The sequence below is a fragment of the Tateyamaria sp. genome (assembly GCF_039940735.1).
Taxonomy (GTDB): Bacteria; Pseudomonadota; Alphaproteobacteria; order Rhodobacterales; family Rhodobacteraceae; genus Tateyamaria.
Map to the genome: position 1 here is coordinate 1 of NZ_JBDVGB010000073.1, position 94783 is coordinate 94783.

87 protein-coding genes and 1 tRNA gene are annotated in these 94783 nt (G+C 56.6%); 57 read left to right on the top strand and 31 right to left on the bottom strand.

From position 1 onward, the window contains the following. Positions 1 to 414 (bottom strand): DsbA family oxidoreductase (locus tag ABJF76_RS15490; RefSeq protein WP_413822612.1); only part of this gene is annotated, 414 nt, incomplete at its 3' end. Positions 415 to 713: 299 nt separating this feature from the next. On the opposite strand from ABJF76_RS15490, the gene ABJF76_RS15495 reads away from it, so the two are divergent. The 4 genes from ABJF76_RS15495 to ABJF76_RS15510 all read left to right on the top strand — a co-directional run bounded on the left by ABJF76_RS15495 (position 714) and on the right by ABJF76_RS15510 (position 4189). Next, positions 714 to 1322: a hypothetical protein gene (locus ABJF76_RS15495; protein ID WP_413819497.1), complete on the top strand. Its 609-nt coding sequence runs from the start codon at positions 714 to 716 to the stop codon at positions 1320 to 1322. Positions 1323 to 1441: 119 nt separating this feature from the next. After that, positions 1442 to 1528, top strand: a tRNA-Leu gene (locus ABJF76_RS15500). A gap of 358 nt (positions 1529 to 1886) precedes the next feature. Continuing rightward, on the top strand, positions 1887 to 3005 hold the full coding sequence (locus tag ABJF76_RS15505; RefSeq protein ID WP_413819496.1) for a CaiB/BaiF CoA transferase family protein: 1119 nt from the start codon (positions 1887 to 1889) through the stop codon (positions 3003 to 3005). Continuing rightward, a complete protein-coding gene (locus ABJF76_RS15510; RefSeq protein WP_413819495.1) occupies positions 3002 to 4189 on the top strand; it encodes an FAD-dependent monooxygenase in 1188 nt (395 codons plus the stop codon). Before ABJF76_RS15505 ends, ABJF76_RS15510 begins: the two co-directional genes overlap by 4 nt. On the opposite strand, the gene ABJF76_RS15515 is transcribed toward ABJF76_RS15510, so the two are convergent. Continuing rightward, entirely contained in the window at positions 4186 to 4863 is a 678-nt protein-coding gene (locus tag ABJF76_RS15515) for an adenylate kinase (protein WP_413819494.1), read from the bottom strand. The genes ABJF76_RS15510 and ABJF76_RS15515 overlap by 4 nt on opposite strands. Positions 4864 to 4867: 4 nt before the next feature. After that, on the bottom strand, positions 4868 to 6820 hold the full coding sequence (gene acs, locus ABJF76_RS15520; RefSeq protein ID WP_413819493.1) for an acetate--CoA ligase: 1953 nt from the start codon (positions 6818 to 6820) through the stop codon (positions 4868 to 4870). Positions 6821 to 7702: 882 nt separating this feature from the next. On the opposite strand from acs, the gene ABJF76_RS15525 reads away from it, so the two are divergent. Both ABJF76_RS15525 and ABJF76_RS15530 read left to right on the top strand, forming a co-directional pair. Next, positions 7703 to 8161 (top strand): hypothetical protein, encoded by a 459-nt coding sequence (locus tag ABJF76_RS15525; RefSeq protein WP_413819492.1) that lies wholly within the window; start codon positions 7703 to 7705, stop codon positions 8159 to 8161. 441 nt (positions 8162 to 8602) lie between these two features. Continuing rightward, entirely contained in the window at positions 8603 to 8923 is a 321-nt protein-coding gene (locus tag ABJF76_RS15530; protein WP_413819491.1) for a hypothetical protein, read from the top strand. A 236-nt stretch (positions 8924 to 9159) separates the two neighbouring features. On the opposite strand, the gene ABJF76_RS15535 is transcribed toward ABJF76_RS15530, so the two are convergent. Beyond that, complete coding sequence (locus ABJF76_RS15535; RefSeq protein WP_413819490.1) at positions 9160 to 10071, bottom strand: AraC family transcriptional regulator; 912 nt, start codon at positions 10069 to 10071, stop codon at positions 9160 to 9162. Positions 10072 to 10199: 128 nt separating this feature from the next. Here ABJF76_RS15535 and ABJF76_RS15540 point away from each other — a divergent pair, with 128 nt between their 5' ends. The 15 genes from ABJF76_RS15540 to ABJF76_RS15610 all read left to right on the top strand — a co-directional run bounded on the left by ABJF76_RS15540 (position 10200) and on the right by ABJF76_RS15610 (position 27039). Next, positions 10200 to 11030 carry a cysteine hydrolase gene (locus ABJF76_RS15540; protein ID WP_413819489.1) on the top strand — a complete coding sequence of 277 codons (831 nt, stop codon included), beginning with the start codon at positions 10200 to 10202 and terminating at the stop codon, positions 11028 to 11030. Positions 11031 to 11494: 464 nt separating this feature from the next. After that, complete coding sequence (dctP, locus tag ABJF76_RS15545) at positions 11495 to 12511, top strand: TRAP transporter substrate-binding protein DctP (protein ID WP_413819488.1); 1017 nt, start codon at positions 11495 to 11497, stop codon at positions 12509 to 12511. Positions 12512 to 12580: 69 nt separating this feature from the next. Beyond that, positions 12581 to 13210, top strand: a complete 630-nt coding sequence (locus tag ABJF76_RS15550; protein ID WP_413819487.1) for a TRAP transporter small permease subunit — start codon at positions 12581 to 12583, stop codon at positions 13208 to 13210. Then, positions 13210 to 14610, top strand: coding sequence for a TRAP transporter large permease (locus tag ABJF76_RS15555; RefSeq protein WP_413819486.1), 1401 nt, complete (start codon positions 13210 to 13212; stop codon positions 14608 to 14610). The genes ABJF76_RS15550 and ABJF76_RS15555 overlap by 1 nt, the downstream gene beginning before the upstream one ends. Before the next feature lie 123 nt (positions 14611 to 14733). After that, on the top strand, positions 14734 to 16314 hold the full coding sequence (gene glpD / locus ABJF76_RS15560) for a glycerol-3-phosphate dehydrogenase (RefSeq protein WP_413819485.1): 1581 nt from the start codon (positions 14734 to 14736) through the stop codon (positions 16312 to 16314). A gap of 194 nt (positions 16315 to 16508) precedes the next feature. After that, a complete protein-coding gene (locus tag ABJF76_RS15565; RefSeq protein ID WP_413819484.1) occupies positions 16509 to 19370 on the top strand; it encodes a monovalent cation/H+ antiporter subunit A in 2862 nt (953 codons plus the stop codon). A gap of 1 nt (position 19371) precedes the next feature. Continuing rightward, positions 19372 to 19719, top strand: a complete 348-nt coding sequence (locus tag ABJF76_RS15570) for a Na+/H+ antiporter subunit C (protein ID WP_413819483.1) — start codon at positions 19372 to 19374, stop codon at positions 19717 to 19719. Further along, the gene (locus tag ABJF76_RS15575) at positions 19716 to 21260 is read left to right on the top strand and encodes a monovalent cation/H+ antiporter subunit D (protein ID WP_413819482.1); all 1545 of its coding nucleotides are present in this window, start codon (positions 19716 to 19718) and stop codon (positions 21258 to 21260) included. The genes ABJF76_RS15570 and ABJF76_RS15575 overlap by 4 nt, the downstream gene beginning before the upstream one ends. A 4-nt stretch (positions 21261 to 21264) precedes the next feature. Then, positions 21265 to 21765 carry a Na+/H+ antiporter subunit E gene (locus tag ABJF76_RS15580; protein ID WP_413819544.1) on the top strand — a complete coding sequence of 167 codons (501 nt, stop codon included), beginning with the start codon at positions 21265 to 21267 and terminating at the stop codon, positions 21763 to 21765. Continuing rightward, a complete protein-coding gene (locus ABJF76_RS15585) occupies positions 21762 to 22049 on the top strand; it encodes a K+/H+ antiporter subunit F (RefSeq protein ID WP_413819481.1) in 288 nt (95 codons plus the stop codon). Before ABJF76_RS15580 ends, ABJF76_RS15585 begins: the two co-directional genes overlap by 4 nt. After that, on the top strand, positions 22046 to 22432 hold the full coding sequence (gene mnhG, locus ABJF76_RS15590; protein ID WP_413819480.1) for a monovalent cation/H(+) antiporter subunit G: 387 nt from the start codon (positions 22046 to 22048) through the stop codon (positions 22430 to 22432). Before ABJF76_RS15585 ends, mnhG begins: the two co-directional genes overlap by 4 nt. 18 nt (positions 22433 to 22450) lie before the next feature. After that, positions 22451 to 23857, top strand: a complete 1407-nt coding sequence (gene uxaC, locus ABJF76_RS15595; protein WP_413819479.1) for a glucuronate isomerase — start codon at positions 22451 to 22453, stop codon at positions 23855 to 23857. Continuing rightward, entirely contained in the window at positions 23854 to 25248 is a 1395-nt protein-coding gene (locus ABJF76_RS15600; protein WP_413819478.1) for a mannitol dehydrogenase family protein, read from the top strand. Before uxaC ends, ABJF76_RS15600 begins: the two co-directional genes overlap by 4 nt. Next, a complete protein-coding gene (gene uxuA / locus ABJF76_RS15605; protein WP_413819477.1) occupies positions 25245 to 26414 on the top strand; it encodes a mannonate dehydratase in 1170 nt (389 codons plus the stop codon). Before ABJF76_RS15600 ends, uxuA begins: the two co-directional genes overlap by 4 nt. Positions 26415 to 26589: 175 nt before the next feature. Continuing rightward, positions 26590 to 27039, top strand: coding sequence for a MarR family winged helix-turn-helix transcriptional regulator (locus ABJF76_RS15610; protein ID WP_413819476.1), 450 nt, complete (start codon positions 26590 to 26592; stop codon positions 27037 to 27039). A gap of 4 nt (positions 27040 to 27043) precedes the next feature. Here the strand turns inward: ABJF76_RS15610 and ABJF76_RS15615 are convergent, their stop codons facing one another. Genes ABJF76_RS15615 through ABJF76_RS15625 form a run of 3 tightly spaced genes read right to left on the bottom strand, consistent with a single transcriptional unit; the run spans position 27044 to position 29569 of the window. Continuing rightward, positions 27044 to 27154 (bottom strand): DUF2474 family protein, encoded by a 111-nt coding sequence (locus ABJF76_RS15615; protein ID WP_413819475.1) that lies wholly within the window; start codon positions 27152 to 27154, stop codon positions 27044 to 27046. Beyond that, positions 27154 to 28155, bottom strand: coding sequence for a cytochrome d ubiquinol oxidase subunit II (gene cydB / locus ABJF76_RS15620; RefSeq protein ID WP_413819474.1), 1002 nt, complete (start codon positions 28153 to 28155; stop codon positions 27154 to 27156). Before cydB ends, ABJF76_RS15615 begins: the two co-directional genes overlap by 1 nt. A gap of 10 nt (positions 28156 to 28165) precedes the next feature. Then, on the bottom strand, positions 28166 to 29569 hold the full coding sequence (locus ABJF76_RS15625; protein WP_413819473.1) for a cytochrome ubiquinol oxidase subunit I: 1404 nt from the start codon (positions 29567 to 29569) through the stop codon (positions 28166 to 28168). A 321-nt stretch (positions 29570 to 29890) separates the two neighbouring features. Between ABJF76_RS15625 and ABJF76_RS15630 the strand changes: the two genes are divergently transcribed. Both ABJF76_RS15630 and ABJF76_RS15635 read left to right on the top strand, forming a co-directional pair. Next, positions 29891 to 30754 (top strand): MBL fold metallo-hydrolase, encoded by an 864-nt coding sequence (locus tag ABJF76_RS15630; RefSeq protein WP_413819543.1) that lies wholly within the window; start codon positions 29891 to 29893, stop codon positions 30752 to 30754. 72 nt (positions 30755 to 30826) lie between these two features. Continuing rightward, complete coding sequence (locus ABJF76_RS15635; protein WP_413819472.1) at positions 30827 to 31528, top strand: DUF3047 domain-containing protein; 702 nt, start codon at positions 30827 to 30829, stop codon at positions 31526 to 31528. Between the two features lie 278 nt (positions 31529 to 31806). Here ABJF76_RS15635 and ABJF76_RS15640 read toward each other — a convergent pair whose 3' ends face one another. From ABJF76_RS15640 to ABJF76_RS15660, 5 genes are all read right to left on the bottom strand, one after another. After that, entirely contained in the window at positions 31807 to 32835 is a 1029-nt protein-coding gene (locus ABJF76_RS15640; protein ID WP_413819471.1) for a fatty acid desaturase, read from the bottom strand. 242 nt (positions 32836 to 33077) lie between these two features. After that, positions 33078 to 34253 carry a Hint domain-containing protein gene (locus ABJF76_RS15645; RefSeq protein ID WP_413819470.1) on the bottom strand — a complete coding sequence of 392 codons (1176 nt, stop codon included), beginning with the start codon at positions 34251 to 34253 and terminating at the stop codon, positions 33078 to 33080. Between the two features lie 182 nt (positions 34254 to 34435). After that, positions 34436 to 35212: an ATP-binding cassette domain-containing protein gene (locus ABJF76_RS15650; protein WP_413819469.1), complete on the bottom strand. Its 777-nt coding sequence runs from the start codon at positions 35210 to 35212 to the stop codon at positions 34436 to 34438. Beyond that, positions 35212 to 36324, bottom strand: a complete 1113-nt coding sequence (locus ABJF76_RS15655) for an ABC transporter permease (protein ID WP_413819468.1) — start codon at positions 36322 to 36324, stop codon at positions 35212 to 35214. The genes ABJF76_RS15650 and ABJF76_RS15655 overlap by 1 nt, the downstream gene beginning before the upstream one ends. Positions 36325 to 36495: 171 nt before the next feature. Further along, entirely contained in the window at positions 36496 to 37446 is a 951-nt protein-coding gene (locus tag ABJF76_RS15660; protein ID WP_413819467.1) for a sugar ABC transporter substrate-binding protein, read from the bottom strand. Positions 37447 to 37630: 184 nt separating this feature from the next. Between ABJF76_RS15660 and ABJF76_RS15665 the strand changes: the two genes are divergently transcribed. Next, positions 37631 to 38629 carry a LacI family DNA-binding transcriptional regulator gene (locus tag ABJF76_RS15665; RefSeq protein ID WP_413819466.1) on the top strand — a complete coding sequence of 333 codons (999 nt, stop codon included), beginning with the start codon at positions 37631 to 37633 and terminating at the stop codon, positions 38627 to 38629. Here ABJF76_RS15665 and ABJF76_RS15670 read toward each other — a convergent pair. From ABJF76_RS15670 to ABJF76_RS15680, 3 genes are read right to left on the bottom strand one after another with little or no spacing between them, the layout of a single operon-like run. After that, entirely contained in the window at positions 38626 to 39759 is a 1134-nt protein-coding gene (locus ABJF76_RS15670) for a Gfo/Idh/MocA family protein (RefSeq protein ID WP_413819465.1), read from the bottom strand. The genes ABJF76_RS15665 and ABJF76_RS15670 overlap by 4 nt on opposite strands. An 11-nt stretch (positions 39760 to 39770) precedes the next feature. Next, positions 39771 to 40661 (bottom strand): TIM barrel protein, encoded by an 891-nt coding sequence (locus tag ABJF76_RS15675; RefSeq protein ID WP_413819464.1) that lies wholly within the window; start codon positions 40659 to 40661, stop codon positions 39771 to 39773. A 19-nt stretch (positions 40662 to 40680) separates the two neighbouring features. After that, positions 40681 to 41778 (bottom strand): Gfo/Idh/MocA family protein, encoded by a 1098-nt coding sequence (locus ABJF76_RS15680; RefSeq protein ID WP_413819463.1) that lies wholly within the window; start codon positions 41776 to 41778, stop codon positions 40681 to 40683. A gap of 131 nt (positions 41779 to 41909) precedes the next feature. Between ABJF76_RS15680 and iolD the strand changes: the two genes are divergently transcribed. From iolD to ABJF76_RS15720, 8 genes are all read left to right on the top strand, one after another. Continuing rightward, on the top strand, positions 41910 to 43772 hold the full coding sequence (gene iolD / locus ABJF76_RS15685; RefSeq protein ID WP_413819462.1) for a 3D-(3,5/4)-trihydroxycyclohexane-1,2-dione acylhydrolase (decyclizing): 1863 nt from the start codon (positions 41910 to 41912) through the stop codon (positions 43770 to 43772). 34 nt (positions 43773 to 43806) lie between these two features. Continuing rightward, positions 43807 to 44790 carry a 5-dehydro-2-deoxygluconokinase gene (gene iolC / locus ABJF76_RS15690; RefSeq protein ID WP_413819461.1) on the top strand — a complete coding sequence of 328 codons (984 nt, stop codon included), beginning with the start codon at positions 43807 to 43809 and terminating at the stop codon, positions 44788 to 44790. Positions 44791 to 44799: 9 nt separating this feature from the next. Continuing rightward, positions 44800 to 45639 (top strand): 5-deoxy-glucuronate isomerase, encoded by an 840-nt coding sequence (locus ABJF76_RS15695; protein WP_413819460.1) that lies wholly within the window; start codon positions 44800 to 44802, stop codon positions 45637 to 45639. Continuing rightward, a complete protein-coding gene (locus ABJF76_RS15700; RefSeq protein ID WP_413819459.1) occupies positions 45636 to 46478 on the top strand; it encodes a class II fructose-bisphosphate aldolase in 843 nt (280 codons plus the stop codon). Before ABJF76_RS15695 ends, ABJF76_RS15700 begins: the two co-directional genes overlap by 4 nt. A gap of 1 nt (position 46479) precedes the next feature. Then, entirely contained in the window at positions 46480 to 47466 is a 987-nt protein-coding gene (gene iolG, locus ABJF76_RS15705; RefSeq protein ID WP_413819458.1) for an inositol 2-dehydrogenase, read from the top strand. Between the two features lie 102 nt (positions 47467 to 47568). Continuing rightward, positions 47569 to 48273: an ABC transporter permease gene (locus tag ABJF76_RS15710; RefSeq protein WP_413819457.1), complete on the top strand. Its 705-nt coding sequence runs from the start codon at positions 47569 to 47571 to the stop codon at positions 48271 to 48273. Positions 48274 to 48275: 2 nt separating this feature from the next. Then, positions 48276 to 48971 carry an ATP-binding cassette domain-containing protein gene (locus tag ABJF76_RS15715; protein WP_413819456.1) on the top strand — a complete coding sequence of 232 codons (696 nt, stop codon included), beginning with the start codon at positions 48276 to 48278 and terminating at the stop codon, positions 48969 to 48971. Beyond that, complete coding sequence (locus tag ABJF76_RS15720; RefSeq protein ID WP_413819455.1) at positions 48968 to 49771, top strand: substrate-binding domain-containing protein; 804 nt, start codon at positions 48968 to 48970, stop codon at positions 49769 to 49771. Before ABJF76_RS15715 ends, ABJF76_RS15720 begins: the two co-directional genes overlap by 4 nt. Here the strand turns inward: ABJF76_RS15720 and ABJF76_RS15725 are convergent, their stop codons facing one another. From ABJF76_RS15725 to ABJF76_RS15740, 4 genes are read right to left on the bottom strand one after another with little or no spacing between them, the layout of a single operon-like run. Next, the gene (locus ABJF76_RS15725; protein ID WP_413819454.1) at positions 49772 to 50266 is read right to left on the bottom strand and encodes a DUF6505 family protein; all 495 of its coding nucleotides are present in this window, start codon (positions 50264 to 50266) and stop codon (positions 49772 to 49774) included. Beyond that, positions 50263 to 50964: a biotin/lipoate--protein ligase family protein gene (locus ABJF76_RS15730; protein ID WP_413819453.1), complete on the bottom strand. Its 702-nt coding sequence runs from the start codon at positions 50962 to 50964 to the stop codon at positions 50263 to 50265. The genes ABJF76_RS15725 and ABJF76_RS15730 overlap by 4 nt, the downstream gene beginning before the upstream one ends. Beyond that, positions 50961 to 52028 (bottom strand): Mrp/NBP35 family ATP-binding protein, encoded by a 1068-nt coding sequence (locus tag ABJF76_RS15735; RefSeq protein ID WP_413819452.1) that lies wholly within the window; start codon positions 52026 to 52028, stop codon positions 50961 to 50963. The genes ABJF76_RS15730 and ABJF76_RS15735 overlap by 4 nt, the downstream gene beginning before the upstream one ends. A gap of 1 nt (position 52029) precedes the next feature. Continuing rightward, positions 52030 to 52224 carry a DUF6494 family protein gene (locus ABJF76_RS15740; RefSeq protein WP_413819451.1) on the bottom strand — a complete coding sequence of 65 codons (195 nt, stop codon included), beginning with the start codon at positions 52222 to 52224 and terminating at the stop codon, positions 52030 to 52032. Between the two features lie 74 nt (positions 52225 to 52298). Between ABJF76_RS15740 and ABJF76_RS15745 the strand changes: the two genes are divergently transcribed. Next, positions 52299 to 53024, top strand: coding sequence for a hypothetical protein (locus tag ABJF76_RS15745; RefSeq protein ID WP_413819450.1), 726 nt, complete (start codon positions 52299 to 52301; stop codon positions 53022 to 53024). Here ABJF76_RS15745 and ABJF76_RS15750 read toward each other — a convergent pair. Next, positions 53018 to 54967, bottom strand: coding sequence for a 4Fe-4S binding protein (locus ABJF76_RS15750; protein WP_413819449.1), 1950 nt, complete (start codon positions 54965 to 54967; stop codon positions 53018 to 53020). The genes ABJF76_RS15745 and ABJF76_RS15750 overlap by 7 nt on opposite strands. A 306-nt stretch (positions 54968 to 55273) precedes the next feature. Between ABJF76_RS15750 and ABJF76_RS15755 the strand changes: the two genes are divergently transcribed. From ABJF76_RS15755 to ABJF76_RS15805, 11 genes are all read left to right on the top strand, one after another. Next, positions 55274 to 55840 (top strand): DUF3305 domain-containing protein, encoded by a 567-nt coding sequence (locus ABJF76_RS15755; RefSeq protein WP_413819448.1) that lies wholly within the window; start codon positions 55274 to 55276, stop codon positions 55838 to 55840. Further along, positions 55837 to 56478, top strand: a complete 642-nt coding sequence (locus ABJF76_RS15760; RefSeq protein ID WP_413819447.1) for a DUF3306 domain-containing protein — start codon at positions 55837 to 55839, stop codon at positions 56476 to 56478. The genes ABJF76_RS15755 and ABJF76_RS15760 overlap by 4 nt, the downstream gene beginning before the upstream one ends. Next, positions 56475 to 57083 carry a molecular chaperone gene (locus tag ABJF76_RS15765; RefSeq protein ID WP_413819446.1) on the top strand — a complete coding sequence of 203 codons (609 nt, stop codon included), beginning with the start codon at positions 56475 to 56477 and terminating at the stop codon, positions 57081 to 57083. Before ABJF76_RS15760 ends, ABJF76_RS15765 begins: the two co-directional genes overlap by 4 nt. A gap of 58 nt (positions 57084 to 57141) precedes the next feature. Next, entirely contained in the window at positions 57142 to 57330 is a 189-nt protein-coding gene (locus ABJF76_RS15770; RefSeq protein WP_413819445.1) for a twin-arginine translocation signal domain-containing protein, read from the top strand. A 65-nt stretch (positions 57331 to 57395) separates the two neighbouring features. After that, a complete protein-coding gene (locus tag ABJF76_RS15775) occupies positions 57396 to 60281 on the top strand; it encodes a formate dehydrogenase subunit alpha (RefSeq protein ID WP_413819444.1) in 2886 nt (961 codons plus the stop codon). Between the two features lie 12 nt (positions 60282 to 60293). Then, positions 60294 to 60887, top strand: coding sequence for a formate dehydrogenase FDH3 subunit beta (gene fdh3B, locus ABJF76_RS15780; RefSeq protein ID WP_413819443.1), 594 nt, complete (start codon positions 60294 to 60296; stop codon positions 60885 to 60887). A gap of 79 nt (positions 60888 to 60966) precedes the next feature. Continuing rightward, positions 60967 to 62151 (top strand): formate dehydrogenase subunit gamma, encoded by a 1185-nt coding sequence (locus tag ABJF76_RS15785; RefSeq protein WP_413819442.1) that lies wholly within the window; start codon positions 60967 to 60969, stop codon positions 62149 to 62151. Position 62152: 1 nt separating this feature from the next. Then, the gene (locus ABJF76_RS15790; RefSeq protein WP_413819441.1) at positions 62153 to 62281 is read left to right on the top strand and encodes a hypothetical protein; all 129 of its coding nucleotides are present in this window, start codon (positions 62153 to 62155) and stop codon (positions 62279 to 62281) included. Positions 62282 to 62496: 215 nt separating this feature from the next. Continuing rightward, positions 62497 to 63516 (top strand): tRNA dihydrouridine(20/20a) synthase DusA, encoded by a 1020-nt coding sequence (dusA, locus tag ABJF76_RS15795; RefSeq protein WP_413819440.1) that lies wholly within the window; start codon positions 62497 to 62499, stop codon positions 63514 to 63516. Positions 63517 to 63548: 32 nt separating this feature from the next. Next, positions 63549 to 64370, top strand: coding sequence for a sulfite exporter TauE/SafE family protein (locus ABJF76_RS15800; protein WP_413819439.1), 822 nt, complete (start codon positions 63549 to 63551; stop codon positions 64368 to 64370). Further along, positions 64363 to 65109, top strand: coding sequence for a hypothetical protein (locus ABJF76_RS15805; RefSeq protein ID WP_413819438.1), 747 nt, complete (start codon positions 64363 to 64365; stop codon positions 65107 to 65109). The genes ABJF76_RS15800 and ABJF76_RS15805 overlap by 8 nt, the downstream gene beginning before the upstream one ends. Positions 65110 to 65203: 94 nt before the next feature. Here ABJF76_RS15805 and ABJF76_RS15810 read toward each other — a convergent pair whose 3' ends face one another. Genes ABJF76_RS15810 through ccmI form a run of 3 tightly spaced genes read right to left on the bottom strand, consistent with a single transcriptional unit; the run spans position 65204 to position 67154 of the window. Further along, complete coding sequence (locus ABJF76_RS15810) at positions 65204 to 65467, bottom strand: DUF1289 domain-containing protein (RefSeq protein WP_413819437.1); 264 nt, start codon at positions 65465 to 65467, stop codon at positions 65204 to 65206. Next, positions 65464 to 65940 carry a Holliday junction resolvase RuvX gene (gene ruvX, locus ABJF76_RS15815; RefSeq protein ID WP_413819436.1) on the bottom strand — a complete coding sequence of 159 codons (477 nt, stop codon included), beginning with the start codon at positions 65938 to 65940 and terminating at the stop codon, positions 65464 to 65466. The genes ABJF76_RS15810 and ruvX overlap by 4 nt, the downstream gene beginning before the upstream one ends. After that, positions 65937 to 67154, bottom strand: a complete 1218-nt coding sequence (gene ccmI, locus ABJF76_RS15820) for a c-type cytochrome biogenesis protein CcmI (RefSeq protein ID WP_413819435.1) — start codon at positions 67152 to 67154, stop codon at positions 65937 to 65939. The genes ruvX and ccmI overlap by 4 nt, the downstream gene beginning before the upstream one ends. A 222-nt stretch (positions 67155 to 67376) precedes the next feature. On the opposite strand from ccmI, the gene ABJF76_RS15825 reads away from it, so the two are divergent. The 7 genes from ABJF76_RS15825 to ABJF76_RS15855 all read left to right on the top strand — a co-directional run bounded on the left by ABJF76_RS15825 (position 67377) and on the right by ABJF76_RS15855 (position 74950). Continuing rightward, a complete protein-coding gene (locus tag ABJF76_RS15825; RefSeq protein ID WP_413819434.1) occupies positions 67377 to 68621 on the top strand; it encodes a sarcosine oxidase subunit beta family protein in 1245 nt (414 codons plus the stop codon). 175 nt (positions 68622 to 68796) lie between these two features. Then, a complete protein-coding gene (locus tag ABJF76_RS15830) occupies positions 68797 to 68988 on the top strand; it encodes a hypothetical protein (RefSeq protein ID WP_413819433.1) in 192 nt (63 codons plus the stop codon). A gap of 90 nt (positions 68989 to 69078) precedes the next feature. Next, entirely contained in the window at positions 69079 to 69408 is a 330-nt protein-coding gene (locus ABJF76_RS15835; RefSeq protein WP_413819432.1) for a sarcosine oxidase subunit delta, read from the top strand. 70 nt (positions 69409 to 69478) lie between these two features. Continuing rightward, positions 69479 to 72493 (top strand): sarcosine oxidase subunit alpha family protein, encoded by a 3015-nt coding sequence (locus ABJF76_RS15840; RefSeq protein ID WP_413819431.1) that lies wholly within the window; start codon positions 69479 to 69481, stop codon positions 72491 to 72493. Then, the gene (locus ABJF76_RS15845; protein ID WP_413819430.1) at positions 72486 to 73055 is read left to right on the top strand and encodes a sarcosine oxidase subunit gamma; all 570 of its coding nucleotides are present in this window, start codon (positions 72486 to 72488) and stop codon (positions 73053 to 73055) included. The genes ABJF76_RS15840 and ABJF76_RS15845 overlap by 8 nt, the downstream gene beginning before the upstream one ends. A gap of 150 nt (positions 73056 to 73205) precedes the next feature. Then, a complete protein-coding gene (locus ABJF76_RS15850) occupies positions 73206 to 73805 on the top strand; it encodes a superoxide dismutase (protein ID WP_413819429.1) in 600 nt (199 codons plus the stop codon). 149 nt (positions 73806 to 73954) lie between these two features. Next, positions 73955 to 74950: a hypothetical protein gene (locus ABJF76_RS15855; RefSeq protein ID WP_413819428.1), complete on the top strand. Its 996-nt coding sequence runs from the start codon at positions 73955 to 73957 to the stop codon at positions 74948 to 74950. A 5-nt stretch (positions 74951 to 74955) separates the two neighbouring features. On the opposite strand, the gene ABJF76_RS15860 is transcribed toward ABJF76_RS15855, so the two are convergent. Next, positions 74956 to 75507: a TIGR00730 family Rossman fold protein gene (locus ABJF76_RS15860; protein ID WP_413819427.1), complete on the bottom strand. Its 552-nt coding sequence runs from the start codon at positions 75505 to 75507 to the stop codon at positions 74956 to 74958. A gap of 127 nt (positions 75508 to 75634) precedes the next feature. On the opposite strand from ABJF76_RS15860, the gene ABJF76_RS15865 reads away from it, so the two are divergent. Next, positions 75635 to 77452, top strand: coding sequence for a LysM peptidoglycan-binding domain-containing protein (locus ABJF76_RS15865; RefSeq protein ID WP_413819426.1), 1818 nt, complete (start codon positions 75635 to 75637; stop codon positions 77450 to 77452). Between the two features lie 68 nt (positions 77453 to 77520). Further along, positions 77521 to 79380, top strand: a complete 1860-nt coding sequence (locus ABJF76_RS15870; protein WP_413819425.1) for an ABCB family ABC transporter ATP-binding protein/permease — start codon at positions 77521 to 77523, stop codon at positions 79378 to 79380. 69 nt (positions 79381 to 79449) lie between these two features. On the opposite strand, the gene ABJF76_RS15875 is transcribed toward ABJF76_RS15870, so the two are convergent. From ABJF76_RS15875 to ABJF76_RS15890, 4 genes are all read right to left on the bottom strand, one after another. Then, the gene (locus tag ABJF76_RS15875) at positions 79450 to 80106 is read right to left on the bottom strand and encodes a hypothetical protein (protein WP_413819424.1); all 657 of its coding nucleotides are present in this window, start codon (positions 80104 to 80106) and stop codon (positions 79450 to 79452) included. A gap of 322 nt (positions 80107 to 80428) precedes the next feature. After that, positions 80429 to 81838, bottom strand: a complete 1410-nt coding sequence (locus ABJF76_RS15880; RefSeq protein ID WP_413819423.1) for a DUF3179 domain-containing (seleno)protein — start codon at positions 81836 to 81838, stop codon at positions 80429 to 80431. Positions 81839 to 81966: 128 nt separating this feature from the next. Then, positions 81967 to 85851, bottom strand: coding sequence for an efflux RND transporter permease subunit (locus ABJF76_RS15885; protein ID WP_413819422.1), 3885 nt, complete (start codon positions 85849 to 85851; stop codon positions 81967 to 81969). Then, entirely contained in the window at positions 85848 to 87140 is a 1293-nt protein-coding gene (locus tag ABJF76_RS15890; RefSeq protein ID WP_413819421.1) for an efflux RND transporter periplasmic adaptor subunit, read from the bottom strand. The genes ABJF76_RS15885 and ABJF76_RS15890 overlap by 4 nt, the downstream gene beginning before the upstream one ends. Positions 87141 to 87388: 248 nt before the next feature. Here ABJF76_RS15890 and ABJF76_RS15895 point away from each other — a divergent pair, with 248 nt between their 5' ends. The 3 genes from ABJF76_RS15895 (at position 87389) to der (ending at position 90991) form a co-directional block, all read left to right on the top strand. Continuing rightward, complete coding sequence (locus ABJF76_RS15895; RefSeq protein WP_413819420.1) at positions 87389 to 88060, top strand: tetratricopeptide repeat protein; 672 nt, start codon at positions 87389 to 87391, stop codon at positions 88058 to 88060. After that, a complete protein-coding gene (locus tag ABJF76_RS15900) occupies positions 88053 to 89444 on the top strand; it encodes a PQQ-binding-like beta-propeller repeat protein (RefSeq protein ID WP_413819419.1) in 1392 nt (463 codons plus the stop codon). The genes ABJF76_RS15895 and ABJF76_RS15900 overlap by 8 nt, the downstream gene beginning before the upstream one ends. A gap of 80 nt (positions 89445 to 89524) precedes the next feature. Then, positions 89525 to 90991, top strand: coding sequence for a ribosome biogenesis GTPase Der (der, locus tag ABJF76_RS15905; protein ID WP_413819418.1), 1467 nt, complete (start codon positions 89525 to 89527; stop codon positions 90989 to 90991). Here the strand turns inward: der and ABJF76_RS15910 are convergent. Beyond that, on the bottom strand, positions 90988 to 91683 hold the full coding sequence (locus ABJF76_RS15910) for a hypothetical protein (RefSeq protein ID WP_413819417.1): 696 nt from the start codon (positions 91681 to 91683) through the stop codon (positions 90988 to 90990). The genes der and ABJF76_RS15910 overlap by 4 nt on opposite strands. A gap of 103 nt (positions 91684 to 91786) precedes the next feature. On the opposite strand from ABJF76_RS15910, the gene ABJF76_RS15915 reads away from it, so the two are divergent. Further along, positions 91787 to 92890: a DUF2235 domain-containing protein gene (locus ABJF76_RS15915; RefSeq protein ID WP_413819416.1), complete on the top strand. Its 1104-nt coding sequence runs from the start codon at positions 91787 to 91789 to the stop codon at positions 92888 to 92890. Here ABJF76_RS15915 and serS read toward each other — a convergent pair. Continuing rightward, positions 92882 to 94174 carry a serine--tRNA ligase gene (gene serS / locus ABJF76_RS15920; protein WP_413819415.1) on the bottom strand — a complete coding sequence of 431 codons (1293 nt, stop codon included), beginning with the start codon at positions 94172 to 94174 and terminating at the stop codon, positions 92882 to 92884. The genes ABJF76_RS15915 and serS overlap by 9 nt on opposite strands. Positions 94175 to 94340: 166 nt before the next feature. Then, the coding region (locus ABJF76_RS15925; RefSeq protein WP_413822613.1) for a hypothetical protein at positions 94341 to 94783 on the bottom strand (443 nt) is incomplete at its 5' end.

A 94783-nucleotide genomic window follows, 5' to 3' on the forward strand; every position in this document is an offset into this window, starting at 1 on the left:
GGACACGTCACGTTGATCGGTGAAGTGGGCGGCAAAAAGCGCCATCTTCAAAGGATGTTGCAGCCCTTGGGACAATGCAAAATCCAGCATCTGATGCGCGGAAAAGCTGTTCACGATGCGACTATCGGGGGTCAACCGGAAATCGATGCCCAACGATTGCCCGGTTCTTTGCATCTGAGCGCGGTTTTGGACGGATTGTTCGGGGGTCGTGCCGTATTTCTCTGCGATGTGTTCACCCAAATTCTGCCCTTCGGGTGGCATTGTTGGGTTTAACTCAAACGGATGCCAAAGGATTCGGGCCCCCATATTTGTCACGCCCAGCGCCTGTTCCAATTGGCGAAAGCCGACAATGCACCAAGGGCACATGATATCAGAGATGATGTCGATTTGGATCACTGGGTCAGAGGTGGTCATGGATGTGGCTTTCTATCAAAGGCTTAGTGTCTTTAAATCATGTCCCCTTGGGCAAAATTCAAGCGCAGAGCAGCTTTCCGGTGAAATAGTCAGAAAATTCTGACTTTGCGTATCTCATTCTTGTGGTGTCGTTCCTTCATACTTTAATCATAGGATGTTTTGCATGTTGACGAAAACCGTCACTGCGTCGGGCACTACCCAGCTTTCTGGGCCATGGCGCGCAACCATCGCTGGCGTCACATTGCAACACCGTCTCACTGCTGACCAACACAAATGGCGGCTTTACCACGGCTGCAGCAATGACGGACCCCAACATCGCGCTGAACGAACAGTTTTGCCTTGCGCGGACCTATGCCATCGCCAAAAGCGAGGACATGATCGCAAAAGTGCAGGGATTTACGCCGGATCAGATCGCCGCCCAATGTCAGGGATTCGCGCCCGCCATGCAGCCCTTTGTGACGGCATTGGGTCTAAAGACGCAGCCCGAAGTGGTGCAGGACGTGGCAAGCTTTATTCTGACCACGGGCATGTCACCTGCACAACTGAAGGGCACGGCACAGATTTGCATGGGCGTCGGATACCGCACGGATGATATGGATGTGGCGCTGGGCTCGGCTTTGATGATGTTCGCCATGGGGGATCATGTTTACGGCGAGGTAATGGGTCACCATCTGGCACCAGGCTTTGGAACGTCCCAGCGCGTTGATTCTGCGCGCGCGTGGTACATCGAAGGGCTGAACGCCATTGATCGCGGCGCACCTGCCGTTTTCGCCCCGGGCCAGCCTGAGTGCACAGATCTGTTGCGCAAAGCGTCGCTGTCCCTTGGCTCGACCAATTCGTCGGTGACGCCTGTGCAACCGCTTGTACAACCCGCATCTTTGCCCAGTTTTGGCATTGTAAGCGAATAAGCACTGCCGATGTGAACGCAGTTAAACCGGGGCCTTTCGAGGCTTCGGTTTTTCTTTGCAGTTTCTCTCTTGGCAAGGGGCGCGTTCATCGCTAAAGACGCCACACCAAGTCAAGGCATGCGGCCGTGGCGGAATTGGTAGACGCGCAGCGTTGAGGTCGCTGTGAGGTAACACTCGTGCGAGTTCGAGTCTCGCCGGCCGCACCACGATTCCTTTCATAGCACAAGGGATAACCGTCCGACCGGCTTTGCGCAGGGCGGCAATTGTTCCCAAAAAAATGAGAGCTTCGGTAGATCTGGGTTGCCTATTGCATCTGCACCACACGTTATTCGTATTTGCGAAGACGCGGACGCAATTGCACAATCTGCTTGCTGCACTTGTTTTGAAAAACAACGAAAGTTTCGACGCATATTAGCTGCGCACTTGTGCGCCCGTGATTGATCGTCCGAAGACCCACTTAGGTTCTGCTTTGATCCAACAAAGCGCAGTAAGGTGACGCGTGGGCTTGAACCTTGCCGCATCGTTCTATCCAATTGCCATGACACACGATCCCATGGAGAGAATATGCCGGGTCCGTTGGAAAGCTTAAATGTTGTCGAATTTGCGGGCCTTGGTCCGGCGCCATTGGCAGGGCAATTGCTGGCCGATCTGGGCGCACGCGTTACGGTTATCGACAAGGTGTCTTTGCCGGTCGATCCAAATGACGTGAACCGGCGCGGCAAGCGGTCCATTGCGCTGAACCTGAAATCTGATGACGGAAAAGCAGTGGCGCAGGCGCTGATTGCGCAATCCGATATTTTAATCGAAGGGTTTCGCCCCGGCGTGATGGAACGCTTGGGGCTTGGCCCAGATGCGTGCCCTGACACGCTGATCTATGGGCGCATGACGGGATGGGGTCAGACTGGGCCGTTGGCACAGGTGGCAGGGCACGACATTACCTATCTTGCGACCTCTGGCGCTTTGTCTTTGATGGGCAGTGCGGACATGCCGCCAAAACCACCCTTGAATCTGGTGGCGGATTACGGAGGCGGAACGATGTTCTTGCTGTACGGTGTGTTGGCGGCGATCATTTCCCGCGGCGTGACGGGCAATGGGCAGGTGGTTGATGCCGCGATGATCGACGGGGTGCCAGCGATGATGGGTTTGATCCATGGGTTGATGGGGCAGGGCGAATGGAGCACGCGCCCCGGTTCCAACTGGCTGGAGGGTGGCGCGCCGTTTTATCGTTGTTATCGTTGCGCCGATGGGCGCGACATCGCTGTTGGCGCGTTGGAACCGCAGTTTTACGCACTGTTAATCAAAGGGTTGGGTTTGAATGCTAAGGACCTTCCGGATCAGAATGACCGCAGCGCATGGCCTGCCATGTCGCAACGCTTTGCCGATGTTTTTGCACAGCAAGGCCGCGCCCACTGGGCGCAGGTGTTTGAGGGCACGGACGCCTGCGTTGCGCCTGTGCTGACATTGGATGAGGCCGCAGCGCATCCTCATCTGACCCAACGCGGTACCTATCTTGATGTGAATGGCAGACGCCAAGCCGCACCCGCCCCACGTTTTGGCGGGACGCCGACCTGTGCCACGCCTGTGCCAACCGCTCCGGGCGCAGATGCCGATGCGGTGCTGGGTGGCTTGGGCTTTGACACCGACGCCATCGCGGGCTTTCGCAAAAGCGGGGCGCTGACATGAAGGCCCTTGTTGTTGGTGGTGGGATTGGCGGCTTGGCCTGTGGCATTGCGTTGGCTTTGCGCGGTTGGCGGGTGTCTGTGCTGGAACAAGCGCCTGCATTGATTGAAATCGGCGCGGGTCTGCAAATTTCGCCCAATGGGTTCAAGGTGTTGCAGGCTTTGGGTGTGACAAAAGGCATGCAAGCAACGTTGTTTGAACCTGAAGCGATGGAGATGCGGATGGGGCGATCTGGCCGCTCGGTCTTTCGTCTGCCGTTGAAGGGTTACGCCAAAAACCGGTGGGGCGCGCCGTTTATCCATATCCACCGGGCTGATTTGGTTGCAGCGCTGCAAACGCGGTTGCTTGACTTGCAAGCCGACGCGATCGAGACGGGATGCCACGTCGAAAGTTATACGCAAACCGCAGATAGTGCGACTCTAACCCTTGCGGATGGCAGCACGCGCGCGGGCGATATTGCGATCGGCGCAGATGGGCTGCATTCGGTGATCCGCGCGCAGATGTTGGGGCCGGATCAACCACGCTATACTGGCAATATTGCGTGGCGCGCTGTGGTTCCGGTCACGGCGTTGGGCGACCATGTGCCGCCACCATCGGCCTGTGTTTGGGTTGGGGACAAACAGCATGCCGTCACCACCCGCCTGCGGGCCGGGACGCTGGTCAATTTTGTTGGCATGGTCGAAACCGAGGAACGCGCGCGTGAAAGTTGGGATGCCACAGGCAAGAAAACCCAAGCGCAGGCAGATTTTGCCGAGTGGGCACCGGAAATCTACACTGTGATTGCAAAGGCGCAGACGTTGCACCGCTGGGCGTTGTTTGACCGCGCACCACTGCCACGCTGGCACGATGGTCGGGTCGCCCTTTTGGGGGATGCGGCGCATCCAATGCTACCCTCAATGGCGCAGGGCGCTGTGCAAGCGCTTGAGGATGCATGGGTTTTGGCCGCGAAGCTTGCACAGGAAAATATGCCTGATGCCGCCTTTTCCACCTATTTCGATGAACGGATCGCACGCACGGCGCGGGTGCAAAAAGGATCAGCGACCAATGCAGCCTTGTTTCACAAGGCAACCACCCTTGGGGCGCTTGCATTCTATGGCCCCGTCGGCATCGCAGCGCGTTTGCGCCCCGATGCCTTTCATGCCCGGCAAGATTGGGTGTACCACTGTGACGTGACGGCGTCCGGTTAGGCGGGCACCGCGCTTTTAATCAATCCGCGCAAAGCGGCAGCGACGTCATTGATTTGCCTCATCGCATCGACCCGCGACAACACACCATGCCCATCGTAATAGTCGATCAGCGGTGCAGTTTGGGCGTGATAGGCTTCTAGCCGGGCGCCGGCAGCTTCGACCGTGTCATCCGCGCGGCGTTTCATGTCTGTGCCACCACAATTGTCGCAAACGCCTGCCGTGGCGGGGACTTTGAAGGTGTCGTGATAGCCTTCGCCGCAGCTTGCGCATGTGTAGCGCCCGGCGACACGCGTCACCATTGCGGCATCATCGACATCCAAGCTGATGACGCTGTCGATGCGTTGCTTGCTTTCGACCAAAAGCGCATCAAGCGCCTTTGCCTGTACGGTGGTGCGCGGGAAACCGTCCAAGATGACGCCGGTCGCGCAATCGGGTTCTGCCAAACGATCCCGCAGGATGTCGATAACGATCTGGTCGGACACAAGCCCGCCCGCCTTCATCACGGCATCGGCGGCTTGGCCTGCGTCGGTGCCTGCCGCAACGGCGGCCCGCAACAAATCACCCGTCGATAGTTGGACGTAGCCAAACTGTTCTTCCAGCATGCGTGCTTGGGTGCCTTTGCCGGCCCCTGGGGGGCCAAGCAAAATCAGAACGGGTGGAGCATTGGTTGTCATGCCATCACCCTTTGTTCATGCGGTTTTCGATCAAATCATCAACCACCGATGGATCGGCCAAGGTCGATGTGTCACCAAGTGTGGTGTGATCGTTTTCTGCAATCTTGCGCAGGATGCGGCGCATGATCTTGCCCGAGCGTGTCTTGGGCAGGCCCGGCGCCCATTGGATCAGATCAGGGCTGGCGATGGGGCCGATTTCAGTACGCACCCATGTGCGCAATTCTTTGCGCAACTCTTCGGATGGTTCTTGCCCATTCATCAAGGTGACATAGCAATAGATGCCTTGGCCTTTGATGTCGTGCGGGTAACCAACCACTGCGGCCTCGGCCACTGTGGCGTGTGCGACCAGCGCCGATTCAACTTCGGCTGTGCCCATCCGGTGCCCCGAGACGTTGATCACATCGTCAACACGGCCCGTGATCCAGTAATCGCCATCCTCATCGCGCCGACAGCCGTCACCGGTAAAGTAATAGCCTTTGTAGTCGCTGAAATACGTCTTTTCAAAGCGCTCGTGATCGCCCCAAACGGTGCGCATCTGCCCTGGCCAGCTGTCGGCAATGACCAACACGCCCTCAACCCCGTTGCCTTCGATGATATCACCGCTTGCGGGTTCCAAGACCAGGGGCTTGATGCCAAAGAACGGCTTCATCGCTGATCCGGGTTTGGTCGCATGTGCGCCGGGCAGGGGGGTCATGAGGTGACCGCCGGTTTCGGTCTGCCACCATGTGTCGACGATGGGGCAACGCCCGCCGCCAACGACTTCGTTGTACCAATTCCACGCCTCGGGGTTGATGGGTTCGCCGACGGTGCCCAGCAGTTTCAGGCTGGATAGATCGGCCTTTGCCACAGGGTCATTGCCATGGGCCATCAACGCGCGGATGGCTGTGGGCGCGGTGTAGAACTGCGCCACTTTGTGCTTTTCGCAAATCTGCCAAAAGCGCGATGCATCTGGATAGGTCGGCACGCCCTCAAACATCAAAGTAATGCCGCCATTCGCCAGTGGGCCATAAACGATATAGCTGTGGCCCGTGACCCAGCCTACGTCGGCCGTACACCAGTACACATCACCGTCTTGGTAATCGAATGTGGTTTCATGGGTCAGCGCAGCATAGACCAAATAACCGCCCGTGGTGTGCACAACGCCCTTTGGCTGACCGGTTGAACCCGAGGTATAAAGGATAAACAGTGGGTCTTCGGCGTTCATCTCTTCGACGGGGCAATCAGCAGGAACGTCAGCACCTGCTTCGTGCAACCAGTGATCCAAACCATCGCGCCACGCGATGTCTTGGCCAGTGCGTTGGATCACCAGGCAATGGGTGTCGTGGGCAACGTTGCTTAGGGCCTGGTCAACGTTGGCCTTCAGGTTGGTGGTGCGCCCACCGCGCGGTGCGCCATCGGAAGTAATGACCACCTTAGCGTCACATCCCGTCACGCGAGCGGCCAAAGCATCGGGTGAAAATCCAGCAAAAACAATGGAATGGATCGCACCGATACGCGTACAGGCCAACATGGCATAGGCGGCCTCGGGGATCATCGGCATATACAGAACAACGCGGTCGCCCTTGGAAACGCCCAAATCTTTCAACACATTGGCCATTTTGCAGGTTTCGGCGTGCAGTTGTTTGTAGGTGATGTGCAGCGCGTCATCTTCGGGGCTGTCGGGTTCCCAAATGATCGCAGTCTGATCGCCGCGGGTCGCAAGGTGGCGGTCGATGCAGTTGGCCGACACGTTCAGCGTGCCATCGGCGTACCAATTTATGTTAACGTTGCCAAAGGAATAGTCGACGTCTTTAACCTTGGAATAAGGCTTGATCCAGTCGATGCGCTTGCCATGTTCGTCCCAAAACGTGTCCGGATCCGCAATGGATGCGGCATACATCGCATCGTATTTGGCGGCGTCGACATGGGCGCGGGCGGCAAAGTCTGCGCTTGGGGCATAGGTTTTGGTGTCGGACATGGCAGTTCCTCCGGGTGGTCATGTTCGGTCTGTGTTGGAAACAGCGCGCACCTTGCCCGTCGATTGCGCGGACAGGGTAAATTGTGGCGAGGTCTCCTCCCTCAAGGGGCGATCATACGCAAAGCTGAAAAGAAAGGAATAACAGGTTGGGTTATAACGATTTTGGAGTAAAGTTTTTTCGTAAAATTCGACAATTCTGTAAATTTTTGCGCGATGTTAGTAAGTTTTTCCGTAATTTCGGCGGTTTGTATGTCAACGTGACGTCCACATGTGACGCTTGCATCGCACTTGTGTCGCTCAGCGGCCCTTTCTTGTCCTTGATTGGTGCGGATTCACATATCCAAGGCTGAACCGCCTTGCAGGTTCGGCTGGAGGAGCGTGAGCTCTTCAAACATCGGGCGGACGATGTGACGGACAAGGTTGCCACAATCGTCTGCTCTAGCAGACCGAACGCGGCTTTTCATGACTTCGAGCGCCGAGGTCCGCTGTGCGGATGTGGCGGATGGCTGCTGCATCAAACGGCGTTGCAATGTGCCGTAGTGCAGTTGCTATGAACTGCTTATGAGAGGGGGCATGCCAAGGCATATGACAACAATTCGCCTAGATCACTGACCGGCAGTTGATTGCGCCGCAATCAATGAGAAGGATGGCCAGCGGCCACGTGCGTCGCGCTTACAGGCCGAGCACAAGACTGCTTCTGATTAAAAGACGACCACAAAATTGTACTTGCTCAAAAGGGAGCGTTGATCAGATGTCCGCTGTGCAGACTTAGCGACAGTGCAAGTGCGACTAATCTCAATCTTTTACCGCACAGTTGTTGACGTGTTTCGTCTGCCGGATAGGCTAAGCTCTGTTGGGGCCAGCAGCGTCTAAGGATTAAGAATGAAACGAGTGGAGTGGCAGGATTGTAGGGAGGCATTCTACGTCGATGGTAGTTTGAGAGATATATACGTCCGAGACACGACCCTTGATGATTGGGATTTATTTTTGGGAGCTGTTTCTTCCCTGCTGACCGCAACGTTTGTAGATGGGGAACCGTATCCGTTACCTACACAAGCGTCCGAAATATTTGAAAGAAGTGCTGAGACATCTTTCCTGCTGAAGATAATTTTAGGCCAAGCAAAGATGAACTGTCATTTCTTCACAGAAGAAGAAATTGAGCTGGATATCGACCCATCGGAGGTAACGTCTCAAGTAGAATTTGATGCCATTGTCGATGTTTTGGCCCTAATTGGATCCGCCTTAGGTAGGGACGTTATTTTGACTGACGAAAATGTGCCGACGTCCATCTGGATTGTCTTTGATGCCATCAATGCGGATGTGCGTTTTATGACTGATTAACTAACCCACCTGACGTCAAGAAGGGCTCAAAGTTGACATCCGACGTTGTCGGTCGGGCAATTCCGTTCCGAAAGCGATATTAAGATCGGCTTGGCGGACAACGCGGCCGTTCATGACTTTGTTTTCTTCGACCATGTATCAGCCCAAAGCTGCCGTCGACTTCAATCGTTCATGCTGCATCGCAGCTACTCAAAAGCCATCCCTTGGCGGGGTGCCAACAACAAACCGATCTCGTCTTCGTTGATCCAGACTATCAGATCTCCAGACCCCTCATTGTATTCCGTCCAAATCGTTAACCGATACCACTATGTCAGGATCTTGACACGACGTATGGTTTTGAAGTTACGTTGCATTTACAATACCTTGAATGAAAAAGAGGCCAATCAAACCAACGATGGCGCGATCCGTGCAACAAGGCCCCTCTGGGCGAGGACCACCACCATGCTAAACACACTAACAACTCGCAATAGCCTAACTGTTACCACGGTCATTACCGCCTGCTGCTTGATGTTTGTTACCCCGCAAGGACGCGATCATTTTAACCTTAACCCTACAGCTGAATCCGAATTGATTTACCTAGCCGACTCGTCCCAAGCTCCGAACACTTCGACCCCGCAGACCCCATCAATCGCGTCGCCCAATATTGAGCCAGAACTAAATGACCTCGGGGCTGAGCTCGAAGCGCAAGCTGTCGAAGCATTAAAATTGTTTGCGGCCCCCGTACCTGAAGAAATCCCAGAACCAACTCCGGAAAAACGTTGAAGAAACGCCGCGAGATGATGAATTGGGCCACATTGGAAACTCGGTTTCTGGAGCCGCCGGATTTGTCATTGGCAAGGCCGTAGCTACTTCACATGATTTCGATTCCTAACGCTCCAACGTAGACGGATTCCACTTAGGCGAGGCATCGGACAGCGAAATCTTCGCCAATGACGTCCCGGCACAATGGCAGGGATCAACCCTTGCAAATTCGAACGCGCTTAGGTGAACGGTGCATCCTATTTTATCAGCAGAGATGTCCGAAATGTCCGTGGAGGTTGCCCCGTCTTGGCCTCAAAGGCACGGCTGAACGCGCTACGGGATGTAAAGCCAACCATTTCTGCAATTCGCTTAATTGGTAAGTCAGTGTCGCGCAACAACGTCGCCGCCCGCCGCATGCGCAGATCACGTAACAATTCCATCGGACCAGATCCGTAGGCATTTGCAAAGCGTTTAGCAAAGGCTGCTCGGCTCATGTGGACGCTATCCGCTAAGCTTTCTACAGTGTGGTTGTCGCCTGGACTATCAAGCATCACACGCAGTGCATTCCAAATAGTTGGGTCCGCCAAGGCCGCCATCCAGTGCAAAGCGGTATTGGCTCCTGCCAACCGTTTACGCAGCATTTCGATCATACATTGCTTCAAAAGGGCCCTGATCATGGCACGACTGCCTATGCTGGGATTGGATATCTCGTGCAACAAAGCCTGTAAGGATGAACGCAATCGGCTCGGTGATGAAACATTTTCGACGAGCGGTTCACGTATCAGGTCAATGATGTCAGTCACTCCGCGCAACCCAACATCGACGTGAGAGCATAATGCAATCAATCGACCATCTTCACCGCAATCTGAAGTGGACATCAGATGTCCAAGATTAAGAGCTGCCGGTTTGCACTCTGGCACCGGATCACCGGCAGCGCCAAAGCTACGGAGTGCATGGCTTTGAAGCGCAGGGATAAGGACAAGTGAACCACGCGACACCTTAAAAGGGGCGCGCGACCTTAAGGCGATTTCGCCTTCACCCGACAGGATGTAGTGCAACGTTGTTGAAGCGTCACGCCCCAGCCCAAGATTGCACGCGCCACGCAATTCACAAATGGCGAAGGGTTCTGTCCTAATCTCAAGTTCGTCAAAGACATGGTCAAAGTTCATGAGCTTTTTGTGGCTGAGTTATAGACGATAAGATACCTTTTTTGGATCTATGTCGCGAGTCCAAGACGGAAAAGCACATAGGCGGTCATACCGTGATGATACGTCAAACCAACAAAGGGAATGTTAAGATGTGTAATTGCGATGATCCGAACCACAATCACGATAAAATCTCGCGCCGGACTGCCCTGCGCGGTGGGTTGGCTGCAACGGCTGCGGCGGCAACGACCGTTGCGGCGACAACTGCTTCCGCTCAAACTGTAGATCGGTATGCAGACTCTCCAGATGCGGTTCTGCCACCGTCGAACATGAAATTGGACCTCAGCCGCGCGGCTTTGGTCGTAACGGATCCACAGGTCGATTTTTTAAGTCCCGATGGTGTTACATGGGGCGTTGTTGGCCCGTCTGTGACCGAACACAACACAGTTGAAAACATCGAAAGCCTGTTCAAAGCAGCAAAAGCTGCCGACATCACGGTTGCTGTGTCTCCGCACTATTACTACCCAACCGACCATGGGTGGAAGTTCGAAGGGGCATTAGAAAAACTAATGCACAAAATTGGCATGTTTGACCGCAAAGGTCCATTGGACCTAGACGGATTTGAAGGGTCTGGTGCTGACTGGATGCCGCAGTACAAACAGTACATCAACGATGGCAAAACAATCGTCACGTCGCCTCACAAAGTTTATGGGAACGACACGAACGATTTGTCACTGCAATTGCGTAAGCAAGGTGTTGATCAGGTCATTCTGTCCGGCATGTCGGCGAACCTGTGCACTGAATCCCATATGCGTGAACTGCTTGAGCAAGGTTTCGAAGTTGCGGTTGTTAAAGACGCGACGGCTGCTGCGATCATCCCTGATGGTGATGGCTATTTGGCTGCTTTGACTAACTTCCGCTTCATGGCAAACGCGGTTTGGACCACAGAAGAAGCGGTTGCACTGATGAAAGCCGCTGGCTAATCAAATTGAAAACCCGCCCAGATTTCTTCTGGGCGGGTTTTTTGTTAACTGTTTTAGACGGTGTCGGCATTGCCTTCATAAGATCGGCGTCTAGAAAGACATGGATGTGCCGCACATTTCCATCCAGCAAAAACCTGTCTCGAACCATGCCGTCCAACGCTTCAGCTGCTCCTTAAGGGCGCTGAGTGGTTGCCGAAATTTGTTAGGGTTGCACCCTGATTGTCGGCTTTAGCTGCGTAGCCGAACTTCGCCAGATTGGACATGAAACGGACTTTCGCTGCGCAATGCACTACGGTCTAGCTCTTTATTTCTGGGCAGATGACGTGACGATTGATGTGCGCAGGTGGTCGCCGTAATTTCGGTTAAATCGCTTCGGGTGTGCATTCATCTTGGCAATGGCGCTGCTCCGCGTTAGCCTCTTCCTCAAGCGGACGAACGACGTTCCGCATCTAGGGAGAAAATCAATGAATAAATTTGCAGTAGGCGCTGTTGTCGCCGCTATGTCTGGCACCTTCGCGATGGAAGCCGCCGCAACAGAATGGAACGTTTCCGTCTGGGGCAAGCGCCGCGCGTTCACAGAACACGTCGAAAAGCTGGCCGAACTGGTTGCCGAAAAGACAAACGGCGAATTCACCATGAACGTCAGCTATGGCGGTCTGTCCAAGAACCGTGAAAACCTTGATGGCATCTCCATCGGCGCGTTTGAAATGGCGCAGTTCTGTGCCGGTTACCACGCCGACAAAAACCGCGTGATCACCGTGCTCGAACTGCCGTTCCTTGGGGTTGAGACCCTTGAACAAGAAGTTGCCGTGGCCCGCGCCGTTTATGCGCACCCCGCCGCGACCGAAGAAATGGCACAGTGGAACGCCAAACTGCTGATGACGTCACCAATGCCGCAGTACAACCTTGTTGGTACAGGCGAGCCTCGCGATAAATTGGCTGATTTCGATGGCATGCGTGTGCGTGCGACCGGTGGTCTGGGCAAAGCGTTCGAATCTGTTGGCGGTGTTCCGACATCCGTCACCGCAACCGAGGCTTATCAGGCCATGGAAGGCGGCGTAGTGGACACAGTCGCCTTTGCTCAGCATGCGCACCTGTCGTTTGGCACAATCAACCAAGCGGATTGGTGGACAGCCAACCTGAACCCCGGCACCGTGAACTGCCCGGTTGTTGTGAACGTCGACGCCTATGACTCGCTCAGCGATTCTGAGCGTGAAGCGCTGGACAGCTCGATCCCTGAAGCCATCGCGCACTACCTCGAAAACTACGGCGAGTTGCTGACGCGTTGGGATTCGGTTCTGGAAGAAAAAGGCGTTCAAAAGGTCGAAGTCGCCGATGACGTCATTGCGGAATTCCAGTCCGTTGCTGGCAAGCCGATCCAAGACGCATGGATTGCTGACATGGAAGCCCAAGGCCTGCCGGGCCAAGAGCTGTACGACCTTGTTGTCAAAACACTGGCTGAAGCCAAAGGCGGCAGCTAAACCAATCAAGGGTCGCCTGCTTTATCAGGCGGCCCTTTTTTACAATAATAAAAAACGAGGGGATCGGTCATGGCAGGCTCTGCTGCTGTGCTTGAGGATTCCAGTCTGCTGAGCAGGTTGGACCGGGCACTTTTACCAATCGAAAGATTTGGCGCGCTGTTAAGTGGCCTTGCGATCTTTTCCCTGATGTTTCTGGCTGCCTATTCGGTGACGGGGCGCAAGTTCTTTGCCTCGCCGCTGGCGGGCTATGTCGATTACATCGAAGCGGCCATGCCGATTATCGCCATCATGGGCGTATCTTTTGTGCAGCGCGACGGCACCCATGTGCGCATGGATATGCTGGTTTCTGCCCTCAAGGGGCGCTTGCTGTGGTTCTTTGAACTGGTGTCAGTGTTGTTGATGCTGGTGCTGATTGTGGCCCTGACGTGGGGCGCGTGGGAACATTTTGACCGCTCGTTTGATTGCGCGCGCCCGTTGTGCAGCCGGGACAGTTCCATTGATATTGGACTTCCGATCTGGCCCTCAAAACTGATTGTTCCGATTGCCTTTGGCATCCTTGCGCTGCGGTTGTTGTTGCAGGCGTGGGGTTATGCGCGCGCGCTTGTCCTTGGGCTTGAAAACCCTGTGGCTGTGCCGCTGTCCCTGACCGTGGCCGAACAGGCCCGGATCGAGGCTGAATCGCTGGAAGGGCCCGAATAATGGAACCTATTGATATCGGCCTTTGGGTCAGCGGCGGCATGCTGGTCTTTGTCCTATTGGGCATGCGCGTGGCCTTTGCTGCGGGCATGGCCGGCTTTGTCGGTCTGGTTTGGCTGCGTTGGAATGGGTTTGATTATGATCCGGAACGCTTTTGGAAAGCGATTGAGATCAGCGTTAAAGTCGCAGGACTGACGCCGCACTCCAAAGTGTCGGCGCAAGTGTTGTCGCTGATCCCGGTGTTTATCCTGATCGGATACCTTGCCTATTACGCCAAGCTGACGACGGCGCTGTTTACCGCCGCCAAGCGTTGGATTGCATGGGTGCCGGGGGGCTTGGCTGTGTCGACCGTCTTTGCTACCGCAGGTTTTGCGGCTGTGTCGGGCGCGTCGGTGGCCACGGCTGCCGTGTTCGCCCGCATCGCGATCCCCGAGATGCTAAAGATCGGGTACAACAAACAATTCGCCGCAGGGGTCGTGGCAGCAGGGGGCACGCTGGCTTCGCTGATCCCACCCTCGGCCATCCTTGTGATCTATGCGATCATCGTCGAACAAGACGTGGGCAAGCTGCTGCTTGCGGGCTTTGTACCCGGTGCGTTTTCGGCTGTGGTCTATGCAGGGCTTATCATCGGCATCGCCATGATCTGGAAAAACGTGGGCCCCGCAGTCAGCGGCTTTACATGGCGCGAACGCTTTGAATCGCTGCCCCCCGCGATGCCGATTTTTGCCGTGGTCATCATCATTATCTTCTTTGTTTACAACCCATTCGGAGACGCCTGGGGCACCCCAACCGAAGGCGGCGCCATAGGGGCGTTCATCATCTTCCTTATGGCGCTTTATCGCGGCATGCGGTGGAAAGAACTCAGCCGCGCCTTGCTTGATACCGCCAAGCTGACCGTGATGATCTTTACCATCATCTGGGGCGTGCTGATCTATGTGCGCTTTCTTGGGTTTGCAGAGCTGCCTGCCGCGTTTTCTGACTGGATCACGTCGCTCGATATGTCACCGATGCTGATCCTGATTTGCATCCTTTTGGGCTATGCCGTCTTGGGCATGTTCATGGACGCAATCGGCATGCTTTTGCTAACGCTGCCCGTGGTGTACCCGGCGGTCATGGCCTTGAACGGAGGTGAATTTGTATCGGCAGCCGACAGTGCATTCGGCATGTCAGGACCGATGTGTGCGATCTGGTTCGGCATTTTGGTGGTCAAGATGGCCGAGTTCTGTCTGATCACGCCGCCCATTGGCCTCAATTGTTTTGTGGTGGCGGGTGTGCGCGATGATCTGACGGTTCAGGACGTGTTCAAAGGTGTGACCCCGTTTTTCATCGCCGATGCGGCGACCATTGCGATGTTGGTGGCGTTTCCGGGGATCGTGCTGTGGCTGCCATCGTTGGCGGGATAGATCCGCGATAGTTTGCTGTGCAAGTAGGCCCATGTCGCACTGCAATTGTGCATTGCCAACTTGCGTCTTGCGCGACGCATGCCTACTCATGTCCTCGCCCTGCTTGCTGAAGGAGGCCCAACGATGGCTGCAGACCAAACGCTAAAAACCTACGATCTTTTTGTCATTGGCGGTGGGATCAATGGCACCGGCATCGCGCGTGATGCGGCGGGGCGGGGGATGACTGTGGCCTTGGCCGAGATGAACGATTTGGCTTCTGCCACGTCCTCGGCTTCGACCAAACTGTTTCACGGCGGTTTGCGCTATCTTGAGTATTTCGAAATCAACCTTGTGCGTCACGCCTTGGAAGAACGCGAAACATTGTTGCGCGCCATGCCCCATATCAGTTGGCCGATGCGGTTTGTGTTGCCTTACCACCGCGACATGCGGTTTGAATCCGAAACCCCTGTGTCACGACTGCTTGCGACCGTCATGCCGTGGATGAAGGGGCGCAGGCCTGCATGGATGATCCGGTTGGGGCTGTTTGCCTATGACCACTTGGGCGGGCGCAAGATTTTGCCTGCGACCAGCACATTGGCGTTGCACGGCACAGCCGAAGGCGCGCCGTTGGTCGAAAAATTCGAAAAAGCCTATGAATATTCCGATTGCTGGATCGAGGATTCGCGCCTTGTGGTGTTGAATGCCCGTGACGCGGCGGATCGCGGCGCGCGCGTTATGGTGCGCACCCGTGTGGACGCGGCAGAGCGGCAGGGCGACACGTGGCAGATCACGCTGCGCGACATGGACACAGACGCCACTGAAATCGTGCAAGCACGCATGCTGATCAACGCGGCTGGCCCGTGGGTTGGCGATATCATTCACGGCAAGCTGGGTTTGAACACAAACGAAGGCGTGCGGTTGGTGCGCGGCAGCCACATCGTGACCAAGCGGCTGTTTGATCACGACAAATGCTATTTCTTCCAAGGCACCGATGGGCGCATCATCTTCGCCATCCCTTACGAGACCGATTTTACCTTGATCGGGACCACCGACGCCGAACATCAAGATCCGCATGACGCCCCGACCTGCACACCCGAAGAACAGCAATATCTGCTGGATTTCGCCAACGGCTATTTCAAACAAGATATCAAAGCGGACGACATCGTGTGGACCTATTCCGGGGTACGCCCGCTTTATGATGATGGGGCTGCGAATGCCTCGGCTTTGACGCGCGATTATACGTTGAATGTGGATGCAAATGGCGCGCCGGTTCTGAATATCTTTGGCGGCAAGATCACCACATACCGCAAACTGGCCGAGGACGTGATGGACAAAGTCGCCCCTTTCTTTGACGACATGTCAGGGCATTGGACGGCAGGTGTGGCCTTGCCCGGTGGCGATTTTGCGGTGGACGGGGTCGATGCTTTGATCTCGAAATTGATGGCAGAGTTTCATTTTCTGAACCTGTTTTGGGCACGCCGATTGATCCGCGCCTATGGCACGTTGGCATGGGACGTGCTGGGTGATGCGCAGAACGCGGACGACCTTGGCACGGCCTTTGGTGCCACATTGAGTGCGCGCGAAGTTGAATGGTTGATGAACCGCGAATTTGCCCGCAGCGCCGAAGACATCGTTTGGCGGCGCAACAAGTTGGGCCTGCGGTTAAGCAGCGACGAAATCGCCGCATTGCAAACGTGGATTGAAGCGCAGCAACCCAAGGGCTAAAGCGACGGCCTGTCCTTGACCTCTGGGCGGCTTTGGGCAAAAGCTTGCCTTTCCGTGCGGGGTCATTGGTGGCAAAATTTCAAGCGCGGGCACAACAAAGACGATCGGTTCTCGACAAGATTTGTCGATTATGTTTGATCTGCGCAGAATGCGCCCCTTCGAGGGGCTGAAAATACATCGGATCGGGGGATTTCGTGTCGCTTTTCATTATCGTCGCGTTGCCTTTCTTGGGCGCTTTGCTGCCTGGCATCATGAATTCAGCGGGCCGCGCGGCTTGTGCTGGCGTCACATTCACCGTCTCGCTGGCAGCGTTCATCGGATTGCTGACCAACTTGCCGTCGGTGTTGGCGGGCGAAGTGGTTATGGCGCGCGTCGATTGGATGCCGCTGTTGGGGTTGAATTTTACCTTGATGCTGGACGGGCTTGGCTTTTTCTTTGCGCTGCTCATTTTGGGCATTGGGCTGCTTATCATCGCCTACGCGCGCAATTACCTTAGCCGCGAAGACAACATGGGCCAGTTTTTCACCTATCTGCTGCTGTTTCAGGGCGCGATGGTTGGGATCGTCTTGTCTGATAACATCCTGCTTTTGCTTATTTTCTGGGAACTCACGTCGCTGTCGTCGTTCCTTTTGATCGGCTATTGGAAACACCTGCCCGAAGGGCGGCAAGGTGCGCGTATGGCGCTGACGGTTACGGGCATGGGTGGCCTTGCCATGATCGGTGGCATGCTGATTTTGGGCCAGATTGTGGGCAGTTACGATCTGTCCGTTATCCTTCAGAACCGAGACCTGATCCAAGCCGACCCACTTTATGTGCCAGCGTTGATCCTGATTTTGCTTGGCTGTTTCACCAAGTCCGCGCAGTTCCCGTTCCACTTCTGGCTGCCGCACGCGATGGCAGCACCAACGCCGGTGTCAGCCTATCTGCACTCGGCCACGATGGTGAAGGCGGGTATATTCTTGATGGCGCGCATGTGGCCGGTGCTGTCAGGCACGCCGGAATGGTTTGTGATCGTCACCACCGCTGGCCTTGTGACCATGGTGTTGGGCGCTGTGATTGCGCTGTTCAAACACGATCTTAAAGCGCTGTTGGCGTTTTCGACGGTCAGTCATTTGGGTCTTATCACGATGCTTTTGGGGACCGGAACTGCCTTTGGCGCGATGGCGGCGATGTTCCACATTTTAAACCACGCCACCTTTAAAGCTGCGTTGTTTATGTCTGCAGGCATCATCGATCACGAGGCCCACACCCGCGATATTCGTCTCCTTGGGGGCTTGCGCAAGTTGATGCCAGTGACCTTTGTGATTGCCACTGTGGCGGCTTTGTCGATGGCGGGTATTCCGCTGCTCAACGGGTTCTTGTCCAAAGAGATGATGCTGGAAGAGGCCGGGCACACCGTTTTATTCGACATTCCTTGGCTGGTGCCTGCACTGGCGACGTTCGGTTCGCTGTTTTCTGCCGCCTATTGCTTCCGCTTGATTGGGCACACGTTCCTTGGTCCGGTGCGCCATGATTATCCCGCCCAACCGCATGATCCGGGGGCAGGGTTGTGGTTGCCGCCTGCGATCCTTGTGGTGATGGTTGTGGTGATCGGGGTTGCGCCGTTCTTGGCCGAGCCATTCATCAAGTTGGTCACAGCATCCGTATTGGGTGGCGTGGTTGAGGTGCCGACAGCGCACTTCAAAATCTGGCACGGATTGGTGCCGGCGCTGTTCTTGTCGATCGTCGCCGTCTTGGGCGGTTTGGCGATGCTGTTTCTGTTCAAGCCGGCTTTGCGTCTGTGGGATGCTGCACCGCGCCCCGAGGCCAAAGCGATTTTTGAAGCCATCATCGAGGCCGCCGCTAAGCTGGCGCAAAAGATCATCCTGCCGCTGCACAATGGCGCGTTTTCGCGCTATGCGGCCATCGGTGCTGTAGCAATTATTGCCGCTGGTTTTCATGCATGGACGACAGGCACCGTGGCAACGCCGACACGTCATGCACAACCCGCTGATCCGGTTGTGATTGCAGGGTGGGGGATGTTGGTGGCGGCGACGGTCGGCCTTGTGCTGCTGCACCGCAACCGGTTGCTTTCGCTGATCCTGATTGGGATTGTTGGGCTGATCGTGTCCATCGGGTTCGTGTTCTTTAGCGCACCTGATCTGGCCATGACACAGTTCACGGTCGAAGTTGTAACGATCATCCTGCTGCTGCTTGCGCTGAACTTCTTGCCCAAACACACCCCAATAGAAAGCTCGATCTTGCGCCGTGTGCGTGATGCGGGTGTGGCGGTTGCGGGTGGTTTGGCGACCTTTGGGCTGGCCTATCACTTTTTACTGCGCGACGCGGTTGCGACGCCGATTTCGGAATTCCATCTGGTCAATTCCTACAAAGGCGGCGGCGGCACCAATGTGGTCAACGTGATTTTGGTCGATTTCCGTGGCTTTGACACCTATGGCGAGATCATCGTGCTCGGCATTGCCGCGCTGTTGATCTATGCGCTGACGGATGCGTTGCTGCGCGGTCCTGTGCGTGCGCGTTTGCTGAACCGCAAACCGGATCAGGCGCGGGCAGGCGACATGCATCCGATGATGATGGTGGTGGTGACGCGGGTGATCATGCCTGTGGTTATGCTGGTTGGTTTCTATATCTTTCTGCGCGGTCACAACGAACCGGGTGGCGGCTTTATCGCCGGACTGATCGTGTCGATTGGCGTTGTTATGCAATATATGGCAAGCGGCTTTTCATGGGCCTCAGCGCGTTTGAAATACCCATACCACGGGGTGATCGGGGCCGGGGTCTTGGTGGCGGGGCTGACGGGCATTGGGTCTTGGTTTGTGGGCAAACCGTTCCTGACGTCTGACTTTACCTATGTGACCATCTGGCCGTTCCAAAAGTTCGAAGTGGCCACAGCCGCCTTGTTTGATGTGGGCGTGTTTTTGGCCGTGGTCGGTGCTGTGATGCTGTCGCTTGAAAGCTTTTCGCGACTTGCACGCCGCGCGCACGAACCTGAAACCGAATTTGCGATGGATATCGACCCGTCGCGCGACGACGACGATGCAAAGGAGGCCACATAACATGGAACTACTTGTCGCTTCTGCCATTGGCATCCTGACGGCCGGTGGGCTGTATCTGGTGCTGCGCCTGCGCACTTTTCCTGTGATTATGGGCATTTCGCTGCTGACCTATGCGGTCAACGTGTTCTTGTTTGCATCGGGGCGCTTGACGGTTGGCGCAGCCCCTGTGCTGCGCGATGGCGTCACAGCCTATACCGACCCGCTGCCACAAGCTTTGGTGCTGACGGCCATCGTGATTTCGTTCGGAATGACAGCGGTGGTTGTGATGATCGGCCTTGGTGCGTTTTTGGGCTCTGACGACGATCACGTCGATGATCAGCCTGAACCCAAGTCGGAGGGCACGTCATGACCCATTGGATCATCGCCCCCATCGTATTGCCGGCTCTTCTGGCCCCGTTTATCGTGCTGGCCGCGCGCTATCACATCGGCATCCAACGCGCCTTTTCACTGGCTGGGGTGGCGGCACTTGTTGTGATCGCCGCCGCGCTGGCGTGGGGCGTTTCTGACGGTTCCATCCATCTTTACCAACTTGGAGACTGGGCAGCACCCTTTGGCATTGTGCTGGTGGGGGATCGGCTGTCGACGCTTATGGTGCTGTTGACCGCAGTGCTGGCGCTGTTTGTACTGCTTTACGCGATTGGGTCGGGTTGGGACGAACGCGGGCGGCATTTCCATGCACTGTTTCAGTTCCAATTGATGGGCATTATGGGCGCGTTCCTGACGGGTGATTTGTTCAACCTGTTTGTGTTTTTCGAAGTCCTTTTGATCGCGTCCTACGGCCTGATGATCCACGCAGGTGGCAATGCGCGTCTGCATGCGGGTGTGCAATATGTGCTGTTTAACCTGATTGGATCGACCCTGTTCCTGTTCGCGCTTGGGGCGATCTATGCCGAGACAGGAACGTTGAACATGGCCGACCTTGCACAACGCGTCGCCCTGATTGGCCCAGAAGAAACTGTAGGCATTCGCGTCGCATCTGTCCTGTTACTGCTGGTGTTCGCGATTAAGGCTGCTGTCGTGCCGTTGCACTTCTGGCTGCCATCGAGCTATGCCGAGGCACCAGCCCCCGTGGCCGCATTGTTTGCGATCATGACCAAGGTCGGGGCCTATGCCATCATCCGCGTTTACACGTTAATCTTTCCACCTGATTTGGCAGTGACACAGGGCCTGCACGGGCTGTGGTTGCTGCCTGCCGCGCTGGTGTCGCTGGCGATTGGGATGATTGGGGTGATGGCGGCCAAACGGCTTGATCGATTGGTGGCGTTCGCCGTCATTGGATCGATGGCGATGGTCATGGTGTCGATTGCGCTGTTCACGCCGACCAGTATTGCGGCTGCACTTTATTACATCATCCACTCGACACTTGCCGCTGCCGCACTTTTCTTGATCTGCGATCTGGTGCGCACGGGCAGGGGCAATGTCGACATCACACCTCAAGTGCCCATGGCCGGGGCGGCGCTGACGGCGGCACTGTTCTTTGTGGGCGCGATTGCCATGGCGGGCTTGCCGCCGCTGTCAGGGTTCCTTGGCAAGTTGCTTGTGCTTAATGCCGCCTTCGGAACGAACAAAGTGGCATGGGTTTGGGTAATTGTGTTGGCCTCTAGCCTTATCAGTATTTTGGGGTTCGCACGCGCGGGCTCTGTAATGTTCTGGAAAGCCCACGGAGTCACGCGTGATGGCAACGTACGTACAATGGCGCGCCCTGCCGCACTGTCTTATGTGGCCGTTGGCGGGCTGATTGCTTTGCTGGCCGCGCATACGGTGTTTGCCGGGCAAGTGCATGGCTACACCAGCAAAATTGCTGCACAGCTCTTTGCGCCTGAACCGTATATCTCGACCGTGCTGGACACCGCTGGCAAGCTCAGCAAACCAAGCAAGGAGGCCCACTGACATGATGGCACGCTGCTTTCATTGGCTGATGCCGCATCCGTTTCTGACCGTGCTTTTGGCCGTGGTGTGGATATTGCTGCAAAACGAATTCTCTGCCGGAATGGCTGTCTTTGGTCTGATCCTTGGCATTTTGATCCCGTGGGGCACCTCGATTTGGTGGCCCGACACGCCCAAGGGCTTTCGCATAGGCAAGATGGTGCCTTATTGCCTGATGGTGATCTGGGATATCATTGTGGCCAATATTCAGGTGGCTTGGATCGTGCTGACCGTGCCCAATTCCAAGCTGAAACCGGCATGGGTTGTTATCCCACTGGACCTTGTTCAACCCGAGGCCATCACGGTGCTTGCAGGTACGATCACGCTGACGCCGGGCACCGTGTCAGCAGACCTATCCAGTGAAGGGCACAGCCTGTTGGTGCATGTGCTGCACACCGATGACCCGGACGCCGTGGTGGACGAGATCAAGACCCGCTACGAGGCCCGGCTCAAGGAGATTTTCCGATGACCGAGGCCATGAATTTTCTGAACATCGCGCTGTACCTCGCCTTTGCAGCACTTGCATTGGGGCAAGTGTTTTCCATGGTCCGTCTGGTTTTAGGGCCAACTTACGGCGACCGAATTCTTGCGCTTGATACGATGGTGATCAACGCATTGGGGTTGGTCGTGGTGCTGGGCATCTCGCAAGGCGTGCAAATCTATTTCGAAGTGGCGCTGCTGATTGCGATGCTGGGCTTTGTATCCACGGTCGCACTGGCACGGTTCTTACTGCGGGGGGACATCATCGAATGATCGAAGTGATCGCCATCTACGCCGCCGCCGTCAGCCTGCTGATCGGATCGGCATTTGTCGCCGTTGGAGTTATTGGCTTGCTCAAGTTCAACGACCCAATGGCACGCCTGCATGCGCCCACCAAAGTCGGAACTGTTGGCATTGGGATGCTATTGCTGGCGTCGATCTTGCATTCTTATGCCAATGGCGAAAGCTCGGTCCATGCGCTGTTAATCATGGGCTTTTTGTTCGTGACAGCACCTGTTTCGGCCAATTTTATCGCCAAGGTCAACATCCACCGCGGCGCTTGCGAAACTCCGCCAGCGCCACCGCGCGACGACACGTGGTCGACGCTGGATACGCCGGACGCGGACATGGATGCAGAGCCGAACGCGCCCGAATAAGGCTGCAATTTTAGGGGAATGATTGTGTTGGACAAAGATCGCCTGTTTCCGACAGAGCCGCAGGTGCGCGCGCTGGCGCGTGAATTATATGAGGGTGTGTCTGACCTGCCGATCATCAGCCCGCATGGCCACACGGACCCGCGTTGGTTTGCTGAAAACGACCCGTTTCCCGACCCCACCAACCTGTTTGTAACGCCGGACCACTACGTGTTTCGGATGCTGCACAGCCAAGGCATTCCGCTGGAAACGCTTGGCGTGCCCCGTGTGGACGGCGGGGAAAGCGAACAAGACACCCGCAAGATCTGGCGACTGTTTGCGCAAAATTACCATCTGTTTCGCGGCACGCCGTCGCGGTTGTGGGTCGATCACGCCTTCCAAGAGGTGTTTGGCATCACGCAGCGCTTATCGGCGGACACTGCCGATGCGATCTATGACCAGATCGACGATTGTCTGGGGCGCGATGACTTCCGCCCGCGCGCCCTGTTTGAACGTTTCAATATCGAGGCGATCTCGACCACAGAAAGCGCCATCGACGATCTGCGTTGGCACAAGATGATCCAAGGCAGCGGCTGGGGCGGCAAAGTGGTCACGGCCTATCGCCCCGACGCGGTGATCGATCCGGAATTCGAAGGGTTTGCGGACAATATCGCCACCTTTGGCGCAATGACCGGGCAAGACACCAATACTTGGTCCGGCTACCTTGCCGCGCACCGCGCGCGGCGGGCTGAGTTCAAACACTATGGCGCAACGTCTTCGGATCACGGTCACCCAACCGCACGCACCGAAGATCTGCCACAGCCCCAAGCCGAAGCCCTGTTTCAAAAGGCTCTCGCGGGGCAATGCTCAGCCCAAGAGGCCGACATGTTTCGTGGTCATATGCTGACGGAAATGGCGCGGATGAGCCTTGAAGATGGGCTTGTCATGCAAATCCATCCCGGTTCGATGCGCAATCATTCGGGCGATGTGATGGAACGCTTTGGGCGCGACAAGGGCTACGATATTCCGACGCGCACCGACTATGTGACCGCCCTTCGCCCTCTGTTAAACGCTGTCGGGTCGGATACACGGCTGACGCTGATCTTGTTCACGCTGGATGAAAGCAGCTATGCCCGCGAACTGGCCCCATTGGCGGGGGTATACCCGGCGTTGAAATTGGGGCCCGCGTGGTGGTTCCACGACAGCTATGAAGGGATGAAACGGTTCCGCGAGATGACGACGGAAACGGCGGGTTTTTACAACACCGTCGGCTTTAACGACGACACCCGCGCGTTCTGTTCCATTCCGGCCCGGCATGACGTCGCACGCCGTGTTGATTGCGGTTATCTGGCGACCCTGATTGCCACGGGCCGCTTGGATCGCGACGAGGCGCACGAGGTCGCTTATGATCTGACATACCGCCTTGCCAAAGAGGCGTACCGCTTGTGAGCCGCGCCGAAACGGGCATTGTGCATCTGGGCCTTGGTGCGTTTTTTCGTGCGTTCGGCTGTGTCTATGTGGCGGATGCGGTGGCGGCATCGGGGGGCGATTGGGGCATCATTGGCGTTTCTTTACGCAGCCCCGCGACCCGTGATGCGCTGCGCGGGCAGGATTGGGCTTACACCTCGGTGTCACTGGGGGCCACGGGCCGTCAAACGCGCCGCATTGAGGTGCTGAACGACGTTCTAGTCGCGCCCGAAGATCCTGTTGCCGTACTGAACGCGATGGCCGACCCAAAGGTCAAAATCGTCTCACTTACCGTAACCGAAAAAGGATACTGCCACATCCCGGCGACGGGGGCGTTGGATGCGGATCATGCTGATGTTCAGCACGATTTGACCCATGATGTGCCTGTCTCTGCCGTTGGGTATCTTGTGCGCGCTTTGCAAATGCGTTGTGCGGCGGGGATTGCGCCGTTCACGGTACTCAGCTGCGATAACTTGCCTGAAAACGGCGCAGTTGTGCGCGGTGTGGTGCTGGATATGGCAGCGCGGATTGATCCGGACTTGGCCGATTGGATCGCAACCGAGGGACGCTTTCCTTGCACAATGGTTGACCGGATCACACCCGCAACCACGCCGGACGATATCGCAGCTTTGGCGCGCGATGGCATCAATGACGCGGCCCCAGTCATGCACGAACCCTTTGGCCAATGGGCCATCGAGGATAACTTTGTCGGTGGCGCGCGCCCGGATCTTGCTGCTGCCGGGGTCGAATTGGTGACAGATGTTGCCGCCTTTGAGGCGATGAAGCTGCGCATGTTAAACGGCACTCATTCTGCGTTGGCCTATACCGGTTATCTGGCCGGGCACGACACGATTGCGGACACTGTGGGTGATCCGATCTTTGCCACTTATGTTCAGCGGCTGTGGGCTGAAATCATGCCCGCAGTCACCGCGCCAAAAGGCGTTGCTTTGCCAAATTATGCGGAGGCGCTTTTTGATCGCTATGCGAACCCGGCCATACGACATCGTACTTGGCAAATCGCTATGGATGGCAGCCAAAAACTGCCGCAAAGGTTGCTGGGCACGCTGCGCGACAATATGGATGCGGGGCGCGCGTCGCCTTGCCTGATCCTCGCGGTGGCAGCATGGATGCGTTACGTCACTGGCATCGATGAAGCAGGCGCGCCGATAGATGTGCGTGACCCACTGGCGGCACGTTTACGGGCAGCGGCGGATGGCTGTGATACGCCCGATCAGGTGGTGCGCGCGCTTTTGGGCTTTGAAGAAGTATTCGCTAGCGACCTTGCCCCACGTTTGTTGGGGCCGGTGACGGAAGCCGCAGAAGTTATTTGGAAATATGGTGCGCGCAAAGCCGCGCAGGAGATCGTAAGATGATTGAAAGTTGGCGCTGGTACGGCGAATTCGATACGATTTCCTTGCAAGAAGTTGCCCAAACGGGTGCGCGCGGTATCGTCACTGCGCTACACGAAATTCCCTACGGTGAAATTTGGCCACAAGCTGCGATCGAGACACGCAAAGCGCAGGTTGAGGCCGCTGGATTTGATTGGGTTGTGGTCGAAAGCTTGCCTATTCACGAACGGATCAAACGGGGCGAGGGCGATCTGACGCAGCTGTTCGCGAACTACCGTCAATCCATGGTGAATTTGGCCGCGGCCGGCGTGCATACGATTTGTTATAATTTTATGCCGCTGCTGGATTGGACACGCACCGACCTGAACGCGCCTGTGGCCGGGGGTGCAACGTGCTTGCGGTTTGAGGCTGTGAAAATGGCCGCGTTTGAAATCCACATGCTGAAACGGGCAGGGGCCGAAGCTGACTATTCGCAAGATGTCTGCCGCCGCGCTGCGGTGTGGTATCAGCAGGCAGATGACAGCAGGCGCGAGGCTTTGCTTGCCTCGATCATGGCGGGGATGCCGGGCGCGTTTGACCGATACGATGTCGCAGGGTTGCGGGAGGCTTTGCAGGCTTATGCAGGCATTGATCGCACGGTTTTGCGCGCCAACTATAATCGCTTTTTGCAAGAGGTCGGCCCCACGGCAGATGACCTTGGCATGCGCCTGTGCGTGCACCAAGACGATCCGCCGCGCGATATTTTGGGCTTGCCGCGGATTGTGTCGAGCGGAGAAGACCTTGATTGGGTTTTGAACGCCTATGACAGCCCATCGAACGGCGTGACCCTGTGTGCCGGATCATTGGGCGCAAACCCTATCAACGACGTGCCCGCCATCGCAGCGCGCGTGGCAGAACGTATCCATTTTGTGCACCTTCGCAATGTGCGCAAAGACCCAGATGGTGCCTTTGAAGAGGCCACACATCTGGACGATGACACGGATATGGTTGCCCTTATTCGTGTCATTCTGGCCGAAGAAGCCCGGCGCCGGGCCGAGGGGCGATTAGATCACAATATTCCGTTCCGTCCCGATCATGGGCACCACATGCTCAGCGATCTTGGGCGTGATTTGATCCCCGGTTATCCGTTGATCGGACGTTTGCGTGGTCTTGCAGAATTGCGCGGCGTGATCCGGGCACTGTCCAGCTGAGGTCGTGATTTTTTCCTGAAAAGTATCGCAGAATGCGTCGTGTCCCCGATTTGATCAGGGGTACATCAACCGTCGCGCTTAAAATGACCGTCTTGATCGAACGATGACGGTCCGCGCCGCAATTTCTTGATCTTTGGGCATTATATCGGTTGTATTTGTAACTAAGCGGGACATTATGCGGCGTATGGATACACGCTCTGACTTTGATATCTCGCATTTCATGCCTTACCTGCTGAACCAAGCGGCGGATGCATCCAGCGTCGAATTTCAAAGGTTTTACAAAGAGCGTTATGGCATGTTGCGCACTGAATGGCGCGTGTTGTTCCATCTTGGACGCTATGGACAACTGACGGCGGGTGAAATCTGCGAATGGGCACATATCCACAAGACTAAAATCAGTCGCGCAGTCGCAGCCCTTGAGGCCAAACGCTACCTTACCCGCGAACAAGCTGCGCAGGATCGGCGACGCGAATACCTTCACTTGACGGTGACAGGCAAGAAAGTGTTTGGCGAACTTCTTCACGCAGCAGAGAAGTTCGATGCAGATTTGATGTCTAACTTTTCGAACGCCGAAGTTGCCATACTGCGCCGTCTGTTGGCGGCTATTGCGGGGCTGAAACCCTAAGGTTCTAGCCCACAAGCACCAGCCGGATACCATAGGCGACAACCCCCAACAAAGCGACGCTGGCAAGCCAGATCGCCACGAACCACGCCAGCTGCCGAATACCTTTCACACCCATCAGTGATAACCCTCGTCTGGATCAATTTTGCCTCGGAAGACCCAATAGGCATAGGCGGTATAGGCCAAAATCATCGGGATAAGAACAACGGTGCCAACCAGCGCAAACCGCAGACTTTTGTCTGGGGCGGCGGCCTCTGCGATGGTGAGCGATGGCGGAACGATGTGGGGGTAAAAGCTGATTCCCAGCCCGATAAAGCACAACACAAATAAGGTAAGCGTGGCCAAAAAGGGCTGCACGTCTTTGCCAGCTTTTAACCCAGTAAACAGCATATAGGTGGTGGCCAACATTGCAGCAGGCATCACGACGCTAAAGAATACACCGGGGAACTTGAACCAGTTCTCGAAATACTGCGGGTCTTGGAATGGCGTCAGGATGCTGACCAGACCGATAAAGCCCAATGTGCCGATGGCCAACCGCCATGCAAACCCTTGCATACGCGCCTGCAAATCCCCTGTGGTTTTCATGATCAGCCACGTGGCCCCAAGCAGCGCATAACCAATCACGACAGCCACGCCGGTCAGAACCGAAAACGGGCTGAGCCAATCCCACCAGCCACCAGCATAGGCACGATCGGCCACTTCGATGCCCTGCACCAATGCACCAAGGGCGATGCCTTGCATGAATGCAGCCACAATCGATCCACCAAAGAATGCGGCATCCCAGACAGGTTTCCACCGTTCCGTCCGCCAACGATATTCAAAGGCCACACCGCGAAAGATCAATGCCAGCAGCATCAAGATGATCGGCATATAAAGAGCAGGCATGATCACGGCGTAAGCCAATGGAAAGACGGCAAACAATCCGCCGCCTCCCATCACCAGCCACGTTTCGTTGCCATCCCAAATCGGCGCGATGGAATTCATCATCGTGGCTTTTTCACGCTCGTTCGGCGCGGTGGGGAACAGGATGCCAACCCCAAGGTCAAAGCCGTCAAGGATCACATAGGTCAGCACGGCAAAAGCAATGATGCCGGCCCAGATAAATGAAAGTTCAAACATCAGATGGCTCCTATGCGTCGGGCATTGGGGTGGGGCGCGTTACCGGCGCAAGGCCAGAGGCGCGGATTGGGGCGTCTCGCAATCCCAAACGCTTGGTTGCGGGGGCCTTTGACATCATGCGTAGCAGGTAAAAGGTGCCTGCGCCGAACACAAAGAAATAGACTACGATGAAGGCAATCAGTGAGGCTGCAACAGCAGGGGCCGCCACAGGGGCGAGGCTGTCAGAGGTGCGCAATACGCCGTAGACCGTAAAGGGTTGGCGCCCGACTTCGGTGGTGACCCAGCCCGCAAGCACGGCCACAAAACCCATCGGCCCCATCAACAAAGACGTGCGATGCAACATCGGACTGTCGTAAAGCCGTCCGCGCAAGCGTCGCCATACAGCCCAAGCACCCAACCCCAGCATGGCAAAGCCAAGGCCGACCATGACGCGGAAGCTCCAGAACACGATTGCAACGGGGGGTTCGTCTTCGTCCGGGATCGTATCCAACCCATCAAGCGGCGCCGTCCAAGAGTGTTTTAGGATCATGCTGGACAGATAGGGCACCTCGATTTTGTAATCGATGCGCTTTTCTTCAGGGTTCGGGATGCCAAACAGGATCAACGGTGCACCGTCCGGGTGGCTGTCATAATGCCCTTCCATAGCCATGACTTTGGCGGGCTGATGTTCCAACGTGTTGAGGCCGTGAAAATCCCCGGCCAAGATCTGCAAGGGCGCGACAACAATCAACATCCACATCGCCATGGAAAACATCCGCCGTGCCGCCACATCGAGCGTGTCACGCAGCAGATGCAAGGCACCCACAGCGCCCACGACCAGTGCGGTGGTCAGATAGGCGGCCAGCACCATGTGGACAAGGCGGTATGGGAAGGAAGGGTTGAATACGATCTGCCGCCAGTCCTCAGGAATGAATTGGCCTGCGTCATTGATGGAATAGCCCGCAGGCGTTTGCATCCAACTGTTGACCGACAAAATCCATGTGGCCGATGCCAGCGTGCCAAGGGCAACCATCGCAGTGGCAAACATATGCAGCTTTTCGCCCACACGTTCGCGGCCAAACAACATGATGCCAAGAAATCCGGCCTCAAGGAAAAAGGCCGATAGCACTTCGTAGGCCATCAACGGGCCAAGTACCGGCCCGGTCTTGTCCGAAAACACCGACCAGTTGGTGCCAAATTGATAAGACATCACAATGCCCGACACGACGCCCATGCCAAAAGCAACGGCAAAAATCTTTTTCCAATAGGTGAACAGCGTCAGATAAGTTTCGTCGCGCGTGCGCAAATACTGCGCGTTCAGCACAGCCAGATAGCTGGCCAACCCGATCGAAAACGCGGGAAAGATGATGTGAAACGACACCGTGAACGCAAATTGAATGCGGGCCAGTATCTCTGCGGAAAAACCTTCGAACATGCCAAGCAGCCTTTGGTTTGTGTTACAACTATGCAGGTCAGTGCCGGGCGATATTGTCAGCAGATCACCACAGTTGTGATCCGCACCGCGTTGAAAGGGCGTGTACAGCCCTTATGTCGATCAAGCGGTGACGCGCTTAACATGACCTTACGCCCAAAATTAGGGCGTGATGGAGAAAGCGCAATGTGCGCTTTTGTCCGGGCAGACTTTGAGCGCTGCCTTTGTTCTTTGAGTATGGCCAATAGGCTGGCATAGTTAAGAAAAACGCGCACATGCGACAAATGTGCATTCGGAGGAAATACTGTGAACTACCCCGTAGAGATGAACATTAAGCCCGACGTTTCAGCACATTTCGACGAAGCGACCAATACGATCAGCTACATTGTCAAAGACCCCAACAGCCCGCATTGCGCGATCATCGACTCTGTGATGGACATTGATTATGCGGCAGGGCGCATTACACATGATCACGCCGATGCTCTGATCGCTGAAATCGAGACGCGTGGCTTGACGTTGGATTGGATCATCGAAACCCACGTGCACGCCGACCACCTAAGTGCGGCCCCCTACATCCAACAAAAATTGGGGGGTAAAATCGGAGTTGGTGAAAAGATCATGGTCATTCAGGAAACCTTTGGCAAAGTCTTTAACGAGGGCACTGAATTTCAACGGGATGGATCGCAATTTGACGCCCTGTTTCGCGAAGGCGATACCTATATGGTCGGCACCATGCAGGGCTTTGCGCTGAACACGCCGGGGCATACGCCTGCTTGCATGGTGCATGTGATGGGCAATGTCGCCTTTGCTGGGGACACGCTGTTCATGCCTGATGGCGGTTCAGCCCGCTGTGATTTCCCGGGTGGGGACGCTGGTGAACTTTATGACAGTATCCAAAAGGTTCTAAGCCTGCCGGATGATATGCGCCTGTTTATGTGTCACGACTATGGCCCCGGTGGCCGCGCGATTCAGTGGGAAACATCGGTGGCGGCGCAAAAGGCCGACAACATCCACGTGGGCGACGGCAAAACGCGCGAGGATTTCATCAAATTCCGCACAGTGCGCGACGCGCAGTTGGCGATGCCCAAACTGATCATCCCGTCTTTGCAGGTGAACATGCGCGCAGGCAAAGTGCCGACTGACGCACAGGGAAATCCGGTTTTAAAAGTACCCGTCAACGGTATGTAACCGGATGACGTACAGTGCCGATGGGTCATGGATTCGGAGCGTCGAGCAGGGCGTAAAGAAAAGGAAGTCGGTATGAAAAAGAGTGTTGCAGCCATCGCGACCGTTGCGGTGATTGGAGGGGCCTATTGGGCTTATTTCGCGACGCGCGCCCCGTTTTGGGACACGGACATGCCGTTGATCGCGACCAATGGCCCTTTGGATTTCCTAGCGGATCTGGACACGGAAAATGTGGGGCAGGGGTGGAAAGAACGTAGTTTTTTCCGCGTTACTCCCGCACGTTACGAGGTTGCACAAGAAGACGACCGTCATGCCCTGCGATGTTCAACCAACAACAGCGCTTCGATTTTGGCACGTGATACCGACATTGCGCTGAATGATTTGCCAATCCTGTCATGGAGCTGGAAATTGGTGCAACCGATCGAAAGCGACATCGACGAAAGTACCAAGGCTGGCGATGATCATCCGATGCGGTTTTATCTGCGCTTTATCAACGACGCAGGCGATAGCAAAAGCGCTGAAATTATTTGGAGCAACACGAAATACGCTCCGGGTGATTACAAAGTCATCGGTACATTTCACCATCTGGTCGCCAATGGTCTAAATGAAAATGCAGGCAAGTGGCATGATCAAACCGTCGATTTGCGCACTCTTTACGCCGACATCGGCGGAACCGGGATCGCCCGGTTGGACGTGCTGGGGTTTTTCTGTGACAGCGACAATACGGGCGCGCGCAGCGATGGCTTTTTTGGCAACATCACGTTGCGCGCTGAGTAGGGCGATTTCGGTTGGCATTTTGGCTTGCCACGCTGCGCTATAGAACGTGGCCCTCCGATAAAGCCTGCGCGCTCAGTGGCTTCGCCAAAATCAGAAGAACAGCGGCGGGCTTGTTGGCATAGCCCCATCCTACATTCACAAGAATAGAGGTCGCCGTTTAGCTTTGGGTTCAAATGATGCTGGTCGACGACTATCGACCAGCATCACCTTGTGACACGTGAAAGCGTCAAGTGTTTTTGATTGTATTGATCCACCGGGCAGCAATGCAGGCCGGAAGTTTACAGCGCTTTTGCGCGGGCAAACGACACCAGCCGTTTTGAATCTTCGTCCCACAGCTGCAGCCCTGCACATGCCAGGCTTTCGCGAATGGTCATGCGGTTGCTGACGGCCAGGTCGACGTGATCGCGCAGCACTTCAGGCAAACGATAAAACGGGATACGGCTGTAAAGGTGATGCACGTGATGGATGCCGATATTGGCGCTCAACCATTGTAGAACCGGAGGCAACACATAGTGAGAACTGCCATGCAACGCGGCCTCGTGCAGTTGCCAATCACCTTCGTCTTCCCAAGCGGTGGTTTCAAACTGGTGTTGAACATAAAACAACCAAACCCCAGCTGATGCCGCCAAAAGGGTAGACGGCAAGAAAATCAACAGGATCGGCGTGAGCCCACCAAAGTACAACATCCCTAAGATCCAAGTGATGATGACTGCGTTGGTCGCCATCGCGCTAAACCAATATTTTACATGGCGCATGAGACCCAAAGGCACGCGGTTCATGACGAAAAACAAATATCCAGGTCCAAGGCCAAACAGCACGACAGGATTGCGATAAACGCGATAGAAAAACCGATTGAACGGTCCTAATTTCTGATACTCTGCGACGGTCAATGTGTGAACATCACCAATGCCGCGCCGTCCTAAATGCCCAGAAGCGCTGTGGTGGATCGAATGTGTGCGTCGCCACACATCATAGGGCGTCAGTGTGAGCACGCCGATCACGCGCCCCAACCAGTCGCTGACGGTGCGGTTTTTGAAAAAAGCACCATGTCCGCAGTCGTGTTGGATACAGAATAAGCGCAACAGAAATGCAGCATTGATTACGGAAAGCGAAAAAGTCAGCCAGTAACTGACAGACATGGCCCACCATGCCAACGCCCACAACAACAAGAACGGTCCGATTGTAACTGCCAGTTCGATTGTGCTGCGCCGTGGGCTGGAATCGCGATACTGCGATAGCTTTTTAATCCATTCGACTGCAGGCTGCGGCTCGGATGGTGTCCGAGGGGCCTCAAGGTTATCAAACATATGCCTGCTTCTTTTGAGTTATCGATCGCTTGTTATACGATTGCTTGCTGTTCGCAAAGGTAACTTCGCCAACCTGTTCGGGTGCGCGCCGATGACGCACGCAGGCCCTTGCGCTGCGCGTTGACGTTTTATCGCTAGTAATTGTGCGCATTCTGCGTGTTCCGTAGCAATTTTCCCGCTTTTGATGGAATGAAATGTCGCCACGCGCTTAGGGTATCACTTTATTTTGTATCACTGAAGCATCAGTCTGACGAGCGAAACGGTAAACAGGATGCACCCGACCTTGGTTTGCTGAGCACTAAATTGGCTGCTTGAGGCGATTGTGCCGACAATAAAGTCGCATCGACCAAATTTGACTGTCTTTGGGAACCGTTTAGGGGCTTGCCGCTTTGCTGCCATGACTTGGCCAACGCTTTGGATTGGCGGACAGTCAAACATGTTCGACGACGTGGCCCGTATCCGATTCGGGCCCCTAAACGAAGCAGTGGGAAGTGCGTGAAAATCTCGGACGCGTAGGTGTCTAGTAGGTTACGCATTAAATAATCACCGGGGTAGGTACTTTCGCATAGGCACCCGTTGGCCCAAATGACCTGATGGCTTGGCAGCAAAAGAGAATAATATTCGACTGATTTGCGGCCCCGTTGAATACGAATTTTACCCCCCAGCAATCCCTTGGCGGGGGCCAGATATGTGGCTTCGTTGGCGCTTTGGACCAACACGCAATGCTGCGCGGACACAATCAGATCACGCTTAGGTTGATCTTTCGCAATGGAACCGGCAGGGATCAGGACGGGCAAATCTTGGTCGTCGCGCGTTTGAAAATGGCTGATGCGGCTGCGTGTCCAAACAATTGGCTGTGCATCACCATCCAGCGTCGAAATAAGGTCGCCGGGCTTCAGATCTTCGACCGCACGTTCGCCAAATGGGGTGCGGATCAAGGTGGTGCGTGTGAAACAGGGGAAGGCAGCGCCTGCGTCTTCAAATTCTGTGGTTGTGTCGGCAAAATCAAGTTCACCGTCGTTGTCGCCAGCGCTGGCATTCGCAACTTCGTCTTCATGCGCGTATTGGACGGTTTCGGGGCCTTCGTTTAACCCACCGACGTCGATGACAAGTTTTGCATTTCGGATCACCAGATGTTCATCGCCGGCCGCAAGGCCTTGTTCATCATCGGGTTGAACGCCAGTTGGCCCAGCCACGACATTGCCATCGGAATCTAAAATGGTGATGAATTGGCCGTTGGAAAATTCAGTCACGCCGCCATTGACTTGTTGCACGCGAATAGTGAACACATCCGAAGACGAACCAAGTGCAGTGACGTCTGTTAGCGTTAAAACGCGGTCATCGTTATTGCCCTGCCCAGACGCGTTAGAAAAGCTGCCGATCTGATCACCGCGCAAGGTGAATTCATGTGCTGCCATGTGCTGTTCCCTGAGGGTCAGCGCTTCACTACATTCCAGAAATTTAGAAACTGTGAATATTGCAAAGCCCGACGGGACAGTCCCGTCGGGTTGATGGCGTTTTTCGGCATGGCCGCGCGTGCAATGCTAAGGCGGGTGGTGTTGCTAAACAGATGTTTGAAGAAACGGCTAAGGTGTTAGCCTTAAACCGTTCCGCCCAAAGATCCTTCGAGTGTTGCCAGTTCTTCGCCGCCAGCCATCATGTCTTGCAACGCTTCGGGGGTGATGTCGCCGCGCATGGCGGTGCCATAGGTCTTGCCCCGGTTCAACACGGTAAAGCGGTCGCCCACGGCCATCGCGTGGCGCACGTTGTGGGTGATGAAGACCACAGACACGCCCTGTTTGCGCACCTTGTCCACCGTGGCCAGTACGTTGGCTGTTTGACGCACCCCAAGGGCCGACGTCGGTTCGTCCAAGATCAACACCTTGGCCCCAAAATAGACCGCGCGCGCGATGGCCACTGTTTGGCGTTCACCGCCCGACAACGTGCCAACCGCCTGATCGGGACCACGCAGGTTGATGCCCATTTTGCGCATCTCGCTCATAGTGACTTCGTTGGCATGTTCGTGGTCAAAGAAGCGCACGCCCAGTTTGGTGACCATCGGTTCGTTGCCCATAAAGAAATTGCGGCTAACGGACATCAACGGGATCATTGCCAAGTCTTGATACACGGTGGCGATGCCTGCCGAAATTGAATCGCGCGGATCAGCAAACTGCATCGGCTTGCCATCAAACAGGATCTCTCCGCTTGTGGGTTTGTGCACGCCGGACATGGTTTTGATAAACGTCGACTTACCCGCGCCGTTGTCGCCCAAAAGGCAGTGGCATTCGCCGGGGTAAAATTCGACCGTGACACCAGCCAACGCAATGACAGAGCCAAAGTGCTTTTGAATGTCGTTCATTTGAATGATCGGTTGCATCAGCGTTCTCCCGTGATCAGGCGGCGGATATAGGTGTTCAGGATGACAGCCAGCAGCAGGATCACCCCAAGGAACACCCGGAACAGCGAACTTTCGACATTGGCAAAGAACAGGCCTTGTTGCACGACCCCAAAGATCAACGCACCAAGCGCAGCCCCAATGACCGAGCCATATCCACCTGTCAAAAGTGCGCCGCCAATGACCACCGCAATGATGGCTTCGAATTCTTTCAGCAGACCGCGATCAGCCCCGGCTGATCCAAATTCCATCACCTGACAGACCGCAAAGATCGTGGCGCAAAACGCGGTGAACATGAACATCAGGATTTTGACACGCTCGACAGGCACACCGGCATAACGCGCCGCTTGTGCGTCGCCCCCGGCCGCGAAAATCCAGTTCCCAAACCGCGTGCGGTTCAAAAGGATGTGGCCAACAACGACCAGGACAATGGCCCATATGATCAGCATCGGAATGCCGTCGACCACAGGTTCGCCCGCACGATTGCCACGGGTGAATACGTCAATCACACCAATGTCACCCAACCATTGAAACACCGGCCCGCCAACTTTTGCGCCAAACAAAGGCGCCAGAAAATCGCCTTCGGCTGCTTCGCGGATACCACCGATGATGGTTTTGCGTTCCAGTGTTTGGGGGATGAAGATGGTAAAACCGCGCAAGATAAACAGGGTCGCGAGGGTCACGATAAAGCTGGGAAGACCCGTGCGGACCACAATGTAGCCATTCAAGGCCCCAAAGCCGACGCAGATCACAAAGGTGATGATGATGGCGATCCACATGGGCCAGCCCAAGGTGACACCAAAGACGGCGATCATCATGCCGGCAAAACCGATCATGGACCCGACAGACAAATCAAATTCGCCCGCGATCATTAAAAGGCATGCACCCACCGCGATGATCATGAATTGGGCTGATACCGTGGTCCAGTTCATCACGCCTTGCGCGTTGAACATGCCGGAATTGCCTGCAAACAATAAGAAAAACGTAAAGACCGCAGTCGCGCCGACGATGCCGCCCAACTCGGGTCGGATCAGCGCTTTGCGCAGCTTTGACATCTCGCGAACGCGTTCGTCGGTGTGTGTGGCGTCTGACATGGGGGCCCCTCTGTCTCTAAAGTGTTTTCGGAATATCTGCGGGGCATGGTGCGGAAATAAAATTAATACATTTCAGTGCACAGTGCGCGTTTTGCAGGCATTCCGAAAGCGCTGTAGGTACAAAAAAGGCGGCCTCCGCGTGTGGCAGAGGCCGCCCTTGATCAGATCGACTTAGCGGAATTCGCCTGCGAATTCTTCAACTTTACCCAGTGCATCGGCTGTCACAAAGCCGGGACCAGAGTTGATGTTGTTGCCGGGCAGAACGCCGTAGCGGTCGTAGTTGGCCAGAACCACAACAGGCAGGTACGCCTGAAGGAAGGGCTGTTGGTCGATGCCCCACTGGATTGTGCCGTCTTTGATGCCTTTGACGATTTCGGTGCCTAGATCGAAGGTACCAAAGTAGATGTCACCGGCGATGCCCATCTCTTGAACCGCCAGAATGGTGGGATCAGCAGATGTTGGGCCAAGCGTCAGGATGGCGTCCGTTTCTGGGTTGGCCGTCAAATAGGCGGTCACACGGTTTTTGATCTCGGCAGGGTCTTGGCCGGAATCGATCATGCTGTCGCCAAGGTCGACACCCAGGCCGTCAGCGAAGCCGCGGCAGCGTTCGCCGACAACAGTGTTCGAAATCACGTGGTTGACGCAAACAAAGGATTCAACGCCGTCGCCTTTGGCGCGCTGACCGGCCGCAAGGCCCGCGTCATATTCAGGCTGGCCGACAAACATCAAAGCACCCACTTCGCGAGTTTGCTCGGGTGTGCCTGAGTTCATGATGATGACGTCGATGCCTTGATCGACAGCCGCTGTGATTGGGCCTGCCAAAACATCATAGTCTGCCAAAGTTGTGATGATGCCATCGGGCTGCGACGCGGCGGCCTGTTCGATGATGCGCGCCATGTCGGCCAAGTCGCCGGTTGGTGGGTTGCGATATTCAACGGTGACGCCCATCTGGTCGCCCGCAAGTGCGATGCCGTTTTTGATCGTGTTCCACCAGCTGTCGCTGTCTGGTGCGTGGCTGACAAGGATATATGTCAGGTCATCGCTGTGGCCATCCGCAGACGCCATAAATGGTGCTGTGACCACTGCAGCCGTGAGCATCAGTTTTGTAAAAATGGATTTCATGTCTTCCCTCCCTGGAATTTCAGTTCCGGCGTCTGACAGGATCAGCACCAGTTCTGAGGATAAGAAAGCATGGATTCGGATTTTTTGCAACCGGTTGCAAAAGAAAACGGAAAAATTTGTACTGCGCATCGACCGATTTCGCATTATCCAAGGGTAAGTAATGGAAAACGATTGAGAATCTGAAATGGTGGCGACACTCAAGGACGTGGCGATCAAGGCGGGGGTTTCGACCTCGGCTGTGTCACGCACGTTTACCGACGGGGCGTCGGTGTCGGATAAGATGCGGCGTAAGGTGGAAAAGGCAGCGGCTGACTTGGGCTATAGCCCCAATTTTTTGGCCCGCAGCCTGACCACACGCCGCACCAAGTTGATTGGTCTTGTCAGCAACAACTTTCACAACCCGATCTTTTTGCAGGTCTTCGATCTGTTCACCAAGGGGTTGCAGGACAGGGGGTTGCGCCCTTTGTTGGTCAACCTTAGCAGCGAAACCGACCCCGAACAGTCGGTGCAAATGTTGAACCAATATTCGGTGGACGGGGTTGTTGTTGCGTCATCGACGTTGCCGCCTGCGTTCTCAAAGGCGTTTCGCGACAAACGCATTCCGGTCGTGAACACGTTTGGACGTTATTCCAGCAGCCCCGAGGTGCATGTGGTTGGGATCGACAATGCCGAGGCCGGGCGCATGGCGGCGCAGACGCTTGTTGCGCGGGGTTATAAAAGTGTCGCGTTTTTGGGTGGGCCTGAGTCTGCGACGTCGACTCAAGATCGCCTAAAGGGGTTTCTAGAAGGGCTGTCGCAACATCCAAATGTCACTGTAAGTCATTCATTCGCAAAGGAATACTCTTTTCAAGCGGGGCGCAGAGAAATGCTGCGCCTTACAGAATCCGACCTGGCCGAGGCGTATTTTTGCGGCGATGACGTTCTGTCGATCGGCGTATTAAGCGCGATCAAGGATGCGGGTTTGAAAGTGCCGGGCGACATCGGTGTAATCGGTTTCAACGACATGGAAATGTCGAGTTGGGAGAACATTGCGCTGACGACCATCCACCAGCCGATCAAGCAGATTATCAACTCGTCTGTTGAGCTGATGACCGCTATGTTGGATGAGCCGGACCGCTATCCCGAGGCCCGGCTTTTTCCATGTCGCATCATTGAGCGCGAAACGTTGCGCCCGCTGCTTTAGCGGAACATTGGCGGGCGGGCATCCATCCATGCGCCGTCTTCTTTGGCTGATGCGACGGCCGTGTGCACAGCTGCCATTGACCGCACGCCAGCTTCGGCATTTGGCAAACCATCGCGGACCTCGCCTTTGATGGCGTCGGCGAGATCGCAATAAATGTTGGCCACGGCCAGCGGGAACCCTTCGGGGTGCGCGATGGATACGCGCGACAACCGTTCGGCATCGGCATGTAAACCGCCTTCACCCTTTTCGATGATCTGCGTGCGCCCGCCAACGGGCGTATAGATCAGTTGGTTAGGTTGTTCCGAGGTCCAGCGCATGCCGCCGGTTTCGCCAAAGACCTGTATGTCAAAGCCGTGCTGACGCCCAATGGCCACAGATGACGTCCAAAGCCGTCCAACAGTGCCGCCTTGCGTGCGGAAGTTGACCATGGCGTCATCTTCCAGCACGCGGCTAGAGATGGTGGATGCGAAATCGGCAGACAACTTTTCAACCTCATCATCACAGATAAAGCTGGCCATATGCAGCGCGTGAATGCCGCAATCTGCGAACTGCCCCGACACACCGGCCATGTCCGGATCATAACGCCAGCGCACGCGCGGATTGTCCGCGTCTGTGGCATCGCCGTGGTGACCGTGGCTAAAGTTTGTGACCACAAGGCGCACTTTGCCCATTTCACCTTCGCGCACCATGGCACGGGCTTGGCGCACCATCGGGTAGGCGGAATAGCAATAATTCACCGCACAGATTTTGCCAGTGGCCTTGGCGACGCGCACGATCTCTTCGCCTTGTTCGACGGTCATGGTCATCGGCTTTTCGCACAGCACGTTGAACCCGGCCTCAAGGAAGGCTTTGGTGATCTCGAAATGCGTGGCATTGGGAGTGGCGACCGTGACCAGATCAATGCGGTCATCGCGGTTCTTTTCGCCTTCCAGCATCTCTTGCCAATCGCCATAGGCGCGGTCGGGCGCGATGCCGAGTCGTTGGGCATAGTCACGCCCTGTATCGGCGCGGTGGTCAAGCGCACCAGCGGCAAATTCGAACAAGCCATCAGCTTGCGCACCAAGACGGTGAGCGGGCCCGATTTGGCTGCCTTCGCCGCCACCGATCATGCCCCATTTGAGTTTAGTCATCGTCGTTATCCTCAGAAACCAATGGATTGTAGGTATTCGCGGTTTGCACGCGCGTCTTCTAGCGGAGTGCCCGGTATCGAGGGGTCGCAGTCTTGCTCGACCGTGCACCAGCCCTCAAACCCTGCGTCCAGCAGGCATTGGCGCACGGCTTTGAAATCCACATCGCCTTGGCCAAGGTTGCAGAAGATTCCTTGACCGCAGGCCGTATAGAAATCGGTGCGATTTGCCACAACATCTGCTTTAACTGAGGGGTTTATATCTTTGAAATGCATATAAGAAATGCGATCCACATTACGTTTCATAAAGGCGACGGGATCAAAACCTGCATAGGAATGGTGGCCCGTATCAAAGCAGATCTTAAGGATGCTTTCGTCGACTTCACTTAGCAAACGATCAAGTTCAGGTTCAAAGTCCATAAAGCCCGCAGCGTGGGCGTGGATTGACGTCGTTAAACCGTACTCTTCGGTGCCGATTTTGGCGATGGTTTGGATGCGGTCGCGATAGGCAGTCCACTCGGCCTTGTCCATCTGTTCGGCTTCGCTTGCGCGGCCTGCGGTAGGCGCACGGCGCGGCGAAATGCTGTCGATCAGCACCAAATGTTTGGCGCCGTGGGCGGACAATGCCTTGCAGGTGCGTACAGAGGCATCCAACACATCATCCCACATATCGGGGTCGTGAAAGGCGCGAAACACAACGCCGCCGATGATCTCTAGATCGCGTTCAGCAAGGGCGGGGGCCAGCACAGCCGGATCCTCGGGCATATAGCCGATGGGGCCAAGTTCGATGCCTTTGTAGCCCGCGCCCGCGCACTGATCTAGAACGGAAGTCCACGCGGGATAGGCGGGATCGCTCGGGAATTCGATGCCCCAAGAACACGGGGCATTGCCGATTTTGATAGTCATTTTGTTGCCTTTCGAAAGCTTAGATGCTGCGCACGTCGACCCACGCTTTTGAGCGTGAAGATGCCAGTGCCGCAGCGACAACCTGGTTGACGTCCATGCCATCCTGAAAGGTCGGCCAGACGGGGGTGTTGGTTTCAATCGCACGCAGGAAATCGCGTGCTTCGATAATGATTTGATCTTGATACCCGGTGCCGTGGCCGGGGCCCTGACAGAACGGTTCATAATCCGGATGCGCGGGACCCGTCAGGATTTTGCGAAAGCCACGGGTCGCTTCGGGTTCGTCCATAGAATAAAGCCACAAGGCGTTCTGGTCTTCTTGATCAAAGCGAATTGCGCCAGTTGTTCCTGTAATTTCATAGGCATAGCCCATTTTCCGCCCATGGCTGACGCGGCTGAAATACATCTGCCCCATGGCACCATTTTCAAACCGGCACATCATTTGCCCGTGGTCGTCATTGGTTACGGTGCCGCCGGGGCGCGTTGGGTGTACGGTTTCGACTTCGGCAATCAGCGACGTGATGGGGCCGATTAGCGCCAGTGCTCCGTTGATCATATGGGGCGCCAGATCACCCATGGTGCCGTTCGCGTCGCCTTGCGTACGCCATGTGGCGGGGGCGGATGGGTCGGCCAAGAAATCTTCGGTATGTTCGCCGCGAAACCATGTAACGTCGCCAATCGCGCCTTGGGCAACCAATTGACGCGCAAATTGGCTGGCGGGGGTGCGGATATAGTTAAAACCGGCCATGCTGATCTGGCCTTTGGCGGCGGCGACCATGGCACGACTGTCATCAATGGTTGCACCCAAGGGCTTTTCGCAAAACACAGGCTTGTTCAGGGCAAAGGCGGCTTCGGCGATGGGACGATGAAAGGCTTGCGGCGTTGCGATCACAATCGCCTCGACACGCGGATCATTGACCAAAGTCTGCCAATCGCTGGTCGCACGCGCAAAACCAAAGGCCTTGCGATAGGCTTCCGCACTTTCGGGGCTGCTGGCGCAGACCATCTCAAGACGGGGACGCAGGGCGGTATTAAACACCGCGCCCACGGCGGACATTGCGACGGCATGGGCCTTGCCCATATACCCGCCACCGACGATACCAATGCCGATTTCTGTCATCGCTTTGTGCTTTCTCTGAAATTAGGTTTGCAACCGGTTGCAAAAACAGTATCTTCGGATTCGAAAACGCGCAACCATCAATCGTCGTGTCGACGCATTTTGGCTGAGGCGTACCTTGGGGAAGAATGACAATGACGGATAAGACCCTTCGGCTGACGACAGCGCAGGCGATCATCAAGTATCTTGCGAACCAGTACATCGACATTGACGGGCAAGAGATGCGCGTTTGCGGTGGTGGCTTTGGTATTTTTGGGCATGGTAATGTGACCTGTCTGGGTGAAGCACTTTATGACGCGCGCGAGGCACTGCCGCTTTATCGTGGTCAAAATGAGCAGGGAATGGGCTTTGCGGCCGCTGCTTATGCCAAGCAATGGGTGCGCCGCCGTTTTATGTTTTGCACGGCCAGTGCAGGACCGGGCACGACGAATTTGTTGACGTCGGCGGCTTTGGCGCATGCCAACCGTCTGCCGATGTTGATGCTGTGTGGCGATACGTTTCTAACGCGCTTGCCAGACCCCGTGTTGCAGCAGCTTGAACATTTCAACAGCCCGGCCATCGGTGTGAATGATGCGTTCAAGTCGGTCAGCCGCTATTGGGATCGCATCACGCATCCTGCCCAAATCATCCAATCCTTGCCTGCCGCTTTAGCGACCATGCTGGACCCTGCGGATTGCGGGCCTGCCTTTATTGGCCTGCCGCAAGACGTGCAGGGGTGGGCCTATGACTATCCGGTCAGCTTCTTTGATAAGCGAGTGCACCGCATTCGTCGCCAAGCTGCAGATCCGCTTGAGGTTTCTGATGCTGTTGCGCTGCTGTCTTCGGCCAAGCGCCCGATGATTATCGCGGGTGGTGGCGTACAATATTCCGGTGCGGTGGCCGAATTGACTGCCTTTGCAGAGGCGCACAACATCCCCGTGGTCGAAACCATCGCGGGCCGGGCAAACTTGGTGCAGGATCATGCGCTGAACATCGGCCCTGTCGGTGTGACCGGATCGGATAGCGCCAATGCGTTGGCCGAAAAGGCGGACGTGATTTTAGCCGTTGGAACACGTTTGCAAGACTTCACCACAGGTTCGTGGACGGCCTTTTCCAAGGATGCCAAAATCATCGGTCTGAACGTTGGCCGCCATGACGCGATGAAACACTTTTCCTTACCCGTTGTGGGGGATGCCAAACGATCCCTGACGGCGCTGAGTGAGGTGTTGTCATATAAAACGCCCGACGATTGGGTCGCATTTGCGCAAAGTGAGCGCGCCAAGTGGGTGGCCTATACCGACGAAATCACAACCCCCGGCAATGGTCCCAATTCCTATGCCCAAGCGATCCGCATTGTGAACGATCTGTGCGACCCGCGCGACCGTGTTGTTGCAGCGGCAGGGGGGCTGCCCGCAGAAGTCACAGCACATTGGCAAACTAAGGATATCGGCACGGTAGATGTTGAATTTGGATTCTCTTGCATGGGCTATGAAGTGGCCGGGGGCTGGGGTGCACGGATTGCACAATTCGAACAAGAACCAGATAAAGACACCATCGTTTTTAGTGGAGATGGGTCGTACCTGTTGATGAATTCCGATATTTATTCATCTGTGCTGACGGGGCGCAAATTGATCCTGTGCTTGCTTGATAACGGCGGCTTTGCGGTGATCAACAAGTTGCAAAACAACACCGGAAACGAAAGCTTCAACAACCTGATTGCCGACTGCCCCACTGTACCACACCCCTTTGCTGTGGACTTTGAAGCACACGCCGCATCGATGGGTGCGCACGCTGAAACTGTGTCCAATCCGGTCGAATTTGGCGAGGCGTTTAAACGCGCAAAGGCCGCCGATAAGACCAGCGTCATTGTGATGAAGGTCGACGCCTATGACGGCTGGACGACCCAAGGCCACACATGGTGGGAAGTTGGCACACCGCACGTGACCGACAATCCAAAGGTCGCAGAAAAACATGTGGAAATCGAAGCGAGCCGCGCCAAACAACGGAAGGGTGTGTGATGCAATTGACCTTTGACACCCACGGGGACCGACTATGAAGGACGTGCTTCCAGGTATCCGCCAGAACAACTTTGTCGTCGTGGGCCGCGTCGGGATGGATCTGTTTCCTGCCCCCGGTGAAGCCGTCGAAAACGCAGACACCTTTAGTGCGGACATGGGTGGGTCATCTGCCAACATCGCGGCGGGCATTGTGAAATTGGGTGGTGCTGCCGCATTGGTCACGCGGGTTTCGGACGATGCTGTTGGGCGGTTTTGTGTGAACAAACTGCGCCACTACGGCGTCGACACAACCTATGTGACGCCCGTCGGGGGCGAGGCCCGCAATTCGCTCGCGCTATATGAAAGCCGGGTCGAGGGGCACCAATCGGTGATCTATCGCAATGGGGCTGCTGATTTTGAAATGACCGTCGATGATGTCGAGGCGGTGGATTACACAAAGTTCGGCGCACTCGTCACCGCAGGGACGGTGTTTGCTGCCGAACCTTCACGTGCCGCGTCCTTTCGCGCGTTTGAACGGGCCCGGGCCGCCGGGTTGCCAGTGATTTTTGACGTGGATTACCGGCCCTACAGCTGGCCATCGGCTGAAGTGGCAGAACAGGTGCTGTCAAAAGCAGGCGAGATGTCGGACGTGATCATTGGCAACGACGACGAGTTTGGGTTTATGGCAGGCGACAAATCCAAGGGGCTGGACAAGGCCCGCGCACTTGCCGCCTCAACCGCTGCCATCGTCGTTTACAAAATGGGCGAACATGGCGCGATCACCTTTGCCAATGGCCAAGAGTTCCGCACTGGCATTTATCCGGTGACCGCCCTGAAGCCCACCGGCGCTGGCGACAGCTTTATGGCGGGTATGCTGGCAGCACTTGCCGCTGGCGATGATTTAAAAACCGCCGTACTCAATGGGTCGGCTTGCGCTGCAATCGTAGTTGCCAAACCGGGGTGCGCGCCCGCGATGCCATTCCCGCAAGATCTCGAACACTTTCTGGCCGATCATCCCGGCCCCACATCAGTTGACTAAGGATCCATCATGCATATCGCTCCGCACGACAATAAAAATAAACCCATCGTCGACAGTGATGATCCAACGGTTCCGCTGAACTACTTCAACATCGTCATGTTAAAAGCAGGCGAGGCGTTTGAATATCAGGTGCCGGGCTATGAAACCTGCATCGTGCCTGCGACGGGCACGGTCGACGTGTCGGTGGAAGGTGTTGAATTCAAAACGTTAGGCAACCGCACCGTGGATGTTTGGGATGGCGAACCAGAAGGCGTCTATGTGCCCGTTGGCGCCAAAGTCACCATGGTGGCCAGCCGCGATTCTGAAGTGTTCATCGCCGGAGCCAAATACGACAAAGTGCTTGATCCGTTCGATGTGCGCGTGGCCGAGCTGGACAAGGTGCAATACGGGTCGGACGACACCAAAACCCACCGTAAAATCAAACACATCCTTGGCCAAAAGCAGCACGATAAAGTCGGCCGTCTGCTGGTCAGCGAACTGTTCACAGTCGGGCAGGGCGGCTGGTCTGGTTTTCCTGCGCACAAGCATGACACCGACAATTTGCCCCACGAAACCCGCCACGACGAAACGTACAATTTCCGTTTCAAACCCAACCACGGATCGGGCGTGCAAATTCTGCAACGCGAAGAGGGCGTGCCGGGCGATGCCTACCAGCTGATGGATCGCTCCACGATCATGATCGACAAGGGCTATCATGCCTGTGCCGTGATGCCGGGGTATGAGATGTATTATTTCACCATTTTAGGTGGTCTTAGCCAGCGCAGCCTTATCCAATTTTTCCAACCCACCCATGCCTATCAGATTGAGACCATTCCGGGGATCAAAGACATGGTGGCAAAATTTAAATGACGCTGGCAACATTATCTGACGTATTGCAACCCGCGCTTGCGGGGCGCTATGCGGTGGCCGGGTTGGTCACATTGGGCTGGGAAGACATGCGTGCCTTTGTGGCCGCAGCCGAGGCGACAGGTTGCCCGGTGATCTTGCAGGCGGGCCCGTCGTGCCGTGCGCATACGCCGTTGCCGGTGCTGGGCAAAATGTTCCGCCATCTGGCCGAAAATGCCAGCGTCCCGGTCGTTGCACACCTTGATCACGGCTATACCTTTGATGAATGTCGCGAAGCACTTGAGGCCGGATTTACATCACTGATGTATGACGGATCGCGCGCGCCCTTGGCGCAAAACATTGAAGAAACAGCAAGAATTGCGGAAATGGCCCACGCGGCCGGTATCTCGTGCGAGGGCGAAATCGGCTTTGTCGGCTACGCAGATGGCGAAAGCTCGGCCGGGACAGACCCTGACGAGGCGGCGCAATTCGCCCGCGAAACGCGCGTGGATGCGATGGCGATCTCGGTTGGTAATGTTCATCTGCAACAAGACAAAGAAGGCGGGCTGGACGAAAATCGGATTAATGCGATTCAATCGCTGACGGACGTGCCTTTGGTCATTCATGGCGGCTCTGGCGTGCCGGTGGCGCAACGCACGGCGCTGGCGCGTGGTACAAACATCTGTAAATTCAACATCGGCACCGAACTGCGCATGGCCTTTGGTGATGCGATGCGCACGGCAGTGAATGCGGATGCGACGCGCTTTGACCGCGTAAGTATTTTGAAAGAAACCCACGATCCTATGGTCGCAGCAACGTGCTCAGTTCTGGCGGCCATGGGGCATGGGGCAAGCGAGGCATAATATGGTGAACATTGGAATTTTGGGCTGCGGACGCATCGGACAGGTGCATGCGCGGTCGCTGATGCGGTTGGCGGGTGCCAAACTGGTGGCGGTATCTGATGCCTTCCCCGAGGCTGCAAACGCACTGGCCGCGCAAACAGGCGCCGAAGTGCGCGACACCGACGCGATCATCGCCGCTAATGATGTGGACGCGATCATCATTTGCACCCCGACAGATACTCATTTCGACATTATCCAAGCCGCCGCCAAAGCGGGCAAGGCGATCTTTTGCGAAAAGCCGGTGGATATGTCAGCCGATCGCATACGCACCTGTATGGAAGCGGTGACGGCCAATGGCGTTGTCTTTTTGACAGCCTTTAACCGGCGCTTTGACCCGAACTTTGCCAACGTACAGGCCCGTATTGCAGGGGGCGAAATCGGAGCCGTTGAAATCGTCACGATTCTGTCGCGCGACCCAAATCCGCCCCCTGTCAGCTATATCAAAAGCTCGGGTGGGATTTTCCGCGATATGATGATCCATGACTTTGATATGGCACGTTTTTTGCTGGGCGAAGAGCCTGTGCAAGTCTTTGCCGTCGGCGCCGCCCTTGTTGACCCCGAGATCGGCAAAGCAGGTGATGTGGACACAGCAGCAGTCACTTTGACGACGGCCAGCGGTAAAATTTGCCAAATCTCGAACTCGCGCCGCGCTACTTATGGATACGATCAACGCATCGAGGTGCACGGCTCTAAAGGCATGTTGCGCGCTGAAAACATGTTGGAAAACACAGTCGAGGCCGCAACCGAAGCCGGATTTCGCCGCGCCCCAGCGCAGCATTTCTTTCTAGAACGTTACGAGGCGGCATATCATGCCGAGATGGCTCATTTTATTGAAGCTATCAACGCGGGCAGCGTGCCAACCCCGACGATTGCTGACGGTCTAAAGGCCCAGTTGATTGCGGACGCGGCGACGCTTTCGTGGATCAATGGCGCGCCAGTGGCTTTGTAAAACAAGCCGGTGTGAACACAGCGCGATCGTTTTCGTCTTGTTTTCTAGCGTAAAAAACAGGACGCTTGTGCCTATGGTAATCAAGGCAATAGCAACGCTTTCATGTTCGATATCATAGAAGGACTGAAGGCCGCGATTTGGCTGATTATCACGTTTGATCCCGAGCTGTGGGAGATCAGCCTGCGATCGCTGCGCGTGACCCTGACCGCACTTGTTGTGGCGTCGCTGATCGCAATGCCGTTGGGCACCTATTTGGCGGTGCAACGCTTTCGCTATCGCCGGGTTATTATCGCGATGATCAACGCATTGATGGGATTGCCGCCGGTTGTGGTTGGTCTTGTGGTCTATATTTTATTGTCGCGCAGCGGGCCGTTTGGGGTGTTGGATTTGTTGTTCACCCCGACGGCAATGATCATTGCCCAAGTGGTCATCATCACCCCAGTGATTGCATCGATCGCGCACCAATCCATGCGTGAACTGTGGGCGGAATACCACGATCTGTTGATTTCGTTGAACACAACCAAATCCCAACGGATCATGACATTGATCCGCGATGGGCGGCGCAATTTGCTGACCGCAGCCTTGGCCGGTTTTGGACGTGCCATCGGCGAAGTCGGCGCGATTATGATTGTCGGCGGGAACATCGACCAAGTCACCCGTGTTCTGACAACCGCAATTGCGCTCGAAACGGGCAAGGGCGACTTTGCCTTGGCGCTTGGCCTTGGTTTTGTGCTGATCGGCATCGCTGTGGTGGTCAACATCGCAATCCACACCTTGTCGCGCACAGAACGCGAGGGGCGGTGGTGAACATGTTTCCCTTAACCCTTGATCAGATTGTGGTGCGCCGACGTGGCAAAACCATTCTTGGGCCCGTCGATTTGGGTGTCGACCAAGGCGGGCCGCTGATCATTTTAGGGCCGAACGGGTCTGGAAAAACGACGCTACTGCGCGTGATGCATGGGATTGAACGGACAAACGGAGGCAAGGTAAGCTGGGCGCAAGATCGCCCGGAACGCCACGCTTTTGTATTCCAATCTCCGATCATCATGCGCCGTTCTGTGGCTGAAAACTTGGCCTATCCGCTGCGTTTAGTGCGCACGCCAAAAGACGATATTTCTGTAGCTGTTACACATTGGCTGACCCGCATCGGTCTAGGGCACGCAGGACCAAGCCCCGCGTCCCGATTGTCAGGCGGCGAGCGCCAAAAGCTAGCGTTGGCGCGCGCATTGATCCGCAAACCGGATGTCCTGTTTCTGGACGAACCTTGTGCAAATCTTGATGGCCATGCCACGCGCGAAATCGAAGCTCTGTTGGAAGACACCGCGGCAGGTGGCACGCGGATTATAATGGCGACCCATGACATGGGGCAGGCGCGCCGCCTGGCGACAAGCGTCGTCTTTATGTTGGATGGGAAAATACACGAAACTGGCGAGGCGCAGAATTGCTTTGATCACCCACAAACAGACGCATTTGCCGCCTTTCTCAGAGGAGACATCGTGACATGAAACGCCTTGCTGCGGTTTTGCTAACGATCATGTTGGGGCAACAGGCCTTGGGCGATAGCATGCGCCTTGCTGTCACCACGTCCTTTGACAATTCTGGTTTGTCAGACGTGTTGTTGCCCGCGATACGGGACGATCTGGGCTTAGAGGTTCAGATGTTGGTGGTCGGCACGGGTCAAGCCCTACGATTGGGGGCGGCGGGGGATGTGGATGCGGTTTTGGTCCACTCGCGCGCGGCCGAGGACGCGTTTATCGCCGCCGGACATGGCACGCATCGGCGTGAAATTATGTACAACGATTTTGTGGTTGTTGGCCCCTTTGACGACCCCGCTGGGATCGCAGGGGCCGCAAGCTCTGCAGAGGCTTTGCAACGTGTGGCGCGCGCACAGGTCCCGTTTGTCAGCCGTGGTGACGACAGTGGCACACACAAAGCTGAACGCAATGTTTGGGCCAGTGCCGCGCTGGATCCGGATACATTTGGCGCGTGGTATCGCCCCGTTGGGGCAGGGATGGGGGCCGCCTTAAACACTGCCTCTGCGATGCAGGCCTATGTGGTGTCAGACCGTGCAAGTTGGTTGAATTTTGGCAACAAAGACGGGCTTGAACTGCTATATTCAGGCGATCCGGCTTTGTTCAATCAATACGCGTACCTGCCAGTGAACCCAGACAAAAATGCAGCGATCAAACACGATCAGGCCCGCGCACTTGAGGTTTGGTTGACCAGCCCACGGGCAAAGTCATTGATCAATGGTTATCGGATAGACGGCGAAACGCTGTTTGTTTTCAACGCAGTGGCCGAATGATCAATGGTGGTGCGGTTCGTCATCCAATGAACCGTGGACGGCGAATTGTGTGATATCCGCATCCTGAGCCTCGATAACGCGGTAGGCTTCGCGCACACCTGCGGGCGTCAATTCGCGCGCAACCGTCAACAAAGTGTTGGGCGCATGATCCGCGCACAACTCGGACATCTGGTCGATCTCTTCTTGGGCCACGTTCAACGCCGCCTCAACAGAGGGCGCCCCGTAAATATCGACAAAATGCTGCGCCAAAAGCTGGGCAATTGCGCCCTGTTCTTGGGGCTCTATTTGGGTGACGGCGACAAAGCTTGTCCGACCAAATGTCTCGCATCCCATCCACCCATTTGAAAACGCTTGCCGCGCCTTGCCAATCAGATCGGCCTCGGACCAGTTGGAAAATTCAAAGCCGCCTGAAATGCACCACTCGCCCGTGCGAGCCGGATTGTGAAACACGCGCGTATCGCTGTCGTCAAAATGGATGGCGCGGGCAAGTTTCATAGGGGCCTCGTTAGGTTTTCGGTCAAGGGCAGCAGAACAGTTTTGCCCGCAACCTTCAACAGCAGGCCCAGGTTTTCATCCAGACCGATATAGGTGCCGGTGTGGCCTGCGACGGTGATTTCGCCACTTAAATCATGGGCCAAACCAGCCCATTCGCGGTGCAGTTGCGCAGGGCCATCATCGGCCCATGTGTTGATGCCAACCAAAGCGTGACGCACCCATGCCTCAAGCAGCTCTATCGCGCCAACCTCGGCGCAGCCTTCCGCGTAAAGGGATGTTACATCAGGTGTTTGCCCCGTTTCGTCATCAGCGGGCCAAAGTGTCAGCGAAAGCGATACGACGACCCAATCCGGTTCATCGTTTAGCTGTCCTTTGGCCGCCATGCGCAGTGCGCCGCACCGCCCACCGTTGACAAAAAGATCGCCATTCCAACCCAGATGCACGCCAACTTCTGGCGGGGCAAGGACACCCAAAGCGTTCTGAAAACCGACGCCACAAATCGGCAAAATCGCGGCTACTTGGCCCAAGGGGACATCAGGCGCAAACACGATGGCAGCGCGCAAAATGTCGGGGGCCAAATCATACACCACAAGTCCCGCATCGCACCCCGCATCCGCCGCCGCACAGGCCAAGCGAAACGGGTCATCCCCGTGTGCTGCCTGCCCAGTAAACAGTGGCGGAAATTGCGGTTCTGTCATGCCACCCCCTTGGCAATCAAACCTTGGGCAACAGTGCGAAAACTAAGCGCTTGCGGGCTATCAGGTTTGGAGACCACAATCGGCGCGCCCCCATCTGCCGCCAGTCGAATATCAAGATGCAACGGGATTTCAGCCAACAAAGGCACGTCCAGCTTTTCCGCCTCGGCGGCGACGCCGCCATGGCCAAACAGGTGTTCTTCGTGACCGCATGACGAACAGATATGCGTCGACATATTTTCGATCATGCCGATGATGGGTGTGCCCAATTGGTTAAACATATCAATACCTTTTCGGGCATCCAGCAGGGCGATGTCTTGGGGGGTCGATACAATGATTGCCCCATCAAGTTTCGATTTCTGCGCCAAGGTCATCTGCACATCACCGGTGCCCGGCGGCAAATCGACAATCAGCACATCCAGTGCACCCCATTGCACTTGAGTCAGCATCTGTTGCAACGCGCCCATCAGCATGGGGCCGCGCCACACGACTGCTTGATCTTCGTTTGCCATCAGACCCAGCGACATCATTGTGACGCCAAAGTTACGCATCGGCAGGATGGTTTTGCCATCCGGCGACGCGGGCCGTCCCGACACGCCCAACATGCGCGGTTGCGATGGGCCATAGACATCCGCATCAAGCAGCCCAACGCGCCGCCCTTCGGCTGCCAACGCACAGGCAAGATTGGACGCCACAGTTGATTTACCCACACCGCCCTTGCCAGAGGCAACGGCAATGATCCGATCAATTCCGGGGATTTTTTCGGGGCCAGTTGGGGCGGCACCACGTTGCGGTTTCAAATCGGGTGGGGCGGGTTGCGCGCTGTGTGCGGTCATGACGATGGACACCTGCTCCACACCGTCAAGGGCCGCAATCTGCGCCTCTGCACCATCTTTAAGGGTGGTGTAGGCTTCGGCGTGGCTGCCCGAAACTTCCATAACGAACCGCACACGCCCGTCATCAACGGTCAGTGCTTTGACGATGCCCGCCTCGACGACAGAAGCGCCGCTGATCGGGTCAATGACGTCCTGGAGAATGGCAAGCACGGCTTCGCGGGTGACAGCCACGTCAGGATTGCCCTTCGATAGTGCCAGTCACGACATGTTCGATATCCAACCCGTCGATGGTTAAAACCATCTTGGCTTCAAAGCTGCGCCCCTCGGTTTCTCCGGCATCGCGTAGGGCGTTTTCGATGGCTTGTTGCGATGTCACACCCACCTGTTTGAGGAATTTGCGCATCGACATGTTGTAGGCGTCACTCATTGTTGTTCTCCGATTTCCTTGACCCGTTTGGGTTTCGCCCCCTAGGCTGCACTGAACTTAACAGGGACACAAACGTGAAAATTGCACTTCTTCTGGCGTGTTTGTTGTTTCCGTTGGCGGCACTTGCGCAGGATCGGGATTTCAGCGTGTCCGCCCCCGCGGCCCTTGTCGACACCGGGGTGTTGCGCCACATCCTGCCACGGTTTTCGCTGAAACATGGTGTGCGGATCACTTTGGTCGAGGACGATGGCGATGTCCAATTCGGGGCGGTGGGCACACCGGTTTTTTCGGGTTTGGATACGCTTTGGCATATATCGCACAGCGACGCGGCGGGGCCTGAGTTGTTCATCAATTGGCTGTTGTCCGACATCGGGCGGCGCACGATCAATGGCTTTAAAGTCGGTGATACCGCACTTTTCAGCACCGACATTGCGGTTAAGGTTGTCGTCGCAAAGCCCACGTTTGACGGCGACCCGATCGCAGGCGAAAGGTTGGCTTTGCTTCATTGTGGCCGCTGCCATGTGATCAATGATTCCAACCGCATGAAGGGGATGGGCCAAACACCATCCTTTGCCCTGATGCGCACGTTTGAGGACTGGCAGAACCGCTTTGCCACATTTTATGTCCTCAATCCGCATCCCAGTTTTACGCAGGTTAAAGACATCACGCCGCCGTTCAGCGCGAATTTGCCGCCCGCCATTGTCCCGGTCGAGATCACACAAAACGAGCTTGAAGCCATTTTGGCCTATGTGGCCACCATCCCGCCAGCCGATCTTGGCGCGCCGTTGCAAAATCAGTGATCCTTGCGCTTTGACAAATAGTCATCGGTGGTGCGTGGGCGGGGGCGTTCGCCACCCGCAAAGGGGTTGTTTTGCGAATGGTATTGCGCGTTGATCCGGCAATTGTCGCACATTTGGATCATCCGAATGGCGTCAGGGTTGGCAAACATTGCATGATTGCCTGCCAGCTTTTCGGTGATCTTCTCGACGGTCGATTTAACCCCAAACAATGTACCACACTCAACACAAGGAAAAGGTTCTTCTTCGTTTAGAACGGTTTGGGCCAGCGCAGCGTCTGTTAAATCCAATTGTGGTTGCAATGTAATCGCCTTTTCCGGGCACACATTGCTGCACAATCCGCATTGCAGGCAGGCGTCTTCTTGGAAACGTAATTGCGGTAAATCCGAATTGTCAGCCAGCGCGCCAGAGGGGCACAGCGACACACAGGCCAGACACAGAGTGCAGGCGTCAGTATCTACCAAGACGGCTCCGTATGGAGCGCCTTCCGGTAGGGCAAGCGCGAGGGCGTCGGGGTTCAACGCTTTTGCCGACAGGCGCGCAACTTGGCGCCGTGTCCCAAGGGGCAGAACGGGGGCGGCAAGGGCGGTGCCGCTTGCTTGATCAAACAGATGATCTGACAGCGCGTCGGGGTCTGCGATATCCAGCAAGGCGATCTTGTTGGGTGAAATCGCATCGGCCAGCGCCAATTGCGGATCAAGCGCATCTCGTTCGGTTTTAGGCCCAAGCAGTACATCAACGCGGGCAAAACCGCTGGCCAATGCGCCCAGCATTTCGGCGTGACCAAAACCGGACAGGGTCGACACTTCCATCGGGATCACATGCGCTGGCAGGCCACGGCCAAACCGGGCGGCAAGGCTGATCATATCGCTGCCATGGGCATCATGCACCAGCAGCGTCGCATCCGTGCCGCCCGCTTTACGGTAGGTCGAAGCCAATGTGTTGATACGTCGAAAGATGTGGTCAGGTGTGGGGGCATCATAGGTGATCGCACCCGACGGGCACACTGCCGAACAGGCACCGCATCCGGCGCAGATCAACGGATCAATCTCTACGTGTTCGCCTGCCGATAAAATCGCACCGGTTGGGCAAACATTCAGGCAGTTGGAACAGGCTGGCTTTTCAGCGCGCGAATGGGCGCACAATGACGGTTCCATTCGCACATAAAGCGGTTTTTCAAAGGTGCCGACCATTTGGCTGGCCGCAAAAATGGCGTCCGCAACAGCAGGCTGGCTTTTGGGATCTGCACGCAGATACCCATCGCGTTTTTCGGGGGCAGGAAACAGTGGCGTCGCACCAGTTAAGTCTAGGATAATGTCGCAGCTCGACAACGCGCCATCGCGCGGTTCCGACAGGGCAGGGCTGCCGCGCCCGCCAAGTTTGCTGTCTTGAAAGGCGTCAATGCGCAGCTCGAACCGCCCAAGCGACCCAGTCGCCTGCCGTAAGTTGCCGATCACACAATCATAGGCGGGGGTTGGCATAATCTCAGCCCCCGGTGCCAGCAAGACCGTCACAGCCAACGCGTCGGCCAGTTTGTCCGCCGCTGCGATGGCCACATCCGCGGCGCCGATCACCAAACACGTACCTTCGGTGATGATGTCCAGCGACTTGGGCATGGGTTCAACCAACGCCGCATCCGCAATCAAGGCGGCCATTTTGGGGGTCGCGTCTTGGGGGTCATCGCTCCAACCGGCGCGGTCTCTGATGTCGACGAATTCGGGTAGGTCGGCCTCTAACTCATCGGCGAGGGCTGCAAAGCGGTGGGCCTCTTGTTGGCACGCGATGATCACGTCACCTTGTGCAATCGCAGCGGCGGCCACGTCAATGTTTTCAACGCACAGACTGCTATGACACGGGCCACACGCCAGACCCGTTGCCGCGCTTATGGCCGTTTCATCCAGCGATTGGGATCCAAGGCAATCACACAGTAGCACTGACTTTTGCATATATATCCTGAGGTTGCGCGACATTGCGGGTCATCGGTTAGCTAGGCAGGAAAAACGCGCGCCGTAAACCAAAAAATAACCTAGAGATTCTGTAAGCCTTTACTGTGCAGATGCAGAAAGGCGGGCAGGGTGTTGGACGTCAGTTCGCGCTCAAAGGCAGAGAACCCGTTATTCATATGCTGCTTGCGAAAAAGCCGCAGCGCAGCATTGGCGTGCGCACGAAACGGTGAAAATAAATGCCTTTGAGAATTCGCAGTTTCGGAGGAGTATTTCGCAACATCATTGCAAATTCCAAGGGGGCTATTCTTGCCTAAGAGCTTTCCCAACGCGCAAACAATTCCGGTCGGTGTCGCCGTGCGACGCACGCCGGGTGTGACACGTTGGGCCAAACATGCTTGGCGAGTATCGGCCGTTTTGCCTGGGGCCGGGCCGGCGGATTGGAAGCTGTTGCGGACGGAAGGTGATGTTGCAGAATTTCACGCCGCTACTTTGCCCCTCACGCTTTATGTGTCCGACGCCGAGGCATATGCCCACGAATTACAGACACGCGATCCTTCAATCTATATCATCTTGCGCCAGAACGAAGCGGCGTCTGATTTCCCATGGAAGGTCGCCGTCGTCACGGCCTCGCCCTATGAGGCGCAGGATTATTGCGATTCTTCCGAAGAATTGGTGGAAAAAATCCCGATGCCCGAGGGGTTGCACGCTTGGGTTCTCGAGTTCGTCGAGAATTTCTACGAAGAAGAAGCTTTTGTGAAACGCCGCCGCAAGAATATGAATGTGGATCAGGTGGAGGATGGCATCGGCGATCCGCGCATTCGCCAAGTGAGCGATGTCTATCGGGCCCCTCGACGAAAGGTGGCCCTGAATTGAGTGAATTTGGCTCATCTTGGGCGCGCCGCCGTGCCGCTGTTGCCGCAGAACAAGCTGCGGACGATATTGCCGCGCAAGAGGCGCAAGTGCAGGCCGAACAAGCCGCGCTTGAGGAAAAGACAGACGCTGAAATCCTTGAAGAACTTGATCTGCCCGACCCTGACAGCATGGTTATGGGGGATGATTTCAAAGTGTTCATGGCCAAAACCGTTCCGGCGCATATTCGCAAACGCGCGCTGCGCACGTTGTGGCGCAGCAACCCAGTTCTGGCCTGCGTGGATGGGCTGAATGACTATGATGACGATTATCTCACGGGCAGCACGGGGCAGGGTGTGATCAAAACCGGCTATCAAGTCGGCAAAGGCATGCTGTCGCATCTGTTGGAAATGGAACGCCAGAAAGAAGCCGCCGAAGCCTGCGAGGCTGATGAGACGCCGGTCATCGAGGTTGAACCGACTGAGGACCTGTCGGCCTTGACCGACGATGAACAAGACCGCCCTGCGATCGAAGCGTGTGCAACGCACGACGCGATCCCCGAAGATGCGACCCCCGAACATACGGCGATCGATGCGACGCAAGATCCAAAATCCTTACCACCGCGCCGGATGCGCTTTCAGTTCGAGGAACACTCTGCATGAACGTGGCGACGGCACAGCCCGATATTCTGGAAGAAGACCGCCTGCGCGCGGATTTGTACAACTATTTGGGGCTGATGTTGGTTGGCCCGCCTGATCAGATGCTACTCGATCAAAGCGCTGGGCTGACGGGCGACGACACTGATCTGGGGCAGGCGATCCAAGGGCTTGCGCGGGTTGCCAACGTGTCCAAACCCAAGGCTGTTCAGACCGAATTCAACGCGCTTTTCATCGGGTTGGGGCGGGGCGAATTGCTGCCCTATGCCAGCTATTACCTAACGGGGTTCTTGAATGAAAAGCCGCTTGCCAACTTGCGCGCCACGATGGCGACCTTTGGCATCGAACGTTCTGGTGACGTGTTCGAACCCGAAGACAACATTGCATCCCTTATGGAAATGATGGCCGGCATGATCGTTGGCCGCTTTGGCCGGGTTGCGACGGTTCAAGAACAACGCACGTTTTTCAATGCCCACATCGCAAACTGGGCGAAACTTTATTTCGAAGACCTTCAGGCCGCAAAATCATCGGTGCTTTATGCATCTGTTGGTGCTGTGGGGGCTGCGTTTATGGACATCGAACGCGAAGCATTTCGGATGACGGCAAGCTAACGCGCTTGCTTTTGAACTGGTGGGGATGCTCACCGTTAACAGAAAGGGGAGACATCCCATGAGCGATAAGACCAAAGGCGCAAGCCGCCGCGATTTTCTGAAGCTGGCAGGCACCGCTGCCCCCGCTGCGGCCGTTGCTGTGACGGCTGGCGCAACGCAAACCGAAGCACAACCTGCGGATTTGTCGTCCGAGACGATGCAAGACACCGCCCACACGCGCGCCTATCTCGAAAGTACGCGTTTCTAGAAATTCGGCGGTGAGCGCCGCCAAAAAAGAAGACGTCCGGCACGGCTGGATAAGGGAGGAAGAAAATGCTGAGAAAAAAGACCAACAGCACAACGCGTCGCACGGCGCGTACGCCAATCGTTGCCAATCAAGGGTCTCATTCAATTGACCGACGCGGGTTTCTGCGCGGATCAGGTCTTGCCATCGGTGGGTTGACGGCCATCGCTGCGACGGGCGGCACCGTCACCCAAGCGAGCGCCCAAACGGCCGCGACCCGCGCGGTCGAGACGATCAAATCAATCTGTACACACTGTTCTGTGGGCTGCACGGTCATTGCCGAAGTCGACAATGGTGTGTGGACCGGACAAGAACCCGGCTGGGACAGCCCGTTCAACCTTGGGGCGCACTGCGCCAAAGGGGCGGCGGTGCGCGAACATGCTCACGGTGAACGTCGCCTGAAGTACCCGATGAAAAAAGAAAACGGCGAATGGGTTCGTATCAGCTGGGAAACTGCGATCAACGAGATCGGCGACGGCATGAACAAAATCCGCGAAGAAAGCGGGCCGGATTCTGTCTATTGGCTGGGATCAGCCAAACACAACAACGAACAAGCCTATCTGTTCCGCAAATTCGCCGCCTATTGGGGCACAAACAACGTCGATCACCAAGCGCGCATTTGCCACTCGACCACGGTTGCGGGCGTAGCCAACACATGGGGCTACGGCGCCATGACCAACAGCTACAACGACATCCACAATTCGCGCGCGATCTTCTTGATCGGCGGCAACCCGGCCGAGGCACACCCGGTGTCGCTGCTGCACATGCTGCGCGCCAAGGAACAAAACAACGCGCCTCTGATCGTGTGCGATCCGCGCTTTACCCGCACTGCGGCCCACGCAGACGAATATGTTCGCTTCCGGCCCGGTTCGGACGTGGCATTGGTGTGGGGCATTTTGTGGCACATCTTTGAAAACGGTTGGGAAGACAAGGAATTCATCCGCACCCGCGTCTGGGGCATGGATCAAATCCAAGAAGAAGTCGCCCGCTGGACACCCGAAGAGGTCGAACGCGTCACTGGCGCCCCCGGCAGCCAACTGGAACGGGTTGCGCGCACCTTGGCCAACAACCGTCCCGGCACTGTAATCTGGTGTATGGGTGGCACACAGCACACCAATGGTAACAACAATACGCGTGCGTATTGTGTGCTGCAATTGGCGTTGGGCAACATGGGCACCGCAGGCGGCGGCACCAATATTTTCCGCGGCCACGACAACGTGCAAGGCGCCACTGACCTTGGCGTTTTGGCCGATACATTGCCGGGTTATTATGGCCTGTCTGCCGGATCATGGGCCCACTGGGCGCGTGTCTGGGACGAAGACCTTGATTGGCTCAAAGGCCAGTTCAGCGATGAAACTGTCGGCGAGACCCCGATGATGAACCTGACAGGCATTCCTGTCAGTCGCTGGATTGATGGCGTGCTGGAAGATGCCGCAGACATCGACCAACCCGACAGCACTCGCGCAATGGTCCTTTGGGGCCACGCGCCAAACAGCCAAACCCGTCAGAAAGAGATGAAGACGGCGATGGAAAAGCTCGACATGCTTGTCGTCGTGGATCCATATCCGACTGTTTCCGCCGTGTTGCAGGACCGTGAAGACGGTGTTTATCTGCTGCCCGCCTGTACGCAGTTCGAAACCCGTGGCTCTGTCACCGCGTCCAACCGGTCGCTGCAATGGCGTGACAAAGTTGTGGAACCGCTGTTTGAATCCAAAACAGACCACTGGATCATGGCGCGGTTTGCCGAAAAGTTCGGCTTCCACGATAAGTTCTTCCGCAACATCGCAATGGATGAAGGGGATGAACCCAACGTCGAGGACATCACGCGCGAGTTCAATAAAGGCATGTGGACCATCGGCTATACAGGGCAATCCCCTGAGCGGATGAAAATGCACATGGCCAACCAACACACCTTTGATCGCACATCTTTGCGCGCAATTGGTGGACCGGCAGATGGTGATACCTACGGGATGCCGTGGCCTTGTTGGGGCACTGCCGAAATGAACCACCCCGGCACGGCGAACTTGTATGACATGTCGTTGCCGGTGGCCGAAGGTGGCCTGACGTTCCGCGCCCGCTTTGGCGTTGAACGTGACGGCGACAACCTGTTGGCTGAAGGTGTCTTTAACCCCGGTTCCGAGATCGAAGACGGCTATCCAGAGTTCACGATGCAAATGTTGATTGATCTTGGCTGGGACGGCGATCTGACGCCCGAAGAGGCCGAAGCTATTGAAGCGGTTGCAGGGGCCAACACCAACTGGAAAACCGACCTATCGGGCGGCATTCAGCGAGTAGCCATTGCGCATGGTTGCGCACCCTTTGGCAACGCCAAGGCGCGCGCCGTGGTCTGGACCTTCCCAGATCCGGTTCCCATCCACCGCGAGCCGCTGTATTCCAACCGCCGTGATCTGGTGGCTGATTATCCGACTTACGAGGATAAGAAGTTCTGGCGCGTTCCGACCATGTATGCCTCGATCCAGGAAAAGGACTTTTCGAAAGATTATCCGATGATCCTGACCTCGGGCCGATTGGTCGAATACGAGGGTGGGGGCGATGAATCGCGATCCAACCCTTGGCTGGCCGAATTGCAGCAAGACATGTTCGTCGAAATCAACACGCGGGATGCCAACAACCTTGGTGTGCGTGATGGCGCGCAAGTCTGGGTCGAAGGGCCCGAAGGCGGCAAGGTCAAGGTGATGGCCATGGTCACTGAACGCGTCGGCGAAGGGGTGGCGTTTATGCCATTCCACTTTGGTGGTCACCTCGAAGGTGTTGATCTTAGGGATAAATATCCCGAAGGGGCCGACCCGTTTGTGTTGGGTGAATCCAGCAACACGGCACAAACCTATGGCTACGACAGCGTAACCCAAATGCAAGAGACCAAGGCGACTCTTTGCAAAATCACAACAGCATAAGGGAGAAGTAGAATGGCTAGAGCAAAATTTCTCGTTGATGCTGAACGCTGCATTGAATGCAACGCCTGTGTCACAGCCTGTAAGAACGAACACGAAGTGCCATGGGGGATCAACCGCCGCAAAGTGGTAACGATCAACGATGGCTCTCCGGGGGAACGTTCGATTTCGGTGGCATGTATGCACTGTTCGGACGCGCCGTGTATGGCGGTCTGCCCGACCGACTGTTTCTATCAAACAGAAGACGGCGTGGTCTTGCACTCCAAAGACCTGTGCATCGGCTGCGGCTATTGCTTTTATGCGTGCCCGTTTGGTGCGCCGCAATTCCCGCAGGCGGGCAACTTTGGATCGCGTGGCAAGATGGACAAATGCACCTTCTGCGCTGGTGGCCCAGAGGAGAACAACTCAACCGCCGAATTCGCCAAATACGGACGCAACCGCATCGCCGAAGGCAAACTGCCGATCTGCGCGGAAATGTGCGCAACCAAGGCTTTGTTGGCCGGCGACGGTGACATTGTGTCGGGCATCTATCGCGAACGGGTTGTCGCCCGCGGCTTTGGGTCCGGTGCTTGGGGTTGGGGCACGGCCTATGATCAAAAAGGCGGTTAAGCGCCTCTTTTTGAACGTATAAAAAGGGGCGGCCTTTTACGGGGTCGCCCTTTCTTTCATCCGACCAAAGGAAGCTTTGATGCTGCGTATTTTCAGCCTTCTCGTTCTTATATTGACGCTGTGCACGCCGTTACATGCGCAAGATGCGGGTGGTGACGCACGCGCGGCAACGGGTGGTGCGCAGACACTTGAAGACATCATGCGCAGGCAAGAAGGCCAAAGCATCGACGACAGTTTCCGCAGCGATCTAACGGGCGACCCAGAGGGCGCGGCGCCGTCACAAAACCAGCTTGGCACCCGAGGCGGGGCGTCGGACCCCGACCTGTGGCGAGCTTTTCGCTATGGCAGCGCTGATATCACAACACAAAGCCGCGGACCGGCGTCAACGACGCTGGTACAGGATGGCGGCATGTGGTGGCTGACCTTCCGCGAGGGGCCTTTGCTGCGCTTTGGCACCTATCTGCTGGCCGGAACGCTTTTGGCGCTTGTACTGTTTTACATGATCCGTGGCCGCATGCGGATCCACGGCGAAAAGACCGGGCGTACGATCACTCGTTTCAAAGCGTTTGAACGCTTTGGGCACTGGCTGCTGGCCTCTTCTTTCTTGGTGTTGGGGGTCACGGGGCTGATTTCGCTGTTCGGGCGCAAAGTGCTGATCCCGACCTTTGGCCATTACGCGTTTTCGTTTGTCGCTGTGGGCAGCAAATGGGTGCACAACAACGTCTCTTGGGCATTTATCGTCGCACTTGTCATCATTTTTGTCGTCTGGGTGGTGCATAATCTGCCCGACCGCACCGATCTGCGTTGGCTGGCCAAAGCGGGTGGTTTATTTGGCGGCGAACACCCTCCGGCCAAGAAATTCAACGCGGGTCAAAAGCTGATCTTTTGGGCCGTGATTGTTTTGGGTGGTTCGATTGCGCTGTCTGGGGTGTCTTTGCTGTTCCCGTTCACGTTCAACCTGTTTGGGCACACGTTTTCGACCCTCAACAGCATAGGTGCGCCGGGGTGGTTCGGCTTGGCTGACCTACCATATCCGCTGCAACCTCAGGAAGAAATGCAATACGCTCAACTGTGGCACGCGCTGGTCAGCCTTGTGCTGACGGCGATCATCTTTGCCCACATCTACCTTGGATCTGTGGGCATGGAAGGCGCGTTTGACGCCATGGGCAAAGGCGAGGTCGAGGAACAATGGGCACGCGAACATCACAGCATTTGGGCCGAAGAGGTCCTAGGGACCAAAGACCCCGGCAAAGAAGGAACTTGATATGAAAGCGTTTCTTTTGGCGTTACTCGCACTTGTTGTGATCTCGGTTGGTGCAAACCAAATTCTCGAACGTCTTGAGGCAGGCGGCGTGACAGGCGGAACTGCATCGGACAACGTGCGGCTGAACTAGGTGCATGTTTCCATAGTTTGATAATGTGAACCGTTTGTTGTCATGAATGGACGCAGGACAATTTGCGTTTCTTGATCCGGTTTTGGGACTTTCGCAGCGAACGGCATTTTCGCGCTTAACCCGCCTGTGCATTGTTGCTTTTCACCATCTCTTGTTGTCTGCCCAAATATCGATTATCCAGCCAACTTGAGATTTATGAATGTACGGTGATGCAAGTGTCTGAAAATAAAAGATATAATTTGCATCGCCATGCGCGCCTATCCGTTGCACCCATGATGGATTGGACAGATCGCCACTGTCGCTTCCTGCATCGGCAACTCAGCCGCGAGACACTGCTTTATACTGAAATGGTCACGTCCCCGGCGTTGGTGCGCGGTGGGGCGATGCATTTGTTGGCGCACGATGTGTCCGAACATCCGGTCGCATTGCAGCTTGGCGGTTCTGATCCCGTTGAATTGGCGCAAGCGGCGCGGATTGGGACAGAGGCGGGGTACGATGAAATCAACCTCAATTGTGGTTGCCCTTCTGATCGCGTGCAATCTGGTACGTTTGGTGCGGTTTTGATGCGAGATGCGGCGCGCGTGGCGGATTGTGTATCTGCAATGGGGGCCGCGGTTGACGTGCCGGTAACCGTTAAGTGCCGCATAGGCGTGGACGAACAAGACTCCGAAGAAGTGCTGCCCGAATTTCTGGCCCGCATCATCGCCGCTGGGTGTGACCGGGTGACGATCCATGCGCGCAAAGCTTGGTTAAAGGGCCTAAGCCCCAAGGAAAACCGTGATGTGCCGCCTTTGGACTATGATCTTGTGATGCGTATGAAGCAGTTGTTTCCACATCTGCATATTTCGATCAATGGCGGGGTGGAAACTTTGGATCAGGCGCTTGACCTGCTTGATATGGGTCTTGACGGGGTGATGATCGGACGGGCTGCTTATCACCAACCGGCGGACATTCTGGCGCAGGCAGACAGGCGGGTTTTTGGGCAAGATGAAGACAGCAACGCCGAAGCGGCCGTGATGGCCATGTTGCCATATATCGAGGCGCATCTGACGGTGGGTGGTCGGCTTAATCAAATCACGCGGCACATGTTGGGTCTGTTTTCAGGGCGCCCGGGTGCGCGGGCATGGCGGCGGACCTTGAGTGAAGGAGCCGTGCGACCCGGTGCCGGACCCGAGCTTGTTTTGGCCGCACTCAGCCATGTCACTGCTCTGGCTCCGGTGGCGAAAGCGGTGTAGACAGGCGTTGCCCTAAAAAGAAAGCGACACCTGTGCCAGATACGTTCCTTGTTCTTCAGATGTTGGTGCTTTTGGCGGTCATCGGTGCCTTTGCCGGTGTTTTAGCAGGTCTGCTGGGTGTGGGCGGTGGTATCGTCTTGGTTCCTGCGTTTTTCTATGCGTTTCAAGTGCTTGGCTATGATGGGCCGGGGTTGATGCAGATGTGTTTGGCCACGTCTTTGGCCACAATCATCGTGACATCGGTTCGATCCGTGCATGGGCACAACAAAAAGGGTGCCGTGGATTGGCAAATCCTGCGCACATGGGCGCCGGGCATCGTGATCGGCGCGGTTGTGGGGATGCTGGTGGTGGCGCAGCTGCGCACAACAACGTTGCAGGCGATCTTTGGCGTGCTGGCGTTGAGTGTTGGACTTTACATGGGCTTTGGCCGCAAGGAGTGGCGATTGGGTGCGGCTATGCCGACGGGATTGGGCCGTGCGGCCTTGTCGCCGGGCATGGGCTTTTTATCGGTTCTGATGGGCATTGGCGGGGGCAGCTTTGGTGTCCCGCTGATGAGCCTGTTTGCAGTGCCCATTCACCGCGCCGTGGCGACGGCGGCAGGGTTTGGGGTGCTGATTGCAGTGCCCGCAGTGATCGGGTTTTTGCTGGTGGATATGAGCGGCCCGGTGCCGCCCTTTACCATTGGCGCGGTTAACTTGATTGCATTCTTTGTTATCATCGCGATGACGTTGATCACGGCCCCTTGGGGGGTAAAACTGGCACACGCGATGGATCCGGGCCCGCTGAAGCGGGTATTTGCTGTGTTCCTTGTGTTTGTGGCGCTGAATATGTTGCGTAAGGCTGTCTTTGGATAAGGTAAACCAGATTTCGCAAGACGGGTTTGCTGTCTTTCACGCGGACCCAGAGGTTTCCGCTTGGGTAAAGGCCGCCTATCCGGTGGCTGTGTCTGTTGCCAGTGACCCGGTGGTGCGCGCGCAACAATTGCGTCATGGGGATACTTGGTTTGTGGGTGTGGATGTGCTGCCCAATGCGAAGGACGGCAGTATCAACGGCGTTGCATTAGGGGGCGCATGGCGCGACGTTGTGCCCGACATCACGTTGCACGCAGCCCAACTGTCGATCGTTTATCCGGGGTATCCCAAACGCGACGCAGCGCAGTCCGAGGCCAATCATCGTTACCGCATCGATCGGTTTGCAGCTCATGTAGATGGGTTGCTGCTTGAAGGTGCCGCACGCCGCCGCTTTGCGCGCGAGTTTCATGCCTATATTCTGGGTGTCCCATTGAATGATGCGACGGCGGCCCCGACGGTCGTGTGGCCGGGCAGTCATAAGATTATGCAGCATGCCTTGGTTGATGCCGTAGGGGACAAAGACCTTAACAAGGTTGATCTAACGCAGGCCTATCACGTGGCGCGGCGAAAGGTGTTTGAAACATGCGCGCCGGTTGCGATCCGTGCCAGACCGGGGGACGCGTTTTTGATCCACCGCTTCGCGCTGCATGGCACTGCGCCATGGGAAAGTGGGGCGGGGCCGGGGCGCATGATTGCATTCTTTCGGCCCGAATTCGCAAAAGCGCGCGATTGGCTCGGGTAACGGTCTCTGACTCAGAGACCGGCTGGAAACCGATGCGGTTTCCAAGGTCGGGTTTCGCCTCGAAATCCAGCCGGAGACTGCATCAGTCTCAGGCTCAGCGTTTCAGCCGGGCACTGCGCCCACCACGACGCCCTTTTGGGGCCGCCTCGCGCTTTGGAAGATCGGCCATGATGGCGCGGCGTTCTTCAGAACTCATTCCGCCCCAAGCGCCGATTTCATCGATCGAGCGCGCGCACCCTGCGCACAGGCGCGTTTCGGGGTGGATCACGCAAATCTGCACGCAAGGGCTTTCGACCTCGTTGCGGGTCCAGACGGGGATGTCGCGCGCTGAACGCGCCGCTTGATCGTTGTCGTTCATGTCGACCTCTTGATGACAGCCAGCCGGTCCAGCAGCCCTTGCAGGATATAACCCGCAGCCACATGGTCAATCACCTCTGCGCGACGCTTGCGGGTCGTATCCGCCTCCAACAGCGCTCTTTCCGCCGCCACAGTGCTTAGGCGTTCGTCCCAAAAGGTCACGGGCCCGTCCCAAAGTTTGGCAAAGTTACGGGCAAAGGCGCGGGTGGATTGGCATCGCGGTCCTTCGCTGCCATCCATATTGCGAGGCAGGCCCAGAACGACACCGCCGACGTGACGTGCGCCGATCAGTTCCACAAGGCGCGCTGCATCCAGCCCAAACTTTTTGCGCCGTACGGTTTCCAAGGGTGTCGCCACAGATTGATAGGTGTCACTGACGGCCACGCCAATGGTCTTGTCGCCAAGATCAAGGCCCATCAGCGGGCGCATGTCAGGCAAGGCAGCCGTAAAATCGTGTATATCGTCCGTGATCACTCCAAACCAACCCGATCCGCCACGTTGTTAAGGATATCCATCGCGCCGGGATCCTCGGCAAACACCTGTTTTGCGTTCTCGAAAATCGCACGCGATCTTTCAAACTCGCCCAAAACGCCAAGGGCCGAGATCAACTGCGCCCATTCTTCTGCCGGGCCGCCATCGGTGGCCAGCCGCTCACTTAGGCCTTCGACCATACCTTGGATCATTTGCATGCGCTCAGCCGGGCTCATGTCGCTGGCCGCATCGATATCTGCAGCCGTTGGGCCGCGACCCGTTCCAATGGCAGGGCGGGCATAGTCCACACCTGCACGTTCTGCCATGTCGTCGATTTGGGCGCTGACTGGCGAAATCCACGGCGCATCCGGGGGGCCTTCACGCAGCAACTGATCCCAGATGCGCAAGGCCGTGTCAGGCCGCCCGGTTTGCGCCATCATCAAACCATAGTAATAGCGCGACGGCCCGTCACCGGGGTTCAAGGCAAGTGCTTGTTCCAAGACCGCTTCGGCTTCGGGCGACACATATCCCCCCGCAGACAAAATCATCAGGTCGGCATGTTCAGAATAATCTGTGGCCGAAACGTCCTGTCCCTTAAGCGAAAGGACAGTCGCCTTTGCCGCATGGGCCGCCGCAAAGTTCCCAAGGCGGGCTTCGGCTTGGCTGAGCAAGGTGAAACCTTGCAGATCATTAGGCCGTGTTTGCACAGCATTGCGCAATTGCACAACAAGGGCGGTATAATCAGTACTGGCATCGGGAGCGGGCGCGGCGGGCACGCTGGCCTCCGCACTTGCTTGACTCGGGCGTTCTGCGCGTAAAATGCGAGCGCTTTCAATACGATCAGAAAGCGCCAGATCACCGTAACCTGGCGCGCCCAGCTCAGAATACATCGCAAAGGCACCGACAGCCAAAACCAAGGCTGTGACACCCACAACAACTGGCGCACCGCGCCCCTGTTTTGTTGTATCTTCATGGCGTTTTTGGGCCGCGTCCGCCGCGAGAATACGGCGGGACACTTCAGTTTGGGTCCGCTCGGCATCAGCTGCGGAGATGACGCCGCGCTCAAGGTCACGCGTCACCTCTTTTAACTGATCGCGGTAAACGGCCAAGTCATAGGCCGCAGGCGGCCGGGCATCTTCGCCACCACGCATCAGCGCACGCGCCAGCGCAGCCACAACCACAAGCGTCAGCAATCCCGTAATAGCCCAAAACAGCATAACGCCCCCTTTTTTCTCAAAACCTCCTGTGGTGTAGCCTCTGGAATGCGTCGACAAAAGAGGCATTGCGCCGCATTTGGACACAGCTTTGTCAGTTGGGCGCTGCCTCGTGTCGCAAATTTGATAAAAAGTGCCGCCCATGCGGGCCTTTTTCTTTACACAACACGTCATTACACAAACACGTCTACGCCAATCGATTCCACTGCCGGAGCGCGCCGCCCCATGAAACGATATTCAGCATTTGCCATCGCCCGCGAAGCGGCGCGCTATCACGCAGGTTGGGAACGCGCATGGCGCGCGCCTGAACCGAAAGCCAAATATGATGCGATCATCATTGGGGCAGGCGGGCACGGGCTGGCCACGGCCTATCACTTGGGCAAGAATTTTGGCATCACCAACGTCGCTATCCTTGAAAAAGGCTGGCTTGGCGGCGGTAACACTGGGCGCAACACTACCATCATTCGCAGCAATTACCTGCAAGATCCGTCCGCTGCGATTTACGAAAAATCACGCAGCCTATACGAAACGATGTCTCAGGATTTGAACTACAACGTTATGTTCAGCCCGCGCGGCGTCATTATGCTGGCCCAAACCCAACACGAAGTGCGCGGCTATCAACGCACCGCCCACGCCAACGCGTTGCAAGGGGTCACGACCGAATTCATCGGCCCCGAAAAGGTCAAAGAATTGGTGCCGATCATCAACATCGACGGCCCGCGCTATCCTGTGTTGGGTGGCCTGTGGCAAGCGCGCGGCGGCACAGCGCGCCATGACGCTGTGGCGTGGGGCTATGCACGGGCCTGTTCCGATATGGGCATGGACGTGATCCAAAAGTGCGAAGTCACAGGCATTCGGCGCGAAAACGGCAAAGTCGTCGGCGTTGACACCACCAACGGTGCCATCGGTTGCGACAAACTAGGCATCGTGGTGGCCGGCCATTCGGGCGATGTGGCGAATATGGCGGGCTTTTCCCTTCCCATCGAATCTGTCGCACTTCAAGCGTTGGTATCTGAGCCGATCAAACCCTGCATGGATGTGGTTGTGATGGCCAACACCGTGCACGGCTATATGTCACAATCCGACAAGGGCGAGATGGTGATTGGCGGCGGCACGGATGGCTACAACAACTACACCCAACGCGGATCCTTCCACCATATCGAAGAAACCGTGCGCGCCCTGATCGAAACCTTCCCGATGATCTCACGCCTCAAAATGCTGCGGCAATGGGGCGGGATTGTGGATGTAACGGGTGACCGCTCGCCCATTCTATCCAAAACCCCGGTCGAGGGCGTGTTCGTCAACTGTGGCTGGGGCACCGGCGGGTTCAAGGCGATCCCGGGTTCGGGTTGGGCCATGGCAGAGTTGATGGCCAAAGGGCATTCACCGCTGACGGATGAATTTTCACTGAATCGCTTCCGCGCAGGCAAGTTCATCGACGAAAGTGTCGCAGCAGGGGTGGCGCACTGATGCGAATGTCATCCAAACACATGCTTGGGCGTTTTTTCTCAAAATCAGCGGGACGCAGCCCGCGCAATCCAGTGAAATCGGCTAAGCTTGGCCCGTTTGATGGCGCTCGGCCCGCTATGATTGCACCAAATGCCAAAGCTGCGCTGATGGAGGCTCACAGACAGGAGCAACCATCATGTCAGACAATTCACACGCAAACTTTAGCCGGTCCAGCGGCACCAGCGGGCGGGGCGTGCTTATCGCCTTTGTTGTCGTTGTATGCATTGTCGCGTTCATCGCGCTTATCGGATCGTTTGGGACCGACCAGCCAAACGACAATGCGATCACGCCGGCTGTGCAGTCGCCGGTCCTCCCGGCCGTCGACTGACACAACCCCACCCATTCTTTACACCCCACTTGGCGGGCGTCATTTGACGTCCGTTTTTTTTGCGTTTTCCACTAAAATAGGAGCGCACATATGCTGATCCTGACATGTCCGTGCTGCGGCCAAACCGGCGAAGAAACCGAATTCCACGCAGGCGGAGAAGCACACCTGAAACGCTTTGGTCCCGGTTCTAGCGACAATGACTTTGAGGGCTACATGTTCACCCGTCAAAACCCCAAAGGTGTGCACTTTGAACGCTGGCGCCATGTCTATGGTTGCGGCAAATGGTTCCATGTGGCGCGCTGTACCACGACGTTGGAAGTGTTCGGCACATACCCCGCGCAAACGCTGGAACCGCCCAGGGACCTGCGTGACAAAATCAGCGAAAAGCGCCCGGGCTGGTCGTGGGGGGATTTCTCGTGATCCAACTTCATCTTGCAAGAAAAACTCCCGCCGGAGGCTCCGACACCTCTGCTGCTACAAAGGCCCGAACATGAGCACACGACTGTCCACAGGTGGCCGCCTTATCAACAAGGACAAGCCCGCCCAGTTCACCTTTAACGGTAAAACCCTAAAAGGGTTTGAGGGCGACACGCTTGCCTCTGCGCTTTTGGCCAATGACCAGATGCTGGTGGGGCGTTCGTTCAAATATCACCGCCCACGTGGCATCGTCGCCAGCGGCGTCGAAGAACCCAACGCGCTGGTGAACCTTGGGGACGGCGACAGTTTTGAACCCAACCAACGGGCCACCACAACGGAGCTGTTTGACGGGTTGACAGCCACCAGTCAAAACCACTGGCCTAGCCTTGAATTTGATGTGGGCGCGATCAACGCCAAGCTGGCGCGGTTTATGCCTGCCGGGTTCTATTACAAAATGTTCATCCATCCGCGCCCCTTGTGGAAACATGTCTATGAACCGTTCATTCGCCATGCCGCGGGCCTTGGCAAAGCGCCCAAAGAACGGGACGGCGACACATATGAACACTTCCACGCTTTTTGTGATGTGTTGGTGATTGGTGGGGGCATTGCAGGTTTGACAACGGCCAAGGCCGCGGCGGCCACGGGCGCGCAGGTGCTTGTACTTGAGCAAACCGCGCAATTTGGCGGGCGGGCGCCCGTTGACGGGGGCGCTGTCGATGGCGCGCCGGTGGACAAGGTGGTGGACACTTTGGTGTCCGAACTCTCTGCCATGCCCAACGTCACTTTGCGCAACCGCACCATGGGTGCAGGTGTTTATGACCACGCGTATGTGTTGGGATATGAACGGCTTACGGATCATTTGGCAGATGTAGACGGTCCGCGCCATCGCCTTTGGCGCATCCGGGCAGGCCATGTGATCACCGCTACAGGCGCGCTTGAACGCCCACTTAGCTTTGCGGGCAATGATGTGCCGGGTGTCATGCTGGCCTCAGCTGTGCGTGATTATGTGGTGAACTATGGTGTCAGCCCGGGGGACCGCACGGTCGTTGTGGCCAACAATGACGACGCCTATCGTACCGCAATTACCCTAAAAACAGCAGGTTTAAGCGTGCCCGCCATTCTGGATGCACGCGCGCCATCCACCGATAGCCCGCTGATAGAACAAGCAAAGGCCGCGGGTATACGCGTAATGCTAGGACACGGGGGCGCAAAGGTCCTTGGGACCAAACGCGTCACCGGCGTCGCCGTCTGTGCGCAAGCAGGCGAGGGTGCCGTGCTTGAAGAGATCGCATGCGATACTGTGGCCATGTCGGGTGGTTGGTCGCCCGTGGTGCACTTGTGGTCTCATTGTGGCGGTAAGCTGCTGTGGGACAATGATTTTGCCATGTTCCGCCCCGATGTCGACAAAGCACCGACCGGCGCGGATGGCGCTGCCTTTGTCAGTGTTGCCGGGTCTGCAAACGGTCATTTTGGGCTGACAGAAATCCTCGGGGATGCGCATGCCAAAGGGCACGCGGCGGCGCGCACGACAGGTTTTGCTCCGGCCAAAGTCAGTGCACCCAATGCAGACAGCGTGACCGAAGCCCCAATGGCCCCCGTCTGGTTGATGCCCCAAGGTGCAGGCATCGCTTTGCGCAGTAAGGCGTGGCTTGATTATCAAAACGACGTCAAAGTGTCTGACGTGCAACTGGCTGCACAAGAAGGATTTGAATCCGTTGAACATGCCAAGCGTTACACGACGTTGGGCATGGCGACGGATCAAGGAAAGTTAAGCAACATCAATGGTCTTGCGATCCTTTCTGATGCACTGGATCAACCTATTCCGCAAACAGGGACCACGACGTTCCGCCCACCTTATACCCCGATTTCGATGGGCGCGATCGCGGGCGAAGCGCGCGGCGACGTATTCCAACCGATCCGGCGCACGCCGATGTATGATTGGCATCAAGCGAACGGTGCCGATTGGGAACCCGTTGGCCAATGGCGCCGCCCCTATGCCTATGTTCGGCACGGCGAGACTGTGCATGACGCGGTGATGCGCGAAACCAAGAACACCCGCGAAAACCTTGGTCTGCTGGATGCCTCAACCCTTGGCAAAATCATCGTCAAGGGGCCGGACGCGGGCAAATTCCTTGATATGCTCTATACCAATATGATGAGCACGTTGAAGCCGGGCAAATGCCGTTATGGCCTGATGTGTAGCGAAAACGGGTTTCTGGTCGATGACGGCGTTGTGGCACGCATCGATGACGACACATTTTTGTGCCACACGACAACAGGCGGCGCCGAAAGCATCCATGGCCACATGGAAGAATGGCTGCAAACCGAGTGGTGGGATTGGGATGTTTACGTTGCCAATGTCACGGAACAATACGCCCAAATCGCCGTTGTTGGTCCCAAGGCACGCATCGCATTGGAAACGCTTGGCGGCATGGATGTGTCCAAGGACGCGCTTGGCTTTATGGAATGGGCTGATGGCACGATTGGCGGCTTTGACGTGCGGGTCTATCGCATCTCGTTCTCGGGTGAACTCAGCTATGAAATCGCCGTGCGCGCCAGCGAGGGGCAGGCGTTTTGGGATGCGTTGATGACCGTTGGCGCACCCCATAACGTGATGCCCTATGGCACTGAAGCGCTGCATATTTTGCGCGCCGAAAAAGGGTTCATCATGATCGGGGATGAAACCGATGGCACCGTGATCCCGCAAGATTTGGGGCTGCACTGGGCCTTGTCGAAAAAGAAAGACGACTATTTGGGCAAGCGGGCCCATCTGCGCAGTCATATGGCGGACCCTGAACGCTGGAAACTGGTGGGGCTGGAAACCACGGATGGTTCAGTGTTGCCGGATGGCGCCTATGCAGTGGCGCAGGGGCGCAATGCCAATGGGCAGCGCCATGTGCAGGGGCGCGTGACGTCGTCCTATCATTCACCCAACTTGGGGAAAGGGATTGCGATGGGGCTGGTACTGCATGGGCCGGACCGCATGGGCGAAGAGCTGGAGTTTCCGGGCACCGATGGCAAAACCTATACCGCGCGCATCGTCAGCCCAGTGTTTTACGATCCAAAAGGGGAAAAACAGGATGTCTAATGCTGTGACAGCCCTAAACGGGGCCGCTTGGTCCGATGGGATCGCCGCGATTTCCGAGGCCCCCTTGCAAGGCATGATCACCCTGCGGGGCGATCTGAGCGCGTCGAAAGTGATCAAGGCCGCCACCCGCGTTGCGGGCGTCAAAATGCCCGAAGCCGGGGGGGCCAATTGCAACGGCGACAGTGGTTTGTGCTGGATGTCAGCGGACGAGGTGTTGATCCTGTGCCCCTACGTTGAGGTCGCCGCCAACTTGGCCAAGCTGAACAAGGCGCTGGCCAAAGTGCACGCGTTGGCTGTGGACGTATCAGATGCGCGCGCGATGTTTCGCGTCAGCGGGCAGGGCGCGCGGGATGTGATGGCCAAACTCGCCCCCGTTGATGTCAGCCCCAAGGCGTTTTCAATCGGCAGGTTTCGTAGAACCCGCATGACGCAGGTGCCTGCCGCCTTTTGGATGCAGGACGAAGACAGGTTCGAAATCGTCTGCTTTCGATCGAACGCGCAATACATGTTTGATCTGCTGAAGGTGGCGGCACAAAAAGGTTCAAGCGTCGACTATTTCTGATGCTTCGAGGGCGTGGGGTCACGGTTGAATGCGCGACAATTGCGCAAATGCCGCCTGTGGCGCGGACATGGCCTTGACGAAGCCCCCTCGCGCCCTTCATTTGGCATGAGCAAACACATCGCCTTTCATAACCGTAAAAAGGGGGCCCTCATGGCTTTTTCACTTCCCGATCTTCCTTATGCCCACGACGCGCTGGCGTCCAAAGGCATGTCTGCCGAAACGTTGGAATTCCACCACGACCTGCACCACAACGCCTATGTCACCAATGGCAACAAAGCGATTGAGGGCACGGAATGGGCGGGCAAGTCTTTAGAAGAGATCATTGTCGGCACATATGACGCCAAATCGGTCGCGCAGAACGGTATCTTCAACAACATCAGCCAGTTGTGGAACCACAACCAGTTCTGGGAAATGATGGGCCCGAACGGCAACGCGATGCCGGGTGATCTGGAAAAAGCGCTTGTCGAAAGCTTTGGGTCGGTTGACGCGTTCAAGTCCGAGTTTTCGGCCGCAGGCGCTGGGCAATTTGGGTCCGGCTGGTGCTGGTTGGTCAAAGACACCGATGGCGCTTTGAAAGTAACCAAAACGGAAAACGGCGTGAACCCGCTGTGTTTTGGCCAGACAGCGCTTTTGGGCTGTGATGTGTGGGAACATTCCTATTACATCGATTTCCGCAACAAGCGCCCAGTGTACCTGACGAACTTCCTGGACAACCTTGTAAACTGGGAGAACGTAGCGTCCCGCATGTGATTTTTTGAATCGCATATGCAGGTGCTTAACCTGTAATGCGCTGAAGGGCTTTGGATTTACCAAAGCCTTTTTTATTGAGTAAATGATTTATTTTGTTAATGTAGATTATATTTGACAATATATTTACCAAATAACCTTGGGGGAGGTTTATGAAAAATTTAATTGCCGTCGTTATTTTGGCGTTTCTACCTGCATGTGATTTTTTACGAGACGAAGCGGGCTACCCCGGTGGGCGTGTCGAACGCATTGCGGATGAAAAGATATTCGAGGCCCGATCACAACGTCAAAGGGCGGATCGGTATCTTATGAGCCTGACCATACTTGCCCCTTTGGCGGCGGACTTTACCGAAACCTCGTCGCAGGCGAAATCTGCGGCTGTGTTGATCAACTCCGGTTATGATGTACTCGCCCGTATGCGCGCGGCGTCCAATCCGGATACGTCATGCTTGAATGCAAGCCGGTTCAGCGCACCTGAAAAGGCCCAAGGCAGCACAGTGCCCGCCGTCACATCTGTAAATTGCGGTTTGAAAAACGCCGACGCCACGGATGATTTCAATTCAGCTTTCGCTTTTGAGGCGCATTCAAGAGAAATGCAAAGCACGCTGTATTCGCTGTCAAAACTGGTGCTAAACGCCGCGGAATTGGATGGGCTTGCTGAAGACATTGTCGAGTTAAACTATCTGGGTGTCATCAGGCATGGCAAACGTGTCTTTCCCGTCGCGCGCCGCGCATTGGCCACCTACCGCGATACAATTGTCGTCTATGCGGATGCGGTAAACGCAGCGTGTGGATTTGAACAACCGGAATGCGCGGGATTAAAAGACGAATTGGAAGAGTTTCGAACAGGAAAGAACGTTAAGATTTCAGATGAATTTGCTGAACGAGCCATTCGCGCGCTGCTTCGGTCTGTGAATGCGTCAATGTCGGTTGAAGATGCCCAGACATGGCAGCTTAAAGATCAGCATATCAAGGGATTGGTCTACCACATTGACGTGTCTTGCCAGCGCCTTGTGGGCAAACAATTTTCTGACAATGGGCAAGACGAATTGGACAAGGTTGAAAACTGCGGCGGCACGCACGCATTGCTGACCGCAGACGGTAACAAAACAAGCGCGAACCGAAAAACGTTTCTGGATCAAAACTAGCGCGTCTAGCTTGGTGATGCGGCCAGCAGGTCCAGAGTTTGGGCGCTGTCCGTCGCCACTTGGATAAAGTCCATCAGGCTGACGTCGGCAAAACCATTGTCGATCACGTGCCGGATCAACACCAATAACGGATCCCAATAGCCTTTTGTGTTGATCAAAATCACTGGTTTTTCGTGCAACCCCAACTGACGCCATGTCAGCACCTCGAACAGCTCGTCCAGCGACCCGGCGCCACCGGGCAGCACGGCAATGGCATCGCAATTCATGAACATGACTTTTTTGCGCTCGTGCATGGTTTCGGTGACCACGTAACGCGTCAAATCCGTTTTACCGACTTCCCATTCCACCAGATGGCGCGGAATCACCCCGAACGTGTCGCCGGCGGCCTTTTGCGCCGCGCGTGCCACTGTGCCCATCAGCCCGACGTCGCCGGCACCGTAGACCAGCCGCCAGTTGCGCGCGGCAATGCCCTGACCCAACTGTTCAGCTTCGGCCGCGAAGGCAGGGTCATTACCTGTGCGGGCACCACAAAAGACGCAAACGGACAATGGGTTCATAACAACAGTTCCTTAAGACAGCGCATGAAAGTGGCGTGGAATAACAGCCGTGTTTTGACCCTTGTAATGTCGCCTGCTAAGGAAGCGCAACGAAGCTGGCCCAATTGGGGCGCGGGAGTGGGTGAGAATGTCGAAACTGGCGGTTTTTGCGGGAAGCAATGGTGCCCTTGTGGGTGGTGCGGGCGTTGTGGCTGTCGTGGCTATTGCGGCGGGGGTCTATGTAAACAGTCGGATTGACCCGCCAAACACAGCGCCTGAAACCCAAGCCGTGGTCGAAGCCGCGGTGACACCTGAGGTGGCTGAGGTTCCTGAACCGGTTGTGCCAGTGGAATCGCCTGATGTTGCATCCATTGCGCCGCCTTCGATTGACGAAGTCCGCTTGGAAGCGGATGGGTTGACGATCATCGCCGGGCGCGCTGCTCCGGACAGTGCTGTATCTGTGTTGCTGGACGGGACAGAGAATACGACCGTCACCGCAGATTCTGGCGGCAGTTTTGCGGCTATCACGATCCTGCCTCCAAGCCCCAAGGCGCAAGTTTTGTCCCTTGTTCAACGTTTGAATGGTGAAGACGTGGCTTCGCTTGATGAAGTCATCCTTGCGCCCCAACCGGCGGCTGCTCCTGAAACGGTGGCGCAGGCAGATGAGCCAGAAGAAGCGAACCCCACGCCCGAAGCGGAAAACGCAAGCCCAGAACCCGAAGTCGCCGCTGTTGAAGCTGATGCCGCCACGGATGATGTGGCTGAGGTGTCCGACCCTGCGGCGACAGAGGCCACGCCGGAAAACACAGAACAAGACGTTGTTGCCGCGCTTACAGAGCCTGCACCCGAAGTACCCGAGGATGCCGCAAACGCTGTTGACGATCCTGCACCCGAAGCTGAGGCGGTTGAAGCCGCCGACGCGCCGGAAGCTGTTGCACCAGAGGAAGTCGCAACCGACGATGCACCGGAACCTGCAGTACCAGAGCAAGTTGCAACGGACGATGCACCGGAAACTGCCGCACCAGAAGAGGTCGCTACGGATGACGCACCGGAAGCTGTCGTGCCAGAGCAAGTTGCAACGGATGACGCACCGGAGACCGCCGCACCAGAACAGGTTGCAACGAACGATGCACCGGAAGTCGTCGCCACAGAGCAGGTCACAACGGATGATGCACCGGAACCTGCCGCCCCTGAGCAGGTCGCTACGGATGATGCACCAGAGGCCGCCGCACCAGAACAGGTTGCAACAGGTGATGCACCGGAACCTGCTGCGCCAGAACAGGTTGCAACTGATGACGCACCGGAACCTGCGGCACCAGAGCAGGTCGCAACGGACGATGCACCGGAGGCCACCGCCACAGAACAGGTTGCTACGGAAGATGCACCGGAAGCTGCCGCACCCGAACAGGTGGCAAGCAACGACACCTCAGAGGCTACGGCTCCTTTGGTGCTGAAATCCACTGCTGAAGGTGTCGAAGTGCTTAGCAATGCGCGTCCGGAAGTGCTGGAAAACATTGCGCTTGATACGATTAGCTATTCGGTGGAAGGCGATGTGCAACTTGCCGGGCGCGCCCAATCCGAGGCGGAAGTGGTGCGTGTTTATGTCAATAACCGCCCGATCGCAGATCTGGACGTGGACACCAATGGGGATTGGCGGGGCGAGTTACCGCAGATCGACACCGGTGTTTATACACTGCGCGTGGATGAACTGGATCAAGCGGGCGAAGTGACCAGCCGTGTGGAAACGCCGTTCCGGCGCGAAGATCCCGCGATTCTGGCACAAAGCGATAACGAAGCCGAAGCGGCTAAACGCATCACGGTTCAGGCTGGCAATTCGTTGTGGGCCATTGCGCGCGACCGCTACGGCGAGGGGCGGCTGTATGTACAACTGTTTGAGGCCAACAAAGACCGGATCCGCGACCCTGATCTGATCTTTCCTGGGCAGGTTTTTGACCTTCCAAATTAGGCCGCGGCACTGGTCTATCGCCACGGGCTGAACTAAGTAGTCACGTCTGACCTTGAAGGACGTGACTTATGCCTGCTGACACGACTGCTTCCTCTGCCCCGCGGGGCAATGCGGCGACGCCACCGCCAGGTGGTCCGACTTCGTCAGAGCGCGCCGAACGGGCTTCGGGGTTGCGCACGATTCGAAAAGTTGCGCCCTATCTTTGGCCTGACAACATGCCTTGGGTCAAAAAGCGTGTCGTGCTGGCGCTTATCGCGCTTGTCGTGTCCAAGCTGATCTCGGTCTATACGCCGATCATCTATCGCAATGCAGTGGATGCATTGGCGGATAGCGGCGTGTCGCCACTTGCGCTGGGCGCTGTGGGGCTGACCCTTGCCTATGGGTTTGCGCGCCTAATGACGGTCGGTTTTCAGCAGCTGCGGGACGCGATCTTTACCCGCGTGGGGCAACGAGCATTGCGTATGCTTGCGCTTGAGACATTCCAGCACATTCACCGCCTGTCCATGCGGTATCACATCACGCGCAAGACAGGTGGGCTGTCGCGGATTATCGAACGCGGTGTGAAAGGCGTTGAATTTCTGCTGCGGTTTTTGCTGTTTTCCATCGGACCGTTGGTTCTGGAACTAGTGTTGATTGGGATCATCCTGACGATCCTTTTTGATGCGTGGTATCTGTTGATTGTAAGTGTCACGATTGGAATTTACGTCTGGTTTACATTCGCGGTGACCGAATGGCGGGTCAAACTGCGCCGTGTGATGAACGATCAGGACACGGACGCCAATCAAAAGGCGATCGACAGTTTGCTGAACTATGAAACCGTCAAATATTTCGGCGCGGAATCCCGCGAAGCAAAGCGTTATGACGCGGCAATGGCGGGTTACGAAGAAGCGGCGGTTAAGACCAACTATTCCTTGGCGTTTTTGAACTTTGGACAGTCGGTGATTATCACTTCGGGCCTTGTTGGCATTATGATTATGGCCGCAGTTGGGGTGCAGAACGGGACCCTGACGGTGGGCGATTTTGTAATGGTCAACGCCTACATGATTCAGATCACTATGCCGCTGAATTTCCTTGGCACCGTCTACCGCGAAATCCGTCAGGCGCTTGTGGATATGGGGCAGATGTTTGATCTGCTCGAACAGCCCGCCGAAGTGACAGACAAACCGGAGGCTCCTGTTTTGAACGTCACGGGCGGACGGGTAGAGTTGCGCGATGTGCATTTTGGCTATGACCCTGAACGCGCGATCCTAAAGGGCGTCAGTCTTGTGGCAGAGCCCGGAGAACAGGTGGCCATTGTCGGATCGACCGGGTCAGGCAAATCCACCATCGGGCGCTTGCTGTTTCGGTTTTACGATGTGGGCGACGGCGCGTTGAGCATCGATGGTCAAGACATTCGCGACGTGACCCAAGAAAGTCTGCACGCCGCCATCGGCGTCGTCCCGCAGGACACGGTGCTTTTTAACGACACGATTCACTACAATATCGCCTATGGGCGCGACAATGCGAGCGAAGCAGACATCGTTGCTGCTGCCAAGGCCGCACAAATCCACGATTTTATCCAACGTTTGCCAGATGGGTATCAGACCACCGTGGGGGAACGTGGCTTGAAGCTGTCCGGAGGCGAAAAGCAGCGCGTGGGTATTGCGCGCACATTGCTGAAAAACCCGCCCATCTTATTGTTGGACGAGGCGACAAGTGCGCTTGATACCGAAACCGAACAAGAGATCAAGGACGCCCTTAATGCAGCAGGCGAGGGGCGCACAGTGCTGACGATTGCGCACCGCCTCAGCACCATTGCTGAGGCCGACAGGATCGTTGTGCTTGAGGACGGGTTGGTTGTGGAATCAGGCACCCATGACGCCTTGCTGGCCCGTGATGGGCGCTATGCCCAACTGTGGCATCGCCAGCAGTCCGATGACGAAGGCTAACGCAAGCCGTCACGGCTTGCGGTCGTTTTTCGAGGCGAAAAACCTGTGGGGCGTTTCTGCCTGTCGGCTTTAGATTTGCAGGCCAAGAACAAAGACCATCAACGGCACGGGGGCCACTGCAACAAGCAGCGTTAAGAACGTCGCACCCGGCGAAAACAGCCCGCTTAGGCCGGCCATCATCATAATGCCGCCACCGCCGCCAATGATGGAATTTCCTGGCGTGTTTACGGCAAGTGCAATGGCAATGTACCGATATTTCAAAGCCAGCTTCAGCATGCGCGGGGATCGCCCTTCAAGCAGTACGGCGAGCCGTTCTTCTTGTGAAAGGGGGGCTGCGCGGGCCAAAAGATCGGCAGAGCGGCGCATTCCGATGCCTGAAAAACCACGCTCAAGCGCGCTGATTGGAAAGAAGCGCCCGATGACGTAGGCCAGCATCATCGCGGCGACCGTAGTGATGTAGATCAACGGCGCGATGCCAGAACCGAAGGCGGCCAGCATTGCCACCCCGATTTCCGCGCCCGGCACGAAGGGTAAGGCAAGTAAGCCGATATAGGCCAAGGCGGCGAATAGGATTGCATAGCGAATGTCTTGTTCGTTGGCTGGGGTGACTTCAAGGTCTAGGACCTCTCGGATCGTGCTGATGCACCACCACGCAAACAAAACGAATCCGATAAGAAAAATGTAGCGCAGCAAAACCTTGCGCGAAAAGAGCCGGGGCTGGGTCAAATGCACTGCCTCATTGGGGTAGGCACGTGCCGCAGGGACGCTTGGGTTTTGCGCATGTCATGCCCAATGCCCGCGCAAAGCCATCGACGCACGGTGCGCTGGACAAGGCGGTGATGGGAAGGAATTTAGGCATGGGTGCTCGCATTTATCTGCCGCAAACCCATTTTGTGTTTGTCGGTTACAGCGTTCAGCATAGTCAGCCGTTTCGATTCCGCAAACGAGAAACATAGCGATCGCCGCCAGTTGACGGGATCTGTTTCGTTTTTGTTGCGATGGCGGGGCCGTTGGGCGGAGGACGAGGGCTAAAGCCCTCTGATCCGCCTTACTGTGGCCAAAGCGCTGTGTCGGGGTGGAATTGCGACCATGCAAACCAGAACGCTTGGTGACTGCCGAGGTCGCCGCCATTGGCATCTGTCGCCCTGATCCCGCCGCCATCGAGCGCAAGGCGCACGTTTTGAAAGGACACAGATTGCCCGGCTGTCAGGGCCGCAAAGGCGGCGCTACGGCGAAAGGCAATGGGCGTGCCGTTCGCAGTGGTCACGCCAATGACGTCTTCTTGGACGGGCAGGCGCGGGTCGACGTCGCCCACCGGAAAGATCGGCCCATTGGCGTCGCGCGTGTTGCGCAGATCAAAATCGCGCCCCAGTGCAAGCTCTTCTATCAGTACGGTGGTGTCCGGGTGGGCCGCTTTCCATGTACCCCATTCCGTCGTGATCACAGTGGCCTGTTTCAATTGCACATCGCGCCGCGCAAGACGCCCGGTCACAGCCTTGCCCAAAAACGTATCGAAAACCGAGAACGTGTTAAGGTCATACATCACCTTGTTCGATCGGCTTAACAAACCTGAGGTGCGCAAGATTGGGCGCTTGACGCCTCGCGGTAGATCATCGGTGAAAAAGGCCTGCGCCGCCCCGCACAACGTACAATAAGGAATGCCCAGATCGCGTCCGCCAAGGGTGTCGTTGACCATTTCGCGCACCTCCATGATGCGCCGTGGGTAGGCGCGGAATTCGCCGTTCACCTCGATACCAAACACGATATCGCTGTCTTTCAACCATGTGGCTTCGGCGGCTGTGCTGACTTCGGGGTTGTCGATTGCGGCGATGCACGAACAAATGTCCTTGCTGCCAAAGGGGCGATCATCGATGCCAACACCGCCCCAGCCGACCAGTTGCCAGTCGATGTCGCCGCGTACAAAAATCCGCTCCATGCCGGGCAGATAGTTGGTATAGACCGCCCGTTTGTGGCGCAAATAACCGGGATAAGCGGGAATATCCCACGCAATCAGGTGGTCGATGATTTCAGCACTGTGGCGCAGCGTATCAAGGTCTTGGCCGATAATCTCGGTGGCTGTCCGCACCAATGCTGCGCCAAATTCCGGGCGCCAGCTAAACCGCATCATGTCAGTCAACAACCAAACCACGCGCGCATCTTTTGAGGCGGCGATGGTGTCAAAGGTGGCCGTCTGGGTCGAAACCCAATTGGCCTGATCAATGCTGTGCGACACAAGCGCCTTTAAGGCTGCGCGCAAGGCGCTATTAGGTGGACCGCTGATCGCTGGGGGCGGCGCGCCGAATTCGGCGATCACATAGTCGGGCAGGGCCTGTGCCTTGGCAGGCGCGCCAAATGTGGCGAACAGTGCCAAAGCCAGCACGGTGCATGCGGCGATCTTGCGGAGATAGCGATGGAAATGACGGGCGTGATCCATATTCGGGCCTTCTTGTGTAAACATGTCGATACCCAAAGCCGGGCGACGTGCGGCGGTTTAGGAAACCAACCGCGCCTTTCGCCACAACTTAGCTGGCCTAGGCTAAAGTGGGGATCACAAGTGCATCAGGCGTGCGTGTGTCGATTACTCTGCTACTCTGCCGCCTTGATCGGTGTCGGCAGCACAAAGGGCAATTCTGGTTCGCGCGGATCGCGATCATCTTCGTCGTCGAAATCCCAGACCAATTCGCGCGAGGCCATCTTGCCTGTCTGACGCGATAACGACCAATCGCGGGCTGCCTTGCTTGCGCGCCCAAGTGACAGTTTGGCCATAAGCTGGCTGAGCCACATGGCATAGGTCACGATCCACACCCGCATCGCCAACAACGAAGGTGTCACCACCAGCGTCAGGACGGTGGCAATCCCAAGGCCAAAGACAACGGCTGTGGCCAGCTGTTTCCACCACAACGCGGTGGGGCTGTCGATCGTATAGCCGCCGCCACCAAAATCGAGGCTCAGCCCAAACATCATTGGCGCAAGCCCTGCCATTGTGGTGATAGTGGTCAGCAAAACGGGGCGAATGCGGTCTTGGGCGGTGCGAATGATCGCCTCGATCCGGGGCATGTAGCGTTCGTATTCCTGATAGGTGTCGATCAGCACGATATTGTTGTTCACAACAATTCCGGCCAGCGCCACAATGCCTGTACCGGTCATAATGATCGAAAACGCCTGATCCATCACAAGCATCCCAATCAGAACGCCTGCGGTGGACAAAATGACGGCCCCAAGCACCAAAAGCGAATTGTACACGCTGTTGAACTGCGCCAGCAGAATGATGAACATCAGCCCCAACGCGCCAAGGAACGCTTTGCCAAGGAACGCACCGGATTCGGCTTGGTCTTCTTGGTCGCCGGTCCATTCTGTTTCAATGCCGCTGGGCAGCGGGTTCGTATCGAGCCATTTGGTTAACTCCGCAATGCGTTCGTTCGGGTTCACCGGCACAAGGCGCAGATCGCCGCTGTCCAACGCGTCTTGCAGATCAATGCCTTGTCCGGTTTTTCCAAGTGACAACACAGTAAACGTTGCACCTTCTACGTCTGAGATTTCCCCGGCAGGCGAGGGGCGCAGCGTGGCAGCGATCGCTTCGACATCGTCGCTGTCGCTGCTGACGAGCTTTTGCAATCCGGGCAAAACGTCGGCCTTTACGTCGAAATAGCGGGTTTGATCCACGCGATTGATCTGCGCCAACTCGGCCACAGGGGTGCGAGAGATAAAGTTCGCCAAAGGCACCAACCCGTCGGGCGTGCGTACTTTCAACGTATTAAGGGTGGACAGCACGCGATCTTGAGCAGGCAGGCGGACGCGGATGTCGACCTCTTCGTCCGAGGATGGCACGCGCATGGTGTCGAGCAACAAACCACGCGTCACAAGCTGTACCATCGCGCCGACGGTCGCCACGTCTGCGCCGTATTGGCCGGCCTTTTCGACATCCACATCGATCTGCCAGTCGATGCCGGGCAGGGGGCGGGTGTCTTCGACTCTGGTCATGCCGGGCAGGTTGTCAAAGGTGGCGCGCGCTGCACCTGCGGCGGCCAACAAGTCGTCGAAATTGTTGCCTTTGATGCGCAAATGAACGGGCTTGGCGCTGGCCGGACCTTGGGCCAAGGGCAGGGCTTCGGTGCGGATGCCGGGGATTTGTGACAGGGCGTCGTTCAATTCCTGCATCACAGTGTCGCCGTCAAAAGCGTTGGCTTTGACGTGGCGGGTAACGGTATGGTTGATGAACGGCAGCGTGAACCACGGTTCGGTCGCTTCGGGGCGTTCTTCCCATGGGATCGTTTCCAGCTGGATTTGACCGATGGCATCCAGCGGCGCGCCAGCCCCGCCCGTGTTCGCGTTTAGACCTCCATTGCCCGCAAATGAAAACGCGCTGCGGATGCCGGGATGGTTGACAACGACATCTTCGGCCTGACGCAGCAGGGCGTCTTTTTCATCCAGCGACAGGTTCCCGCGCGCGATCACATAGACGATGGCCTGTTCGGGCTCTGTCTCAACAAAGAATTCTACGCCGTTGTTGTTGTTGATGAAATAGACAAGCGTGGTGCCGACAAAAACAAAGACACCGGCCAGCATGGCGATGGGCATGATCGGATTGCCGACGATCCCTTGCATGAAATAGCCAAAGCCGGAACGTTGATAGCCAGATGCCACATGGCCGCCACGTGATCCAAACACTTTGCGTCCAGCCCACATGCCAGCCCAACCCAACCGCACAAACAGCGCCGCGAACGACAAAATAGCCAAGACCACGCCGCTAAGGGCCAGTCCGACAATCGCGACCATGCCAAAGCTAAAACCAAAGACCCGCAGCAAGCTTGGCAGCACTGAACCCCATGTATCTTGTTGGTCCATGCCCGCAAATTGCGCCTGCACGTGTCCCATCAAGGGTTGCAAGCCAACAAGCCCAGCGACCAACAAGATCGCCAGTGGGAACAACATGATATGCGCAATGAATGGCAGCCGTGCAAAGCCGCTGCACTTGCTGGAAAACCAGTTGATCACTCGCGCCAACACGCCACCCATCACAGGCAGATAGATCAGCGCCACGATCAGTGAGGCCGACAAAACAAAGATCAGCGTGACAGGCAATTGCCCCATGAATTCGCCTGGAACACCGGGCCAGAATAGCATGGGCAAGAACGCACACAGGGTAGTGGCGGTGGACGACACAACCGGCCAGAACATGCGTTTGGCGGACTGCACATAGGCCTGCATGGGGCCTGCGCCCTCTTGCTGGCGCTTGTCGGCATATTCAACCACCACAATGGCGCCATCCACCAACATACCCACGGACAAGATCAGGCCAAACATCACAATGTTGGAAATCGAAATCCCCATGATCGCCAACAGCACAAAGCACAGCAGAAACGACGTCGGAATGGCAAATCCCACAAGGATCGAGGCACGTAAGCCAAGGGCGGCCAGCGACACAATCATCACCAATGCAATCGCCGTCAGCACAGACCCCTGAAGCTGGCCAACCATAGACGCGACTTCGCGACTTTGATCGTTTGAGGTGCCAACATCGACGGCCGCAACCAAGCCTTCGGGCCATTCATCGACTTTTTCAGCCAGCAAAACCTTTACCGCTGTTGCGGTGTCGATCAGGTTAAACCCTTTGCGCTTTACGATCTGCAACGCCACCGTGTCTTTGCTGTTAAACCGCGCGGTTGAGGTCCGGTCTTGGAAGGTCAGATGGATCGTTGCCAGATCGCCCAGTGTCACCACGCGGTCGCCATTGGTTTTGACAGGCAAGTCGTAAATATCGCTAATATCGTCGAAAGACGACGGGATTTTGACCGCAAATGACCCCTGCGCGGTTTCAACTTCGCCCGCTGCGATCAGCTGGTTGTTGTTTTGCACCACGTTGATCAAATCAGCGGCGGTGACGTTGTAAGCCTCAAGACGCAGGGGGTCGATGATAACCTCGACCATCTCGTCGCGGCTGCCCACGATCGAGGCCTCAAGCACGGAATCCATGCCTTCAACGTCGTCTTGTAAGTCTTTGGCAACGCGCGTGATTGTGCGTTCGGGCACTGGGCCGGACAGGTTCACAATGATGATGGGAAATTCGGAAAAGTTGAATTCATCCAGCGTATAGGCCTCGAACCCACCGGGAAATTCAGATTCGGCACCGTCCATCGCGTCGCGCACATCGGCCATGACTTGGGTTTTGTCCCAACCGAATTCGAACTCCAGCACGATGTTGGCATAGCCTTCGGCCGCCGTGGCCGTCATCTTTTTCAACCCGTCAAGGTCGCTGAGTTCCGTTTCCATCGGTTTGATTAGCAATGTTTCGGAATCTGCTGCCGAAATGCCGGGGAACGGGACCGAGATCACCAACGTCGGGATTTCGATGTCCGGCTCGCCCTCTTTGGGCAGGCTCACATAGGCAAAGGTGCCCACGGCCAACGACAAAACGATAAAGGCCAGCACCATGCGTGCGCGTGACGCGGCCCAATCAACGATACCGGTCATTGGGTTCGCTCCTGATAGGTTGGCGCGACTTTGACGCCTGCCGTCACGAATTCTTGGCCGACGACAATCACATCTGCGCGTTCGGGTAAGCCGGTCAACCAGACCCCTTCGACGGTGTCATGCACCATGTTGACGGGCACAAATTGCACAACGCTGTTTTCATCCAAAGTGCGCAGACCAAGCTGCCCATCGGCATTCAGCGTCAGCGCTGAGGCGGGCAACAGGTGCGCGCTGGAACCGGGGGCGTCGATGTCGATTTGTGCGGTTTGGCCATCGCGGATATCAAGTGCTGTGTTGGGCACCTCCATTTCGACCCGGAAGGTGCGGGTGGTCGGATCAGACGACCGGCTAAGAAAGGTCACTTTGCCGCTGATGTTTTCGCCACCGGCGGCAAGGCGGGCGCGCCCCATTGCACCAACACTGATGCGGCTGACTTCGGTTTCGGGGACAAATGCGACCAGTTTGATCGGATCAAGCTGGATCACGGTCGCGCATACGTCACCGGGTTGCAGCAAAGCGCCCAGCTCGGCCGTGCTTGTTTCCAACACGCCCGCGAAGGGCGCACGAATCTCAAGGCGTTCTAGTTCCTTTTCAGCGGTCGCAACGGCGGCGGCGGCGCTTTCGATCCGCGCATCTGCCGATTGCATGCCCGCTGTCGCGGCTGTCACACTGGATTTTGCTGCCTCTAGGGTGGCTTCGGCCCCGGCCACATTGGCTTCGGTGCTTTTGACACGGGTGTCGGCGGCAAAGCCTTCTTGGGACAGGCGGCGGGCGGCGGTGCGGTTGACCAGGGCCTCATCGATGCGGGCCTGCGCTTCGATGACGCGGGATTGGGCCTCGGGGATGCGGCTTTCGGCTTCGGTTTTACCGGCGATGGCCTCGGCCAGTTGCGCGCGCGCCTCGTTCAAGGCCCCGGCGCGGGTGCCGACGGACAATTCGCAAAGCAGCTGGTTTTCCGAAATAAAAGCGCCAGCGCGCAGGGGCGGGGATTGCACGGTCGAAGAGGTCTCTGCCCGCACAGTCACTTCGCGTACCGCTTCGGTTTGACCTCGCAGGATGACCGCACTGTCCAGTTCGCGTGCGAAAGATGTGACGGCGACGACTTTGATCAGCGCATTGTCGTCTTCTGGCGTGTCTTGGGGCAGTGCCGCGTCTTGCGCTATTTCTTCGGTTGGGGCCTCTGGGCTGAAATTCTCAGCGATAAAGGCCAGCGTTGCGTCGCGTTCAATGACCCAAAGATACAATGCCACTGCGACCACAATGGCCAGAAGGATGGACAAAATTCGCATCTCAGTCGTTCCTTGTTCGAAACGCGCGTCATGGGTGCGCGCGTGATTCACGCCTGCGTTATGGTCTTTTGCGACTAAACTAACCAGTTCAGTTTACAGTTTTTCGGCTAAAACCGCAAGAATGTCGAATTGCCGCACGCGTCTGCTTGATTTGTCACCCTTGGCTTGGCCTCGCAGGCGCGCTAAGAGGGGCGCGAAAACAACGCGGGCGTGGGTCAAATCCGCCGCAAACGTGGGGAGCGCGGGGCGTGAGCGACACCGACAGCTTTATTGAAGAGGTCACCGAAGAGGTGCGCCGGGATCGTCTTTACGGTTATCTCAAGCGTTATGGTTGGATTGCCGCGCTGGCGATCGTCGGAGTTGTGGGGGCTGCTGGTTTTTCCGAATTTCGCAGCGCGCAACAGGCCGCCAAGGCCGAAGCCTTGGGTGATGCAATGATTGCGTCCCTGTCCCAAGACGAAGACGAAGATCGCGCGAGTTCATTGGCGGACATCACAGCCGAAACGCCGCAAGGCGCGGCGGTTTTGGCCTTTATGACGGCCGGAGCACAAGCAGAAGCCGGCGAAAATGCGCTGGCAGCTGAAACCTTGCAATCTGTGTCGAGCAATCAAGATGTGCCGCTGATTTACCGTCAGGTCGCATCTTTCAAAACGTTGCTGGTGCAGTCCGATTCCGTCGATAGCGCGACGCGCCGTGCCGGGTTCGAAGCTTTGGCCGTGCCGGGTGTCCGCCTGCGCCTGTTGGCCGAAGAGCAGCTGGCACTATTGGACATCGAATCCGGTGATTCAGAGGCCGCAATCGCCCGTTTCCAAAGTATCCTAGACGATGCAGAGGCGACCGCAGGCTTGCAACGCCGTGCCCTTCAGGCAATGGTGGCTTTGGGTGGTGCGCCTCAGCTTGAAGAGAGCGCGAATGAATAAAGAGGGCGCGGCGATGACGCAGGGCGGAGCGCAGACCACATTGGTCAAATCGAAACGGAGCATGCTGGGATTGAGCGCACTGACGCTGGTGATGCTAGCAGCCTGCGCGGAACGCGAAATCATCCTGCCGGGTAAGCGTGAAGGCATCAACGCGATTCTTGCCACTGGCCAAGGCCAAACCGGCATCGAAGAAGCCGCAGCCGTGTCCCAAGCGTCGCGCACCATTCAATTGCCAGCACAAGTGGCGAACGCGAATGCGACCCAAAGCTTTGGCACACAAGATTTCCGCACCGACAACCCACGCCTGAACACATCTTTGACGCCTGTTTTTGCGGTCAACATCGGGCAGGGTGATGAACGCAAACACCGTATCGTGGCCGACCCTGTCGTGTCGGGTGGGCGGATATTTACGCTGGACGCCAAGACGACGGTGTCTGCGGTATCCACATCGGGCGCGTTGCTCTGGCAGGTCGATGTTCTGCCTGATGGCGCCGAGGACGGCGATTCGACGGGCGGCGGCCTCGCGGTTGAGGGCGACGTTCTATATGTCGCAAGCGGCGCTGGCGCGCTGAAAGCGCTTGAGACCTCGACGGGCCGTACGATTTGGGAACAGAAACTGGATGGCACGGCGTCGGGGCGTCCGACTGTGTTCGGTGATCTGGTCTATATCATGTCCGGGGACAACACGGGGTGGGCGCTCGATAAATCCAATGGCCGCGTGGCTTGGCAGGTATCGACCTCCGAAAGTGCGACCAACATTTTGGGTGCACCTGCGCCGATTCTGGTCGATGGGTTGGCAGTCTTTTCCTTCGGATCAGGCGATCTTCAGGCGGTATTCCGCCAAGGCGGGCTGCAACGCTGGCAATCGTCAGTTGTGGGCGAACGCAATGGGCGCGCTTTGTCTAAAATCAGTGATGTGACGGGCCGTCCAATCGCCAAGGATGGCGTTATTTACGTGGGCAACCAATCTGGGCGCACTGTCGCCGTATCCGCAGGCAGTGGCGGACGGATCTGGACTGCGAATGAAGGTGCCATCGATACGGTTTTGCCGGTGGGCGACAGCGTCTTTCTGGTCAGTGATCGCAACGAATTGCTGCGCCTTGATGCCAACGACGGCACGCGCATCTGGGGCACGCCGCTGCCGAATTTTGTCAAAGACAGACCAACCCGCCAATCCGAAGTCTTTGCCCACCACGGTCCAATTCTGGCCGGCGGGCGCATATTGGTTGCGTCTTCGGATGGTGTTTTGCGCAGCTTTGACCCCGTCTCGGGAAAGCTAGCAGGCATCGTTGACATCCCAAGTGGTGCCTCGACTGCACCGGTTGTGGCGGGTCAGACCCTTTACGTTGTGTCGCGCAAAGGCCAATTGCTGGCCTATCGCTAAAGGCAATCGCGTTTGCGGCCTTTTCGCGGGCGCGCTTATGGTCTATGTGCGGCCTCTGATCTGATCCTTTGGACGTCACCATGACCCTGACCCTTGCTATTGTCGGCCGCCCCAATGTGGGTAAATCGACGCTTTTCAACCGCCTTGTGGGTAAACGCCTTGCTCTGGTCGATGACCAGCCCGGCGTCACGCGCGATCTGCGCGAGGGTGCAGCGCGTTTGGCTGACCTGAAATTCACTGTGATCGACACGGCGGGCTTAGAAGAAGTCACCGACGACAGCCTTCAGGGCCGTATGCGCCGCCTGACGGAACGGGCTGTTGATATGGCCGATGTGTGCTTGTTCATGATTGACGCGCGCACGGGCGTTACGGCCACGGACGAAGTGTTCGCCGACATCCTGCGCAAACGGTCTGCCCATGTGCTGTTGGCCGCCAACAAGGGCGAAGGTGCTGCGGCAGATGCGGGTGTGCTTGAGGCATATAACCTTGGTCTGGGCGAACCGATCCGCATGTCTGCAGAGCACGGCGAGGGGTTGAACGACCTTTATTCCCAATTGCAGCCGCTTGTGGATCTGCATGAACAAAGCCTTGAGGACACAGACCCGGAGGTCGATGTCGATCTGGATGAGGACGAGGATGACCTTGACGCCATCCCGATGCCCACCAACGCCAAACCGATGCAGGTTGCCGTTGTGGGCCGCCCCAATGCAGGCAAATCCACGCTGATCAACCAGATCGTCGGCGAAGACCGCCTGTTGACTGGCCCCGAGGCCGGGATCACTCGCGATGCGATTTCCTTACGCACCGACTGGAACGGCACGCCCATGCGTATCTTTGATACTGCGGGTATGCGTAAAAAGGCCAAGGTGCAGGAAAAGCTGGAAAAACTCAGCGTCAGCGACGGTCTGCGTGCGGTGAAATTCGCCGAAGTCGTGGTTGTGTTGCTGGACGCCGCAATCCCGTTTGAACAGCAAGATTTGCGCATTGCCGACTTGGCAGAACGCGAAGGGCGGGCCGTCGTGCTTGCCATCAACAAATGGGACGTCGAAGAAGACAAACAAGCCAAGCTGCGCGATCTCAAGGAAAGCTTTGAACGGCTTTTGCCACAGCTGAAAGGTGCGCCGTTGATCACTGTGTCGGCCAAAACCGGGCGCGGCATTGATCGCCTGCACGACGCAATCATGCGCGCCTATGACGTCTGGAACCGCCGCGTGACCACTGCACAACTGAACCGCTGGCTGAGTGGTATGCTTGAGGCACACCCGCCGCCCGCGCCCCAAGGCAAGCGGATCAAGCTGCGCTATATGACCCAAGTCAAAGCACGCCCACCGGGTTTCGTGGTGATGTGCAGCCATCCTGACAAAATGCCGGACAGCTATAATCGCTATCTTGTCAACGGCTTACGGTTGGACTTTGATATGCCGGGCACGCCAATCCGTATCTTTATGCGCGGCCAGAATGACGCGAACCCCTATAAGGGTCGCAAGAAGGCACCGCCAAGCAAACTGCGTAAACATACTTCGGCGTCGCGTCGCAACGAACGTTAAGCTTGGCGCCCCATAGCGACGGCTGCGCGCAATGTAGCGAGCGCGACGGCCGCCATTCCGATGAAGGCAACGATGCCGACAATGGGCGGGGCGGCAAACATGATGCCGACAAACGCCCAAATCACCGCGATCCCGTAGGTAGGCGCGCGGTTCAGCCGGGTCTGTATGACGCAGGCCAGCACAGACGCAATAGCTATCATCAAAATGGCCGTCGGGACGTCACCCAACACGCCGTAGCCTGCCAGTAATAACCCAATGGCGACACAAGATGCAGCGCTCAACCACCCGGCATAAAGCCCGATGGGCAAGCTTGCCCAAGTCGCGTCCGACACCGGCGCGCGAAACAGCGCAATCAACGCCGGGATCAGCATCGCCCAAATCAGAACCGTTGCCAGAACTGGGCTAAGCACAGCGGCAGGCAACCAGATCGCACCCACAGCAAGAGACACTGCCAACGCAGGGCGCATATCCGCCCAATCGGGCGCATTGCGGCGCTGAAACAGCCCATACCCGGCAGAAACCAGCAACCACAGATAGATCACCCCCCAGATCGCAAAGGCATAGCCTGCAGGCTGCACCGCCGGATCATTCTGCGGAATAGGAAAGCGATTGGGTTCAAAGCCACCAAAGTCAGGCACCCACAAGGTCGAGGCCGCAAAGGCAATCGTCAGCAGCAGTATGAGCAAAGGCATGGAATTCCTGACCCCTTCATGGACTTTACCAAGGCACGCCCTGTGCCTATGATTTCGTTACATTATCTATGCCAACCTCCTTAACAAACAAGGATTTTTATCCGTGAAACGCATTGTTGTTCTGTGTGATGGAACGTGGAATTCGCCCGACATCGCCGATACCACCCATTTGCCTGAACTGGCATTGGCGTTGGATACGGGGCCGGACCAAGTGGTGAAATATTTTTCGGGCGTGGGAGTGAACGACGACAAACGGTTCGAAACCTTTCTTGGGCGCGGTGTGAACCGTGTGCTGGGCGGGGCGACAGGCTGGGGTTTGGGTGCCAAGGTTAAAGCAGCCTATATGGCGATCGCCGAAGTCTATGAACCGGGGGACGAAATCTATTTGTTCGGGTTTTCGCGCGGTGCATTCACGGCGCGTTCTGTTTCGGGGATGATCCGTAAATGCGGTATCGTTGACGACACCTCGGTCAGTGGCATCAAGCGTGCCTTTCGGGTCTATCGTGCGGGTGGGGCCGGAAACCATCCCGACACCCCTCACATGATCGAAGAACGCGCGGCGATTTCGCCGAGACTTGCGACGTCGCTTAAGGATCAACAGGCACGGGACGGCGATGTACCACTGGTCAAGATCGCCTATCTTGGTGTCTGGGACACTGTCGGGGCGCGCGGCATTCCTGTGGCGTTGTTTGGCGGCCTTGCCGCGTTCTGGAACCGCCAATACCAATTTCACGACATGACGCTATCAAGCCTTGTGGCTTCGGCCCGCCACGCTGTCGCGTCAGACGAGCGGCGGGTGTTTTTTGAACCTACATTGTGGGAAAATACCAATGATTTAAACGCACAAGCGGGGGCAGGGCCGACGGGCCTGCCTTATCAACAAAGCTGGTTTGTGGGCGATCACGCGATCATCGGGGGCAGTGCAGAAACGGACGCGCTGTCGCGGTATACCATGCACTGGGTGCTCGAAGGAGCGCCTGATTTGCACTATCGCTCCGGCACAGCGCCGGGGCTTGAGGGCGCGGATCACCGGTTCGAATCGGCGCGCCTGAGCAATCCCGGCGGAGTCTATGAAATCGCCACGAACTTGCTGGCGTGGCGCAGTGGGCCGGACAAAGACACCGACCTGCACGACACCACGCGCCAGCGTCTGGCAGAGCTGCCAGACTATCGCCCGCTCAGCCTAAAGCGCTTTTTCTCAGGATAGGGTGCCGTCCACGCCCAGCGTCGTCTTGCCACCCAAATAGGGGGCAAGCACGTCGGGCAATGTCACCGACCCATCCGCGTGCTGGCCGTTTTCCAGCACGGCAATCAGGCAGCGCCCAACGGCCAAACCGGATCCATTCAGCGTGTGCACAAACTGCGGCTTGCCACCATCTGCAGGCTTGAAACGGGCGTTCATGCGGCGCGCCTGAAAGTCGCCGGTGGTGGAGACCGAACTGATCTCGCGGTAGGCATCTTGGCCGGGCAACCACGCCTCGATATCAAAGGTGCGGCGCGCGCCAAAGCCGGTGTCGCCGGTGCACAATTCAACCGTGCGATATGGAATATTCAGCAGTTCCAACAGGTTCTCGGCACACCTTAACATGCGCTTTTGTTCTGTATCACTGTCGTCGGGGTGCGTGACGGACACCATTTCGACTTTTTCGAACTGGTGTTGGCGCAACATGCCAGAGGTGTCACGCCCCGCACTGCCGGCCTCGGATCGGAAGCACAGAGTGTGGGCGGTCATGCGAATGGGCAGGGCCTTTGCATCCAGCACGTCGCCAGCCACGGAATAGGTCAGCGGCACCTCGGATGTGGGAACCAGCCACATGCCCTCGCGGGTTTGATAGCTGTCTTCGCCGAACTTGGGCAACTTATCCGTGCCATACATCGCATCATCGCGCACCAGCACGGGCGAGTTTACTTCGAGCAAACCGTTCTTGTCCACATGGGTGTCGATCATGAACTGTGCCAGCGCGCGGTGGATACGTGCAACAGCCCCTTTGAGCATGACAAAACGGCTGCCAGAGGTTTTGGCGGCGGTTTCGAAATCCATGTGCGGGGCGACGGAAGCCAGATCAAAATGTTCTTTCGGCGCAAAATCAAAGGCTTGCGGCGTGCCCCAGCGGGACACTTCGACGTTGTCGTCTTCATCCTTGCCATCGGGCACATCGTCGGCGGGCAAGTTGGGGATATAGGCCAGCGCGTCGGTCAATTGCGTATCAAGCGCCTTGGCCTGTTCCTGCATCTGCGCGATTTGTGCTTTCTTTTCAGACACAAGCGCGCGCAGGCGTTCAAATTCAGCCTCGTCTCCGCGACCCTTGGCGGCGCCGACTTCTTTGCTGGCTTTGTTCTGTTCGGCCTGTGCGGTTTCGGCGGCCAGAATGCAGGCGCGGCGTTTTTCGTCGATGTCCAACAGGGAGGATGACACCGGCGCATCACCGCGCCGCGCAAGGGCGGCGTCAAAAGCGGCGGGATTTTCGCGGATAGCGCGGATGTCATGCATGGGTCTGGTCCTTTTTGGCCCGTTGGGCAGTGGCGCTGATATGCCCGATTGTGCGGCTTTGGAAAAGGGGGGAATGGCGATACATCTGCCGCGCACAGGGTGTGCACGGGTTTGGTGTATTTTTGGTTAAGGGGTTATTCGTTCCGACCGGAGGAGGTCAGCCACTTTACGAGTCAATGTAAGGCCACTTGTCCATGCCGAGTTCTTTCAAAAAATCAACATAGTATGAATGTGTTGCACCATCCGTAGAGTCGTATGGCGACCAGTGCTGATACCCTGTGGATAAAACACCGTGCTTAAGTGTGTGAAATTTGACTTCATCTTGTTGTTCTGGAGAACCGTCTTTAAAAACGTGAAAGGTGCTCAGTTCTGAATCGCTAGGCTTTTTGGCTCTGACATTCAAATGCAGCTGGGTATCTTTGGTGCCAAACGTTTCAGAAATTTGAGATGGTTTGCCAAGATAATGCATACCACGCAAGTCGCTTGCAACAAAACTTACTCCGCGTAACGAGTGTGCCGTTCGCAAGCCTTGGAACAAACCTCCGGGTTCTAAAGAAATGATTGCGAAACCTAGTGATGCACCAGTTAAGTCGGATCGCCAAAAGGTCG

Bases quoted from the DNA above. Each gene is read 5' to 3' on its own strand.
- serS (WP_413819415.1), bottom strand. From the start codon at position 94,174: ATGCATGACATCCGCGCTATCCGCGAAAATCCCGCCGCTTTTGACGCC.
- ABJF76_RS15640 (WP_413819471.1), bottom strand. From the start codon at position 32,835: ATGTTTGATAACCTTGAGGCCCCTCGGACACCATCCGAGCCGCAGCCT.
- ABJF76_RS15770 (WP_413819445.1), top strand. From the start codon at position 57,142: ATGAGCGATAAGACCAAAGGCGCAAGCCGCCGCGATTTTCTGAAGCTG.
- ABJF76_RS15885 (WP_413819422.1), bottom strand. From the start codon at position 85,851: ATGACCGGTATCGTTGATTGGGCCGCGTCACGCGCACGCATGGTGCTG.
- ABJF76_RS15650 (WP_413819469.1), bottom strand. From the start codon at position 35,212: ATGCAACCGATCATTCAAATGAACGACATTCAAAAGCACTTTGGCTCT.
- ABJF76_RS15585 (WP_413819481.1), top strand. From the start codon at position 21,762: ATGACCGAGGCCATGAATTTTCTGAACATCGCGCTGTACCTCGCCTTT.
- ABJF76_RS15840 (WP_413819431.1), top strand. From the start codon at position 69,479: ATGAGCACACGACTGTCCACAGGTGGCCGCCTTATCAACAAGGACAAG.
- ABJF76_RS15635 (WP_413819472.1), top strand. From the start codon at position 30,827: ATGAAAAAGAGTGTTGCAGCCATCGCGACCGTTGCGGTGATTGGAGGG.
- ABJF76_RS15855 (WP_413819428.1), top strand. From the start codon at position 73,955: ATGAAAAATTTAATTGCCGTCGTTATTTTGGCGTTTCTACCTGCATGT.
- ABJF76_RS15725 (WP_413819454.1), bottom strand. From the start codon at position 50,266: ATGAAACTTGCCCGCGCCATCCATTTTGACGACAGCGATACGCGCGTG.
- ABJF76_RS15765 (WP_413819446.1), top strand. From the start codon at position 56,475: ATGAACGTGGCGACGGCACAGCCCGATATTCTGGAAGAAGACCGCCTG.
- ABJF76_RS15550 (WP_413819487.1), top strand. From the start codon at position 12,581: ATGGCAGGCTCTGCTGCTGTGCTTGAGGATTCCAGTCTGCTGAGCAGG.
- ABJF76_RS15870 (WP_413819425.1), top strand. From the start codon at position 77,521: ATGCCTGCTGACACGACTGCTTCCTCTGCCCCGCGGGGCAATGCGGCG.
- ABJF76_RS15900 (WP_413819419.1), top strand. From the start codon at position 88,053: ATGAATAAAGAGGGCGCGGCGATGACGCAGGGCGGAGCGCAGACCACA.
- ABJF76_RS15580 (WP_413819544.1), top strand. From the start codon at position 21,265: ATGGCACGCTGCTTTCATTGGCTGATGCCGCATCCGTTTCTGACCGTG.
- ABJF76_RS15880 (WP_413819423.1), bottom strand. From the start codon at position 81,838: ATGTTTACACAAGAAGGCCCGAATATGGATCACGCCCGTCATTTCCAT.
- ABJF76_RS15700 (WP_413819459.1), top strand. From the start codon at position 45,636: ATGACGCTGGCAACATTATCTGACGTATTGCAACCCGCGCTTGCGGGG.
- ABJF76_RS15790 (WP_413819441.1), top strand. From the start codon at position 62,153: ATGAAAGCGTTTCTTTTGGCGTTACTCGCACTTGTTGTGATCTCGGTT.
- ABJF76_RS15575 (WP_413819482.1), top strand. From the start codon at position 19,716: ATGACCCATTGGATCATCGCCCCCATCGTATTGCCGGCTCTTCTGGCC.
- ABJF76_RS15510 (WP_413819495.1), top strand. From the start codon at position 3,002: ATGAAGGCCCTTGTTGTTGGTGGTGGGATTGGCGGCTTGGCCTGTGGC.
- ABJF76_RS15810 (WP_413819437.1), bottom strand. From the start codon at position 65,467: ATGAACGACAACGATCAAGCGGCGCGTTCAGCGCGCGACATCCCCGTC.
- ABJF76_RS15695 (WP_413819460.1), top strand. From the start codon at position 44,800: ATGCATATCGCTCCGCACGACAATAAAAATAAACCCATCGTCGACAGT.
- ABJF76_RS15835 (WP_413819432.1), top strand. From the start codon at position 69,079: ATGCTGATCCTGACATGTCCGTGCTGCGGCCAAACCGGCGAAGAAACC.
- ABJF76_RS15825 (WP_413819434.1), top strand. From the start codon at position 67,377: ATGAAACGATATTCAGCATTTGCCATCGCCCGCGAAGCGGCGCGCTAT.
- ABJF76_RS15535 (WP_413819490.1), bottom strand. From the start codon at position 10,071: ATGAACTTTGACCATGTCTTTGACGAACTTGAGATTAGGACAGAACCC.
- der (WP_413819418.1), top strand. From the start codon at position 89,525: ATGACCCTGACCCTTGCTATTGTCGGCCGCCCCAATGTGGGTAAATCG.
- ABJF76_RS15860 (WP_413819427.1), bottom strand. From the start codon at position 75,507: ATGAACCCATTGTCCGTTTGCGTCTTTTGTGGTGCCCGCACAGGTAAT.
- ABJF76_RS15505 (WP_413819496.1), top strand. From the start codon at position 1,887: ATGCCGGGTCCGTTGGAAAGCTTAAATGTTGTCGAATTTGCGGGCCTT.
- ABJF76_RS15630 (WP_413819543.1), top strand. From the start codon at position 29,891: ATGAACATTAAGCCCGACGTTTCAGCACATTTCGACGAAGCGACCAAT.
- ABJF76_RS15910 (WP_413819417.1), bottom strand. From the start codon at position 91,683: ATGCCTTTGCTCATACTGCTGCTGACGATTGCCTTTGCGGCCTCGACC.
- fdh3B (WP_413819443.1), top strand. From the start codon at position 60,294: ATGGCTAGAGCAAAATTTCTCGTTGATGCTGAACGCTGCATTGAATGC.
- ABJF76_RS15740 (WP_413819451.1), bottom strand. From the start codon at position 52,224: ATGAGTGACGCCTACAACATGTCGATGCGCAAATTCCTCAAACAGGTG.
- ABJF76_RS15495 (WP_413819497.1), top strand. From the start codon at position 714: ATGACGGACCCCAACATCGCGCTGAACGAACAGTTTTGCCTTGCGCGG.
- mnhG (WP_413819480.1), top strand. From the start codon at position 22,046: ATGATCGAAGTGATCGCCATCTACGCCGCCGCCGTCAGCCTGCTGATC.
- ABJF76_RS15710 (WP_413819457.1), top strand. From the start codon at position 47,569: ATGTTCGATATCATAGAAGGACTGAAGGCCGCGATTTGGCTGATTATC.
- acs (WP_413819493.1), bottom strand. From the start codon at position 6,820: ATGTCCGACACCAAAACCTATGCCCCAAGCGCAGACTTTGCCGCCCGC.
- ABJF76_RS15890 (WP_413819421.1), bottom strand. From the start codon at position 87,140: ATGCGAATTTTGTCCATCCTTCTGGCCATTGTGGTCGCAGTGGCATTG.
- ABJF76_RS15830 (WP_413819433.1), top strand. From the start codon at position 68,797: ATGTCAGACAATTCACACGCAAACTTTAGCCGGTCCAGCGGCACCAGC.
- ABJF76_RS15525 (WP_413819492.1), top strand. From the start codon at position 7,703: ATGAAACGAGTGGAGTGGCAGGATTGTAGGGAGGCATTCTACGTCGAT.
- ABJF76_RS15570 (WP_413819483.1), top strand. From the start codon at position 19,372: ATGGAACTACTTGTCGCTTCTGCCATTGGCATCCTGACGGCCGGTGGG.
- iolD (WP_413819462.1), top strand. From the start codon at position 41,910: ATGACGGATAAGACCCTTCGGCTGACGACAGCGCAGGCGATCATCAAG.
- ABJF76_RS15670 (WP_413819465.1), bottom strand. From the start codon at position 39,759: ATGACTAAACTCAAATGGGGCATGATCGGTGGCGGCGAAGGCAGCCAA.
- glpD (WP_413819485.1), top strand. From the start codon at position 14,734: ATGGCTGCAGACCAAACGCTAAAAACCTACGATCTTTTTGTCATTGGC.
- ABJF76_RS15515 (WP_413819494.1), bottom strand. From the start codon at position 4,863: ATGACAACCAATGCTCCACCCGTTCTGATTTTGCTTGGCCCCCCAGGG.
- ABJF76_RS15660 (WP_413819467.1), bottom strand. From the start codon at position 37,446: ATGAAATCCATTTTTACAAAACTGATGCTCACGGCTGCAGTGGTCACA.
- ABJF76_RS15530 (WP_413819491.1), top strand. From the start codon at position 8,603: ATGCTAAACACACTAACAACTCGCAATAGCCTAACTGTTACCACGGTC.
- ABJF76_RS15775 (WP_413819444.1), top strand. From the start codon at position 57,396: ATGCTGAGAAAAAAGACCAACAGCACAACGCGTCGCACGGCGCGTACG.
- ccmI (WP_413819435.1), bottom strand. From the start codon at position 67,154: ATGCTGTTTTGGGCTATTACGGGATTGCTGACGCTTGTGGTTGTGGCT.
- ABJF76_RS15555 (WP_413819486.1), top strand. From the start codon at position 13,210: ATGGAACCTATTGATATCGGCCTTTGGGTCAGCGGCGGCATGCTGGTC.
- ABJF76_RS15625 (WP_413819473.1), bottom strand. From the start codon at position 29,569: ATGTTCGAAGGTTTTTCCGCAGAGATACTGGCCCGCATTCAATTTGCG.
- ABJF76_RS15665 (WP_413819466.1), top strand. From the start codon at position 37,631: ATGGTGGCGACACTCAAGGACGTGGCGATCAAGGCGGGGGTTTCGACC.
- ABJF76_RS15715 (WP_413819456.1), top strand. From the start codon at position 48,276: ATGTTTCCCTTAACCCTTGATCAGATTGTGGTGCGCCGACGTGGCAAA.
- ABJF76_RS15645 (WP_413819470.1), bottom strand. From the start codon at position 34,253: ATGGCAGCACATGAATTCACCTTGCGCGGTGATCAGATCGGCAGCTTT.
- ABJF76_RS15655 (WP_413819468.1), bottom strand. From the start codon at position 36,324: ATGTCAGACGCCACACACACCGACGAACGCGTTCGCGAGATGTCAAAG.
- dctP (WP_413819488.1), top strand. From the start codon at position 11,495: ATGAATAAATTTGCAGTAGGCGCTGTTGTCGCCGCTATGTCTGGCACC.
- ABJF76_RS15865 (WP_413819426.1), top strand. From the start codon at position 75,635: ATGTCGAAACTGGCGGTTTTTGCGGGAAGCAATGGTGCCCTTGTGGGT.
- ABJF76_RS15680 (WP_413819463.1), bottom strand. From the start codon at position 41,778: ATGACAGAAATCGGCATTGGTATCGTCGGTGGCGGGTATATGGGCAAG.
- ABJF76_RS15675 (WP_413819464.1), bottom strand. From the start codon at position 40,661: ATGACTATCAAAATCGGCAATGCCCCGTGTTCTTGGGGCATCGAATTC.
- ABJF76_RS15845 (WP_413819430.1), top strand. From the start codon at position 72,486: ATGTCTAATGCTGTGACAGCCCTAAACGGGGCCGCTTGGTCCGATGGG.
- ABJF76_RS15540 (WP_413819489.1), top strand. From the start codon at position 10,200: ATGTGTAATTGCGATGATCCGAACCACAATCACGATAAAATCTCGCGC.
- ABJF76_RS15750 (WP_413819449.1), bottom strand. From the start codon at position 54,967: ATGCAAAAGTCAGTGCTACTGTGTGATTGCCTTGGATCCCAATCGCTG.
- ABJF76_RS15615 (WP_413819475.1), bottom strand. From the start codon at position 27,154: ATGGGTGTGAAAGGTATTCGGCAGCTGGCGTGGTTCGTGGCGATCTGG.
- uxuA (WP_413819477.1), top strand. From the start codon at position 25,245: ATGATTGAAAGTTGGCGCTGGTACGGCGAATTCGATACGATTTCCTTG.
- uxaC (WP_413819479.1), top strand. From the start codon at position 22,451: ATGATTGTGTTGGACAAAGATCGCCTGTTTCCGACAGAGCCGCAGGTG.
- iolC (WP_413819461.1), top strand. From the start codon at position 43,807: ATGAAGGACGTGCTTCCAGGTATCCGCCAGAACAACTTTGTCGTCGTG.
- ABJF76_RS15720 (WP_413819455.1), top strand. From the start codon at position 48,968: ATGAAACGCCTTGCTGCGGTTTTGCTAACGATCATGTTGGGGCAACAG.
- cydB (WP_413819474.1), bottom strand. From the start codon at position 28,155: ATGTTTGAACTTTCATTTATCTGGGCCGGCATCATTGCTTTTGCCGTG.
- ABJF76_RS15610 (WP_413819476.1), top strand. From the start codon at position 26,590: ATGCGGCGTATGGATACACGCTCTGACTTTGATATCTCGCATTTCATG.
- ABJF76_RS15730 (WP_413819453.1), bottom strand. From the start codon at position 50,964: ATGACAGAACCGCAATTTCCGCCACTGTTTACTGGGCAGGCAGCACAC.
- ABJF76_RS15850 (WP_413819429.1), top strand. From the start codon at position 73,206: ATGGCTTTTTCACTTCCCGATCTTCCTTATGCCCACGACGCGCTGGCG.
- iolG (WP_413819458.1), top strand. From the start codon at position 46,480: ATGGTGAACATTGGAATTTTGGGCTGCGGACGCATCGGACAGGTGCAT.
- ABJF76_RS15785 (WP_413819442.1), top strand. From the start codon at position 60,967: ATGCTGCGTATTTTCAGCCTTCTCGTTCTTATATTGACGCTGTGCACG.